Annotated in this window: 96 protein-coding genes (2 of these 96 running past the window's edge); 61 read left to right on the forward strand and 35 right to left on the reverse strand. The window is 70.6% G+C overall.

What is annotated here, in order from left to right; translation table 11 throughout:
- From BUB75_RS00705 to BUB75_RS00740, 8 genes are all read left to right on the forward strand, one after another.
- Positions 1–1039: the 3' portion of an acetyl-CoA C-acetyltransferase gene (locus tag BUB75_RS00705; protein ID WP_073250364.1), read on the forward strand. It extends 158 nt beyond the left edge of the window; only the last 1039 of its 1197 coding nucleotides appear in the window; its start codon lies off the left edge, out of view; it ends in the stop codon at positions 1037–1039.
- Between the two features lie 71 nt (positions 1040–1110).
- Positions 1111–2100, forward strand: a complete 990-nt coding sequence (meaB, locus tag BUB75_RS00710) for a methylmalonyl Co-A mutase-associated GTPase MeaB (protein WP_218617208.1) — start codon at positions 1111–1113, stop codon at positions 2098–2100.
- A gap of 50 nt (positions 2101–2150) precedes the next feature.
- Positions 2151–2621, forward strand: a complete 471-nt coding sequence (locus tag BUB75_RS00715) for a DUF6313 family protein (protein ID WP_143174972.1) — start codon at positions 2151–2153, stop codon at positions 2619–2621.
- Positions 2614–3021 (forward strand): hypothetical protein, encoded by a 408-nt coding sequence (locus BUB75_RS00720; protein WP_073250369.1) that lies wholly within the window; start codon positions 2614–2616, stop codon positions 3019–3021. Before BUB75_RS00715 ends, BUB75_RS00720 begins: the two co-directional genes overlap by 8 nt.
- A gap of 11 nt (positions 3022–3032) precedes the next feature.
- A complete protein-coding gene (locus tag BUB75_RS00725) occupies positions 3033–3881 on the forward strand; it encodes a pentapeptide repeat-containing protein (protein ID WP_073250372.1) in 849 nt (282 codons plus the stop codon).
- Positions 3882–4105: 224 nt separating this feature from the next.
- Positions 4106–4453: a DUF3817 domain-containing protein gene (locus BUB75_RS00730; RefSeq protein ID WP_143174973.1), complete on the forward strand. Its 348-nt coding sequence runs from the start codon at positions 4106–4108 to the stop codon at positions 4451–4453.
- 65 nt (positions 4454–4518) lie between these two features.
- Complete coding sequence (gene trxA, locus BUB75_RS00735; RefSeq protein WP_073250378.1) at positions 4519–5433, forward strand: thioredoxin; 915 nt, start codon at positions 4519–4521, stop codon at positions 5431–5433.
- A 246-nt stretch (positions 5434–5679) separates the two neighbouring features.
- Positions 5680–10701, forward strand: coding sequence for an NAD-glutamate dehydrogenase (locus BUB75_RS00740; RefSeq protein WP_073250381.1), 5022 nt, complete (start codon positions 5680–5682; stop codon positions 10699–10701).
- A 34-nt stretch (positions 10702–10735) separates the two neighbouring features.
- On the opposite strand, the gene BUB75_RS00745 is transcribed toward BUB75_RS00740, so the two are convergent.
- The 13 genes from BUB75_RS00745 to BUB75_RS00805 all read right to left on the reverse strand — a co-directional run bounded on the left by BUB75_RS00745 (position 10736) and on the right by BUB75_RS00805 (position 27442).
- Complete coding sequence (locus tag BUB75_RS00745; RefSeq protein WP_073250384.1) at positions 10736–11299, reverse strand: TetR/AcrR family transcriptional regulator; 564 nt, start codon at positions 11297–11299, stop codon at positions 10736–10738.
- A gap of 76 nt (positions 11300–11375) precedes the next feature.
- Entirely contained in the window at positions 11376–11942 is a 567-nt protein-coding gene (locus BUB75_RS00750) for a TetR/AcrR family transcriptional regulator (RefSeq protein ID WP_073252543.1), read from the reverse strand.
- A complete protein-coding gene (locus BUB75_RS00755) occupies positions 11942–13705 on the reverse strand; it encodes a purine-cytosine permease family protein (protein WP_425430856.1) in 1764 nt (587 codons plus the stop codon). Before BUB75_RS00755 ends, BUB75_RS00750 begins: the two co-directional genes overlap by 1 nt.
- 6 nt (positions 13706–13711) lie before the next feature.
- Positions 13712–14395, reverse strand: coding sequence for an ATP-binding cassette domain-containing protein (locus BUB75_RS00760; RefSeq protein ID WP_073250390.1), 684 nt, complete (start codon positions 14393–14395; stop codon positions 13712–13714).
- 1 nt (position 14396) lies between these two features.
- The gene (urtD, locus tag BUB75_RS00765; RefSeq protein ID WP_073250393.1) at positions 14397–15200 is read right to left on the reverse strand and encodes an urea ABC transporter ATP-binding protein UrtD; all 804 of its coding nucleotides are present in this window, start codon (positions 15198–15200) and stop codon (positions 14397–14399) included.
- Between the two features lie 79 nt (positions 15201–15279).
- Positions 15280–16374: an urea ABC transporter permease subunit UrtC gene (urtC, locus tag BUB75_RS00770; RefSeq protein WP_073250397.1), complete on the reverse strand. Its 1095-nt coding sequence runs from the start codon at positions 16372–16374 to the stop codon at positions 15280–15282.
- Entirely contained in the window at positions 16371–17255 is an 885-nt protein-coding gene (urtB, locus tag BUB75_RS00775; protein WP_073250400.1) for an urea ABC transporter permease subunit UrtB, read from the reverse strand. Before urtB ends, urtC begins: the two co-directional genes overlap by 4 nt.
- Positions 17256–17334: 79 nt before the next feature.
- Positions 17335–18630 carry an urea ABC transporter substrate-binding protein gene (gene urtA, locus BUB75_RS00780; protein ID WP_073250402.1) on the reverse strand — a complete coding sequence of 432 codons (1296 nt, stop codon included), beginning with the start codon at positions 18628–18630 and terminating at the stop codon, positions 17335–17337.
- 654 nt (positions 18631–19284) lie between these two features.
- Complete coding sequence (locus tag BUB75_RS00785) at positions 19285–19533, reverse strand: hypothetical protein (RefSeq protein WP_051571295.1); 249 nt, start codon at positions 19531–19533, stop codon at positions 19285–19287.
- A 159-nt stretch (positions 19534–19692) separates the two neighbouring features.
- A complete protein-coding gene (gene glgB / locus BUB75_RS00790; RefSeq protein ID WP_084740101.1) occupies positions 19693–22071 on the reverse strand; it encodes a 1,4-alpha-glucan branching protein GlgB in 2379 nt (792 codons plus the stop codon).
- A gap of 70 nt (positions 22072–22141) precedes the next feature.
- Complete coding sequence (locus BUB75_RS00795; protein ID WP_073250405.1) at positions 22142–23539, reverse strand: maltokinase N-terminal cap-like domain-containing protein; 1398 nt, start codon at positions 23537–23539, stop codon at positions 22142–22144.
- Positions 23540–23630: 91 nt separating this feature from the next.
- Positions 23631–25445: a maltose alpha-D-glucosyltransferase gene (gene treS, locus BUB75_RS00800; protein WP_084740102.1), complete on the reverse strand. Its 1815-nt coding sequence runs from the start codon at positions 25443–25445 to the stop codon at positions 23631–23633.
- 8 nt (positions 25446–25453) lie between these two features.
- The gene (locus tag BUB75_RS00805) at positions 25454–27442 is read right to left on the reverse strand and encodes an alpha-1,4-glucan--maltose-1-phosphate maltosyltransferase (RefSeq protein WP_073250408.1); all 1989 of its coding nucleotides are present in this window, start codon (positions 27440–27442) and stop codon (positions 25454–25456) included.
- A gap of 200 nt (positions 27443–27642) precedes the next feature.
- Here BUB75_RS00805 and glgP point away from each other — a divergent pair, with 200 nt between their 5' ends.
- Both glgP and BUB75_RS00815 read left to right on the forward strand, forming a co-directional pair.
- Positions 27643–30204, forward strand: coding sequence for an alpha-glucan family phosphorylase (gene glgP, locus BUB75_RS00810; RefSeq protein WP_073250411.1), 2562 nt, complete (start codon positions 27643–27645; stop codon positions 30202–30204).
- A 76-nt stretch (positions 30205–30280) separates the two neighbouring features.
- Positions 30281–30916, forward strand: coding sequence for a hypothetical protein (locus tag BUB75_RS00815; protein ID WP_073250414.1), 636 nt, complete (start codon positions 30281–30283; stop codon positions 30914–30916).
- A gap of 13 nt (positions 30917–30929) precedes the next feature.
- Here BUB75_RS00815 and glgX read toward each other — a convergent pair whose 3' ends face one another.
- On the reverse strand, positions 30930–33068 hold the full coding sequence (gene glgX / locus BUB75_RS00820; protein ID WP_073250417.1) for a glycogen debranching protein GlgX: 2139 nt from the start codon (positions 33066–33068) through the stop codon (positions 30930–30932).
- 249 nt (positions 33069–33317) lie between these two features.
- On the opposite strand from glgX, the gene BUB75_RS00825 reads away from it, so the two are divergent.
- The 4 genes from BUB75_RS00825 to BUB75_RS00845 all read left to right on the forward strand — a co-directional run bounded on the left by BUB75_RS00825 (position 33318) and on the right by BUB75_RS00845 (position 39334).
- Positions 33318–34217 (forward strand): ABC transporter ATP-binding protein, encoded by a 900-nt coding sequence (locus BUB75_RS00825; protein ID WP_218617209.1) that lies wholly within the window; start codon positions 33318–33320, stop codon positions 34215–34217.
- Positions 34218–34354: 137 nt separating this feature from the next.
- Positions 34355–37222 (forward strand): protein kinase domain-containing protein, encoded by a 2868-nt coding sequence (locus BUB75_RS48035; protein WP_073250420.1) that lies wholly within the window; start codon positions 34355–34357, stop codon positions 37220–37222.
- 97 nt (positions 37223–37319) lie between these two features.
- Positions 37320–38102: an enoyl-CoA hydratase/isomerase family protein gene (locus tag BUB75_RS00835; RefSeq protein ID WP_073250422.1), complete on the forward strand. Its 783-nt coding sequence runs from the start codon at positions 37320–37322 to the stop codon at positions 38100–38102.
- 245 nt (positions 38103–38347) lie between these two features.
- Positions 38348–39334: a methyltransferase domain-containing protein gene (locus BUB75_RS00845; RefSeq protein ID WP_073250428.1), complete on the forward strand. Its 987-nt coding sequence runs from the start codon at positions 38348–38350 to the stop codon at positions 39332–39334.
- Here the strand turns inward: BUB75_RS00845 and BUB75_RS00850 are convergent.
- Positions 39298–40626 carry an acyltransferase family protein gene (locus tag BUB75_RS00850; RefSeq protein ID WP_073250431.1) on the reverse strand — a complete coding sequence of 443 codons (1329 nt, stop codon included), beginning with the start codon at positions 40624–40626 and terminating at the stop codon, positions 39298–39300. The genes BUB75_RS00845 and BUB75_RS00850 overlap by 37 nt on opposite strands.
- 171 nt (positions 40627–40797) lie before the next feature.
- On the opposite strand from BUB75_RS00850, the gene BUB75_RS00855 reads away from it, so the two are divergent.
- The 7 genes from BUB75_RS00855 to BUB75_RS00885 all read left to right on the forward strand — a co-directional run bounded on the left by BUB75_RS00855 (position 40798) and on the right by BUB75_RS00885 (position 48023).
- Positions 40798–41775, forward strand: coding sequence for a hypothetical protein (locus BUB75_RS00855; RefSeq protein ID WP_073250434.1), 978 nt, complete (start codon positions 40798–40800; stop codon positions 41773–41775).
- Positions 41776–41784: 9 nt separating this feature from the next.
- Positions 41785–42510 carry an acyltransferase gene (locus tag BUB75_RS00860; RefSeq protein ID WP_073250437.1) on the forward strand — a complete coding sequence of 242 codons (726 nt, stop codon included), beginning with the start codon at positions 41785–41787 and terminating at the stop codon, positions 42508–42510.
- A 106-nt stretch (positions 42511–42616) separates the two neighbouring features.
- Positions 42617–44257 (forward strand): acetolactate synthase, encoded by a 1641-nt coding sequence (locus tag BUB75_RS00865; RefSeq protein WP_073250440.1) that lies wholly within the window; start codon positions 42617–42619, stop codon positions 44255–44257.
- Between the two features lie 85 nt (positions 44258–44342).
- A complete protein-coding gene (locus BUB75_RS00870; protein ID WP_073250444.1) occupies positions 44343–44954 on the forward strand; it encodes a dihydrofolate reductase family protein in 612 nt (203 codons plus the stop codon).
- Positions 44955–44971: 17 nt separating this feature from the next.
- Positions 44972–45328: a YciI family protein gene (locus BUB75_RS00875; protein ID WP_073250447.1), complete on the forward strand. Its 357-nt coding sequence runs from the start codon at positions 44972–44974 to the stop codon at positions 45326–45328.
- A complete protein-coding gene (locus tag BUB75_RS00880; RefSeq protein ID WP_073250451.1) occupies positions 45325–46545 on the forward strand; it encodes an RNA polymerase sigma factor in 1221 nt (406 codons plus the stop codon). The genes BUB75_RS00875 and BUB75_RS00880 overlap by 4 nt, the downstream gene beginning before the upstream one ends.
- Before the next feature lie 29 nt (positions 46546–46574).
- Complete coding sequence (locus BUB75_RS00885; RefSeq protein WP_073250453.1) at positions 46575–48023, forward strand: sensor domain-containing diguanylate cyclase; 1449 nt, start codon at positions 46575–46577, stop codon at positions 48021–48023.
- A gap of 11 nt (positions 48024–48034) precedes the next feature.
- Here BUB75_RS00885 and BUB75_RS00890 read toward each other — a convergent pair whose 3' ends face one another.
- Positions 48035–49282 carry a glycosyltransferase family 4 protein gene (locus BUB75_RS00890; RefSeq protein WP_084740275.1) on the reverse strand — a complete coding sequence of 416 codons (1248 nt, stop codon included), beginning with the start codon at positions 49280–49282 and terminating at the stop codon, positions 48035–48037.
- Positions 49283–49373: 91 nt separating this feature from the next.
- Positions 49374–50486 (reverse strand): tetratricopeptide repeat protein, encoded by a 1113-nt coding sequence (locus BUB75_RS00895; RefSeq protein WP_073250461.1) that lies wholly within the window; start codon positions 50484–50486, stop codon positions 49374–49376.
- A gap of 485 nt (positions 50487–50971) precedes the next feature.
- On the opposite strand from BUB75_RS00895, the gene BUB75_RS00900 reads away from it, so the two are divergent.
- Together BUB75_RS00900 and BUB75_RS00905 are read left to right on the forward strand one after the other, a co-directional pair.
- The gene (locus BUB75_RS00900; protein ID WP_084740105.1) at positions 50972–52231 is read left to right on the forward strand and encodes an FxsB family cyclophane-forming radical SAM/SPASM peptide maturase; all 1260 of its coding nucleotides are present in this window, start codon (positions 50972–50974) and stop codon (positions 52229–52231) included.
- A 22-nt stretch (positions 52232–52253) separates the two neighbouring features.
- Complete coding sequence (locus BUB75_RS00905) at positions 52254–52694, forward strand: hypothetical protein (protein ID WP_143174975.1); 441 nt, start codon at positions 52254–52256, stop codon at positions 52692–52694.
- Positions 52695–52697: 3 nt separating this feature from the next.
- Here BUB75_RS00905 and BUB75_RS00910 read toward each other — a convergent pair whose 3' ends face one another.
- Both BUB75_RS00910 and BUB75_RS00915 read right to left on the reverse strand, forming a co-directional pair.
- The gene (locus BUB75_RS00910; protein ID WP_073250469.1) at positions 52698–54245 is read right to left on the reverse strand and encodes a 1,4-alpha-glucan branching protein domain-containing protein; all 1548 of its coding nucleotides are present in this window, start codon (positions 54243–54245) and stop codon (positions 52698–52700) included.
- Positions 54242–54997, reverse strand: a complete 756-nt coding sequence (locus tag BUB75_RS00915) for a class I SAM-dependent methyltransferase (RefSeq protein ID WP_218617211.1) — start codon at positions 54995–54997, stop codon at positions 54242–54244. The genes BUB75_RS00910 and BUB75_RS00915 overlap by 4 nt, the downstream gene beginning before the upstream one ends.
- A 94-nt stretch (positions 54998–55091) precedes the next feature.
- On the opposite strand from BUB75_RS00915, the gene BUB75_RS00920 reads away from it, so the two are divergent.
- A complete protein-coding gene (locus tag BUB75_RS00920; RefSeq protein WP_073250477.1) occupies positions 55092–55997 on the forward strand; it encodes an LLM class flavin-dependent oxidoreductase in 906 nt (301 codons plus the stop codon).
- On the opposite strand, the gene pdxR is transcribed toward BUB75_RS00920, so the two are convergent.
- The gene (pdxR, locus tag BUB75_RS00925; protein WP_084740276.1) at positions 55987–57294 is read right to left on the reverse strand and encodes a MocR-like pyridoxine biosynthesis transcription factor PdxR; all 1308 of its coding nucleotides are present in this window, start codon (positions 57292–57294) and stop codon (positions 55987–55989) included. The two genes, BUB75_RS00920 and pdxR, sit on opposite strands and share 11 nt — an antisense overlap.
- 132 nt (positions 57295–57426) lie before the next feature.
- On the opposite strand from pdxR, the gene BUB75_RS00930 reads away from it, so the two are divergent.
- The 10 genes from BUB75_RS00930 to BUB75_RS00975 all read left to right on the forward strand — a co-directional run bounded on the left by BUB75_RS00930 (position 57427) and on the right by BUB75_RS00975 (position 68701).
- On the forward strand, positions 57427–57843 hold the full coding sequence (locus BUB75_RS00930) for a carboxymuconolactone decarboxylase family protein (RefSeq protein ID WP_073250484.1): 417 nt from the start codon (positions 57427–57429) through the stop codon (positions 57841–57843).
- Positions 57840–59003, forward strand: a complete 1164-nt coding sequence (locus BUB75_RS00935) for an MFS transporter (RefSeq protein ID WP_073250487.1) — start codon at positions 57840–57842, stop codon at positions 59001–59003. The genes BUB75_RS00930 and BUB75_RS00935 overlap by 4 nt, the downstream gene beginning before the upstream one ends.
- Positions 59004–59212: 209 nt before the next feature.
- Positions 59213–59992: an electron transfer flavoprotein subunit beta/FixA family protein gene (locus tag BUB75_RS00940; protein WP_073250490.1), complete on the forward strand. Its 780-nt coding sequence runs from the start codon at positions 59213–59215 to the stop codon at positions 59990–59992.
- Between the two features lie 14 nt (positions 59993–60006).
- Positions 60007–60966, forward strand: coding sequence for an electron transfer flavoprotein subunit alpha/FixB family protein (locus BUB75_RS00945; RefSeq protein WP_073250492.1), 960 nt, complete (start codon positions 60007–60009; stop codon positions 60964–60966).
- A 280-nt stretch (positions 60967–61246) separates the two neighbouring features.
- Positions 61247–62710: an MFS transporter gene (locus tag BUB75_RS00950; protein ID WP_218617215.1), complete on the forward strand. Its 1464-nt coding sequence runs from the start codon at positions 61247–61249 to the stop codon at positions 62708–62710.
- Between the two features lie 13 nt (positions 62711–62723).
- Positions 62724–63902, forward strand: coding sequence for a cysteine desulfurase family protein (locus BUB75_RS00955; protein WP_073250494.1), 1179 nt, complete (start codon positions 62724–62726; stop codon positions 63900–63902).
- A gap of 181 nt (positions 63903–64083) precedes the next feature.
- Positions 64084–64629 carry a helix-turn-helix domain-containing protein gene (locus BUB75_RS46935; protein WP_073250496.1) on the forward strand — a complete coding sequence of 182 codons (546 nt, stop codon included), beginning with the start codon at positions 64084–64086 and terminating at the stop codon, positions 64627–64629.
- A 5-nt stretch (positions 64630–64634) separates the two neighbouring features.
- On the forward strand, positions 64635–65363 hold the full coding sequence (locus tag BUB75_RS00965; RefSeq protein ID WP_084740108.1) for an ATP-dependent Clp protease proteolytic subunit: 729 nt from the start codon (positions 64635–64637) through the stop codon (positions 65361–65363).
- Between the two features lie 109 nt (positions 65364–65472).
- The gene (gene mnmA, locus BUB75_RS00970; protein WP_073250498.1) at positions 65473–66561 is read left to right on the forward strand and encodes a tRNA 2-thiouridine(34) synthase MnmA; all 1089 of its coding nucleotides are present in this window, start codon (positions 65473–65475) and stop codon (positions 66559–66561) included.
- A gap of 136 nt (positions 66562–66697) precedes the next feature.
- The gene (locus BUB75_RS00975; RefSeq protein ID WP_073250500.1) at positions 66698–68701 is read left to right on the forward strand and encodes an ArnT family glycosyltransferase; all 2004 of its coding nucleotides are present in this window, start codon (positions 66698–66700) and stop codon (positions 68699–68701) included.
- A 23-nt stretch (positions 68702–68724) separates the two neighbouring features.
- Here BUB75_RS00975 and BUB75_RS00980 read toward each other — a convergent pair whose 3' ends face one another.
- Complete coding sequence (locus BUB75_RS00980; RefSeq protein ID WP_073250502.1) at positions 68725–69210, reverse strand: ArsR/SmtB family transcription factor; 486 nt, start codon at positions 69208–69210, stop codon at positions 68725–68727.
- Between the two features lie 86 nt (positions 69211–69296).
- On the opposite strand from BUB75_RS00980, the gene BUB75_RS00985 reads away from it, so the two are divergent.
- From BUB75_RS00985 to BUB75_RS01000, 4 genes are all read left to right on the forward strand, one after another.
- A complete protein-coding gene (locus BUB75_RS00985) occupies positions 69297–70211 on the forward strand; it encodes a S41 family peptidase (RefSeq protein ID WP_073250505.1) in 915 nt (304 codons plus the stop codon).
- A 90-nt stretch (positions 70212–70301) separates the two neighbouring features.
- Positions 70302–71381 carry a methionine synthase gene (locus BUB75_RS00990; RefSeq protein ID WP_073250508.1) on the forward strand — a complete coding sequence of 360 codons (1080 nt, stop codon included), beginning with the start codon at positions 70302–70304 and terminating at the stop codon, positions 71379–71381.
- A 3-nt stretch (positions 71382–71384) separates the two neighbouring features.
- On the forward strand, positions 71385–73748 hold the full coding sequence (ligA, locus tag BUB75_RS00995) for an NAD-dependent DNA ligase LigA (protein WP_245806198.1): 2364 nt from the start codon (positions 71385–71387) through the stop codon (positions 73746–73748).
- Between the two features lie 70 nt (positions 73749–73818).
- Positions 73819–74478: a hypothetical protein gene (locus BUB75_RS01000; RefSeq protein ID WP_073250510.1), complete on the forward strand. Its 660-nt coding sequence runs from the start codon at positions 73819–73821 to the stop codon at positions 74476–74478.
- Between the two features lie 394 nt (positions 74479–74872).
- Here the strand turns inward: BUB75_RS01000 and BUB75_RS01005 are convergent, their stop codons facing one another.
- Positions 74873–76588, reverse strand: coding sequence for an ABC transporter ATP-binding protein (locus BUB75_RS01005; RefSeq protein ID WP_073250513.1), 1716 nt, complete (start codon positions 76586–76588; stop codon positions 74873–74875).
- 640 nt (positions 76589–77228) lie between these two features.
- The gene (gene arfB / locus BUB75_RS01010; protein WP_073250515.1) at positions 77229–77663 is read right to left on the reverse strand and encodes an alternative ribosome rescue aminoacyl-tRNA hydrolase ArfB; all 435 of its coding nucleotides are present in this window, start codon (positions 77661–77663) and stop codon (positions 77229–77231) included.
- 64 nt (positions 77664–77727) lie between these two features.
- Between arfB and BUB75_RS01015 the strand changes: the two genes are divergently transcribed.
- The 4 genes from BUB75_RS01015 (at position 77728) to gatB (ending at position 81892) form a co-directional block, all read left to right on the forward strand.
- Entirely contained in the window at positions 77728–78393 is a 666-nt protein-coding gene (locus BUB75_RS01015; RefSeq protein WP_073250517.1) for an SDR family oxidoreductase, read from the forward strand.
- 195 nt (positions 78394–78588) lie between these two features.
- Entirely contained in the window at positions 78589–78888 is a 300-nt protein-coding gene (gatC, locus tag BUB75_RS01020; protein WP_073250520.1) for an Asp-tRNA(Asn)/Glu-tRNA(Gln) amidotransferase subunit GatC, read from the forward strand.
- Positions 78889–78890: 2 nt separating this feature from the next.
- Positions 78891–80408 (forward strand): Asp-tRNA(Asn)/Glu-tRNA(Gln) amidotransferase subunit GatA, encoded by a 1518-nt coding sequence (gatA, locus tag BUB75_RS01025; RefSeq protein ID WP_073250521.1) that lies wholly within the window; start codon positions 78891–78893, stop codon positions 80406–80408.
- Positions 80405–81892, forward strand: coding sequence for an Asp-tRNA(Asn)/Glu-tRNA(Gln) amidotransferase subunit GatB (gene gatB / locus BUB75_RS01030; protein ID WP_073250522.1), 1488 nt, complete (start codon positions 80405–80407; stop codon positions 81890–81892). The genes gatA and gatB overlap by 4 nt, the downstream gene beginning before the upstream one ends.
- A 49-nt stretch (positions 81893–81941) precedes the next feature.
- Here gatB and BUB75_RS01035 read toward each other — a convergent pair whose 3' ends face one another.
- Entirely contained in the window at positions 81942–82997 is a 1056-nt protein-coding gene (locus BUB75_RS01035) for an aminotransferase class V-fold PLP-dependent enzyme (RefSeq protein ID WP_073250524.1), read from the reverse strand.
- Positions 82998–83061: 64 nt separating this feature from the next.
- Positions 83062–83655, reverse strand: a complete 594-nt coding sequence (locus BUB75_RS01040; protein ID WP_073250526.1) for a carboxymuconolactone decarboxylase family protein — start codon at positions 83653–83655, stop codon at positions 83062–83064.
- A 50-nt stretch (positions 83656–83705) separates the two neighbouring features.
- On the opposite strand from BUB75_RS01040, the gene BUB75_RS01045 reads away from it, so the two are divergent.
- The 3 genes from BUB75_RS01045 (at position 83706) to BUB75_RS01055 (ending at position 85432) form a co-directional block, all read left to right on the forward strand.
- Positions 83706–84041, forward strand: a complete 336-nt coding sequence (locus tag BUB75_RS01045) for a winged helix-turn-helix transcriptional regulator (protein WP_143174976.1) — start codon at positions 83706–83708, stop codon at positions 84039–84041.
- Positions 84042–84111: 70 nt separating this feature from the next.
- Positions 84112–84639 (forward strand): RNA polymerase sigma factor, encoded by a 528-nt coding sequence (locus BUB75_RS01050; protein WP_073250530.1) that lies wholly within the window; start codon positions 84112–84114, stop codon positions 84637–84639.
- Positions 84629–85432, forward strand: coding sequence for a hypothetical protein (locus tag BUB75_RS01055; RefSeq protein ID WP_073250532.1), 804 nt, complete (start codon positions 84629–84631; stop codon positions 85430–85432). Before BUB75_RS01050 ends, BUB75_RS01055 begins: the two co-directional genes overlap by 11 nt.
- Here the strand turns inward: BUB75_RS01055 and BUB75_RS01060 are convergent.
- From BUB75_RS01060 to BUB75_RS01070, 3 genes are all read right to left on the reverse strand, one after another.
- Positions 85404–87101, reverse strand: a complete 1698-nt coding sequence (locus tag BUB75_RS01060) for a metallophosphoesterase family protein (protein ID WP_073250534.1) — start codon at positions 87099–87101, stop codon at positions 85404–85406. The two genes, BUB75_RS01055 and BUB75_RS01060, sit on opposite strands and share 29 nt — an antisense overlap.
- A gap of 166 nt (positions 87102–87267) precedes the next feature.
- A complete protein-coding gene (locus BUB75_RS01065) occupies positions 87268–88434 on the reverse strand; it encodes a PQQ-dependent sugar dehydrogenase (protein WP_073250536.1) in 1167 nt (388 codons plus the stop codon).
- A gap of 79 nt (positions 88435–88513) precedes the next feature.
- Positions 88514–88915 carry a PH domain-containing protein gene (locus BUB75_RS01070; protein ID WP_073250538.1) on the reverse strand — a complete coding sequence of 134 codons (402 nt, stop codon included), beginning with the start codon at positions 88913–88915 and terminating at the stop codon, positions 88514–88516.
- A 222-nt stretch (positions 88916–89137) separates the two neighbouring features.
- Here BUB75_RS01070 and ilvD point away from each other — a divergent pair, with 222 nt between their 5' ends.
- The 4 genes from ilvD (at position 89138) to ilvC (ending at position 94494) form a co-directional block, all read left to right on the forward strand.
- Complete coding sequence (gene ilvD, locus BUB75_RS01075; RefSeq protein WP_073250539.1) at positions 89138–90820, forward strand: dihydroxy-acid dehydratase; 1683 nt, start codon at positions 89138–89140, stop codon at positions 90818–90820.
- 286 nt (positions 90821–91106) lie between these two features.
- Positions 91107–92882, forward strand: coding sequence for an acetolactate synthase large subunit (locus BUB75_RS01080; protein ID WP_073250541.1), 1776 nt, complete (start codon positions 91107–91109; stop codon positions 92880–92882).
- Positions 92883–92896: 14 nt separating this feature from the next.
- Positions 92897–93427 (forward strand): acetolactate synthase small subunit, encoded by a 531-nt coding sequence (gene ilvN, locus BUB75_RS01085; protein ID WP_073250543.1) that lies wholly within the window; start codon positions 92897–92899, stop codon positions 93425–93427.
- Positions 93428–93465: 38 nt separating this feature from the next.
- Entirely contained in the window at positions 93466–94494 is a 1029-nt protein-coding gene (gene ilvC, locus BUB75_RS01090) for a ketol-acid reductoisomerase (protein WP_073250545.1), read from the forward strand.
- A gap of 47 nt (positions 94495–94541) precedes the next feature.
- On the opposite strand, the gene BUB75_RS01095 is transcribed toward ilvC, so the two are convergent.
- Positions 94542–94979, reverse strand: coding sequence for a hypothetical protein (locus BUB75_RS01095; protein ID WP_143174977.1), 438 nt, complete (start codon positions 94977–94979; stop codon positions 94542–94544).
- A 308-nt stretch (positions 94980–95287) separates the two neighbouring features.
- Here BUB75_RS01095 and serA point away from each other — a divergent pair, with 308 nt between their 5' ends.
- The 9 genes from serA (at position 95288) to BUB75_RS01135 (ending at position 105626) form a co-directional block, all read left to right on the forward strand.
- Positions 95288–96901, forward strand: a complete 1614-nt coding sequence (gene serA / locus BUB75_RS01100; protein WP_073250550.1) for a phosphoglycerate dehydrogenase — start codon at positions 95288–95290, stop codon at positions 96899–96901.
- 44 nt (positions 96902–96945) lie between these two features.
- Positions 96946–97977 carry a 3-isopropylmalate dehydrogenase gene (locus tag BUB75_RS01105; protein WP_073250552.1) on the forward strand — a complete coding sequence of 344 codons (1032 nt, stop codon included), beginning with the start codon at positions 96946–96948 and terminating at the stop codon, positions 97975–97977.
- A gap of 148 nt (positions 97978–98125) precedes the next feature.
- Positions 98126–99214 (forward strand): branched-chain amino acid aminotransferase, encoded by a 1089-nt coding sequence (locus BUB75_RS01110; RefSeq protein ID WP_073250554.1) that lies wholly within the window; start codon positions 98126–98128, stop codon positions 99212–99214.
- 136 nt (positions 99215–99350) lie between these two features.
- A complete protein-coding gene (locus tag BUB75_RS46010) occupies positions 99351–99521 on the forward strand; it encodes a hypothetical protein (RefSeq protein WP_178379730.1) in 171 nt (56 codons plus the stop codon).
- The gene (locus BUB75_RS01115) at positions 99518–100885 is read left to right on the forward strand and encodes a DUF2252 domain-containing protein (protein WP_218617216.1); all 1368 of its coding nucleotides are present in this window, start codon (positions 99518–99520) and stop codon (positions 100883–100885) included. The genes BUB75_RS46010 and BUB75_RS01115 overlap by 4 nt, the downstream gene beginning before the upstream one ends.
- 185 nt (positions 100886–101070) lie before the next feature.
- Positions 101071–101769, forward strand: coding sequence for a FadR/GntR family transcriptional regulator (locus tag BUB75_RS01120; RefSeq protein WP_218617217.1), 699 nt, complete (start codon positions 101071–101073; stop codon positions 101767–101769).
- Positions 101770–102076: 307 nt separating this feature from the next.
- A complete protein-coding gene (locus BUB75_RS01125; RefSeq protein ID WP_073250559.1) occupies positions 102077–103414 on the forward strand; it encodes a glutamine synthetase family protein in 1338 nt (445 codons plus the stop codon).
- A 58-nt stretch (positions 103415–103472) separates the two neighbouring features.
- On the forward strand, positions 103473–104861 hold the full coding sequence (locus BUB75_RS01130; RefSeq protein ID WP_218617218.1) for an aldehyde dehydrogenase family protein: 1389 nt from the start codon (positions 103473–103475) through the stop codon (positions 104859–104861).
- Entirely contained in the window at positions 104862–105626 is a 765-nt protein-coding gene (locus BUB75_RS01135; RefSeq protein ID WP_073250561.1) for a 3-oxoacyl-ACP reductase, read from the forward strand.
- A gap of 45 nt (positions 105627–105671) precedes the next feature.
- Here BUB75_RS01135 and BUB75_RS01140 read toward each other — a convergent pair whose 3' ends face one another.
- The 4 genes from BUB75_RS01140 to BUB75_RS01155 form a co-directional block, all read right to left on the reverse strand.
- Positions 105672–106445, reverse strand: a complete 774-nt coding sequence (locus BUB75_RS01140) for an ABC transporter permease (protein WP_073250563.1) — start codon at positions 106443–106445, stop codon at positions 105672–105674.
- Positions 106442–107452 (reverse strand): ABC transporter ATP-binding protein, encoded by a 1011-nt coding sequence (locus tag BUB75_RS01145; RefSeq protein ID WP_073250565.1) that lies wholly within the window; start codon positions 107450–107452, stop codon positions 106442–106444. Before BUB75_RS01145 ends, BUB75_RS01140 begins: the two co-directional genes overlap by 4 nt.
- A gap of 161 nt (positions 107453–107613) precedes the next feature.
- Positions 107614–108312 carry a PadR family transcriptional regulator gene (locus tag BUB75_RS01150; protein ID WP_073250567.1) on the reverse strand — a complete coding sequence of 233 codons (699 nt, stop codon included), beginning with the start codon at positions 108310–108312 and terminating at the stop codon, positions 107614–107616.
- A 30-nt stretch (positions 108313–108342) separates the two neighbouring features.
- On the reverse strand, positions 108343–109050 hold the full coding sequence (locus BUB75_RS01155; protein WP_073250569.1) for a gamma-glutamyl-gamma-aminobutyrate hydrolase family protein: 708 nt from the start codon (positions 109048–109050) through the stop codon (positions 108343–108345).
- Positions 109051–109357: 307 nt separating this feature from the next.
- Between BUB75_RS01155 and cimA the strand changes: the two genes are divergently transcribed.
- Positions 109358–110962, forward strand: a complete 1605-nt coding sequence (cimA, locus tag BUB75_RS01160) for a citramalate synthase (protein ID WP_073250571.1) — start codon at positions 109358–109360, stop codon at positions 110960–110962.
- A gap of 187 nt (positions 110963–111149) precedes the next feature.
- Here cimA and BUB75_RS01165 read toward each other — a convergent pair whose 3' ends face one another.
- A complete protein-coding gene (locus tag BUB75_RS01165; protein WP_073250573.1) occupies positions 111150–112007 on the reverse strand; it encodes a 3-methyladenine DNA glycosylase in 858 nt (285 codons plus the stop codon).
- The gene (locus BUB75_RS01170; RefSeq protein WP_073250574.1) at positions 112004–113023 is read right to left on the reverse strand and encodes a LacI family DNA-binding transcriptional regulator; all 1020 of its coding nucleotides are present in this window, start codon (positions 113021–113023) and stop codon (positions 112004–112006) included. Before BUB75_RS01170 ends, BUB75_RS01165 begins: the two co-directional genes overlap by 4 nt.
- A gap of 180 nt (positions 113024–113203) precedes the next feature.
- Between BUB75_RS01170 and BUB75_RS01175 the strand changes: the two genes are divergently transcribed.
- Together BUB75_RS01175 and BUB75_RS01180 are read left to right on the forward strand one after the other, a co-directional pair.
- Positions 113204–114496 carry an ABC transporter substrate-binding protein gene (locus BUB75_RS01175; RefSeq protein WP_073250576.1) on the forward strand — a complete coding sequence of 431 codons (1293 nt, stop codon included), beginning with the start codon at positions 113204–113206 and terminating at the stop codon, positions 114494–114496.
- Positions 114497–114510: 14 nt separating this feature from the next.
- Positions 114511–115343: the 5' portion of a carbohydrate ABC transporter permease gene (locus BUB75_RS01180; protein WP_073250578.1), read on the forward strand. 43 nt of this gene lie beyond the right edge of the window; 833 of the gene's 876 nt are visible here — the first part of the coding sequence; the start codon lies at positions 114511–114513; its stop codon lies beyond the right edge, outside the window.

A 115343-nucleotide genomic window follows, 5' to 3' on the forward strand; every position in this document is an offset into this window, starting at 1 on the left:
GCAGGTGCTGCAGGCGGGCGCCGGCCAGAACCCGGCGCGTCCGGCCGCGGTCAAGGCGGGCATCCCGCTGACGGTTCCGGCGATCACGATCAACAAGGTCTGCCTGTCGGGCGTCGACGCGATCGCGCTGGCCGACCAGCTGATCCGGGCCGGTGAGTTCGACATCGTCGTGGCCGGTGGCCAGGAGTCGATGACGAACGCGCCGCACCTGCTGCCGAAGTCGCGCGCCGGGTACAAGTACGGCTCGATCGAGGTGCTCGACTCGATGGCGTGGGACGGGTTGACCGACTCGTTCGAGCACATCGCGATGGGTGAGTCCACCGAGAAGTTCGCCGGTCAGGCGGGTCTGTCCCGCGCCGACCAGGACGCGTTCAGTGCGCGCAGCCACCAGCGCGCGGCGGCGGCGGCGAAGAACGGGGTGTTCGACGCCGAGATCGCGGCGGTGGAGATCCCGCAGCGCAAGGGCGACCCGATCGTGTTCAGCGCGGACGAGGGCATCCGCCCCGACACCACGACCGAGAGCCTGGCGAAGCTGCGCCCGGCGTTCGACAAGGCCGGGACGATCACCGCGGGGTCCTCCTCGCAGATCTCTGACGGTGCGGCCGCGGTCGTCGTGATGAGCAAGGCCAAGGCCGAGGAGCTCGGGCTGACCTGGATCGCCGAGATCGGCGCGCACGGCAACGTCGCGGGGCCGGACAACTCGCTGCTGCCGCAGCCGGCGAACGCGATCCAGCACGCGCTGGGTAAGGAAGGTCTGACGGTCGCCGACCTGGACCTGATCGAGATCAACGAGGCGTTCGCCGCGGTCGGGGTCCACTCGGCGCGTGCGCTGGGGCTGTCCGAGGACGAGATCGACGCCAAGGTCAACGTCAACGGCGGGGCGATCGCGCTGGGCCACCCGATCGGGATGTCCGGTGCGCGGATCGCGCTGCACCTGGCGCTGGAGCTGCAGCGCCGCGGCGGCGGTGTCGGCGCGGCCGCCCTCTGCGGCGGCGGTGGCCAGGGTGACGCGCTCATCGTGCGCGTGCCGAAGGCCTGATCAACAGTTCTCCCGGGCCGCGGTCGTCCTACGACGCCGCGGCCCGGTGTCGTACCCGAACGAAGGAGGGCGTGACGTTGGCGAGCCGTCGGGGTGCGGACGTCGGGACGCTCGTCGCGCAGGCGCGCGAGGGATCGCCGCGCGCGGTCGCCCGGCTGGTGACGATGGTCGAGGACGCCAACCCCGCGCTGCGGGAGGTCGCGGCGACGCTCGCTCCGCACACCGGCCACGCGTACGTCGTCGGGCTGACCGGTTCACCGGGGGTCGGGAAGTCGACCAGCACCAACGCGCTGGTCGGCGCCGTGCGAGCGCGTGGGTTGCGGGTCGGCGTCCTGGCCGTCGACCCGTCGTCGCCGTTCTCCGGGGGCGCGCTGCTCGGTGACCGGGTCCGGATGCAGGATCACGCCACCGACTCCGGTGTGTTCATCCGGTCGATGGCCTCCCGCGGGCACCTCGGTGGACTGTCCTGGGGTACCCCGCAGGCGATCCGGGTGCTCGACGGTGCCGGGTTCGACGTCGTCCTGGTGGAGACCGTCGGTGTCGGACAGGCGGAGATCGAGATCGCATCGCTGGCCGACACGACGCTCGTGCTGCTCGCGCCGGGGATGGGGGACGGGATCCAGGCGGCGAAGGCCGGGATCCTGGAGGTCGCCGACGTGTTCGTCGTCAACAAGGCCGACCGCGACGGAGCGCAGTCGACCGTGCGGGACCTGCAGGGCATGCTGGGGCTGGCCGGTCACTACGCCGACGCCGACCGCTGGCGGCCCCCGATCGTCAAGTCCGTCGCGGCGCGGAACGAAGGTATCGACGACGTGCTGGCGGCCATCGACGCGCACCGCGCCTGGCTGGAGCGCACCGGCGGGCTGCGGGTCCGGCGTCGCGAGCGGGCGGCCCGGGAGGTGGAGGCGATCGCGCTGGAGGCCGTGCGGGCACGGATCGGTGACCTACGCGGGGGAGCGGCGCTGGACACCCTCGCCGACCAGGTCGCCGACGGGAAACTCGACCCCTACGGCGCGGCCGACACCCTCCTCCGCGAAGCAGGGCCGGAAGCGTCCGCGTGATGTGAACTACTGAGCGGCGCGCGATGGGCTCCAACCCGTAGTTTGAGCGTATGGCTCGGTCACCGGGGTACGCCCAGCCTGGCGACGCCGACTTACCGGCGGACTTCCCCCTCCCGGTTCCCGCCGTCGCGCACGAGCGGCGGCGTGATCTGCTGCGCAGATGGTGGCGTTCACGCGGGCACCAACGAAATCTCCGGTACTGGATGCTGTTCCGCGGGCTGCCGGTACTGCTGGCGCTCGCGGTGCTCTACGTCGTCACCGGGTTCGTCGTCGGCTGGCGGGACGCGTACGACGTCAGCCTCGGCATCGAGTCGCCTGCCGAGACGAAGGCGCCGGTCCTGGCCTGGTTCCTCTCGGTGGCCGGCTGGCTGGTCATGCCCGGTGTGGCCGGTGCGGTCGCCGGTTACGTCGTGAGCGACTCGATCGCCTCCCGCCGCTCACGCTCGCTGTCGGAGTCCTTCCCGCAGATGATCACCAAGGACGATCTCCGCGACATCCTGCGGGAACTCGACGATGAGTGAGCTGATCCCACTGCTGTGGGAGCTGGCTGCGACGGAGGATGCGGCCCCGAACGGCGCCCGCCGCGGGTTTCTCGCGCCGCCGCCGACGTCCGGCTGGCCCGGTGTGCCGAGCGAGTTCGTGCCGATGTTCGTCAAGATCCACCATGGAGCGGACGTCACACCGGCCGCGGCCGTCCGGAGTGCCCGCAACGGCAACCGCGACATCGGCTGGCGAACCGCCCAGGCGCACTGGGAAGTCGTGGTCGCGCGGGTGCTCGACACCGATATCGTGAAACCCAATGTGTCCGGAGAACTCGCGATCCGTCGAGCGGTTCGCGCATCCGCGCTACTCTTGAACAAGATGGCGCGCCAGGGACGGTGCCCCATCTGCCCGCAGCCCGCGATGGTGAGCTCCCACTAGAGGAGGCCACAATGGGATACGACGACTGGCCAGGTGTGTCCGACGTCGACCCTGTGCACCTTCGGGGTAGCTTCCGCGAGCTGAGCCGCGACCTGTTCGACGCCGCTTTCCCCGACGCCCGGCAGGGCTGGGTCGACCAACAAGTGGCGACGGCCGTAATCGAAGTGGGCACGGCGCTCGACGTCCGCCTGCTCCCCTCCGACGCCGACCTGCGCGCCGGTCGTCTGGACGGAACCGACCTGCGCGGCGCCGACCTGCGGGACGCCCAGCTGGAGAAGGCCGAGCTGGCCGGCGTCGATCTGCGGGAGACCTGTCTGGCGCGCGCCGACCTCCGTGGCGCCGTCCTCCGGGCGGCGAACCTGCGGGCGGCCAACCTGCGCTCCGCCCGGCTCGCCGACGCCGACCTGGTCCGCGCCCAGCTGCGCCGCACCGACCTGGTGGCGGCCGACCTCGCGGGCGCCGACCTGCGCGAAGCCGACCTCGGCATGGCCCACCTCGCGGGCGCCGACGCCGACCGCGCACGGTTCGACGGCGCGACGCTACCGGGCGCCGACCTGACGACGGCCTCGCTCAACCGGGCGACGCTCACCGAGGCGAACCTCCGCCGTGCCGTCCTCGACCAGGCGGTTCTCGCGGGTGCCGAGCTGCGCGGTGCCGACCTGACCGGTGCGGTGCTCACCGGCGCGGTCCTGTCCGAGGCCGATCTCACCGACGCCGACCTCTCCGGCGTCGTCTGGTCGGCCGACACGCGGTGGCCCGGCGCGCTCGCCGCGAGCATTCGGGCTCGCTCCGAGCAGATCGGCCCGGACACCTACCGGGTCCGCCCCGGCGCGACCACCCGCACCCGCGTCCCCGCCTGAGCCCGGCCCCCGCGCCCCGCAGCGCTCCGCGTCCCGCGGCGCCCCGCGCCACCCCGCAGCGCTCCGCGTCCCGCGGCGCCCGCGCCACCCCGCGCCCTGCGGGTGACGGGAAACGGGGGTGTAAGGACCGCTTACGGGCCGGTTCCGCGTGAATCGGTGGGCCCCCTCCGCGCCGAGCACCAGCCGGACTCGTCTACGCTGTGTCGGCAGGACACGTCGTCAGTATGAGTGGAGCTCCGGTGTCGAACACCCCTACCAGCACCACGTTCCGGCTCTTCCGCCTCGCGGCACTGGCCGAAGCGCTCTCCTGGACCGGCCTGCTGATCGGCATGGTTTTCAAGTACCTGATCGTCGAGAACGAGATCGGCGTCAAGATCTTCGGCCCGATCCACGGCGCGCTGTTCATCCTCTACCTGGTCGCGGTGCTGCTCACCCGGCCGGTGGCCGGCTGGAGCCTGCGCGCGACGTTCGTCGGCCTGCTCGCCTCGATCCCGCCGTTCGGGACGCTGTTCTTCGAGCGCTGGGCGGTCAAGAAGGCCTCCGAGCGGACGTTGGACCCGGCGGGCGTCTGACCGCGCGAGCCCGCCGTCGGCCGGGCAGGGGCTGAGTACCCCGCGCGAGGTGGAACACTGGGGGCATGCGACAGCCGAATCCCCGCATGACGGCCGCCTCGCTGGCAGGCGCCGTCGACCTTTCCGCTCTGCGCTCCACTCCGCCCGCGGCTGCGCCTGCCGGTGGCGGACCGGCGGCAGCCCCGACACCGGCCCCGACCGGCAACTCGCCGCACGTCATCGACGTCACCGAGGCGACGTTCCAGAACGACATCCTTCAGCGCTCGCTGCAGACCCCGGTCGTCATCGACTTCTGGGCCGAATGGTGCCAGCCCTGCAAGCAGCTGTCCCCGGTCCTGGAGAAGCTCGCTGCCGAGGCCGACGGCGCCTGGGTGCTGGCGAAGATCGACATCGACGCCAACCCCCGGCTGGCTCAGGCCTTCCGCGTCCAGAGCATTCCGTTCGTGCTCGCGATCGTGAACGGCCAGCCGGTGGACGCGTTCGCCGGCGTGCAGCCGGAGGCGAACCTCCGGCAGTGGCTCGCCGCGATCGTCAACGCGGCCGGTGGCGAGGCCCAGGTGCCCGCCGATCCGCGCCTGCTCGACGCCGACGACAAGCTCCAGGCCGGTGACCTGGACGGCGCCGAGGCCGCGTACAAGGCCCTGCTCGCCGAGGTGCCGAACGACCAGAACGCGAGCAGCGGGCTGGCCCAGATCGGCCTGATGCGCCGGCTGGAAGGCATCACCGATGGCCGAGCGGTGCTGGCCGCGGCCGACGCCGCGCCGGACGACCTGGACGCCCAGACGCAGGCCGCCGACGTCGAGTTCGTCTCCGGGCTCGCCGAGCAGGCGTTCGCCCGGCTGATCAAGCTCGTGCGTCGGACGTCCGGCGACGACCGCAACCGGGTGCGGACCCACCTGCTCGATCTGTTCGCGATCGCACCGCCGGACGACCCGGTGGTCAACAAGGCGCGCCGAGACCTCACCAGCGCGCTGTTCTGAACCCGAATCAAGGAAGCCATGTTCTGACCTGGAGCCCGCCCAGGATGAGTTTGGCGTCCGCGCGCAAGGCCGCCTCGACCTTGCTGTGGTCTCAAGGCCTTGCGCGCGGCCGTCAGGCTCGTCCTGGGCGGGCCGCCCAGCGGCGACGGGTTAGGGTGACCGCTGGCACCGCCGGGTAACCGGGCGTCACCGTCCGTGTGCCTGTGCGGTGGTACGCAGTGTCGCGGCCGACCGAGGGAGCGTTAGATGGAGCGGCGTGCGCTGTCCGCCCGGCAGACGGAGGACTCGGGGCTGGAACCCGTCGTCGACCCCCAACTGGGGCTGTCGACCACCACCTCGGACGGTGATCTGCTCGCGTCGGTGGACGAGGTCGAGAACCACAAGGATGCGCTGATCACGAAGGCTGCAGCGAGCACCGACGACGAGCTGGTCGCCGCGCTGCTGCCGGTCTACTTCCGGTACGTGCCCGCCGAGGAACTGCTGCACCGCTCGCCCGCCGACCTGGTCACGGCGACGGCCTCCCACCGGGGGCTGGGCGCGTCCAGAGCGCCCGGCGAGATGAAGCTCCGGGTGATCACTCCTCGTGGCGACGCCGGCTGGTGCGGCGGACATACGGTGATCGAGCTGGTGACCGACGACATGCCGTTCCTGGTCGACTCGGTCACCGCCGAGCTGGCCCGGCACGAGCTCGGCGTCCACCTGTTGGTGCACCCGCAGATGGTCGTGGTCCGTGACGCCGAGGGCACGCTGACCGAGGTCCGGCCGGTGGGCGACCCGGACGCGCCGGTCGCCGGCGAGGTCGTCGAATCGTGGATGCACATCGAGATCGACCGCCGGTCGCACCGGGGCGCCGAGGAGCGGCTGGAGATCGATCTCCAGCGGGTGCTCGCCGACGTCCGGGCCGCGGTGCTGGACTGGGACGAGATGCGAGCCCGCGCGTTGACGATCGCGGACGGGCTGACCCACCGGACGCTGCCGGTGCCGGACAAGGACGTCACCGACGCGCGGGAGCTGCTGCGCTGGCTGGCCGACGACCACTTCACGTTCCTCGGCTACCGCGAGTACCGGCTGGAGGGCGACGGCGACGACCGCCGCCTGGTCGCGGCGCCTGGCACCGGGCTCGGCGTCCTGCGGGACGGGCCGAACCGTCCGCGGCGGCTGGCCGACATGCCGTCCGAGGTCCGGGCGAAGATCCTCGAGAAGCGCCTGCTGATCATCACGAAGGCGAACTCGCGGTCCACCGTCCACCGTCCCGCCTACCTCGACTACGTGGGCTTCAAGACGTTCGACGCGGACGGCAACGTGACCGGCGAGCGCCGCTTCCTCGGCCTGTTCTCGTCGGCCGCCTACCTGGACAGCGTCCGCGCGCTGCCGGTGATCTCGCGCAAGGTCGACGAGGTGCTGGCGCGCTCCGGGCTGTCCCGCAGCAGTCACTCCGGCAAGGACCTGCTGCAGATCCTCGAGACCTACCCGCGCGACGAGCTGTTCCAGATCGCCACCAGCGAGCTGTTCAACACGGTGATGGCCGTGCTGCGGCTCGGCGGGCGGCGTCGGCTGCGGTTGTTCGTCCGCCGGGACGCGTACGGACGGTTCATCTCGTGCGTCGTCTACCTCCCGCGGGACCGGTACACCACGCAGAACCGGCTGCGGATGCAGGACATCCTGATGGACGCCCTGCACGGCGTCGGCGTGGACTACACGACCCGGGTCACCGAGTCCGTGCTCGCCCGGGTCAAGTTCGTCGTCCGCACCGACCCGGGCGCGTCGGTCGGCCCGATCGACGTCGACGCGCTCCAGCAGCGGCTCGCGGACGCCACCCGCAGCTGGGACGACGAGTTCGCCGCCGAGATCCGCCGGGAGATCGGCGAGGAGCAGGCCACCCGTCTGCTGCGCCGCTACGGCACCGCGTTCACCGCCGCGTACCAGGCCGAGCACTCGGCCGCCGAGGCCGTCGAGGACCTGTCCCGGATCGAGGTGCTGGAGGACGAGGGTGACCTCGGCGTCAGCCTCTACCGCACCGCCGATCGCGGGCTCCGGTTCACCGTCTACCGGCTCGGCGACGCGATGGCGCTGTCCGACGTCCTGCCGGTGTTGCACTCGCTCGGCGTCGAGGTCGTGGACGAACGTCCGTATCGGGTGCAGCGCACCGACGACAAACCGACCTGGGTGTACGACTTCGGGCTGCGGGTCCGCTCGGGCACCGACGCGCCGCACGTCGGCGGGCCGGTCGGCCGCGCGGTCGCCGAGTCCGGTCCGCTCGCGGCGCCCGGCCCGGTGGACATCCGCCGGGTGCACTCCGCGATGGAGAACGCGTTCGCGGCCTGCTGGCGCGGCGAGTGCGAGGTGGACGGCTTCAACGCGCTCGTCGTCTCGGCCGGCCTGGCCTGGGACGAGGTCGTCGTCCTGCGCGCGTACGCGAAGTACCTCCGGCAGGCGGGCAGCCGCTGGTCGCAGGAGTACGTCGAGCGGGTGCTCGCCGAGCACCCGACGATCGCGCGGCAGTTGGTCGACCTGTTCACGGCCCGCTTCGACCCGCACTTCCGGGGTGACGCGGCGGCCCGCGAGGCCGCTTCCGACACGCTGAAGACGACGCTCACCGAGGCGCTGGACGCGGTGGAGAGCCTGGACGCCGACCGCATCCTGCGCAGCGTCCTGACGTTGATCACCGCGACGCTGCGCACGAACCACTTCCAGCGCGGCCGGACCGGCAGGCACAAGCCGTACCTGAGCTTCAAGATCGACCCCAGGGCGGTGCCCGACCTTCCGGCGCCGCGCCCGGCGTTCGAGATCTTCGTCTACTCGCCGCGCGTCGAGGGTGTCCACTTGCGGTTCGGCGCGGTGGCCCGCGGTGGCCTGCGCTGGTCCGACCGGCGCGAGGACTTCCGCACCGAGATCCTCGGCCTGGTCAAGGCGCAGATGGTCAAGAACACCGTGATCGTGCCGGTGGGCTCCAAGGGCGGGTTCGTGGTGAAGAACCCGCCGGTGGGTGGCGACCGCGACGCGCTGATGGCCGAGGGCATCGAGTGCTACCGCACGTTCATCCGCGGCCTGCTCGACGTCACCGACAACCTGCGCGACGGACACACGGTGGTGCCACCGGTCGACGTCGTCCGGCACGACGGCGACGACTCCTACCTGGTGGTCGCCGCCGACAAGGGCACCGCGACGTTCTCCGACATCGCCAACGAGGTCGCGGCCGAGTACGGCTTCTGGCTCGGTGACGCGTTCGCGTCCGGCGGGTCGGTGGGCTACGACCACAAGGCGATGGGCATCACCGCCCGCGGCGCCTGGGAATCGGTGAAACGGCACTTCCGCGAGCTGGGCCTGGACACCCAGAGCGAGGAGTTCACGGTCGTCGGCGTCGGCGACATGTCCGGCGACGTGTTCGGCAACGGCATGCTGCTCTCCGAGCACATCCGGCTGGTGGCCGCGTTCGACCACCGGCACATCTTCGTCGACCCGACGCCGGACGCTGCGGTCAGCTACGCCGAGCGTCGGCGGTTGTTCGAGCTGCCGCGCTCCAGCTGGGCCGATTACGACCGCACGCTGATCTCGGCGGGCGGCGGGGTCTTCCCCCGGACGGCGAAGGCGATCGACGTGACGCCGGAGATGCGGACGGCACTCGGGCTCGCCGACACCGTGACCCGGGTCAGCCCGGCAGAGCTGATGAAGTCGATCCTGCTCGCGCCCGTCGATCTGCTGTGGAACGGCGGCATCGGGACGTACGTCAAGGCGTCGGACGAGACGCACGCGGACGCCGGTGACAAGTCCAACGACGCGGTCCGGGTCGACGGGCGGCAGCTCCGCGTCCGGGTCGTGGGGGAGGGCGGCAACCTCGGCCTGACTCAGCGCGGCCGGATCGAGTACGCACTGGAGGGCGGCCGGGTCAACACCGACGCGATCGACAACTCCGCGGGCGTCGACACATCCGACCACGAGGTCAACATCAAGATCCTGCTCGACCAGGCAGTGCACGCGGGTGAACTCACCACCGCAGCGCGGAACAGCCTGCTCGCCGAGATGACCGACGAGGTCGCCGAGCTGGTACTCCACGACAACTACAGCCAGAACGAGGCCCTCGGCCTGGCCCGGCACCTCGCGCCCCGCCTGTTCGGCGTGCACCGGCGGCTGATGTCGGAGTTGGAGCGGTCCGGCCGGCTGAACCGCGCCTTGGAGTTCCTTCCAGACGACGAGACCGCGGACGCCCGTGCGGCAGCCGGTGGCGCGCTGACGTCGCCGGAGCTGTCGGTGCTGCTCGCGTACGTGAAGATCGTGCTGGCCGACGACATCCTCGCCAGCGCCGTGCCGGACGACCCGTGGTGCCGCCCGATCCTGCGGAACTACTTCCCGACGCCGTTGCGCGAGGAGTACGCGCGCCACGCCGAGACCCACCCGCTGCGCCGGGAGATCATCACGACCGCGGTGATCAACGAGGTCGTCAACCACGGCGGGATCTCGTTCGTCTACCGCACGATGGAGGAGACCGGCGCGAGCCCGGCGGACGTCGTCCGGGCATACGCGGTGGTGCGGGACGTGTTCGGGCTCGGTGAGCTCTGGGGGGCCGCGAACGCGCTCGACGCGTCCCGGCCGGCGACCGCGCAGATCGCGGTGATGGTGCAGGCCCGGCGCGTGCTCGACCGGGGCGTGCGGTGGCTGCTGCAGAGTCGCAGCGGGACGATCGACGTCGAGGCGGAGGTCGCCCGGTTGCGTCCGGGGATGGCCGAGCTGACCGCCGAGATGGGCAGCCTGATGATCGGCAGGGAAGCCGAGCGCTACCGGTCGTTCGCGGCGGAGCTGGCGGAAGAGGGTGTCCCGGCGGACCTCGCCGACCGGGTGACCGCGGCGCTTTACGGGTTCGGTCTGCTCGACGTCGTGGAGCTGGCGCACCACACCGAGCAGTCCGGACGCGAGCTGGCGACGCTGTACTACACGCTGTCCGAGCGGTTCCGGGTCGACGAGATGCTCGACCGGATCTCGGCGCTACCGCGGATCGACCGGTGGCAGGCGCTGGCGCGGCTGGCGCTGCGCTACGACCTCTACAGCGCGCTGGACAGCCTCACGCGGGAGGTGCTGCGGCGGGTGCCCGGCGACATCCCGGCCGACGAGCGGGTGAGCCGCTGGGCGGACGCGAACGCCGACAACATCAGCCGGGCTTTGACGACGTTGGGGCTGTTGGCGGAGGATGCGCCTTCGGATCTGGCGACGCTGACGGTGGTACTGCGGCAGATCCGGACGGTGGTGCGGGCGTCGTCCGCGCACTCCGACTGAGATCCGACCCCGCGAGCCGGGCTCGTCCGCCCCGCTATGGGGCGACGCGGTCGCGGATGGTGTCGAGCACCGCCTCCGCCGCCCACGCGGCGGCGTCGGCGATGTCACGCCTGTCCATACCGAACTCGCGGCGGAACGTCACCCAGGTCCCGACGGAGTCGAGGTGCGACAGCGCCGCGATGACCGCCCTGCGCTGCGCCGCGTCGAGGGACGGCACCTCGGCATCCAGCAGCCGCTCGAGTTGCGCCCGGCTGGGCGACGGCGCCGCGCCGCTCACGCCGCGCATCGCCGTCTCGGCAACGACGTGCGCGAGCTCGGGCCGCGCGTCGTACCGGTGCATCGCGTCGCGGATCGCGAGCGGGATGTCGAAGATCGACTGCGACTCCTCGCGGGCGAACAGCGTCGCCTCGATCCACGCTGCGGTCGCCAGCAGCAGGTCGACGCGCGTCGGATAGTTGCGAAACACGGTGCGCTCGGCGATGCCGGCCCGGCGCGCGATGACCCGGTACGACACGTCGTCGCTGCCGACCTCCTCGATCAATTCGGCGTAGGCGGCGAGGATCGCCGCTTGCGTGCCGCTCAGCGCCGGGACGGTCACAACAGCACCTCGCTGCGCTCGGCGCCGCCGTGACCGGCGGCGTACTGCGCTAGCTGGACCGAGCGCTTGCGCTCGGTCATCGCTCCGCCCACGTCGCTTCGGGCAGCCTCGCGAGCACGGTGCCCACGGAGCGGTCGAACACCTCGCAAATCTCGCCGGCATCCAGCTCGAAGCCCGTGCGCAGTCGCGCCCAGAACATCGCCGATGAGAAGTAGCGCAGGGATGCCGCGACCCGCCGCCGATCCCGTCGGTTGAGCGTCGGCGCGGCTACCTCGAGCATCGCCTCGATCGCACGCGTGATGTAGGCCGGCTCGACGTCGAGCGTCGGCGAGATCGCGGATGCCCGCGCGCCGACGTACGCGTACGCGGGCGACGCGTCGAAGGCGCGGAAGCGCTCGTGGACGGAGGCGCAGAAATCGGACACGGTCACGAACGGCGGCAGCGGGAAATAGGTCTGCTCGATCCAGTTCGAGAGTGCGGCGAGCAGGTGCGCGCGCGTGGGGTACTGGCGGTAGATCGTGCGCTCCGAGATGCCGACCTCGTCGGCGAGGGCACGGTAGGAGATGTCGTCGAACGTGCGTTCGCGCAACAGCACCGCGGCGCTCGCGAGAATTGCGGTCGCGGTGTCGACCGACTCCTCCATCACGCCTCCGTCCTCCGGTCGGCTGCCCTGCGGGCGGCCGCCCAACGCGGGGGTTCGATGACTTCCGGCGGGAGCACGTATCGATCGGAATCGTCGAGCGTGAGCGCCAGCGACGAGACGTACTGCACCTCGCCGTGCGGTCCTCTCTCGGCCGAAGCCAGCATATCCGGCCGTTCGAACGTATATCCGGTGACGTGGCAGCGGAGCCGCTCGCCCGAGGGGTTGCCGTCGTCGTCGAACCGGGGGGAGTCGATGCCGTCGGTGCGGCGGCGCAGGTAGTAGCGCCCCCGCGTGGCCAGCGCCATGACCGGCGTGGCGACGACCGCGACGCCGATCGCGATGAGCACCGAGAACGGCTTGACTTCCGAGCCGAGCAGCCCGGCGAACGCGAGCAGCGATAGCACCGAGGCGAGCCCCACCGACACGAGCCCGACCGGGTTCCAGTCGTGCAGCATGCCGCGGCGGAATTCGGGGAAGCGCGGCGAGATGCGCAGTACCCACTTGTTGATGGCGATATCGGTGGCGATCGTGACGAGCCACGCCATCACGACGTTCGCGTAGAGGCTCAACACGAAGGAGATGAGGGTGAAGACGTCCAGCATCATGAGCCCGTAGGCGATCACGAGGTTGAACAGTACGAAGATCGTGCGACCCGGGTAGTGCTTCGCCATCCGGGTGAAGACGTTCGACCACGCGAGCGAGCCCGAGTACGCGTTCGTCACGTTGATCTTCACCTGTGCGACCACGATGAGCACGAGGGCGAGAACGATCGCGAGCCAGTCGGGGACGAGGGTCTGGTACATCACGACGAACTGCTTGACCGGTTCGGTCGCGCGGTGCCCGAGAGTGGGTTCGACCTTCACGAGGAGGTAGACGGCGAGAAACACCCCGATCACCTGCTTCGTGCCGCTGAAGACGACCCAGCCAGGGCCGGCGAACGCGAACGACGTCCACCACGAGCGGGTGTTCGACGGCGTGCGCGGCGGCATGGCGCGGATGTAGTCGATCTGCTCCGCTAATTGCGGGGTGAGGGCGAAGCACACGGCCGCACTCGAGACCACGGCGTCCAACTTGATCGAGCCGTCGGAGTTGCCGGTGAACGAGGTGAAGGCGCGCACCGCCTCGGGGTCGGAGACGAGGATCCACAGCAGCGGCAGCAGGGCGAGGGCGAGCCACAGAGGCGTGGTCCAGAACTGCAGGCGCTCCAGCGCGCGCATGCCGTAGATGACGATCGGGATCACGACGACGGTCGAGACGAGATAACCGAGCCACAGCGGCATGTCCGTCGCCACCTGCAGCCCCTGCGCCATGATGGCGCCTTCCAGAGCGAAGAAGATGCAGGTGAAGCCCGCGAAGACCATGGTGGTGATGATCGAGCCGTAGTAGCCGAATCCCGAGCCACGGGCGATGAGGTCGAGGTCGAGGTTGTAGCGGGCGGCGTAGTAGGCGACGGGCACGCCCACGATGACGATGATGACCGACGCGAACAGGATGCCGAGCACGGCGTTGGCGGTGCCGTGGTCGATGCCGATGCTCGCGCCGATCGAGAAATCAGCGAGGAACGCGATGGATCCGAGGGCGGTCGCGCCGACGGAGGCCGCGCTCCAGCGCCGGAAGGTGCGTGGCACATAGCGGAAGGCGTAGTCCTCGAGGCTGTCCTCCGCGGCCGCGCGCGCGTTGTCCGTCGACACAGTGGCATCCCCTCGCGGGGGATCTTCCCTGCCCGGTGTTACGACTGCATTGCGCGCAGGGACGCCGGTCATGTCCGCTCAGATCGTCATGGCGGCTCGCACGGTGGAGGTGGCTGCCGCGCCACCTTCTCCGGTCTGTGTGACGAGGCCCGAGGCGAGCACGACGTAGCGCTCGGCGGCCTCCAGGGCGAAGCCGATGTGCTGCTCGACGAGCAGCACGTTGATGCCCTCTTCGGCCAGCCGGATGATGGTCTGCTCGATCTCGGCGACGATCGTGGGTTGGATGCCCTCGGTCGGCTCGTCGAGGATGAGCAGCTTCGGCCCGGTGATGAGGGCACGGGCGATCGCGAGTTGCTGGCGCTGCCCGCCCGAGAGCAGGCCCGCCTTCCGGGCGGCGAACTGCTCCAGTGCGGGGAAGCGAGCCAGCTGCGCGTCGACCAGCGCCTTGCCGCCCCGGCGCCCGTCCGCGACGAGCTGCAGATTCTCGAGCGTCGTCAGCTGGCCGAAGGCCTGCTGACCCTGCGGTACGTACGCCATACCGCGAGCTATTCGCTCGTTGGGGCGGAGCGACGTGATGTCCTCGCCGTCGAACACCACGCGGCCCTTCGACGGCTTGATGAGGCCGATCGCCAGACGCAGCAGGGTCGTCTTGCCGGCGCCGTTGTGGCCGAGCACGGCCACGACCTTCCCGGTCGGCACCGTCACGCCGTGCAGCACCCGCGTGCGACCGTAGCCGGCGTCGATGTCGGTGAGCTCGAGCATGTCAGTCCTCCTCGCCCTTCGGCGTCGTGGCCACTGAGTCGGGCACGACCGACATGGCGGCCGTGGTCGCGGCTCCCGCCGTGCCGAGGTAGACCTCCTGCACCCTGGGATCGGCCTGAACCTCGGCCACCGTGCCCTCCGAGAGCACCTTGCCTTGGTGCAGCACCGTCACGCGGGTGGCGAAGCGGCGCATGAAGTCCATGTCGTGCTCGACCACGAGCAGGACGTGTTGTGCCGCGAGGCGCTGCAGAAGCTCGCCCGTCGCGGTGCGCTCGTCCTGGCTCATGCCGGCGACGGGCTCGTCGAGCAGCAGCACCTTCGCGTCCTGCACGAGCAACATCGCGATCTCCAGCCACTGCTTCTGGCCGTGCGACAGGACGCCGGCCGGCCGGGTGAGCTCGCCGGAGAGGCCGGTCTCCTCCAGCGCCCGTTCGATCGACGCGTCGACGCCGCGCCGGGACCGCAGCAGCGAGGCCGAGCGGCGGCGGAGTCCGGCGGCGATGTCGAGGTTCTGCAGCACCGTGAGCTCGTCGAAGACGCTCGCGGTCTGGAACGTGCGGCCGACGCCGAGCCGGACGATCTTGTGCACGGGCCGGCCGAGCAGCTCACTCTCGCCGAGCCTCGCCGACCCGGTGGCCTTGGTCAGCCCCGTGACGGCGTCGATGCAGGTCGTCTTGCCGGCGCCGTTCGGGCCGATGAGGAACCGGACCTCGCCGGGGTGTGCGTCGAAGGAGACGCCGCCGACCGCGACGAAGCCCGAGAACTCGACCTGGAGGTCCGTGACGACGAGGGAATCGACGGTCATGAGAGCGCCGCCGAAGTGAGCATCGTAGGGAGCCCTAGCGACCGAGGAGCGGAGCGGAGGAGGTGCTCGGGATACACAGTCATGACATCACCTTTTCGAGCTCCGTGGCAGCGGTCGCCGGGGCGGGTTGCTCGTCGGGCCTCCGGCGTGCTGCGGCGAACTTGGCCGACAGCGACGACAGGCCCTTCGGCAGGAAGAGGATGACGACGATGAACAGCAGGCCGAGGAGGTAGGGCCAGCCGTCGGGCCAGGTCGATCCGAGGCTCGACTGCCCCCATCCGACCGCGATCGCGCCGAGCGCGGGGCCGAACAGCGATGCGCGGCCGCCGAGGGCAACGCCCGCGATCATGAGGATCGAGGCGGAGGCGCCGATCTCGGCCGGAGTGATGATGCCGACGATCGGCACGAACATCGCTCCGCCGATGCTGGCCATCAGCGCGGAGGCGACAAAGGCGACGAGCTTGACGTTGGCCGGGTCGTAGCCGAGGAAGCGGACGCGCTCCTCGGCGTCCCGGGTGGCCACGAGGAGCTCACCGAAGCGGCTGCGATAGAGCTGCCACACCGCGAGCAGGCACACGACGAGGAGCGCGGCGGCGATGAGGTACACCATGACCTTGTTCGCCGGGTCGTTCAGCACGAAGCCGAAGAAGTACTTGAAGTCGCTGAGCCCGGTGTCGCCGCCGGTCTCGCGGATCGTGGAGCTGATCAGGGTGGCCAGGGCGATGGCGAGCGCCTGCGTCAGGATCGCGAAATACGCACCCTTCACGCCACGCTTGAACAGCGCGTAGCCGAGGAGGCCGGCCACGATCACCGGGAGCAGTACGATCGCCAGCAGGGTGAACGCCGCGCTGCGGAACGGCTCCCAGAACACCGGGAGCGGCGCGAGCGGATCGTAGAGCACCATGAATCCCGGGACTCGGTCACCGGCGCTCTCCAGCGTGAGGTGCATGGCCATCGAGTAGGCGCCGAGGGCGAAGAACACCCCCTGCCCAAGCACGAGCATGCCGCCTCGGCCCCACGCCAGACCGATTCCGACGGCGGCGATGGCCCAGCAGCAGTACTTACCGAGGTTGTTGAGCCAGTGATCGGTGAGCACGAGGGGAGCAACCGCGAGGAGCAGGACGGCGAACACCCCGATGCCGCCGAGGGAAAGCCAGGGCTTCAACTTGCTCATGCCAGACTCCTGGTTCGCACCGTGAACAGGCCCTGCGGGCGCACCTGCAGGAAGACGATCACGAGGATGAAGGCGAGCACCTGCGCCAAGCTGCCGGTCGTCCAGTCAGCGAAGTACGCGAGGGCGACGCCCACCGCCCACGCGGCGATGATGGTGCCCTTGAGCTGGCCGATGCCACCGGCGACGACGACGAGGAAGGCCGGGATGATGTACTGCGTGCCCATCTGGGAGTTCGTGCCCCCGATGAGTGACGCGGCCACGCCGGCGACGCCGGCCAGACCGGACCCGACGAAGAACGTCAGGCGGTCGACGGTGCGGGTGGCGATCCCCGAGGTCTCGGCGAGGTCCCGGTTGTGCACGGTCGCCCGGATGCGGCGACCGAACGAGGTGTACTTGAGCCAGGCCGCCAGTGCGGCGACGCAGACGGCCGCGAGCACGATGGTGAACAGTTGCCGCAGCGGCCACTCATAGCCGAGGACGTTCAGCTGCCCGTCGAGCCAGCGGGGTTTCTCCACGGGGACGCCCTGGGACGGGAAGATCTGTAGTGCCGCCTGCTGCAGGATCAGGCTGACCCCGACCGTGACGAGCAAGGTGTCCAGGGGCCTGCGGTACATCCATTGGATGATGGCGACCTCCAGCAGGAGTCCGAACAGGCCGGCGACGACGAACGCGACCGGCAGCGCGACCGGGATCGACAGGTCGGTGGCGCCGATGACCTGCTGGACGAGGTAGGCGGTGAAGGCGCCGATCATGAGGAACTCGCCGTGGGCCATGTTGATCACGCCCATCTGGCCGAAGGTGAGCGAGAGGCCCAGTGCGGCGAGCAGGAGCAGCGCACCTTGTGAGCTGCCGTTCAGCAGCGGTGTGATCAGGGCGTCCACGTGCTCTCTCTCTGTGCGGGGGGTGGGGGTGCGTGCCGTAGCCGACACGCACCCCCGCGTCCGAGGGGGGATCGGGTGATCAGCCCGCGGCATCCACGAGCTGATCGCGGATGTTCGCCGGGAACCAGTCGTAGCCCTTGAGGTACGGGTCGGGCTCGATGAACTTGTCGGAGGCCCAGACGACGTCGAACTGGTTCTTGCTGTTGATCCGGCCGATGTGGCCCGGCTTGGAGATGTGGTGGTTGTCGCCGTCGAGCGTGACGGTGCCCTCCGGCGCGTCGAACGTGATGGTGTTCTTCTTCGCGGCGTCGTTCACCTTGTCGACGTCGAACGAGCCGGCTTTCTCGACGAGGGACTTGTACAGGTACAGCGAGATGTAGGCCGCCTCCATCGGGTCGGAGGTGACACCGCTGCTGTTGGGGTAGGCCTTCCAACTCTGGATGAACTTCGGGTTGGTGGGGGTCTTGAGCGACTGGAAGTAGTTCCAGGACGCGTAGTGGCCGGTGACCTCGTGGCCCATCGCCGGCGCCTCTTCTTCGGCGATCGATACGGAGATGATCGGCGTCTTCGCGGCGGTGAGACCGGCGTCGTAGTACGCCTTGACGAACCCGACGTTCGACGAGCCGTTGATGGTGTTGAAGATGAAGTCGGGTTTGGCGGCCACGATCTTCGCTACCTGGCTGGTCCAGTCGTCCTTGTCGAGGGGTACGTACTCCTCACCGACGATCTTGATGCCGAGCTCGGCCGCGTACAGCTTGATGATCGCGTTCGCGGTGCGCGGGAAGACGTAGTCGCTGCCGGCGAGGAACAGCTTCTTCACCCCACGGGAGGCGAGGAAGTCCATCGCCGGGATGATCTGCTGGTTGGTGGTCGCACCGGTGTAGTAGATGTTCTTCGACGACTCGAGGCCCTCGTACTGCACCGGGTAGAAGAAGAGGCCGTTGTGCTTCTCGACGACCGGCTTGACGGCCTTGCGAGAGGACGAGGTCCAGCCGCCGAAGATCGCGGCGACGCAGTCCTGGGTGAGCAGCTTCTCGGTCTTCTCCGCGAAGGTGGGCCAGTCGGTAGCGCCGTCTTCCTGGATGTACTCGATCTTCTTTCCGAGGATTCCGCCGCTGGCGTTGATCTCGTCGGCGGCCATGTGCAGCACGTTGGAGACGGTCTTCTCGGAGATCGCCATGCCGCCGGTGAGGGAGTTGAGGAAGCCGAGCTTGATGGTGCTGCCGGAGGCGTCGACGCAGCTTGCTGCCGAAGCTGACCCGTCTCCGGACGTGTCGCCGGCGCGGGCGCCACAGCCGGCGAGCACGAGGGCCACGGCCATCCCGAAGGCGCCCGTAGCCACAAGCGTGCGCAGCCGCTTGCTGGTGTTGGACATGTGTGAGTGCTCCATTCCTAGGGGAAGGGGCGCGACGCCGGGAACCCGGCACGGCGGTGCAGTGGGGGTGCTGCTGGTGAGAGCAGATTGACCGCGAGTCATTACTCTGACATTTCTTCGCTGTTCCAACCCTGTAGCCACTGCGAGGGCCGCGGGACTAATGTCCTGGTTAAGGGCTCCATTGCAGGGAATATCGATGTCAAAGTTCTGCCATGCTCCGCGAGGGCGGGGTAGCTATGGCACACTTCTGACACCCTTTGAGCGCGCCAGGCAGGGTGGCGCAGGGCGTGGTCGCGCGATTGGCGAGGGCGGGGCGGCCGACCGGCCGAAGATGCTGATCCTCGACGAGCCGACCGGCTTTCGGCCGCGCCTCGGAGGAGACCTGCTCGGTGGGGGAGACCGGTGGGGTCGCGCCGGGCGGCGTGACGGTCGTCGTCGCCTCGTGCGGCGTCACCGGCTCGGACGGGGTGACCGGCTCCGGTGGAGCGGGAGGGGCGGTACGGGCGGCGGGCTGGGCCAACGCCACCGCGAACTCGAGTGCCGACCCGGGGCGCTCGGTAACGCGCGTTCGATCTCCGCGCGGTCGATCAGCATCGCGCCATTGTGCTCAGTCGCCCTACACGCGAGCTTTCCTCGATGTGTAGGGCGACCGATCTACAGCAGCTCTTCGTCTTCCTCAGGGAAGTAGTAGTAGAGCGTGACGTGGGGACGGTTGGCGCCGGCCTCGAGGTCGTAGTGCAGCAACACGTCCATCACGCCGATAGGGCCGTCGGTCTCCATCTCCTCGATGGTCGCCGCGGCCGCCCTGAGCAGGTCCGGTATCCGATCCTGGCCCGGACCCTCAGGCAGGGCGATATTGACATGACGGCACTGGAAGCCGTGGTGGATCCGATCGTGTGGCATCGACTGTGATCATGCCGTGTAGGTAGGGGACGTCTGCAACCGGCTCCGGAGAGTCGGTACAGCTTTCTTCCCGAGCGTGCCCAGCCGGACGGGCTGGGTGGGACTGGTCTTCACCGACGTGACTATCCATCCTGACGGAGGGTGGTGGTGCTTACGGACTCAGTCTTCCTCGGGGCCCGGGTCACGGCCAGCCGCTGCGCCCGGTCCGCTCTCCGCGGCCAGTCCGGAGACCGGCTCGGAACGGACGACACGCGCCGGACCGGTCACCGGCGCGGAGCTCGGCGGCTCGGTGACGGTGGTGCCCTCGATCGGCGCGGCGACCGGCTCGGCGTCCTCGTCGGGGCGCAGCCAGATGACGCCCAACGGCGGCAGCGTCACGGTCGCGGAAGCGGGCTCACCGTGCCAGGGCCGTGCCTCGGCCCGGACCTCACCGAGGTTGCCGACGCCCGAACCGCCGTAGACGTCCGCGTCGGTGTTGACGATCTCCCGCCAGCCGCCCGCGCGCGGCAGGCCCACCCGGTAGTCGTGGTGCGGGTGGCCGGCGAAGTTCGCGACGCACGCCAGCACCGACCCGTCGGAGCCGTACCGCAGGAACGAGAAGACGTTGCTCGACGCGTCGTTCGCGTCGATCCAGGAGAAGCCCGCCGGGTCGACGTCCTGGGTCCAGAGCGCGGGGGTCTCCCGGTAGACCCGGTTCAGGTCACCGATCAACTTCTGGACGCCCGCGTGGTCCGGGTTGTCCAGCAGCCACCAGTCCAGCGACCGGTCCTGCGACCACTCCGCCTCCTGGGCCAGCTCGCCGCCCATGAACAGCAGCTGCTTACCGGGGTGCGCCCACATGTAGGCGAACAGCGCGCGGAGGCCGGCCAGCTTGCGCCACCGGTCACCCGGCATCTTCCCGAACAGCGATCCCTTGCCGTGCACGACCTCGTCGTGCGACAGCGGCAGGACGAAGTTCTCGCTCCACGCGTAGACCAGCGAGAACGTCATCTGGTGGTGGTGGTACTGGCGGTGGATCGGGTCCCGGCTGACGTAGTCGAGCGTGTCGTGCATCCAGCCCATGTTCCACTTGAACCCGAAGCCGAGCCCGCCGACGTGGGTGGGGCGGCTGACGCCGGGCCACGACGTGGACTCCTCGGCCACCATCATCGTTCCCGCGTGGTGCCGGTACACGGTGGCGTTGAGCTCCTGCAGGAACTTGACCGAGTCGAGGTTCTCCCGCCCGCCGTACTGGTTCGGCAGCCACTCGCCGTCCTTGCGCGAGTAATCCAGGTAGAGCATCGAGGCGACCGCGTCGACCCGCAGGCCGTCGATGTGGAACTCCTCCAGCCAGTACAGCGCGTTGGCCACCAGGAAGTTGCGCACCTCGTTGCGGCCGACGTCGAAGACCAGCGTGCCCCAGTCCGGGTGCTCGCCGCGGCGCGGGTCGGCGGGTTCGTAGAGGTGCGTGCCGTCGAACTTCGCCAGCGCCCAGGCGTCCTTCGGGAAGTGGGCGGGCACCCAGTCGACGATCACGCCGATGCCGGCGTTGTGCAGCCTGTCGACCAGGTAGCGGAAGTCGTCCGGGAGCCCGAACCGGGACGTCGGCGCGTAGTACCCGGTGACCTGGTAACCCCAGGAGCCGCCGAACGGGTGCTCGGCCACCGGCAGGAACTCGACGTGCGTGAAGCCGAGCTCGGTCACGTACGCGACCAGCTCGTCGGCGAGCTGCCGGTAGGACAGGCCCTGCTTCCACGAGCCCAGGTGCACCTCGTAGACGCTCACCGGCTTGGCGTGCCAGCCGCCCCGGTCCCGCTCGGTGACCCACTCGGCGTCCGACCATTCGAACGTCGACTGGGTGACGACGCTCGCCGTCGCCGGGGGGACCTCGGTGGCGAAAGCCATCGGGTCGGCCTTCTCCCGCCAGTGCCCGTCCGGGCCGAGGATCTGGTACTTGTACCGGGCCCCGACCTTGACGTCGGGCACGAACAGCTCCCAGACGCCGCTGGAGCCCATCGAGCGCATCGGTAGCGCGCGGCCGTCCCAGAACGAGAAGTCGCCGGTCACCCGGACGCCGCGGGCGTTCGGTGCCCACACCGCGAAGCTGACGCCGGTGACCGGACCGGCCGGCGTGCCGTAGTGCCGCACGTGGGCGCCGAGCGCCTCCCAGAGGCGCTCGTGCCTGCCCTCGCCGATCAGGTGCAGGTCGACCTCGCCGAGCGTCGGCAGCCACCGGTACGGGTCGTCCGCGGTGTGCGTTCCGTGCCCGGCGCCATGCTCGTAACGGACCTCGAGCCGGTAGTCACCGGGTTGCTCGGTGAAGTCGACGGCGAACACCCCGCCGTCGTGGACCCGGGTCATCTCCCGGCGCTCGTCCCCGGTCAGCAGCGTGACGGCCGCGGCCTCCGGTCGCAACGTCCGCACCACCCAGCCGCCGTTCTCCAGGCGATGCACGCCGAGGATCCCGTGCGGGTTGTGGTGTTCGCCGCGGACCAGCCGGTCCAGCTCGATCCGGTTCACGGACGTCTCCGGGTGGGCGGTCTCCGGGTGAATGCTCATGGCACCTTGATTTCCCGTGTGGCGGCCCACCATGCAGGCCGGGACCTGCACGGGGGCGAGGGGTGGTCGGTCAGGTAGCGAGGCGTGCGATCGATCGCAGGGGGATGTCGACCCAGCCGGGCCGGTTGTCGTACTCGTAGGCCACCTCGTAGACGGCCTTGTCCAGCTCGAGCGCGCGGAGCAGAACCGGGTTGGCCTCCGGGTCGGCGAGCGTGACGCCGTCCTTCGAGTACCCCTCGATGAACGCTGCCCGGTTCCGGTCGGCCCACTCGACCACACGTTCGTCGGCGGCCGGGCTGATCTCGTCCGCCTCGACGTTGCCGACCAGCAGGTGGTGGGCGGCGTAGTCGAACGAGCGGAGCATCCCGGCGACGTCACGCAGCGGCGACATCTTCGCGACCCGCTCGGGCAGCGGCCTGGCCGGCTCGCCCTCGAAGTCGATCAGCACCCAGTGGGTCAGCGTCCGGAGCACCTGACCGAGGTGCAGGTCCCCGTGGATCCGCTGGACGATGACCGGCTCACCGTGGCTGGCCACCTGGGCGAACACCCGGCGGATGCCCGGCTCGAACGGCGCCAGTCCGCCGACGCGGCGCAGCACGGCGTCCAACCGGGCGTTCATCCCGGCGACGACGCTGTCCAGGCGGTCGACCGGGACGACCTCGGTGCCCAGCGCCGTCACGAGGTCGGCGTGGACCGCGGCGACCGCCTGGCCGAGCCGGCAGGCCTCGGTCGAGAAGTCGCTGCCCAGCTCGTCGAGGGGGGTATCGGGCTCGTTGATCAGGTCACGCACCGAGGTGGTGGCCATCGCCCAGCCATCGGCGCAGTTGGCGAAGAACCTCTGCAGCAGGCCGTAGGTGACCGGCGCGTCCTGCAGGTCCCCCTCGATCGCGCCGTAGAGGTCGGCGATGTGCTCGCTGCCGACGCTGCGCAGCGCCCGGTGCAGCTCGAGGTCCGGGCTGACGCCGCGGTCGAGCTTCCGGAACAGCTTCAGAATGTATTCGTCGCCGAACACGATCGAGGTGTTGCTCTGCTCGGCGGAGATCGGCCGGCTGGGCAGGCCGGTTCGGATCACGGCTCCGGGCTCGTGCCGGAACCGCACGCCGTCGACGTCCGCGTTCGCCGCGATCAGATCGCGGACCTGACCGGTCAGCTCGAAGTCGTGCGCCGCGTCGTACGCCCACAGCGCGTGTTCGACCTCGCCGATCCGGGCGTAGTCGAGCCGCTCCGGCAGCTCCCGGCGCAGGCCGACGAGCAGCTGGTAGCGCTCGACCCGCCCGCCGGACGCGACCCCGACCACCACGTGCTCGAGGCGGGGCCCGCCGGCCGCGAGATCGTCGTACCAGACGTCGGCCTTGACCACCTGGACGTCGTCGATCGCGCTCTGCTTGTCGCCGAACCAGCGCTGTCTGGGCAGCCACGAGGCGAGCAGCCCGGTAAGGGCCTCGGCATGCGTGACCATCGTTGTCATCCGACACCTCCCGAGGTCGCCGGACGCCCGTCGAGGACGTCCGGCGTGCGGTTCCCGGTAGTCCGCGCACTCGGTGGAAACATCGGCCCGCCTATCCGCGATCGTCGTGCGGCGTGAGCTGGAACCAGTAAAAGCCGTGACCTGGCAGGGTCAGCAGATACGGCAACTCGCCGATCGGCGGGAAGTGCACCCGACCGGTGAGCTCCACCGGCGTGCAGCCGCGGAACCGCCCGAGGTCGAGCTCGACCGGCTGGGGGAACCGCGACAGGTTGTTTACACATATCACTATGTCGTGTTCCCCCTCTGGCCCCACGTATTCACGGACGTAGGCCAGGACTGTCGGGTTTGATCCGCCGAGGTCGGTAAAGCTGCCCAACGGGAACGCTTGGTGCTGCTGACGGATTTCGATCATCCGGCGGGTCCAGTGCAGCAGCGACGCGCTGGCGCCGAGCTGCGCCTCGACGTTCGTGACCTGGTAGCCGTAGATCGGGTCCATGATCACCGGCAGGTAGATCCGGCCCGGGTCGCAGACCGAGAAGCCCGCGTTGCGGTCCGGCGTCCACTGCATCGGCGTGCGGACGCCGTCCCGGTCACCGAGCCAGATGTTGTCGCCCATCCCGATCTCGTCGCCGTAGTACAGCACCGGCGAGCCGGGCAGCGAGAGCAGCAGCGCGGTGAACAGCTCGATCTGGTTCCGGTCGTTGTCCAGCAGCGGCGCCAGCCGTCGGCGGATGCCGACGTTCGCCCGCATCCGCGGGTCCTTGGCGTACTCGGTGTACATGTAGTCGCGCTCTTCGTCGGTGACCATCTCGAGCGTCAGCTCGTCGTGGTTCCGCAGGAAGATGCCCCACTGGGCGCCCTCGGGAATGTCCGGCGTCTGGGCCAGGATCTCCGAGATCGGGAAGCGGGACTGGCGGCGGACCGCCATGAAGATGCGCGGCATCAGCGGAAAGTGGAACGCCATGTGGCACTCGTCGCCACCGACGGTCGGGTCGCCGAAGTACTCGACCACGTCGGCGGGCCACTGGTTCGCCTCCGCCAGCAGGACGCGGCCCGGGTACTCGTCCTCGACGACCTTGCGGCACCGCTTGAGGAACTCGTGCGTCCGCGGCAGGTTCTCGCAGTTGGTGCCCTCCTCTTCGAAGAGGTAGGGCACCGCGTCCAGCCGGAAACCGTCGATCCCGAGATCCAGCCAGAACCGCAGGACGTCGAGCATCGCGTCCTGGACCTCGGGGTTCTCGAAGTTCAGGTCGGGCTGGTGGCTGAAGAACCGGTGCCAGAAGAACTGCCCGCGCACCGGGTCGTACGTCCAGTTCGACGACTCGGTGTCGATGAAGATGATCCGCGCGTCGGCGTACTTCGAGTCGTCGTCGCTCCACACGTAGAAGTCGCCGTACGGACCGGTCGGGTCCCGTCGCGACTCCTGGAACCACAGGTGCTGGTCCGATGTGTGGTTCATGACCAGGTCGGTGATCACCCGGATCCCGCGCTTGTGCGCCTCGTCCAGCAGCGTCACGAAGTCCTCGACCGTGCCGAACTCCGGCAGCACCGCGCGGAAGTCGGCGATGTCGTACCCGCCGTCGCGCAGCGGCGAGTCGTAGAACGGCGGCAGCCAGAGGCAGTCGACGCCCAGCCAGGCCAGGTAGTCGAGCTTCGCGGTCAGGCCGGCCAGATCGCCGGTGCCGTCGCCGGACGAGTCGTAGAACGCCCGGACCAGCACCTCGTAGAAGACCGCACGCTTGTACCACTCGGGGTCCAGCGGCATCTTGCGCGCGTGCTTGAAGCTTTCGGACTGAGGTTCGACGAGATGCCCGTCTGCCGTGTGCGGGTGCGCGGCGGCGTCTTCGACGGTGCGCTCCAGGGTGTGGGCGCGGAGTCTCGGCGGGTGAGGCAGGGAAATGGTCATGTGCGCCCTCAGGACGTCTGGCGGTGGATCGAGAAGATGTGGGCGACCTGCTGATAGGGGTCGAGCCGAACGGCGTTGTGCTGACCCCAGTCGAAGCTTGCCCCGGTGAGCTCGTCGACTACCCGGAACCGGTCATGCCAGTCGAACCCGAGTGCGGGCATGTCGAGCGCGGTGTTGCCCCAGTGGGTGTTGTGCGGGTCGAGTGTGCACACCACCAACACGGTGTCCGCCCCCTTCTCAGGGGTCTCCAATCGCTTGGAGAAACAGATCAGGGCGTCGTTGTCGACATGGTGGAACCGGAGGTTACGGAGCCGCTGCAGCGCGGGGTGGGCGCGGCGCAGCTCGTTGAGCCTGCCCAAGAACGGCGCTAGCGTACGCCCTTCGGCCTCCGCCTGCTTCCAGTCCCGCGGACGGAGCTGGTACTTCTCAGAATCTAGGTACTCCTCCGAGCCAGGCCGCACCGCGACGTGCTCGTAGAGCTCGTACCCCGAGTAGACGCCCCAGGTCGGCGACATCATGCTGGCGAGCACCGCACGGATCGCGAACATCGCAGGCCCGCCGTACTGCAGCGAGGCGTGCAGGATGTCCGGGGTGTTCACGAAGAAGTTCGGCCGCATGTAGTGGCCGGCTTCGACCAGCTCACGGCCGTACTGCTCCAGCTCCCACTTGGCCGTACGCCACGTGAAGTACGTGTAGGACTGGGTGAAGCCGATCTGGGCCAGGTGGTGCATCATCGCCGGCCGGGTGAACGCCTCGGCCAGGAAGATGACGTCCGGGTGGGTCTTCTTGACCTCCCAGATCAGCCAGTGCCAGAAGTCCGTCGGCTTCGTGTGCGGGTTGTCGACCCGGAAGATCTTCACGCCGTGGTCGATCCACACCTGCACGACACGGAGCATCTCCGCGTAGATGCCGTTGCGGTCGTTGTCGAAGTTCAGCGGATAGATGTCCTGGTACTTCTTCGGCGGGTTCTCGGCGTAGGCGATCGTGCCGTCCGGCAGCGTCGTGAACCACTCCGGGTGCGCGGCGACCCACGGGTGGTCCGGCGCGCACTGCAGGGCGAGGTCGAGCGCGACCTCCATGCCCAGCTCGTGGGTGCGTGCGACGAACGCGTCGAAGTCGTCGAACGTCCCTAGCTGCGGGTGGATCGCGTCGTGGCCGCCCTCCTCCGCGCCGATCGCCCACGGCGAGCCGACGTCGTCCGGGCCCGGCGTGAGCGTGTTGTTCTTGCCCTTGCGGTTGACCCGGCCGATCGGGTGGATCGGCGGCAGGTAGACGACGTCGAAGTTCATGTCGGCGATCGCGGGCAGCCGGCGCGCGGCGGTGCGGAACGTGCCGTGCACCGGCGGGCTGACGGCGTCCGAGCCGGGCTCGGGGACGACCGAGCCCTCCGACCGCGGGAAGAACTCGTACCAGGAGCCGTAGAGGGCCCGCTCCCTGTCGACCCACACGCTGAACGCGGGTGACCGGGTCACCAGGTCACGCACCGGCCGCTCGGCCATGGCCGGACCGAGGTCCAGTGCGGGTCCGATTCGCTCGGCCAGCGGCCGGGTGGTGTCGCGGAGCGCCGCGGCGGCCTCGAACAGTTCGTCCCGCCGCTGGCGGGGCGCGAACCGGCCGGCCTTGAGCAGCAGCCTGGCGCCGGTCTCGAGGTCGTTGGCCAGCTCCACCGCGGACTGGCCGACGGCGGTCTTGACCTCCACCGCGTGGTGCCAGGTCGCGTAGGGGTCACCCCATGCCTCGACGACGAACGTCCACCGCCCCGGCGTGTCGGCGACGACCGAGGCGTGCCATCGGTCGTTCTCACCCTTGACCATGGGAGTGAACGGTGTTCGCCGCCCGTCCGGGGCAGTCCACACCACGTTGGCTCCGACCGCGTCGTGGCCCTCGCGGAAGACCGTGGCGGAGACGGGCATGAGTTCACCCACGACGGCGCGCGCTGGATACAGACCAGCGGACACAACTGGGGTGATGTCTTCGATCGCGAAGCGTCCGGTCATCAAGGCCTACCGTATCGAGTCAGAGGGACGGTCGCGGTGACGGTCTGGGCGCTCTCCCAGCCGCGGGGTCCCCTGTGCACGATGCCGTGGAGTCCCCGTGGAGGTATAGCCGCCCCGGGCTGAAAATACTTGCGGGACACGGAGGCAATGTTCGCGCCCGTGACACGGGAACCAACCCCAGCGTCGGTAGGGTGCGCCCCGTGAGAGCCCTACGTCGTTTTACCGTGCGGGCCAAGTTGCCCGAACCACTGGCCCCGCTCGGCGAACTCGTGATGAACCTGAGGTGGTCCTGGAACCCGCCTACGGTCGACCTGTTCGCCTCCGTGGACCCGAAGGTCTGGGAGCAGGTCCGGCAGGATCCGGTGCGGCTGCTGGGCGAGGTATCCGGCCAGCGGCTGGAGGCCCTGGCCGCCGACGGTGACTTCCTGGCGCGCCTGAACGCGTCCCACGCCGAGCTGCAGCGTTACCTCACCGAGCCCCGGTGGTACCAGGAGCAGGCGCAGGCGGGTGCCGACTCCGGCCAGCCGCTGCCCGCCTCGATCGCCTACTTCTCGCCGGAGTTCGGCATCACCGAGGTGCTGCCGCAGTACTCCGGTGGCCTCGGCATCCTGGCCGGCGACCATCTCAAAGCCGCCAGCGACCTCGGCGCGCCGATCGTCGGCGTCGGTCTACTGTATCGATCCGGATACTTCAGCCAGTCGCTCACCGCGGACGGCTGGCAAGCCGAGCACTACCCGCCGCTCGACCCGCACGGCCTGCCGCTCCAGCGGCTCGCCGACGCCGACGGTTCGCCGCTACGGATCTCGGTGAACCTGCCGGAGAACCGGGTGCTGCACGCCCACGTCTGGAAGGCGCAGGTCGGCCGGGTTCCGCTGCTGCTGCTCGACTCCGACATCGAGGACAACGGCCCGACCGAGCGGCACGTCACCGACCGCCTGTACGGCGGCGGAGCCGACCACCGGCTGCTCCAGGAGATCCTGCTGGGCGTCGGCGGTGTGCGTGCGCTGCGCGCGTACGCGGCGCAGACCGGCGAGGCCGCCCCGGAGGTGTTCCACACCAACGAGGGACACGCCGGTTTCCTCGGCGTGGAGCGGATCCGGGAGCTCGTCCAGGGCAGTGGACTGACGTTCGACCAGGCGCTGCACGCGGTCCGTGCGGGAACGGTGTTCACCACCCACACGCCGGTGCCCGCGGGCATCGACCGTTTCTCGCGGGACCTGATCGCGCACGTGTTCGGCGCCGGCGTGCTCGCCGACGTTCCGGGAATCCCGATCGACCGCCTGCTCGCGCTCGGCGCCGAGGACGACCCCGGCGTGTTCAACATGGCCCACATGGGTCTGCGCCTGGGCCAGCGGGCCAACGGCGTCAGCATGCTGCACGGCGACGTCAGCAGGCACATGTTCAACGGCCTCTGGCCCGGGTTCGAGTCCAACGAGGTGCCGATCACCTCGGTCACCAACGGCGTCCACGCGCCGACCTGGGTGGCGCGGGAGACCGCGGCGCTCGGCGCCGGCCAGGTCAACGACGACCTGTGGGCGTCGATCGGCCAGGTGCCCGGCGAACAGCTCTGGCAGACCCGGCGGACGCTCCGCGCGAAGCTGGTCGGCGAGGTCCGCCGCCGGTTGCGCGAGTCGTCGCTGCGCCGCGGGCACACCGACGCCGAGCTCGGCTGGGTCGACTCGGTGTTCGACCCGGACGTCCTCACGATCGGGTTCGCCCGGCGGGTGCCCTCGTACAAGCGGCTGACGCTGATGCTGCGGGACCCCGACCGGCTGCGCTCGCTGCTGCTGGACGCCGAGCGTCCGCTGCAGATCGTCATCGCAGGGAAGAGCCACCCGGCCGACGAGGGCGGCAAGATGCTGATCCAGCAGATGGTGCGGTTCACCGACGACCCGGCCGTCCGCAACCGGATCGTGTTCCTGCCGGACTACGACATCGGCATGGCCCGGTACCTCTACTGGGGTTGCGACGTCTGGCTCAACAACCCGTTGCGCCCGCTGGAGGCGTGCGGGACGTCCGGCATGAAGGCGTCGCTCAACGGCGGGCTCAACCTGTCCATCCGGGATGGATGGTGGGACGAGATGTATGACGGCGAGAACGGCTGGGCGATCCCCACCGCGGACGGCGTCATCGACCCCGACCGGCGGGACGACCTGGAGGCCGCGGCCTTCTACGACCTGCTCAGCACCCACGTCCGGACGCTGTTCTACGACCGTGGCGAGGACGGGATCCCGGCGCGCTGGCTGGAGATGGTCCGGCACACGCTCAGCTCGCTCGGGCCGAAGCTGACCGCCACCCGGATGGTCAGCGACTACGTGGAGCGGCTCTATGCCCCGGCGGCGCGGAGCTCGGCCAAGGTGCTCGCCGACGACTTCGCCGGTGCGCGCCGGCTGGCCGAATGGCGCGGCCGGGTCGCCGAGCACTGGAACGGCGTCAAGGTGGCGCACGTCGAGTCGTCGGGCATCGGCGACACGCCCGAGCTGGGTGCGACCGTCAACGTCCGTGCCGAGGTCAACCTCGGCGGTCTGACGCCGGACGCGGTCTCGGTGCAGGCCTGCTACGGCACGGTCGATCTGGACGACGTCCTGCACGACGTTCACACGGTGCCGATGCGTCCGCTGGGCAACGGGGGTGACACCTACCGGTACGAGGCGGATATCCCGCTGGAGCAGGCCGGGCCGTTCGGGTACACGGTGCGTGTACTCCCGCACCACGAGTTGCTCACCGATCCGGTCGAGCTGGGCCTAGTGACGACCGCCTAGATGGGTTCTGGCCCATAATTCACGCATGGCGTATGCAGGCGGTGCCGGTCGGTCCGCCACGGATGCAGGAGAACCCGTGGCGGACCGCTCGGACGACGGGCGGGGACTGTCGAGCCTCGAGGACGAACTCCGAGTCGTCCACACGCGCATCGACCAGGCGAAGAGCCGGATGCGTCAGGCGATCGACGTCTTCGGGCTGCTCGGGTTCGGGCTGGCGTTCGTCGGGCTGATCGTCGTGGCCGGTCTCGCCGCGGTGTCGTTCGCCTCCGACGAGACCGGCGTCGGCATGCTGTTCAGCGCGCTGACGGTGGTGGCGCTGCCGATCGTCGCGATCGCCGCCTGGCACGCGTTCGGCCGGCTGTGGTCGCTCTCCCGGGAGCTGTCGGTGCTGCGCCGCAAGGAAGCGACGATCTTCTCCCAGCTGGAGAGCGTCGGCGGCCCGGCGCCTGCTCCCGATCTGGACGACACGAGGATCGACGCCGGCCCCCCGAGCGGGCTCGGTGGCTTCATGGGCGGCCTCGGCCGGGGGCCTCGCCGGGTCTCGCTGCAGGAACCGCCTCCGGGCAACACCGCCGACGGGTACCGGGAGATCACCGACCGGAACCGCGGCATCTTCGGGCGCGCGGCCTCGCTCTGGTTACTCGTCGGTGTGGGGATCCTGTTCCTGATCTTCGTCATCGGCGTGGCTCTCGGGTCGGCCAGCACCGGCTAGGGCCGCCGCCCGGCTAGGGCCGCGCTACCCGGAGCAGGACCGTGGACCAGGCGGACAGCGGGCGGGCCGTGCCACCGTCCAGCGTCTCGCCACCGTCCGGCAGATCCGGGCGGGCCGTGTCGAACACCACCTGGTAGCGCTCGGCCCACGGCGGGCCGGGCAACCGTACTTCGAGGTCACCATCGGCGGCGTGCACCCACAGCAGGTACGAGTCGTCGACGATCCGCTCGCCGCGTAGCGTCCGGTTCCGGATCTGTTCGCCGTTGAGGAACATCCCGAGCGTCCGGGCATCGTGCCGGTTCCAGTCATCCGGGCTCATCAGCCCGCCGTCCGGCCGGAACCAGCACAGGTCGCTCACCGGGCTCTCGACGTCGGTCGGCGCGCCCACGAAGAACGACCGCTGGCGGAACACCGGTGCCTTCGAGCGGAGTTCGAGCAGCCGCGACGTGAACGCGAGCAGGCTCTCGTCCTCCGGCGTCAGCTTCCAGTCCACCCAGGACACCTCGTTGTCCTGGCAGTACGCGTTGTTGTTGCCGCCCTGGGTTCGCCGCATCTCGTCGCCGGCCGTGATCATCGGCACCCCCGCGGACAGCACCAGCGTGGCCAGCGCGTTGCGGATCTGGCGGTTGCGCAGCGCGATCACCGCGCCGTCGTCGGTCTCACCCTCGACGCCGCAGTTCCAGGAGCGGTTGTCGTCGGTGCCGTCCCGGTTCTGCTCGAGGTTGGCGTCGTTGTGCTTGTGGTTGTACGTGAACAGGTCGCGCATCGTGAAACCGTCGTGCGCGGTGAGGAAGTTGATCGACGCGAACGGGCGCCTGCCGTCGTCCTGGTACAGATCGGACGAGCCGGAGAGCCGGTAGCCCAGCTCGCCGAGGCCCCGGATGCCGCCCCGCCAGAGGTCACGAACGGAGTCTCGGTAGCGGCCGTTCCACTCCGTCCACAGTGGCGGGAAGTTGCCCACCTGGTAGCCGCCGGCGCCGACGTCCCACGGCTCGGCGATGAGCTTGAGCTGGTTGACCACCGGGTCCTGGTGGATGACCGCCATGAACGCGGACAGCTGGTCGACGTCGTGCATGGACCGGGCCAGCGCGGACGCGAGGTCGAAGCGGAACCCGTCGACGCCGAGGTCGAGCGCCCAGTAGCGCAGCGAGTCCATCAGCATCTGCAGCACGGCGGGCTGCCGGGCGTCCAACGTGTTGCCGCAGCCGGTGTAGTCCACGTAGCGGCTGCCGTCCGACGGGTCGAGCCGGTAGTAGCCGCGGTTGTCGATGCCGCGGAAGCTCAGCGTCGGCCCGTCGCCGCCGCCCTCCGCGGTGTGGTTGTAGACGACGTCGAGGATGACCTCGATACCGGCCGCGTGCAGCGCGGCCACCATGTCGCGGAACTCCTCGACCTGACCGCCGGCGTCGCCGCGGGACGAGAAGCGGGAGTCCGGCGCGAAGTAGCCGAGCGTGTTGTAGCCCCAGTAGTTGGGCAGGCCCCGGGCGGCGATCGTGGGCTCGGTGACCATGTGATGCACCGGCAGCAGCTCGACCGAGGTGACCCCGAGCTTCACCAGATGGTCGATGACCGCCGGGTGGGCGAGGCCGGAGTAGGTGCCGCGCAGGTGGTCGGGCACGTCGGGGTGACGCATCGTGAAGCCGCGGACGTGCAGCTCGTAGATGACGGTGTCTTCCCAGGGCACCCGGGGCCTGGTGTGGGAGAGGCCGGTCGACCGCGCGAGCACGACCGAGCGCAGCGTGTAGGGCGCCGAGTCGCGCGGGTCGGGCCAGCCGCGGGACGAGTCGCCCGCGTGGCCGTACAGCGCCTGGTCGTAGGTGACCTGGCCGGAGTACGCGCGGGCGTACGGGTCCATCAGCAGCTTGGCCGGGTTGAAACGATGGCCGGCGATCGGGTTCCAGGGCCCGTGGACGCGGTAGCCGTACCGCTGGCCAGGGCCCGCGTTCGGCACGTACCCGTGCCAGACGTGGTACGTGCTCTCCTCGAGCATCAGCCGCCGCTCGTTGCCCGCCTCGTCGAACAGGCACAGATCGACGCCGACCGCGTGCGGGCTCCACAGCGCGAAGTTCACGCCGTCGCCGTCCCAGGTGGCCCCCAGCGGGAACGGGTGGCCCGGCCAGGGTCCGTCCGGGTCGGCCGTCGTTTCGCTCATCGTGCCCCCCAACAAGCCGGATGTGCACAGATTAGGGGGCGGGTCTGACAAACGTAACTAGTGCTCCCTCGATGTGTGGTTCTCCGCGGTACCGACGGCGTGCCGGGTGGGGGAGGGCGTCCGGCGCTGGCCCCGGTGTTGTTGGATGGGTGCGTGCCTGCCGCTTCCCGTTCGAACAGTTCTGCGGATCCGAACCGAGTCGTCGGCCGCGCGGCGGTTCCGCCGACGTCCGTGTCGCCGATCTTCTCCGTGACGTCCGGGGTCTCGGTGGTGCCGGCGTCGGCGCTCCCCCGGCCTGCTGCCGCTGCTGCTGCCGCCGCCCCGGCTCCGCGCACCTACCCGGAGCCTGATCCGGACGCCGTCCTCGACCTCGCCGGGGTCACCGTCTCCCGCAGCGGCAACGACCTGCTGGCCGAGGTCGACTGGCAGGTGCACGAGGACGAGCGCTGGGTGATCCTCGGCCCGAACGGCGCCGGGAAGACCACGCTGCTGTCGGTGGCTGCGGCCCGCCTGCACCCGACCCGGGGGCGCGTGGCGATCCTCGGTGAGCAGCTCGGCAAGGTGGACGTGTTCGAACTGCGTCCACGGATCGGCCTGTCGTCCGCGTCGCTGGCCGAGCGCATCCCGGCCGACGAGACCGTCGCGGACGTCGTGCTGACGGCCGCGTACGCGGTGGTCGGCCGCTTCACCGAAGAGTACGACGCGGTGGACGCCACGCGCGGCGGTGCGTTGCTGGCGCAGTTCGGCGTCGAGCACCTGGCCGCCCGGCTCTACGGCACGCTGAGCGAGGGCGAGCGCAAGCGCGTCCAGATCGCCAGGGCGCTGATGACCGACCCCGAGATTCTGATGCTCGACGAGCCGGCGGCGGGGCTCGACCTCGGTGGCCGCGAGGACCTCGTCCGTCGCCTGTCGACGCTGGCGAGCGACCCGGCGGCACCGGCGCTGGTGCTGGTCACGCACCACGTCGAGGAGATCCCGCCGGGTATGACGCACGCGCTGCTGCTGCGGCAGGGAGCGGTTGTCGCCTCCGGACCGCTGGCCGAGGCGCTGACCGCCGAGACGCTGTCCGAGACGTTCGGCCTGCGGCTGCGGCTCGACCAGCGGGACGGCCGCTACACCGCCAGAGCTGCCGGGAATCCGACAAAATAGGCAACGCGGTACGGCCGGTCCCGGCCTAGAGTGGACGGTAGGTAGTCCTGTCGTCGCTCGTCGGGGGCCTTCCGGTGAGTCCCGCTCGCACCACCGCGTTCGCTACTGGCCGCTTACCGTCCGGTGGCGGTTGAGCCATGGGCCGACACGACCAGATGGTCCTCGACATCGGCGAGGACGTCGACGGATACAGCGTGGAGTCGTTTGTCGCCAGGGGCGGCATGGCGGTCGTCTACAAGGCACGCGACCGCCGCCTCGGACGGCCGGTCGCGCTGAAGCTCATCGCACCGGAGCTGGCGTCCGACCCCACGTTCCGGGCCCGGTTCACCCGCGAGAGCGAGCTGGCGGCCTCCCTGGACCACCCGAACGTCCTCCCGATCTACCAGGCCGGGGAGATCGACGGGATGCTCTACACGGTCATGCGCTTCGTGGACGGCGAGGACCTGGACGCCGTCCTGAAGCGGCGTCGGCGGCTGACGCCCACCGAGACCGTCACGATCTTCACCGCGGTCGCCGCGGCGCTGGACGCGGCGCACGCCCACCGGCTCGTGCACCGGGACGTGAAGCCGGGCAACATCCTGCTTACCGGTTCCGACGACGCGAACGGCATGAACCTCGCCGCGCGGCACGTGTACCTCACCGACTTCGGGCTGACCAAGCGCAGCGCCGACGTCACCGGCCTCACCACCGCAGGACAGTTCCTCGGCACGATCGCCTACGTCGCGCCGGAGCAGATCGCGAACCAGCCGGTCGACCACCGCGCCGACGTGTACTCGCTGGGGTGCGTGCTCTACCACGTGCTGTCGGGGGCGCCGCCGTTCGCGCGGAACGACTACGTGGCGATGATGTGGGCGCACATCTCGACGCCCCCGCCGACGCTCACGTCCGCGGCGCCGGATCTGCCTGCCGCCGCGGACGCGGTGCTGCTCTCGGCGATGGCGAAGCGGCCCGGTGCGCGGCCGTCGAGCTGCGGTGCGCTGGTGGGGCAGCTCCGGGACGCGTTCGGGCTGAGCGCCGAAGCCCCGTTCCGGCTCGCCGAGCAGCCGCCGGGCCGGATCGCGGGCGTGCTCGACCGGTACGCGGGCGAGCCGGTCGACGAGAGCCCGACCGTGTCACGCGACTCCCCGCCCCCCGCCACTCCGACAGATCCCGCCCCCGCCGCCCCGATCGCGGCCGGCCCGGCCGCCGTCGGGCAGGTTGGCGCTGGCCCGGCCGCCGCTGGCCCGGCCGCCGCTGGCCCGGCCGCCGCTGGGCCGCCGCCTGGCCGGCCGCTGAACGGCTGGCCCGCGGGCCCCGGCCGCGCGCCGGTCTTCGGCCCCCCGGTGACCGGCCCCCCGGTGACCGGCCCCCCGGTGACCGGCCCCCCGGTGACCGGCCCCCCGGTGACCGGCCCCCCGGTGACCGGCAGCCCGGTGACCGGCAGCCCGGTGACCGGAGAGCCCATGACGGGCGGACTTGTGACGGGCGAGCCCGCGACGGGTGGGCCGGTGACGGGTGGGCCGGTGGCCGGGGAGCCCGTGACGGGTGGGCCTGTGACCGGCGGGGTGGCGTCGGATCCCGGCGTGGCGCCGCGTTCGCCCGCCGCAGCGTGGGGTGCCGGGCCCACGACCCGGGACGGTGGACCTCCGCCGGCGGGTTCCGACTCCGCCGGGACCGACCGGCCTGGTGGCATCGGCGGGGACGGGTGGGGCGGCGAGAGCGGCGATCGGTCGGCGGAGGTTCCGCCGAGCCTCGGGCATGCGCTCGTGCTGCGGCCGCCACCGGCAGAGCTGCCACCCGCCACGCCCCGCACGCCGCCGGACCGCTCCGGCGGCGACGCCCCGCGACGGCCCCGTCCGGCGCCGGAGCGGTACACACCCCCGACCCTGGCCAGCCATCGCCGGGATCCCGAGCCGCCGGTACCGCGCGACCGGACCCGGTTACGCGCGCTGCTCGGCGGACTGCTGGCGCTCGCGCTGGTCGTCTCGGGCGTCGTCACCTGGCTGGTCAGTCGCAACGACGACCCACCCGGGACGTCGCCCGGCGCCGCACCGTCGGCGACCGGTCCGGCGTCGTCGCCACCACCGAGCAACCCGGCGAGCATCGGGAAGCCGAGCATCGTCGGAACCGTGCAGGTCGGCAACGGCCCGCAGGGCCTCGTGTTCGCTCCGGACGGACGCCGGGTGTACGTCGCGAACAGCGACGCCCGGAACGTCTCGGTGATCGACACCGAAGACCGCCGCGTCGTAGCGACGATCGCGACCCGGGACCAGCCGCAGTACCTCGCGATGAGCCCGAAGGGCGACCGCCTCTACGTCTCCACGCACAACGCCGAGGGCGGCGGCAACGCGGTCGTGGTCGTCGACACCGCGAAACGGTCGGTCGTGACCCGGATCCCGATCGAGGACGAGGGCGAGGACGCGCACCCGTACGCGCTGGCCGTCTCACCGGACGGGGTGCTGCTCTACGTCCCCGATCACGACCGCAACCTGGTGCTGGTCATCGACACGACGATCAACCAGATGGTGATGCGGCTGGCGGTGCAGCCGGCGCCGCACTGGGTGGCTTTCTCCCCGGACGGTGGTAACACGGCCTATCTTGCCAACCACGAGTCCAACCTGCTCACGGTCGTCGACACCAGGAACACCGCGATCACCGCGACGATCCCGGTCGGCAAGAGCCCGCACAGCGTCGCCGTGACGCCGGACGGCACCCGGGCGTTCACCGCGAACTACGACGTCAACACGTCGTCCGTCGTGGACTTGGAGAAGCGAAGGACGGTTGGCACGGTCCCGGTCGGCGGTAACCCGCGCTGCGTCACGATCTCGGCCGACGGCCGGCACGCGTACTTCGCCGCGACCAGCGACGACACGATCACCGTCGTCGACACCAAGACGCTGAAACGGACGGCGTCGGTCAAGGTCGGCGCCGATCCGTACGTCATCGTGGTGTCACCGGACGGACGTACCGGCTGGGTGACCAACCGCGAGTCCGACAGCGTGTCGGTGCTGTCGCTCACTGCCTGAGCCCGGCGCCGCGCGGCGCGACTACCCGCCGGTAGGCTGCCGCCAACGGCGTCGAGGCCGGGCGGTCCGGCCGTCCGGAGAAGGGTGGTCGGAGCGGATGACCAGTGAGTTCGTGACGCTCGACGTGGCGGAGGGGGTCGGCACGATCCGGCTCACCCGGCCGCCGATGAACGCGCTCAACACCCAGGTCCAGGGCGAGCTGCGCGCGGTCGCTGAGGAGGCGAGCAGCCGGGACGACGTCCGGGCGGTGGTGCTGTACGGCGGGCCGAAGGTGTTCGCCGCGGGCGCGGACATCAAGGAGTTCGCGGACACCGACTACGTGCAGATGGTGGCGCGTGCGGAAGCGCTGACCGGGTCGCTCACCGCGGTCGCGCGGATCCCGAAGCCGGTGATCGCCGCGATCACCGGGTACGCGCTCGGCGGCGGGTGCGAGCTGGCGCTGACCGCGGACTTCCGGGTCTGCGGTGACAACGCGAAGCTCGGCCAGCCAGAGATCCTGCTCGGGATCATCCCCGGCGCGGGCGGGACGCAGCGGCTGACGCGGCTGGTCGGTCCGGCGAAGGCGAAGGACCTGATTTACTCCGGCCGGTTCGTGGACGCCGCCGAGGCGCTGGCGATCGGGCTGGTGGACAAGGTCGTCGCACCGGACGACGTGTACACCGCTGCCGTGGAGTGGGCGTCGCGGTTCGCGAAAGGGCCCGCGTACGCGCTGCGCGCCGCGAAGGCCGCGATCGACGGCGGGCTGGACGGTGACCTCGAGTCCGGGCTGCGGCTGGAGAGCCACCTGTTCGCGGGGTTGTTCGCCACCGAGGACAAGCGGATCGGCATGGAGTCTTTCCTGGCCAACGGCCCGGGCAAGGCTGAATTCAAGGGAGCATGAGGATGCCGACCGAAGACCCCGCTCCACCCGCCGCCGGCAAGACGCCGGCGAAGGCGCCGGTGCGGAAGGTCGCCGCCAAGAAGGTCGCCCCGAAGAAGGTGCCCGCGGGGACAACGTCCGCGAAGAAGACCGCGGCCGCCTCGGCGTCAGCGACGAAGGTGCCCGCGGGGACGGCGTCCGCGAAGAAGAGCGCGAGCGCTTCGGCGTCCGGGAAGAAGAACGCGGCGGCCTCGGCGTCCGCACGCATGACCGAGGTCGCGGCAGCGGCCTCGGCACGCCTGAAGACGCAGGCAGCGAAGCGGCCCGCCACCCCGGACGAGGTCGCCGCGGCCCGCAACGATCCCAAGCAGGCGAACATCCTGTACCACGACTGGGAGGCGGGCACCTACGACGAGAAGTGGTCGATCTCGTACGACGAGCGCTGCATCCAGTACGCCCGCGACCGCTTCGAGGCGGTCGCGCCGACCGACGGGCAGCCGTACGATCACGCGCTCGAACTCGGCTCCGGCACCGGCTTCTTCCTGCTCAACCTCATGCAGTCCGGCCTGGCCAAGCGCGGCTCGGTGACCGACATCAGCCCCGGCATGGTCGAGGTCGCCACCCGGAACGCGAAGAACCTCGGGCTGGACGTGGACGGCCGGGTCGCGGACGCCGAGTCGATCCCGTACGAGGACGAGACGTTCGACCTCGTCGTGGGGCACGCGGTGCTGCACCACATCCCGGACGTCGAGCTGTCACTCAAGGAGTGCATGCGGGTGCTCAAGCCCGGCGGCCGGTTCGTGTTCGCCGGTGAGCCGACGAAGTACGGCGACGTCGTGGCGCGCAAGCTGTCGCAGCTGACCTGGTTCGCGACGACGAACGTCACGAAGCTGCCTGCGCTCTCCGGCTGGCGGCGCCCGCAGGCGGAGCTGGACGAGTCGTCCCGCGCCGCCGAACTCGAAGCCGTCGTCGACCTGCACACGTTCGCGCCGGACGAGCTTCGCGCGCTCGCCCAGCGGGTCGGCGCCGTCGACGTGAACGTGGTGACCGAGGAGCTGACCGCGTCCTGGTTCGGGTGGCCGGTGCGGACGTTCGAGTGCGCGGTGCCGCGCGAGCGTCTCGGCTGGAACTGGGCGATGTTCGCATACAAGGGCTGGATGCGGCTCGCGGCGCTGGACAAGGACGTCTTCAGCAAGGTCGTTCCGGAGGGGCTGTTCTACAACGCCCTGGTCACCGGCGTGAAGCCGGCGTAGGCGACCTTCTCGCGCGGCTCGCTCCCGCTTCTGCGGGAGTGAACCGCGAGCGCCGCGCCCGCGGCGGTCGTCGCGGGGATCGCCGTGCCGGGCGGGGCGGCTCGCCAACCCGCGCGCCAGAGCTGGACCAGGCTCGCGCGCCGGGAGTGCCTGCGGCGGCGCGCCTGGAGCGCCCGGCTCCAGTGGCCGATCCGGCGGCTACCCGGCTCTTCGACGTAGCGGTGCAGCGTCCAGGCCAGTCCCACCGCCGCGACGGCGACGACCGCGAGCACGACCCAGCGGTTGAGGCCGAGGTGCACGTTGCCGATCGTCAGCAGCGTGTACCCGATGTTCTCGTGCACCAGGTACAGCGGGTAGGTCAGCGCACCGAGGATCGCGACCCGCGCAGCGCCCGGCACCGTCACACCGGCCGCCAGCGCGGCGAACGCGGCGAACGTCACGGCGAGGACCCCGACGACGACGCCGCCCGAGAACGTCACGCCGTACTTGGCGGTCAGCGAGTCGGCGAACGCCACCCCGAGCACCATCGCCCACGCGCAGGACACCACGGTCAGCACGAGCGCGGCCGCCCGCTGGCGACGGCCGAGGTCCGCGCCGGGGCCCTCCTTGGCGAGCAGCGCGAAACCGACGCCCGCGGCGAAGTACGGTGCCCAGTCCGGGACGAAGACCCGCGACCATCCGGTCGAGAGCGGCCAGGCGTGGTGGACGAACGACACTGCGAGCCACGCCCCGACGCCGACCAGCACCCGGTTCACGGTCAGCCCGACGACCGTGCCGACTGCGACCAGCCCGTAGAACGCCAGCTCGACGAGGAGCGTCCAGTAGACACCGTCGACGTACGTCACGCCGAACGCCTCGCTGCCCATCGTCAGATTCGCCGCCCACTGCCCGAACGTGACCGGGAACCGGTCACCGGGCAGCACCGTCACCACGACCGCGGTGAGCGTGCACGCCACCCAGAACGTCGGGTACAGGCGCCCGGCGCGGTTGAGCAGGAACGTGCCCGGCGACCGGCCCCAGGCGCTGCGCAGGATGACGAACCCGCTGATCACGAAGAAGACGTCGACACCGAGGTAGCCGTAGCGGAACAGCGTGGCGACACCCTCGAACCCGGTCGTGGCAAGCGGGTTCCCGCCGGTGGACGACCGGAACAGCCAGTGGAACGCGACCACCGCCGCGGCGGCGAGGAAGCGGAGGACGTCCAGTTCGTGGCAACGCCGTAGGCGACGGGTGTCTGCGGGGAACGTGGTGCCGGGATGCTGCCGTGGTTCGGCATGGGATGTCGAGCTCACCGCTCCCAGGTATCCACGGAAACTTATGAGTGAACGAAGGGGTTGAGAGGGTAAGGAACTCCGACCTGCGAATCGGGTCAGCATTTGGACCCCGAAGCATGGGATTCACAGCTGTCCCCTACCCTGGCGGCGCCGAGCGTCTGCGTGCGGCGACCGGTGGAGGAGAGCGGGATGACGTATCCACAGGACCCGCAAGGGTGGCAGCAGCCCGGCGGCTACGACCCGAACGGTGCGGGGTACGGAGATCCGTACGCCCAGCCGGGTGGGTACCAGCCCACGTACGACCCGACGAGTGGCCAGCCGCAACCGCCCCCGGGCAGCCCACCGCCGGGCAGTCCGTTACCGCCCGGCTACGAGTACCAGCAGCCCGGTTATCCGACCTCCGGCTATCCGGAGCCGACGTCGGGTTATCCCGGCGCGCCGACCTCCGGCTACCCGACCTCGGGATATCCGCCGGGTTACCCCGGTGCGCCGACGTCCGGGTATCCGGCGGCCGGCTACGGCACGCCCGGCTACGGCACCGGGTTCCCGGCGGTGCCCCCGCCGAAGCAGAGCAAGACCGGTCTCATCCTGGGGATCGTGGCCGGCGTCGTCGTGCTGCTCGTGATCGTCGTCTCGCTCGGCGTCTGGGCTTTCTCGTCCGGCGAAGAGCCGGAGCCGGATCCCACGACGTCGCAGGCGCTGCCGTCCCCGACCGCGTCGCCGTCGCCGTCCGACCCGCCGCTGCTGATTCAGTTCCAGGATCCCGACCTGCGGGAGTTCGCGCGACGGGCGGCCGCGAAGGCCGACCGGTGCGAGGTGATCACGACCTCGATCCCCGCGGGCAACAACGCCGCCGAGGCGCTGAAGTGCATCTACGGGTCGCAGTACCAGATCTACTTCCTTCGCTACAAGACGCTCGCCGACCGCGACTCGTACGCCCAGTCAGCCCGAACCGGCTTCTCCGACGACTCGCTCGTCGTCGACGGCGACACGTTCTGGACCGATGACAAGCAGGCCCGGCAGGGCAACTTCATCACCGGGCGCAGCGCGACGGACAACGGCCGGTACATCTACTGGGACGTCCCGGGCAAAGCGGTGTCCGGCGAGATCTATACGTCGGGTACCGACGCGGCCACCATCGACGCGTTCTGGAGGACGGTTCGCTAAGTTACCGACGTGTTCAAGCGCTCTGTTGACCGTTCCGGCCCTGCTCAGGCGCGGTTTCTGACGCTGGCGTCGCTGCGCTGGGTCGTCCGTAACCGCGCCTGGACACCGTGGTACCTGATCCGGTACTGGCGGTTCTTCTGGCTCAAGGTGACCAAGCCGCACATCGTCACCGAAGGGTTTGTGTTCCTCGGGCCGCGCGTCCACCTGCACGCGCGGAAGGGCTACGGGCGGCTGGTCCTCGGCAAGTGGGTGCACATCGGCGGCGGCAACGCGCTGCGGGCGCACGAGGGGACGCTGCGGGTCGGCGACAAGTGTGTGTTCGGCAAGGACAACACCGTCAACTGCTACCTGGACATCGAGTTCGGGGCGGCGACGATCGTGGCCGACTGGGTCTACGTCTGCGACTTCGACCACGTGTACTCGGACATCAACGTTCCGATCAAGGATCAGGGCATCGTGAAGACGCCGGTCCGGATCGGTCCGGACTGCTGGCTCGGCACCAAGGTGACCGTCCTCCGTGGGGTGACGATCGGCCGGGGCTGCGTGCTCGCCGCGCACACGGTCGTCAACAAGGACATCCCCGATCACTCGGTCGTCGTCGGGGTGCCCGCGCGGGTGGTCAAGAATCGCGTCGAGGAGTACGAGCGGGCGGCCGAGAAGCGCGCCGCGCTGGAGGACATCGCGCGCAAACAGCGCGAGGCGGCGTTGCGTGAGACTACTCCCGCTGTTTCGTGAACACCGCTCGCGGAATGTCACCCCGTGACGGGTTACCCGCGAGTAGGGTCTCGCGTATCGACACAGCGTCGTTCGACTGGCAGCTCGACGAGGAGGAGCCCGACCGATGAATGCGCCTGGTGAAGCCGGTACCGAGTTGGAAGGCCACGGCGGCGATCTCGCGCTCGCGGCGCTGCGAGCCCGGGGCGTCGAGGCGATGTTCACGCTCTCCGGTGGCCACGTCTTCCCCCTCTACGACGCCGCGCACACCACCGGCTTCCGGTTGGTCGACGTCCGGCACGAGCAGAGCGCGGTGTTCGCCGCCGAGGCCACCGCGAAACTGACCCGTCGTCCGGGCCTGGCCGTGCTCACCGCGGGGCCGGGCGTCACCAACGGCGTCTCGGGCGTCACGTCGGCGAAGTTCAACGGCTCGCCGGTCGTCGTCCTCGGGGGCCGGGCGCCGCAGGCGCGGTGGGGCGCCGGGTCGCTCCAGGAGTTCGACCACGTGCCGGTGCTCGCGCCGATCACGAAGCACTCCGCGACCGTCACCGACGTGAGCCGGATGGCCGCCGACGTCGGCGCCGCCGCCGACCTGGCACTGGCCCCGCACCGCGGCCCGGTCTTCCTCGACCTGCCGATGGACGTCGTCTTCTCCCGGGCGACGTCCCGGATCGAGGCCCCCGCGGTCCCGGCCGCGCTCGAGCCCGACCCGGACGAGGTCGCGAAGGCCGCAGCGCTGATCGCCGGTGCGGAGCGTCCGGTGCTGATCGCGGGCTCCGACGTCTACGCCGGCTCGGCCGAGCTCGCGCTGGTCGCGGCGGCCGAGGCGCTGCGCGTCCCGGTGTTCATGAACGGTCAGGGCCGCGGCTGCATCCCGGCCGACCACCCGCTGGCCTTCGCCCGGGTACGCGGCAAGGCGTTCAAGACCTCCGACGTGGTGGTCGTGGTCGGCACGCCGCTGGACTTCCGGCTCGCGTTCGGGTCGTTCGGCGACGCGCAGGTCGTGCACGTCGTCGACGCGCCGACGCAGAAGGCCGGGCACGTGACGCCTGCCGCCGCGCCGGTCGGCGACCTGGCGACGATCCTCACCGCGTTCGCGAACCACAGTGGCCCGCGCAAGGACCACGAGTCCTGGATCGCCTCGCTGCGCGACCTGGAGGACGCCGCCCGGACGTCCGAGCTCGACGTGCTGCGGGCCGACACCGACCCGATCAAGCCCGCCCGGATCTACGGCGAGCTGCGTTCGGTGCTCGACCGGGACGCGGTCGTGATCTGCGACGGTGGTGACTTCGTCTCGTACGGCGGGCGGTACCTCGACTCGTACACGCCGGGCTGCTGGCTGGACCCGGGGCCGTACGGCTGCCTCGGCACCGGCGCCGGGTACGCGATCGGTGCGCGGGTCGCGCGTCCGGACGCGCAGATCTGCGTGCTGTTCGGCGACGGCGCGGCCGGGTTCTCGCTGATGGACGTCGAGTCGCTGGTGCGGCAGCAGTTGCCGGTCGTCATGGTCGTGGGGAACAACGGCATCTGGGGGCTGGAGAAGCACCCGATGCAGCTCGTCTACGGCTACGACGTCGCGGCCGACCTGCAGCCCGGTCTGCGCTACGACGACGTGGTGAGCGCGCTCGGCGGGGCGGGGGAGACCGTCGAGAAGCCCGGTGACCTCGGTCCGGCGCTGCGCCGGGCGTTCGACGCGGGCGTCCCGTATCTCGTCAACGTCCTCACCGACCCGGCAGACGCCTACCCCCGCTCGTCCAACCTCGCCTGAAAAAAGTTTGAGGCGGCTGTCGTAGGGCGACGTCGGGGTTCGTAGGGAGGGTGACAGACACCCTACGAACCCCACGGAGCTCCCGATGAAGCTCAGCGTCAACATCTTCCTCACGCTCGACGGTGTCATGCAGGGCCCGGGCGGCCGCGAGGAAGACACCTCCGGCGGCTTCGACCACGGCGGCTGGGTGGTGCCGCACTTCGACGAGCGTCTCGGCCAGATCGTCGACGAATACTTCCAGCAGGCCGACGCGTTCCTGTACGGCCGCGGCACCTACCAGATCATGGCGGCGCACTGGCCGACGGTCACCGACACCGACGACCCGGTCGCGACGAAGTTCAACGCGTACCCCAAGTACGTGGTGTCGAACTCGCTCACCGACGCCGAGGCGAGCTGGGAGCACAGCACCGTGCTGCGCGGCGACGCGCTGGCGGCGATCCGTGACCTCAAGAAGCAGCCCGGCAACGAACTCCAGGTGCACGGCTGCTGGCAACTCGCCCGGTCGCTGCACGCGGCCGGCCTGATCGACGTCTACCGCCTGCTCGTGTTCCCGGTCGTCGTCGGCTCGGGGAAGCGCCTGTTCGACGCGGACGGGCCGGCGTCCGGCTACCGCACGGTGAGCGCGGAGACGACGCCCGCAGGGGTCACGTCGCTCGTCCTGGAGCCGGTACCGTTCAGCGCCGGCGACTTCAACTGACCGGAGGAGTAGACGTCATGGCACAGCAATACATGCTCTCCGTCCACCACCGCGGTGGGTTTCCGACCGACGTGGACCCCGAGGAGATGCAGGCGCAGTTCGCCGCCGTCGACGCGTTCAACCGCGAGATCACCGAGGCCGGGATCTGGGTCTTCGGCGGCGGTCTGATGCCGCCGGACACCGCGACCGTCGTCGACGGCCGGGGCGCGGAGACGGTGCTGGTCGACGGGCCGTTCGCCGAGACCAAGGAAGTCCTCGGTGGCTTCTGGGTGATCACCGCTGCCAACCTCGACGAGGCCCTGCGCTGGGCGTCCCAGGCCTCGAAGGCGTGCGCCAACCCGGTCGAGGTCCGTCCGTTCCAGCCTGAGGAATGACCACATCCGCGGCGGATGCCGAGGTGGACCGGATCGTCCGGGCCGAGTACGCGCGAGTAGTGGCCACGCTGGTGCGCCGCTTCGGTGACGTCGACGTTGCCGAGGAGGCGGCCGCCGAGGCCCTACTCGTCGCGGTGCGGACCTGGCGCCGGGACGGCCTGCCCCCGAACCCGGGCGGCTGGCTCGTGACGACGGCGGGCAACCGGGCCATCGACCGGATCCGCCGTGACTCCGCTCGGCACGCCCGGCAGAAGGAGGCCGCCGTGCTCACTCCCGAGGAGGCGCCCGACCCGCTCGGCGCCGTCGACGACGATCGGCTCCGGCTGATCTTCATGTGCTGCCACCCGGCGCTGGCCGTGGAGGCTCGGGTGGCGCTCACGCTCCGGTTGGTCGCCGGGCTGTCGATGGCCGAGATCGCGAGCGCGTTCGTGCTTCCGGAGACGACGATGGCCCAGCGCCTGACCAGGGCCAAGCGGAAGATCAAGGCGGCGAAGATCCCGTTCGGGGTGCCGTTCGCCCACGACCTGCCGTCCCGGGTCAGCTCGGTGATGGCGGTGATCTACCTGGTGTTCAACCAGGGGTACCTGGCCACCTCCGGTGACGCGCCGATCCGCGAGGACCTGTGTGCCGAGGCGATCCGGCTCTCCCGGCTCGTCCGGGAACTGCTGCCGGACGAGCCGGAGACCACCGGGCTGCTCGCGCTTCTGATCCTGACCGACGCCCGGCGCCCGGCCCGGTTCGAGGGCGGGACGCTCGTCCCGCTCACCGAGCAGGACCGGGACCGCTGGCTGCGGCCGCAGATCGCCGAGGGGCACGCGCTGGTTCGCGAGTGCCTGCGCGTGCAGCGGCCGGGTTACTACCAGATCCTGGCCGCGATCAACGCCGTCCACACCGACGGCGCGGCCACCGACTGGCGGCAGGTGCTCGCGCTCTACGACCAGCTGTCGATCGTGGCGCCGTCGCCGGTCGTCGCGCTCAACCGGGCGGTGGCGCTCGCCGAGGTGGAGGGCCCGGCGGAGGCACTGGCCGTCGTCGACGCGCTCGACCTGGTGCCGTACCACGCCTGGCACGCGACCCGCGCCGACCTGCTCCGGCGGCTCGATCGTCGGGCGGAGGCGGCCCAGGCCTACGAGGCGGCGATCGCGCTCGCCGACAACCCGGCGGAGCGGGCGTTCCTGGAGGGTCGGCGCGCGCTCGTCACCGGCGGGAGTGCTTGAGTCGGACCGGACGCGGTCGATGGGGGAGCGTGGACTCCGCCACGGGCACCGGCAGCGTGGGCCGGGCCATCCGAACGCTTGCGCGTCGGATCCAGCACGGGGCGGAACCACTCGTCGTGCTGTGCGTCCTGGCCGTGCTGCGCCACCTCGACCTGGCCGGCCGGACGCCGTTCTGGGTGTTCGTGGTGCTGTTGGCGGCCGGTGCCGTGCTGCAGCAGCCGGAGGTCCAGCGGCGGCTCTCCGGCGGCGCGGACGACGGGCGGCTCTGGCTGCGGGTCGGGCTGCGGATCGCGCTCAACACGGCGCTGATCTACGCGATCGGGTGGGGCGCCATGCTGGCCGTCGCCCACCTGCAGATCCTCTCGTGGTTCCTGCGGCAGGCCGGATCGCGGGCCTGGTTGCCGGTCGCGGTGTGCAGCGCCGCCGCGGTCGCGACCGGTGAGGTGGCGGTCGCCGCCGGGCTCTTCACGTACCTGCCGGAGCCCGAGGTGCACGGCGTCGCGGTGCTGATCACGCTCGGCGTCGTGACGACCAGCTACGTGCTCGGCGAGGCCGTCCGGCAGCGGGAGGACGCCGAGGCCGCGCTCCGGCGGAGCGAGGAGCTGTTCCGCGCGGTGGTGCAGGACGGTTCGGACATCATCACGCTCACCGCCGACGACGGGCGGATCGTCTACATCAGCCCGACTGCCGAGCGGATCACCGGCCACCGACTGGAGAGCCTGCTCGGCGACGGGCTGTGGAGGCACATCCACCCGGACGACCAGGCCGATGCCGCGCTGTTCAACACGCGGATCCACCGGAACCCCGACACCGAACACACGATGGAGATCCGGATCCGGCACGCCGACGGCGAGTGGCGCTGGCACGAGTTCGTCGTCCGGAACCTGCTCGCGCATCCCGGTGTCCGCGCCATCGTCGGGCACCACCGCGACGTCCACGACCGGCGGACCGCCCAGGACCGGATCGCCCACGCGGCCATGCACGACGCGCTGACCGGCCTGCTGAACAGCGCGTCGCTGCTGCGGGGGCTGAGCCAGGCCCTGGCCGACGGTGCGTCCGGCGGCTACCCGATCGGCCTGCTCTTCCTCGACCTGGACGGATTCAAGCAGGTCAACGACGTCCACGGGCACGCCGCGGGCGACCGGATGCTCCGGACGATCAGCGACGTCCTCCGCCGCACCTGCCGGGAGCGGGACCTCGTCGGCCGGATGGGCGGCGACGAGTTCGCGGTCGTGCTCAACGGCGTGGCGAGCGCCGAGCAGGCGGCGTCGATCGCGGACGCGCTGATCACCGCCGTCGACGCTGCCCAGCCCGCGGACGCGGGGCCGGCCAGGGTCGGGTGCAGCATCGGGATCGCGCTCGCCGAGCCGGGCGCGATCGACTCCGACGGCCTGCTCCGGCACGCGGACGTCGCGATGTACGCGTCCAAGCGCCGGGGCCGCAACGGGCACGAGGTCTACGCGCTCAGCACGCGCTGAAGCGGGGCGAGTTACGGCGCGTCGGCCGTGGCCAGCAGGTTGCCGTCGCGGAACGTCATGGACAGCGGCGCCTGGTCGGCGCGGAGCCGCCGTTCGTCCCGGATCGCGCGGCGGTACGCCCCGGCCGTCCGATCGGCGATCGTCGTCCAGGAGTAGTCACGGGCGAGCACCGCCCGCGCGTCCCGCACCAACCGACGGGCGAGCACCTCGTCGGACAGGATCGCGGTGACCGCGTCCGCGAGGCCGGCCGGGTTCTGCGCCGGGAACCGGAGCCCGGTGATCCCGTGCGTGACGATCTCCCGCAGCCCGCCGGTGTCGGCGACGACGAGCGGCGTGCCGGCCGCGGTGGCCTCCAGCGCGATCATGCCGAACGGCTCGTAGATGCTCGGGACGACCGCGCAGTCGGCGGCCGCCGCAACCGTGGCCAGCTTCTCGCCCTCCAGGAAGCCGGGCCACGCGACCGAGCGTCCCAAGCGGAGGCGTTTGGCTTGTGCCTTCAGTTCATCGAGGTGCGGGCCCTCGCCGGCGATCACCACCCGCAATCCTGGGTGCCTGCGGCGCAGCCGCGGCACTGCGGCGAGCAGATTGTGGACGCCCTTCTCGTAGACGAGCCGGCCGGCGAACAGGACGAGCGGGCCGCCGTACTCTTTCCGAACCGCCGCCACCGCGGCCGGATCCGGCTTCCACGCGTGTGCGTCGACCCCGTTGGGGATCGGCTCGCACTTGTCCGGTGGCAGGTCGAACAGGCGGGTGACCTCCCAGCGCATGTACTCCGAGCACGTGATGACGCGGCGGGCCTCGTAGGTCAGCCACCACTCGATCGAGTGGATCGACCGGTTGAGCGGGCCGGGCAGCCAGCCCTGGTGCCGACCGGCCTCGGTAGCGTGCACGGTGGCCACCAGCGGGACGCCGAGCTGGTGCTTGAGCGTCGTCGCGGCGTGTGCGACGAGCCAGTCGTGCGCGTGGATGACGTCGGGAGCGGTCTCGTCCGCGACCCGGAGCGCGGCGCGGGCCAGCGCGTGGTTGAACGCCATCGTCCAGGCCAGCAGCGTCTGCTCGTCGAACGCGAAGACCGGCGGGTCCTCGGGAACGCGCACGACCCGGACGCCCTCGACGACCTCGTCGTACGCGGCGCCGTCGGTGTGCCTGCTGACGACCGTGACCTCGTGACCGGCTGCGGCCAGCGACGTGGCCAGCGCGTGGACGTGCCGGCCGAGGCCGCCGACCATCACCGGCGGGTACTCCCAGGACAGGATCATCGTGCGCACGGCGCCATCCTGTCAGAACTCCTGCCACAAGTTACCCAGGAGTAGATAACTGTTTCATCCTGATGTGACCGTCACTACGCGGTCAGGAAGTAGGCGGACCGCCCGGGCGGTCCGAATCCAGCTCGTCCCGGATGGCGAGGGCGCGCGGATCGTCGAAAGAGGTCAATATCTCCAGCGCCTCGCGAAGTGCGGTCCTCGATGCTTCGACGTGGCCTGACTCGCTCTGCACGCGGGCGACGCTCAGCAGCGTGTCCGCAAGCCCCGCGCGGTCTCCGCTCCTGCGCTGCAGGTTCAGCGCCTCGGTGAGGGCCTCGAGTGACGCGCGTAGATCCCCCAAGCCTTCCAGCGCTCTCGCGTAGCCGTGTACCGCCAGGCCGTGCGTGTGAAGATCGATGCCGTCCGACTGCTCCTGTGCGCGCTGGAAGAGCGGCACTGCCTCGTCGAAGCGGCGTGTGTCCAAGCGCGCCTGTGCGACGGAGTCGATGAGCACGATTGCCTCGAGACGTCGTTCGCCGATCTCCCTCCAGATAGCTATGGCCTGTTCGCCGAACTCGATTGCCTCGTCGTAGTTGCCGAGCACGCAGGCAAGCTCACCCAGGTTCCCGAGAGTCATGCCCTCGCCCATCCTGTCGCCGATGGCGCGGCAGATCTCGAGTGCTTCCTCGTACGGCGGACCGGCCTCGACGAACTGTTCCAGGAGCACCAGCGCGCCGCCGAGGCTGATCAAGCTCCATGCTTCGGCGTAGCGGTCACCCTCCGCGCGGGCCGCGTTGACCGCGAGCTGGCTGGTCGTGAGCCAGTCCTTGCGGTGGTTGCGCAATTTGTAGAACGTGACCGCGCCCAGCGCGATGCGCCACGTGGCTGTCGGCCGCCCGGATTCGGCGGCCTGCTTGACCGTCTCGAGCAGGGCAAATCGCTCCGCGTCGCACCAGGCCAGCGCTTGATCGTAGGACTGGAATTCGACCGGGTGCGTCCACGGCGACTCTTCGCCGAGCGGGACCGGTCGGCGAAGCGGTGCGAATATGCGGTCGGCAGCGTTGACCGTGTTCGCCATCCAGGCGGTGAGTCGATCGATCGCGGCTTCGATGTCCGCTGCGTCATCTTCGACGTTCAGGCGCTCTCGTGCAAAAACTCGTACGAAGAGCGGGAATTGATAGCGCTCGCCGCTGACGCGCTCCAACAGGTTGACGGCCACCAGCGAATCCAGCCCGCGGCGAACGGACGCGGGTGGCGTTCTGGTCAGTGCCGATATCGCTGCCGCCGAGAATGTTAGGCCGGTCGTGAGTGCGGAATAGCGGAAGAGTAGCGCCTGATCCGTGAGACCGGAGTACGAGGACGAGAACACGATTGTGACCTCTGAGTTTCGGTACGTCCCGACAGTAGGATTCTGTAACTTCGGCCCCAGTTCGGGCTCGTTGGGAAGTCTTGACACGCTTCGCCGCCCGCTGAGATCCTGCTCGATACTGACAGCGAGTCGTGTCGGACTTCCGGGGGTCTCGATGAGTCGCGAGAACATTGATGAATGTGCCGTCGTCGATGAGTTGTCCGACGAGATTATGCGGCCGGATTCAAGCGGGTTAGAAAGTGCGCTGGAGCGAGCACTGAGGCGCCGGGCAGACGAGGCTGACGAATCGATATTCGTCTTTGCGCACGGTAGCAGCTCGATGAGTCGGTGAGTTGGTGTCTCCCGCTGTCGGGGAATGTGATGAACCATCGCGAGAGTGGCCGTTAGACGGTTCTATTGACAAGGCCGAACTCGTCAATGCTGGGTGGCGCCCCACGCCGATCCGTGAGTACGTATTAAAGATCCAGTCCCGCTGCAATCTCGACTGCTCTTACTGCTACATCTATCATCTCGCGGATTCTTCGTGGAAGTCGCAGCCTCGGAGTATGTCGGCCGACGTCTTGTCGGCCGCTATTTCGCGGATCTCTGAACATGCTCGCGAACACGACCTCGCGCGCATGGCGCTAGTCCTGCATGGCGGCGAACCGCTCCTCGGTGGTACAGACTACGTCGAGTCGGCGATCACTGCGATCCGTCGAGGTCTCGGTCCGATTCAGGCCGATTTATTGCTGCAGACGAACGGGGTGCTTCTCACCGCGTCGATAGCCGATCGTTTGATCGACGCGGGTCTCAGTATCGGGATCAGCCTGGATGGCAACCAGGCGGCCAATGACTTGAACCGCACCTTCTCAAACGGCCGGTCGAGCTATCACGCCGTGCTCGGAGCAGTCCGCTTGATGTCCACGACTGCGCGGGTTGAGAGCTTCGCCGGGATCCTCTGCACAGTCCAAATCGCTATCCCGCCGCTCGAGGTTTGGCGGAGCCTGCTCGATACGGGAAGCCCCTCGATCGACTTTCTATTGCCGCACGGCACGTGGGAGGCCCCGCCGCCGGGCCTTCCGTCTGATGGTTCGACACCATATGCCGACTGGCTCATCGCGATCTTCGATGAGTGGTTCGACGCTGCGGTCAGGCCGGTGCGTGTGCGAATGTTCGAGGATCTTCTCGACCTCGTGCTCGGTGGCCCGGGAGGCCATGAAGGTTTTGGCCTCCAGCCTTTTCCCGCAGTAGTCATCGAGACTGATGGCTCGTACGAACAGGCCGACAGTCTGAAGGCCGCGTTCGAACGGGCCGCTCAGACGGGTTTGGCCGTGCCGGAGCACAGCATCGATGACTATCTCGCCCAGCCGGGCGTAATCGCTCGTCAGATTGGCTCGGCAGCATTGGCGCACGCTTGTCGAGAGTGTGACGTCGTGAGGATTTGCGGAGGCGGGATGTACGCCCACCGCTATCGACGAGGGAGTGGGTTTCGGAACCCCTCCGTGTACTGCGCGAATCTGTTCGCACTCGTACGCCACATTCAGCGGCGAGTGGCCACTGCCTTGGAGGAACGTGGCACCAGCCTCGCAGAGGTGACACTTCGCCATAACTGCTAGGCGTAGGGCTAGCGTGCCGTCTATGGATCTCGGGGAAGTTCTGGTGCTCGGCGGGCGCACGATCAGGCTGACGTCGGTCGAGTTGTCGCGGACGTACGGCGGCCTCATCGAGGGCTATCCGAACAGCAGGCTCAACGATGCCCACCTCCAGCGGGCGCGCGGGCGCTTGGAGACGCGGTATCCCAGGACGCCGACCTACGTGCTCGAACCGGCCCGCACGCTCCACCCGGAGCGGAACTTCTCCAGGGGCAGGCCGTGGGAAGAACTGCCGGCGGTCGAGTGCCGCGGCTTCTTCACGTCCACGACGATAGGGCCGCCGGGCGAGTACGGGCTCGGCATGTCGTGCTTGGCGGTGGCCTGGTGGCAGGACCACGACGGCGCGATCTTCAGCGACAGCGCGCGTCCGGCGTTCGCGACGCTGGACTGGAAAGCGCACGCCGAAGACCGCACCGATCCGGACTGACGCTCAGAGCGTGCGGGCGTCCAGGTGGCCGAAGGGGTTGTCGGTGGTGGCCAGCTCCGCGGCGTACGCGGCGGCCTCGGGCTCGCGTCCGGACTCGACCAGGTCGGCCAGGCGGTCGAAGCGGGCGGTGTGGGTCGCGGCGCGGTCGCGGGCGTAACCGGCCGCGCTGTCCTTCGTGACCATGAACGCCCAGTCGCTGGACGCCACCAGCAGCGCCTCCCTGGCGAGCTGGTCCAGGACCGGGTTGCGGGTGAGCCCGGACGCCTTGTCGACGACGTCCATCAGCCGGTCCTGCACGCGACGCGACTCGACGACGAGGTCGGCCACCTGCTCACCGTCCCAGACCCGCCAGTCCTTTCCGGACCCCCACGAGCTCGCAGGCAGTTCACGGGGCTCGCCGACGAGTCCCGCGGCGGCGGCGCCGGCCAGCGTCGTCACGTGAACCCCGGCCTCCGGGAGCCGACGCAGCACGGCCTCGAGCCACGAAGGCCCCTCGTACCACCAGTGGCCGAACAGCTCGGTGTCGTACGCGGCCACCACGAGCCCGGGGCGGCCCTCGTCGGCGTTGATGCGGGTCAGCCGGTCGTGGACCACCCGCACGAAGTCGTCGGCGTCGCGGGACACCGCGGCGGCGGCGCGCGTGGGGTCCCACGGCGCCTTGAGCTCCGGCGCGACCTGCTTGCCGGTCACCCGCGCCGGCCGGAAGCCGGTCGGGTGATCGAACGTGTGGAAGTCGCGGTAGTCGGGTCCACCCGGGTAGCCCGCCTTCGGCGACCAGACCCGATACGTCACGTCCAGGTCCCGTCCGAACGCCAGAACCGACGACGTGCCGACGGGATGCGCGAACGCGGTCCGGCCGGCCGGCTGACCCAGCGCCGTCCGGGTCTCGGCTCGCCCGATCGCGGTCGACCGTCGCAACGTCGGGCCGTCGACCAGGACGTGGGTGACGCCCGCTTCGGCGTACGAGGTTTCCAGCCCGGGCGCGTACCCGCACTCGGGCGCCCAGATGCCGGGCGGCCTGGCGCCGAACCGCAGCGCGCCGTCGTCCAGCCCGGAGCTGAGCGCGAACCGCTGGAACCGGTCCCGGAGCAGCGGCTGGAACGGGTGCGTCGCGGGACCGCCGAGCAACTCGACGACGCCGCTGTCGGCCAGGTTGCGCAGCACCGGTGAACCGCCGTGGCGCCAGCGTCCCTCGAAGTCCGCGAGTGCGGCGGTGGCCTCCCGAAATTCGTGCGTGGCAAGCGTCCGCAAATGCCGTTCGGGACGCCCGGCCAACAGCTGCGCTCGCAGTTGCCAGTTCCCCAGCCACGTGTGCAGTTCATCGAGCAGGTAGCGGTCGTCGAGCATCGCAGCGGTCACCGGCGTGACGCCGAGCGTCAGCACGTCCCGGCGGCCCTCGGCGGCCAGCCGGTCGAGGACCGTCACCACCCGCCGCCAGGAGCCGGCGAACGCCTGGTGGAACCACTCCTCGCCGACCGGCCACGTACCGGCGTGGGGCAGCCAGGGCAGGTGCGTGTGGAGGACGAGGCAGAACGTGCCGACCGGTCTCACCTACGGATCGCGACGGCGAACAGGTCCAGCGAACCGTCGACGTTCTTCTCGTTGAACGTGAAGTCCCGGTGGGTCACCGCGGCGACCTGCTGGCGCAACCGGGGGTGCCAGGTGGCGGGCGGGGAGGCGAACTGGGCGGCGACGATCCCACCGGGGCTCGGAACCGGCGCGACGACGTTCGCGTAGCGGCGGTCCAGGCGGCGCAGGCGTCCGCGGTGGTGGACGCCGTACATCCGGTCGACGCGGAAGTGCGGTTCGAGCAGCTCGGTGAGTTCGGCGGCGGACAGTTCACGGGTGTGGAACGGGTTGACCGGCGCGTCCAGGCCGGGCGAGAACGTCAGCCGGTTCGGGGTGCTGAGGATCAGCGTGCCGGCCGGACGCAGCACCCGGGCGCACTCGGCGAGGAACCGCGGCTGGTCCCACAGGTGTTCGATGACCTGCAGGTTCACCACGATATCGACGCTCTGGGCGGCGAGCGGCAGCTCGACCAAGTTGGCTCGGACAACCGACAGCTTCGGATAGGCCTTCGCGGCGTGCTCGCAGGCGGCGGCGTCGTAGTCCACCGCGATCACCCGCCGGGCCGCGCGGGAGAGGATGTCCGCGCCGTACCCCTCGCCGGCGCCCGCTTCGAGGACGGTGGCGCCACGTACCCAGGGATGGGCCGCGAGATACGCGACCTCGTGCCGCCGGAACCAGTAGTTCTCCGCTGCGATGCCGGGCAGCGTCCGTTCGCCGGTGAGCGTCAACTCCACCGCGCGGACACTAGTACACGGCGATCGTGCCCCTGCCACTACCACTCTCGCCACGGCCTTCCTCCCGCTGAGCTTGCTGGTCACACTCGTGGCCATGTCTCTCCCCGACGTCGTCTTCGGCTTCGGTGCGCACAGCACCGTCGACGAAGGGCCGGAACTGCTCCGCCTGACCCAGCTGGCCGACCGCGAGGGCCTCGACCTGTTCTCGCTCTCCGACCACCCGTACCTCGGTGACCGTCTGGACGCGTACGCCACGCTCGGGTTCGTCCTCGGACGGACGGAGCGACTCGCCGGCTTCGCGAACGTCACGAACCTGCCGTCGCGTCCGCCTGCCGTGCTGGCGCGGACCGTCACGTCGCTGTCGGCGCTCGCCGCGGGCCGCGTCGTGCTGGGCATGGGCGCGGGCGGTTCCTGGGACCGAATCGCCGACCTGGGTGTGCCCCGCCTCTCACCCGCCGCTGCCGTGGACGCGTTCGAAGAAGCGATCGTCCTGGTCAAGAAGCTCTCCGGCGGCGGCCCGCCGGTCACCCACCACGGTAGCCACTACCGGATGCACGAGATCCCCCCGTCGCCGGTGCCGTCGCCGCCGGTGTGGACCGGGTCGGTCGGGGCACGCTCGCTGGCCGCGACGGGGCGCGTCGCCGACGGTTGGATCCCCGGCCATGCGGCGGACTGGCTCAGCGAGCGTTACCGGACGTCCCGGCCGGTCATCGACGCGGCCGCCGCGGAAGCCGGCCGTGATCCGGGGGCGGTTCGCACGATCTACAACCTCCCCGGCCGGATCACCGAGCGGTCGCTGCCCGCGACGCGAGGTGCGGACGGCCGCTGGATCGGCGGCTCCGTCGACCAGTGGGTCGAGGAACTGGCGGGGGCGGTGCTCACCCACGGTGCGTCCGGGTTCCTGCTGTTCTCCCCGCGGGGTGGGACGCCGGACCACGCGTCGCTCGGCCGGTGGGCGTCCGAGATCGTGCCCGCGGTGCGGGAGGCGATCACCGGATAGCCGCGCAGAGCGCGCCGAGCGCGGCCGGGAACGCGTGGCCGGGCGGGGTGCCGTAGCCGATGACCAGCCCGTCCCGGGGCGGTGTCGACGCGTCCGGGTGGCGGTAGTCCCGCAGGCCGTCGAGGGCGACGCCCGCGCTGCGCGCCGCCCGCACGGTCGCCTCCTCCGTGTCGTCCGGCAACTCGAGGACGGCGTGCAGACCGGCGGCGATTCCGCTGACCCTGACGTGCGGTGCGCGGTCCGCGAGTGCGGCCACCAGCGCGGCACGTCGTCGCTGATAAGAGAGCCGCGCCCGGCGGAGGTGCCGGCTGTAGGCGCCGGAGCGGAGGAAGTCCGCCAGCGTGAGCTGGTCGGTGACCCCGGTCCAGATCTCCCGCGTCCCCTTCGCGGCGAGGACGTCGTCGACCAGCGCAGCGGGCAGCACCATCCAGCCGAGACGTAGTGCGGGGGAGAGGCTTTTGCTGGTCGATCCCAGATAGACGACGTGCTCGGGATCGAGTCCCTGGAGTGCGCCGATCGGTTGCCGGTCGTACCGGAACTCGCCGTCGTAGTCGTCCTCCAGGATCCATCCGCCGGTCGAGCGCGCCCAGTCAACGACGGCCGTCCGACGGCGTGCGTGGAGCGGTCCGCCGGTGGGGTACTGGTGAGCGGGGGTCAGCAGGACGGTGGTGACGTCGGTGGCGGCCAGTTCCCCGACCTGCGCTCCGTCGGCGTCGATCGGTATCGGGACCGTCCGGTGCCCGGCGCCGTGCACCACGTCCCGGTGGAAACCCAGCCCGTATGCCTCCACCGCGACCGGCCCCGGCAGCACGTCCGCGAGCAGCTGGAGGGCGTGGCCGAACCCCGCACAGACGACGATCCGGCCGGCGTCCGCGCGAACGCCGCGCGCTCGCGCGAGATGGTCCACCAGCGCAGCACGCAACTCCGGCCGCCCGCGGGGGTCGGCGACGCCGAAGGCGTCGTTCGGTGCCGCGGTCAGCGCGCGGCGGGCGGAGGCCAGCCACGCGGTCCGCGGGAACGCGGCTGCGGTCGGCGAACTGGGCCGGAGGTCATGCCGGATCCGGTCCGGTTCCGGCCGCGACCGGACAGCGCCGGGCTCGGGTGCGGTGGTGCGCTGGGCGACCCGGGTGCCGGACCCCTGCTGCGCGGTGAGCCAGCCTTCCGCGACGAGTTCCGCGTACGCACCGGCGACGGTGTTCTTGGCGACGCCCAGATCGCCGGCCAGAACGCGATACGGGGGAAGCCGCGTATCCGGCGCGAGCCGTCCGGATCGGATCGCGTCTCGCAGCGCACGCATGAGCTGGATGCGGCGACCACCCTCGCCGGTCAGATCCAGATGCAGTGTCAATTGATCCTCTCTTTCGGGCACTGATTGCACCCTATCCAGGGGTCAATTCGTTCCTAGGGTCGTGGCATGACAGCTGAACGAATGGATTTCTCCGCGGTGGCACCGAAGGTGTTCCGGGCGGTGCTCGCACTCGACAGCGCAGCCCGGGCCGGTCTCGACGGCGTGCTCGTGGAACTGGTCCAGATCCGCGCGTCGCAGATCAACCGCTGCGCGTACTGCATCGACTACCACTCCACCGACGCCCGCAAGGCCGGCGAGACCGAGCAGCGGATTTACCAACTCACGGCCTGGCCGGAGTCCGGCCTCTACACCGAGCGCGAACGTGCCGCGCTCGCGCTGACCGAGGCCGTCACCCTGCTCCCCGGTGGGGTGTCCGACGAGGTCTACGGCCGCGCGGCCGAGCATTTCGACGAGGCCGAGCTCGCCCAGCTCATCGCGCTGATCTTCACGGTCAACGCGTGGAACCGCATGAACGTCACGACCCGCAAGGCCCTGTGACGACCGTTCGCGCGGAGTCACCTGTGCGGGGGTGGCTCGCCGTCTCAGCGGTGGCGCTGGGCATCTTCGCGTTGATGACCTCGGAGCTGCTGCCGGTGGGGCTGCTGACGCCGGTCGGTGCGGCGCTGGACGTCTCGGAGGGGGCCGCCGGGCTGATGGTGACGGTGCCGGGGCTGGTCGCGGCGGTCTCGGCGCCACTGGTCACGGTGGCCACCGGACGGGTGGACCGGCGAGTCGTGCTCGCGGTCCTGGTCGGTCTGGTCGGGGCCGCGAACCTCGCTTCGAGCCTGGCGACGAGCTTCGCGGTGTTGCTGTTCGCCCGGTTCCTAATCGGGGTCAGCGTCGGTGGGTTCTGGGCGATCGCGGGAGGGATCGCCCTGCGGCTGGTTCCGGAGCGGCACGTCCCGCGGGCGACCGCCCTCATCTTCGGCGGCGTGGAGACCGCCTCGGTGCTGGGCGTCCCGCTCGGGACGCTGCTCGGTGATCTGAGCGGCTGGCGAGTCGCGTTCGCGGCAGTCGGTGTTCTCGGCCTGGTGTCGCTGGTCTGCCTGATCGTGCTGCTGCCGAAGATCCCGGCGGCAGCACCGCTCGCCTTCGCCGATCTGCCCCGGGTCTTCGCGCGCCGGGCCGGGTTGCGGCTCGGCATCGCGCTGACGTTCCTGGTGGTCACCGGCCACTTTCTCGCCTACACGTTCGTCCGGCCGCTGCTGCGGGCCGAGGGCGTCGACGGCGACCTGGTGGGCGTCTTCCTGCTGACGTTCGGCGCGGCCGGGATCTGCGGGAACTTCGTGGCCGGGGCGCTCGTCGCCAGGTACTTGCAGGCGACGGTCACCGGGATCTGCGCGTTGCTCGGGGCGTCGATGGCGATCCTGGCGGTGGCGGATGTCACCACGGTCACGGCGGGTGCAGTGCTCGCGCTGTGGGGGCTCGGTTACGGCGCCGTGCCGATGGCATTGCAAACCTGGATTCTGGACGCGGCCCCGGAGGCCACCGAAGCGGCGTCCGCGCTGTACGTCTCGGCTTTCAACCTGTCGATCGCGCTCGGAGCGCTCGTCGGTGGACTCGCCGTGAACCATGCTGGACTGAGCAGTGTGTTGTGGCTCGGAACGGCCCTCGCGGTGCTCGGCGCGGGGCTGTCGATCCGGCGTCCGAGCCGCTAGTGAGCGGCGCCACGCTGACGGATGTCACGGGACGTGGTGATATGGCTAACAGGACTGGCCGTTAACGGCGGGTGCGTAGAAATGCTACCGACGGGTAACATCACTCCTGACTGTATTACCTAGCGTGCGCGCGGACCGGTGCTGCCCCGGCAACCGACCGCGGGGGCACGAGTCCGTGGACGATCTGAGCAGGAGGTCTGAACAGACCCATGAACATCGTCGTACTGGTCAAGCAGGTTCCGGACTCCGGTACCGAACGGTCACTGCGCGCAGACGACAAGACCGTGGAGCGCGACTCGGCCAGCCTCGTGATCAACGAGATGGACGAGTACGCGATCGAAGAGGCGCTCAAGGTCAAGGAAGCCGTCGGCGGCACGGTCACCGTGCTGACGATGGGTCCGGACAAGGCCACCGAGTCGATCCGCAAGGCGCTCTCGATGGGCCCCGACGGCGCGGTGCACGTCAACGACCCCGCGCTGCACGGTTCGGACGCCCTCGCCACGTCGAAGGTGCTCGCCAAGGCCCTGCAGGGTCTGGAGTGGGACCTGGTCATCGCCGGTGCGGAGTCGACCGACGGCCGCGCCGCCGCCATGGCCTCGATGCTCTCCGAGCGTCTCGGTGTCGCCGGCCTCACGGGTGCCCGCAAGCTCACCGTCGACGGCAGCACGCTCACGATCGAGCGGCAGCTCGAGGACGGCTACCAGGTCGTCGAGGCGCAGACCCCGGCGATCGTCAGCGTCTGGGACACGATCAACGAGCCGCGCTACCCGTCCTTCAAGGGCATCATGGCCGCCAAGAAGAAGCCGGTCGACACCAAGTCGCTGGCCGACCTGGGCGTCGACGCCTCCGAGGTGGGTCTGGGCGCTGCCACCAGCAGCGTCGTCGAGTTCGCGCCGCGCCCGCCGCGTGCCGCGGGCGAGAAGATCACCGACGAGGGTGACGCCGGCAGCAAGCTGGTCGCGTACCTGGCCGCCGAGAAGATCGTCTGAGGAGGATCACACCCATGGCTGAAGTGCTGGTTCTCGTCGAGCACGTCGACGGCGCCGTCAAGAAGATCACGACCGAGCTGCTCACCGCCGCCCGTCAGCTGGGCGAGCCGTCCGCCGTCGTGGTCGGTGCGCCGGGCACGGCGGCCGGCTACGCGGACACGCTCAAGGAGTTCGGTGCGGCCAAGATCTACGCGGCCGAGTCGGACGAGGCCCTGACCTACCTGGTCGCGCCGAAGTCCGACATCCTCGCGTCGATCGCCGGCTCCGCTTCGCCGGCGGCGATCCTCATCGCCGCCACCGCGGAGGGCAAGGAGATCGCCGGCCGGCTGGCCGTCAAGCTCGAGTCCGGCCTGCTGTACGACGTCGTCGGGCTGGGCGCGGACGGGGTGGCCACCCAGGCCATCTTCGCCGGTCAGGTGATCGTGAAGTCGCAGGTCACCTCCGGTACGCCGATCTACGTCCTGAAGGGCGGGGCGGTGGACGCAGAGGCCGCGCCGGCTGCGGGCGAGCTCGTCGAGGCGTCGGTGTCGCTCTCCGAGGCGGCCACCAAGGCGAAGATCCTCGACCGGGTCGTCGAGTCGAGCGGCTCGCGTCCGGAGCTGACCGACGCGAACATCGTCGTGTCGGGTGGCCGGGGTGTCGGTTCGGCCGACAACTTCAAGGTCGTCGAGGACCTGGCGGACTCGCTGGGCGCTGCGGTCGGTGCGTCGCGCGCCGCCGTCGACTCCGGCTTCTACCCGCACCAGTTCCAGGTCGGGCAGACCGGTAAGACCGTGTCGCCGCAGCTGTACGTCGCGCTGGGCATCTCCGGTGCGATCCAGCACCGGGCAGGCATGCAGACCTCGAAGACGATCGTCGCGGTCAACAAGGACCCCGAGGCTCCGATCTTCGAGCTCGCCGACTTCGGTGTGGTGGGCGACCTCTTCGCGGTGGCCCCGCAGGCCGCCGAGGAAGTGCGCAAGCGCAAGGGCTGAGCTTTTTCGTCGGCCTGCGGCCGGGCACCCCGCTGGGGTGCCCGGCCGTTTCGCTGCATTGCCGTTCTGCTGCATTGCCGTTCTGCCGCATTGACCTCAATCGCGGTTGAGGTTTTAGCGTCGGACGAGTCATCGGTGACCGGCGCGCGCCTCCACCGGTGACGGTGTTCGGCCGGCGCGCAGTGAGAGGTGGACGATGCGGCGCGCGGCGCAGCTGGACCCGGACGTCGGTGGTCACCATCCGGAAAATCCGTCGATTCGACGCCGTAACGTGCAGGGTGTGACCGACTCGATCTCTGACGCCCGAACCGAGCCGGCCGCCCCGGAGCCGACCCGCCCAAGCGTGTTCGGGAAGGGGTACCGGGCGACGAGCGTCGGGCTGCTGCTGATCGTCACGATCGTGGCGTTCGAGGCGATGTCGGTGGTCACCGCGATGCCGATCGTCGTCGAATCGCTGGACGGGATGGCGTTCTACGCCTGGCCGTTCTCCGCGTTCATGGTCGCGAACCTGCTCGGCATGGTCGTGGCCGGTGAGGTGTCCGACCGCCTGGGACCCGCGAAGCCGATGCTCGCCGGGCTGGCGACGTTCGCGGCCGGCCTGCTGATCGCCGGTACCGCCACGACGATGGTGCAGCTGATCGCCGGACGCCTGGTCCAGGGCCTCGGCGGCGGCGTCCTGATCGTCGTCATGTACGTGCTGATCGGCGCGGGTTACCCGGCCGAGCTCCACCCACGGGTTTTCGGGCTGACCGCGATCGGCTGGGTGATGCCTGGGCTGATCGGGCCCGTGGTCGCGGGTTCGCTCGCCGAGCACGCGCACTGGCGGCTGGTCTTCCTCGGGCTGCTGCCGCTGGTGATCGTCGGTGCCGTGCTGATCGTCCCCGGGTTGCGGCGGACCCGTCCTCGAAGTGCGGGCGAGGCCGGGCCGACAGCGGTTTCCGGCACGTACCGCGGTGGCACGGCGGCCCGCTGGCCGTTCGCCCTGCTCGCCGGCGTCGGCGTGGTGCTGTTACAGCTCGCGGGCGAGCGGCTCGACGTCGTCGCGATCCCGCTCGCGGTGGCCGGGGTGATCGCCGTCGTGCTGGCCGTGCGCGTGCTCCTGCCGGTCGGTACCGGCGCGGCGGGCCGGGGACTTCCGGCCGTCGTCCTGATGCGCGGGCTGGCCGCCGGATCGTTCTTCGCCGTGGACACGCTCGTCCCGCTGACGCTCAGCTCCGTGCACGGGTGGAGTGCGGTCGGTGCGGGGCTGCCGCTGACGTTCGGGGCGCTCGGCTGGTCCAGCGCGTCCTGGCTGCAGGGCCGGTATCCCAAGCTGCCCCGGTCGGTGGTCGTCGGCACCGGGATGGCGGCGGTCGGCGTCGCGTGCGCGTCGATGGCGGTCATCGCGTGGGTTCCCGGATCGGCGTGGGCGGCGTTCCCGGCCTGGATCTTCGGCGGCCTCGGGATGGGGCTGGTGATGCCGTCGCTCGCGGTGCTGCTGCTGGAGTTCTCCACCGACGCCGACCGCGGCCGGAACAGCGCGAGCCTGCAGATCTCCGACGCGCTGCTCAGCTCGCTGACGATCGGGTTCAGCGGCGTCCTGGTGGCGGCGGCGACGGCCGGTGCGTTCCGGCTGTCCACCGCGGTCGGGGTGATCGACCTCGCGATGGTGGCGGTGGCGATCGTCGGCATCGCCGTCGCGCCGCGGCTCCGGCGATCGGCTGCGCCCCGCCTTCGCCATCGGGCGAGCACCGGCGCCGGATAGTCTGAACGCCGTCATGGTGTACCTCGATCACGCGGCGACTACGCCGATGCTGCCGGAGGCGGTTGCCGCGCTTACCGGTGCGCTGGGCGCTGTCGGCAACCCGTCCTCGTTGCACGCGGCGGGACGCCGGGCGCGCCGCGCGGTCGAGGAGGCACGGGAACGCCTGGCCGCCGCTCTCGGCGCTCGTCCGTCCGAGGTGTTGTTCACCGGCGGCGGCACCGAGAGCGACAACCTCGCGGTCAAGGGCATCTTCTGGGCTCGCCGGGACGCCGATCCCCGGAAGACCGTGGTGCTGGCCTCAGCGGTGGAGCACCACGCCGTGCTGGACGCCGTCGACTGGCTGGCCGCCCGAGAAGGCGCCACCGTCGAGCTGCTCCCGGTGGACGCCGACGGCCGGGTGTCACCCGCGACGTTGAGCGAGGCCCTGGAGAAGCACGGGGACACGGTCGCTCTGGTGACCGTGATGTGGGCGAACAACGAGGTCGGCACCGTACAGCCGGTGGCCGAGCTGGCCGCGATCGCGAAGGCGGCCGGGGTGCCGTTCCACAGCGACGCGGTGCAGGCGGTCGGGCAGGTGCCGGTGGACTTCCACGCGTCCGGCGTCGACGCGATGACGCTGACCGGCCACAAGGTGGGTGGTCCGCTGGGCGTGGGGGCGTTGCTGCTCGGGCGGGACGTGCCGTGTGTGCCGCTGCTGCACGGCGGTGGTCAGGAGCGGGACGTGCGGTCCGGGACGCTCGACACCCCGGCGATCGTCGCGTTCGCGGTGGCGGTGGAGGCCGTGGTCGAGGCGCAGGCGTCGTATGCGGCGCGGGTGGCGTCGCTGCGCGACGAGTTGGTCTCGCGTCTGCTCGCCGAGGTGCCGGACGCCGTCCTGAACGGGCCCTCGTCGGGGTCGTCGCGGCTGCCCGGTAACGCTCACTTCTCGTTCCCCGGCTGTGAGGGTGACGCGCTGCTGATGCTGCTGGACGCCAGGGGCATCGAGTGCTCGACCGGGTCGGCGTGCTCGGCGGGTGTCGCGCAGCCGAGCCACGTCCTCGTCGCGATGGGGTCGGGGGTCGAGCGGGCACGCGGCTCGCTGCGGTTCTCGCTCGGGCACACGTCCACCGTCGGGGACGTGGATGCGCTGGTCGCGGCGATCGGTGGCGTGGTGGACCGCGCCCGCCGCGCGGGAGCCGTCCGCAAGGCATAGCGCTTCCTCGGGCGCGAGGGCGCCCCGCCTGCCCGGGCCGCCTCCGCGGGCCGCCTCCGCGGGCCGCCTCCCGAGCTGCCTGGGCGGGCGAGACGCGGAGGGCGCGCTGGTGCGGCGCGCGGGCGCGTCGTTCGCTAGGGGCGGAGTGCTCTTATCTCATATTCGAGATACCGTTCTTGCTATGGACGAGGAGTTGCCCCGGTTGCCGGGGTTCCGGGAGGCGGCCTTGCGGCGTCGGCGGGAGACGATCGGCGTGCTCGCCGATCACCGGCGCGCCGCCGGGCTCTCGCAGACCGAGCTCGCCGCCCGGATGGGCACGTCGCAGTCGACGATCGCCCGCCTCGAAGCGGGCGAGGTCGACCCGCGGATCTCCACGCTCGAGCGGTACGCCGACGCGCTCGGCGGGCGGCTCGACGTCACGCTGCGCTTCGACCCGGCCCCGGCCGCACCGATTCCGCCGGGGCTGCCGCTGCTCCGGCCGGTCTCCGATCCCGCGGTTGCGCCCGACGTGCCGGCGCGCGAGTTCCCCGCGGTACCAATGAGGCCCGCAGCCCACACGTCGCCGCCCCCGGTGTCGCCCGGCTCGCCCGCCGGTCCGCCTGGCTCGCCCGCCGGGCCGTTGGAGCCCGGGCCGCCGGATGGCGACGCCCCCCGGCGTCCGCATGCCGCGCCTTTGCCCCCGACAGTCGCCGACCCGCCCGCACGTCCGACCCAACGACGGTGGTGATCTGTATGTCCTCCGCAACCTGGTTCCCGCCCGAACGCCCTCGCCCGTGGGAGCCCCGGCAGCCCGAGTGGCGTCCGCCGGGCTGGCAGCCCACCCAGCCCACGCAGCCCCACGAGCCGCCGCAGCCCGAACGGCCCCGCCCGTACTGGCCGCCGACGCCACCGCCCCAGCTGCCGCCGCCCGCCGAGGACGTCCGCGAGCTCTGGGAGGACCGCCTCCTCGACCAGCGGATCGTGCAGGTCAACGGACGCATCGACAACGACGTCGCCACCCGGGTCGCGAGCCGCCTGCTGCTGCTCGAGTCCCGGACGAGCCGGCCGGTGACGCTGCGGCTGAACAGCGGTAACGCCGACCTCACCGCGGTCTGGACGCTGGTGGACACGCTGGACGCACTCGTCGTCCCGGTGCACGCGCTGGTCGTCGGCGAACTCGGCGGCGGGAGCCTGGCGCTGCTCACCGCGGTCGCCGAACGGTATGCGCACCCGCACGCCCGGTTCCGGCTGGCCGACCCCTCGCTGCCGAGCATCACCGGCACGGCCGGGCAGCTCGCCGGTGAGGCCGCGGCGAACAAGACGCTCGTCGACTCGTTCCACGCGCGGCTCGCCGAGCTGACCGGGAAGACGCTCGACGAGGTGGCCGACGACTTCCGCCGCGGACGATTCCTCACCGCCGATGGTGCGGTCGAGTACGGCTTGATCACCGACATCCGGCCCCGCACGGTCCGTCCCGAGTGACCAGGAGGAGCAGCCACGACGAGTAACCCCGTACGCTCGTAGCCGAGCGAAGAGCCGGCGAAGAGCCGGCGACGAGCCGAGCGAAGAGACGAACGGGAGGCACGGACCGATGCGTGTGCTGGCGGCGATGTCCGGCGGGGTCGACTCCGCGGTGGCGGCTGCCCGCGCGGTGGAAGCCGGCCATGACGTCACCGGCGTCCACCTGGCGCTGTCGCCGTCCCCGCAGCAGCACCGCCTCGGCGCGCGTGGCTGCTGCACGGTCGAGGACTCCCGCGACGCCGCCCGCGCCGCCGACGTGATCGGCATCCCGTTCTACGTCTGGGCGATGGCGGACGAGTTCGGCCGCGACGTGGTGGACGATTTTGTCGCCGAGTACGCGGCCGGCCGCACGCCGAACCCGTGCCTGCGCTGCAACGAGAAGATCAAGTTCGAGGCGGTGCTCGACCGCGCGCTGGCGCTCGGCTTCGACGCGGTCGTCACCGGCCACCACGCCCGCCTGGAGCAGACCGAGACCGGCCCGCGCCTGCGCCGCTCCGTCGACGACGGTAAGGACCAGTCGTACGTGCTGGCCGTGCTCCGCCCCGACCAGCTCGCGCACGCGATGTTCCCGCTGGGCGACTCCACGAAGGCGCAGGTCCGCGAGGAAGCCGCGCGCCGGGGTCTCGGCGTCGCCGAGAAGCCCGACTCGCACGACATCTGCTTCATCCCCGACGGCGACACGGCCGGCTTCCTGCGTAAGCACCTCGGGGAGACGCCCGGCGACATCGTCGACGGCGCCACCGGCGAGGTGCTCGGCAGCCACAGCGGCGCCTACGCGTACACGGTCGGCCAGCGCCGTGGGCTCAAGCTCGGCCGCCCGGCCGCCGACGGTAAGCCCCGCTACGTCCTCGACATCTCGCCGGTGGAGAACACCGTGCGGGTCGGTCCCGCGGAGGCGCTCGACGTCGACGAGGTGATCGGTGCCCGCCCGGTCTGGACGAACGAGCCGCGCACCGAGCCGTTCGAGTGCGTCGCGCAGCTCCGGGCGCACGGCCAGACGTTCGCCGCGACGGTGACCCCCGACGGCGACCGCTGGACCGTCCGCCTGCACACCCCGGCGCGGGGCATCGCGTCCGGACAGGCCGTTGTGCTCTACGACGGCGACGTCGTCATCGGTTCGGCCACGATCGAGCAGGCCCGCAACGCGGTCCCGGCCTGATCCCACAGGGATCTCTCAGGCACCTCACCGGCGGCGAACAGGCGCATTGGCGATCGTCGAAGCATGACGGAGCGCTGTGCGCTTCGGTGACCGCTGGTCTGCCGTAGCGCAGAGCGCCGCCCCGCTGGAGACTCCCGTGACCGCAACCCTGTCCCGCCCCGACCTCGATCGTGACAGACCGTTACCAAGGAAGTACGTACCGAAGCGCCAGCACCGCCTGTCGCTGGTCGCGCTGCTGCTCGGCACCGGGGTGCTCTACCTCTGGAACCTCTCGGCGTCCGGCTATGCGAACGAGTTCTACGCCGCCGCCGTCCAGGCCGGGACGCAGAGCTGGAAGGCGCTGCTGTTCGGCTCGCTGGACAGCGCGAACTACATCACGGTCGACAAGCCACCCGCCGCGCTCTGGGTGATGGGCCTCTCCGGCCGGCTCTTCGGCTTCAACTCGTGGAGCATGCTCGCGCCGCAGGCGCTGATGGGCGTCGCTGCCGTCGGCCTGCTGTACGCGACCGTGAAGCGGTGGTTCGGCCATGCGGCCGGCCTGTTCGCCGGTGCGGCCCTCGCGCTCACGCCGGTCGCCGTGCTCATGTTCCGCTTCAACAATCCGGACGCTCTGCTGACGCTGTTGCTCGTGGCCGGCGCGTATTGCGTCGTCCGCGCCGTCGAGAGTGGACGTACCGGCTGGCTGCTGCTGGCCGGCTCGGCGCTCGGTTTCGGCTTCCTCACGAAGATGCTGCAGGCGTTCCTGGTGCTGCCCGCGTTCGCGCTGGTGTACCTGATCGCCGGTAAGCCCCGGCTGCGGCGCCGCATCGGGCAGCTGCTGCTGGCCGGTGTGTCGCTGGTGGTCTCCGCGGGCTGGTGGATCGCGCTGGTCGAGCTGTGGCCGGCGTCGTCGCGTCCGTACATCGGTGGCTCCGAAGGCAACAGCGCACTCGAACTCGCGCTCGGCTACAACGGCCTCGGCCGGTTGACCGGGTCCGAGGGCAACGGCGGTGGCGGTGGTGGGTTCAGCGGCGCCGCGGGGCTGTTCCGGCTCTTCAACGAGAACATGGGTGGCCAGGTCTCCTGGCTGTTGCCCGCCGCGCTGATCGCGCTGGTCGCCGGGCTGGTCCTGACGTTCCGGCGGCCGCGCACCGACCGCACCCGGGCGGCGCTCGTGCTGTGGGGCGGCTGGCTGCTGGTCACCGGCCTGGTGCTCTCGTTCATGGAGGGCACCGTGCACGAGTACTACACGGTCGCGCTGGCGCCGTCGGTCGTCGCGGTGGTCGCGATCACCGGGCGGTTGCTCTGGCTGGAGCGGCGCCGGTTCGTGGCCCGTGCCGCCCTGGCGGCGATGGTCGGAGCGACCGGCGCCTGGAGTTACGTCCTGCTGAACCGGACTGCGGACTGGTACCCGCCGCTGCGGTACGTCGTCGCGGTGGGGGCCGTGGTTGCGGTGGTCGGGCTGCTGGCCGGTGGACGTTGGAAGAAGCTGGCGGCGGTCGCGCTGATCGTCGGCCTGCTGACCGGGCTGGCCGGGAGCGGTGCGTACGCGCTGCAGACGGCGGCCACCGCGCACTCCGGCAGCACGCCGACCGCCGGTCCGGCCACGAGCGGCGGTATGGGTGGAGGTAATCCGCGGTTGGGAACCATGCCCTCCGGTGGCCAGGGTGGTCCCGGCGGCCAGCAGGGCACTCCGCCCGACGGCAGCGCCTCGTCCGGCTCGGCCTCGAGCACGGACTCGGCGAGCGGATCGTCGGACCCCACGGCGGCCGGCTCGACGTCGTCCGCAGCAGGGAACAGCACCACGACGGCGGGGAACCGGCCCACCGGGGGCGGAACCACCAGCAGCGCGGAGCTGACCGCGCTGCTGAAGGCCTCGGACACCACCTGGGCCGCGGCCGTCGGCACGTCGCAGACCGCCGCCTCGCTGGAGCTGGCGAGCGGGAAAGCGGTGATGGCGATCGGCGGCTGGAGCGGTAGCGACGAGTCGACGACGCTCGCGGCGTTCCAGGCGCTGGTGAAGGCCGGCAAGGTGCACTACTTCGTCGCCGGTGGTCAGGGCGGTGGTGACGGGGTGCTCGGTCAGATCACCAGCTGGGTCGAGGCGAACTACACCGCGACGACGGTCGGCGGCACGACGGTCTACGACCTGACCGCCTGACTCGACCGAGCGCTACGGCCTCCTCATCGCGGTTTGTAGACCGTGACGAGGAGGCCGTAGCGCTCTGCGTCGTCGCCGGCGTCCTGCAGGTCGTCGATCATTTTTTCGAGTGCGGCGGCGACGGTCGCGGCCTGTTCCGCGGTCAGCCGGACGTTGCGAAGGCGGCTGCCCACCGGCTCCGCGATGGCGAGCTCGTCGGCGACCGCGCGCATCAGGATCGGGCCCTGCGACGCGGCATCCGGGCCGGTGAACGAGAGCCGCCGGGCGGACCGCCGGTAGTAGTGCTCGGTGCCGCCGCGCACCTGGCGGGTCTCCACGATCCGCACCAGCCCGGCTTCCTGGAGTACGCCCAGGTGGTGGGCGATGTTGCCTTTGCGCTGGTCGAGGGCCTTCGCGAGCTGGCTGATCGTGGCCGCCTCGGTTCCCAGCGCGAACAGCAGGCGATGCCGCAGGGGGTGCCCGAGCGCCTTGTACTGCGCGGCGTCGGAGATTTCGAGATGTTCGTCCACGGCTTAAGTGTCAAGAACTCTTGACGCTTTGTCAATCGCGGTGCTTCACTGCCGGTGGCAGTCACTTCACGGCGGGAGCCACCACCATGCGAAGCGCGGAGATCGACGCGATCGTCGACCGGACGATCGAGCTGCTCGACCAGTACGTCTTCCCAGACGTCGGGGCACGGGCCGGAGCGGCGGTGCGGTCCGCGCAGGCGGCGGGCCGCTACGCCGAGGGCATCGAACCGGAGGTGCTCGGGAAGCTCGTCACCGACGATCTGCAGTCGATCAACGGCGACAAGCATCTGCGTCTGCAGTTCACTCCTGACGCCTTACCGCTGACGACGGGGGACAAGGCCGCCGACGACGACGCCGAGCACGCCGAAGCCGCGCGGGAGGCGGCCCGGGACGCGGGTGGCGTCCGCAGGGTCGAGCGGCTCGACGGCAACCTGGCCTACATCGAGATCGAGACGCTGTGGCCGCCGGTGATCGCGGCACCGGCGATGAGCGCCGCGATGACGCTCGCCGACGGCGCCGACGGCCTCGTCATCGATTTGCGCCGGTGCCGGGGTGGGTCGCCGGACATGGTCGCGTTCGTCTGCAGCCACCTGTTCGGGCCGGATCCCGTGCACCTCAACGACATCTACGACCGGGCGACGGACGAGACCCGGCAGTACTGGACATCCTCCTCCGTGCCCGGTCCCCGATTCGGACCCGAGCGCCCGGTCGCGGTGCTGACCAGCGCGTTCACGTTTTCCGGCGGGGAGGAGCTGGCCTGGGACCTGCAGGAACTCGGGCGAGCGACGCTGTTCGGCGAGATCACTCGAGGTGGTGCGCATCCGGTCGACCGGGTCCAGGTCCACCCGCATCTGCGGGTGACGGTCCCGAGCGCGCGTTCGGTGAGCCCGCGCTCCGGCGGGAACTGGGAGGGCACCGGAGTGCGACCGGACGTGGAGGTGCCCGCCGCCGACGCCCTCGCCCGCGCGGTGGAGCACCTGCTGGGTGCCCGAGAGAGTTGACCCGCTAGGCGCGAGAGGTCGCTGACGGGACAACTTTCTCCGGGCCGGCGGCAGCGGGCGGCTACCCCGGCTGGCCGTAAGGTTCTCGGCGTGGAAGCGACATACCCCTGGCCCGCCGGAGCGGCGACCGGTGTGGGCTCACTGCCCGGCACCGACGTCGTCGAGGCAGTGCGGACCGTGCTCGGCGAGTTGCCCGACCTGCCGCACCTGCCCGAGCTGCCCGCCCGCGGCCCCGGCTCCGACCTGATCGGCCGCGGCGCGTCGTTCCTCGTCGAGTTGCCGGTGGATCTGCAGCCGTCCGGGTGGCGGCTGGTCGACCGGCCGGGACGCGACCTGCGCCGAGCGCTCGACCTATTGGAGCGCGATCTGGACGCGCTCACCGAGCAGGCCGAGGGCTACACCGGCCCGCTCAAGGTGCAGGTCGCCGGGGTCTGGACGCTCGCCGCGTCGATCGAACTCCACAACGGCGCCAAGGCGCTCTCCGACCCGGGCGCGGTCCGTGACCTGGCCGCGTCGCTGCTCGACGGGCTGGTCGCCCACCTCGCCGACGTGCGGCGCCGGGTGCCGGGCGCGTCGCTCCTGATGCAACTCGACGAGCCGTCGCTGCCCGCCGTGCTGGCCGGGCGGATCAAGACGCCCAGCGGCTACGGCACGGTGCGCCGCCCGGAGGAGAGCGTGGTCGAGCAGGTGCTCGCGACGCTGGTCGAGAAGGTCGGCGCGCCGGTCGTCTTCCACTGCTGCGCGTCCGACGTGCCGTGGGCGCTGTTCCGCCGCACCGGCGCGGCGGCGGTGTCGGCCGACCTGACGCTGCTGGGCCCGCCGGACCGCTGGAGCACCCGGGCCATCGACACGATCGGCGAGGAGCTGGACGCCGGGCTCGGGCTGTTCGCGGGTGTGGTCCCGGCGGTGCCGCCGGCCGCCGCTCCGAACACGGCCGATGCGCGTGCTGCCCGTCGCGCGCAGGCCCAGGAAATGTCGGACCCGGCCGCTAGCGTGACTCCCGTGCGGACGCTTTGGCAGCGGCTGGGTTTCGACCCGGCCGGCCTGGCGAGCCAGGTGGTGACGACGCCTACGTGTGGGCTGGCCGGCGCCACCGGCGACCGCGCGCGGGCAGTGCTGGCGCAGGTCCGGGCAGCCGGGCGCAGCCTCGTCAAGGATCCGGAGGCCTGAGGCGTGGACGAGACAGACGTTCCCAACCCGACGTCGGAGGACGTGACGGTCGACCCGGCGCCGCCGGAGGTACGGAAGCAGCACGACGTGCTGGCCGAGGAGATCCTCGGCCACCAGTTCGCGTACTACGTCTCCGACGCACCGACGGTGTCCGACGCCGACTACGACCGAATGATGCGCGAGCTGGAGGCGATCGAGGACGCGCACCCCGACCTGCGCACGCCCGAGTCGCCGACGCAGCGGGTGGGCGGCACGTTCTCCACCGACTTCACCGCGGTCGACCACCTCGAGCGGATGCTCAGCCTCGACAACGCGTTCAGCGACGAGGAGTTCACCGAGTGGGCCGAGCGGGTGCACCGCGAGGTCGGCACCGAGATCCACTACCTCTGCGAGCTGAAGATCGACGGGCTCGCGATCAACCTGCTCTACGAGAACGGCCGCCTGACCAGGGCGCTGACCCGCGGCAACGGTGTCACCGGCGAGGACGTCACGCTCAACGTCCGCACGATCGCCGACGTGCCGACCGTGCTGTCCGACGACGGTGGGCACGACGTACCCGCGCTGGTCGAGGTTCGCGGCGAGGTGTTCTTCCCGGTCGAGGCATTCGGCGATCTGAACGCGAGCCTGGTCGAGGCGGGCAAGGCGCCGTTCGCCAACCCACGCAACGCGGCGGCGGGCTCGCTGCGGCAGAAGGACCCGCGAGTCACCGCGTCCCGGCCGCTGCGGATGCTGGTGCACGGCATCGGCGCCCGCGAGGGCTTCGCCCTCACCCGCCAGTCCGAGGCGTACGACCGGTTGAAGGCTTGGGGTCTGCCGGTCTCCTCCCACTACAAAGTGCTCACCACGTTGGACGAGGTGCGCGCGTACATCGCGAACTTCGGTGAGCACCGGCACTCGGTCGAGCACGAGATCGACGGCGTCGTCGTGAAGATTGACGAGGTCGGGGCGCAGCGGCGGCTCGGCTCGACGTCCCGGGCGCCGCGATGGGCGATCGCGTTCAAGTACCCGCCGGAGGAGGTCAACACCAAGCTCCTCGACATCCGGGTCAACGTGGGGCGCACCGGCCGGGTCACCCCGTACGGCGTGATGGAGCCGGTGTTGGTGTCCGGCTCCACCGTGGAGATGGCGACGCTGCACAACGCCAACGAGGTGCGCCGGAAGGGCGTGCTGATCGGCGACACGGTCGTGCTGCGCAAGGCGGGCGACGTGATTCCGGAGATCGTCGGGCCGGTCGTCGACCTGCGCGACGGCACCGAGCGCGAGTTCGTGATGCCGACCCACTGCCCGGAGTGCGGCACCGAGCTGCGCCCGGCCAAGGAGGGCGACGTCGACATCCGGTGCCCGAACGCGCGTACCTGTCCGGCGCAGCTGCGGGAACGGATCTTCTTCCTGGCCAGCCGTTCGGCGCTCGACGTCGAGGCGCTCGGGTACGAGGCGGCGATCGCGCTCACCCGGCCCGACGCGCCGGAGAAGGCTCCGCTCACCGACGAGGGCGAGCTGTTCGCGCTCACCCCGGCCGACCTCGCCGACGTGGCGATCAAGCGGGTCAACAAGAAGACCGGCGACGAGGAGCTCGTCCCGTTCTTCTACACGAAGGGCACCGCCAAGCAGCCCTCGGTGCCGACGAAGAACACCGAGCGGCTCTTCGCCGAGCTGGCTGCGGCCAAGGAGCGGCCGCTCTGGCGGGTGCTGGTGGCGCTGTCGATCCGGCACGTGGGGCCGACCGCCGCCCAGGCGCTGGCCCGGTCGTTCCGCTCGATCGACCGCATCGCGGAGGCGAGCGCGGAGGAACTGGTCACCGCCGAAGGCGTCGGGCCGACGATCGCGGCCGCGGTGCGCGAGTGGTTCGAGGTCGACTGGCACCGGGCGATCGTGGAGAACTGGCGGGCCGCCGGGGTCCGGCTGGAGGAAGAGGCGGTCGACGAGGGGCCGCGGCCGCTGGAGGGCATCACGGTCGTGGTGACCGGGTCGCTGGAGGAGTTCAGCCGCGACTCGGCGAAGGAGGAGATCCAGCGGCGCGGTGGCAAGGTGTCGGGCTCGGTCTCGAAGAAGACCGGCTTCGTCGTCGTGGGGGAGTCGCCCGGTTCGAAGCACGACAAGGCTGTGCAGCTCAAGGTGCCGGTGCTGGACGAGGCCGGCTTCAAGGTGCTGCTCGCCGACGGACCGGACGCGGCGCGTGCGGTGGCCACGATCGGCGACCCGAACGCCGACCCAGCCGCCGCCGACGCGGACTCGGCCGGCGACGCGCCCGCCGATTCGGCCGGCGACGCTGACACGGGCTCGACCGCCGCCGCGCCCGCCGATTCGGCCGCTGACGCCGACGCGGACTCGGCCGGCACCGCCGAGCCGGCCGCCGCGGAGGGGTAGAGCTAGCTCCACCCCGGATTCGGCGTAGGGCTCCACTGTGCTCGAGTGGCGAGCCCGGCATCGTCAAGGCATGACACGGGGCGAGGTGCAGAGGGAGCGATCCGCGGTGACCCCGGGGCGACCGCTGGTAGCCGCGTGCGCGGCGGCGGCGATCGTGCTGGGGTCGGCGCTGGCCGTGTTCGCGGCGGCCGGGCACGGTGTCGGCGGCGGCTCCGCCGGAGCCGACCGTCCGATCGAGTGGGTGCTGCTCAGCTGCCTGCTCGCGGCGGCGATCGAGGGTGCCGTACTCCGTCCACCCCGCCGCCGCCTCGGCGCGCCGCCGCCCGACCCAGGGCCGGCAGGCGCCCGGCCGGCGGGCGTCGTGTCGGCAGCCGTCGCGGTCGTGGTGCTCGTTGGTGGTGCGGTCGTGTGGCCGTTCGGAGCGGGCCTACTGGCGGCGGCGCTCGCGCTGGCGTTCGTGCCGGATGCGATCGGAAGCGCGCTCGCCCTGTCGGCGCGCGACCTGGTGCTCCCTACCGCGGTGTTCTGCGTAACCGGCGCGGCCGGGTTCGTCGCGCTGCTGCCCGCAACCGGCAGTGCCGCCGTGGCGCTGTGGGTGATCGCCGGTGCGGCGGCGGCAACGGCGCTCACCGTCCGCCTCCTCGGGAGGCCCGCGGTTCCTGACATCGGCGAGGGTTTCCGCTCCCTCAGCGCGAACGGCGCCCGCCCCACCACGCCGTTCGCCGAGTAAGCAGCGCGGCCCGGCGCCACGCGCTCAACCCCGTAGCTACCCTGGACGGCCCGAGCTTCCGTCCTTTCTGGATCAGCGGCACTGCGCTGTCGTCCCAGCGACAGCAGAACCACGCTGTACCAATGTGGACAGCGGGCGTACCAGCACTTCCGCCGGCAACGGTGCCTGCCATCCGTGTCCTCGGCGGCGCCGAGCACCGGCTGCCGCCCGGGCAGATTGCATTTAGAAGACCTGGGACCCTTCCAAATGCAATCTGCTTAGTGGCGCGCGCGGGAAGCGGCGGCCCGCGGCGCAACGGCCGCCCGCGCCGAACCGGCGGCGCCGGGCCGAACTGGCGACGCCGCGCTGCCGCGCCGCGCTGCCGCTACCACGCCGCGCCGCGCTGCCGCGCGAACTACGTCCGACCCGCCGCGGCTGGGACCGCCCAGCGGTGCAGCAGCGAGCGGTAGTGCCCGTTGTCGGCGCGGTGCAACTCAGCGGGCGTCCCCTGCTCCACCACCCGCCCATCAGCCAGCACGACGACGTAGTCGGCCTCGGTGGCCAGCCGCAGGTCGTGTGTGATCAGCACCGTCGTCCGCCCGGCCATCAACCGTCGCAGCGGACCGAGCAGCCGCCGCACCGCGTCGGTGTCGAGCCCGGTCGTCGGCTCGTCGAGCACCAGCACCGGCGCGTTCCGGACGAGCGCTCGCGCGATCGCGATCCGCTGCCGCTGACCACCGGAGAGGAACCGCCCACGGTCGCCGAGCACGGTGTCGTACCCGTCTGGCAGCGCCCGGATGAACACGTCGGCGTCCGCCGCGGTGGCCGCGGCAACGATCTCGGCGTCGGTCGCGTCCGGACGCCCGAACGCGATGTTCTCCCGCACCGTGCCGTGCAGGATCGTGGTCTCCTGCGGCAGCAGCGTGACGTGCTCGCGGAGCGCGTCGAGCGAAAGGTCCCGCAGGTCGACGCCGTCCAGCAGCAGCTGCCCTGACGCCGGGTCGACGAAGCGCAGCAGCAGCCGGGTGAGCGTCGACTTCCCGGCACCGCTTGCCCCGACCATCACAACCGTGCGGCCGGCCGGAACCCGCAGCGAGAGATCCGAGAGTGCCGGACGGACGGCGCCCGGATACTGAAAACCGACGTTCCGCAGCTCCAGGTCGCCGTGGACGACGTCGGGGCGGAGCGCCCCCGGACGGGCGGTGACTTCGGGCGCGGTGTCCAGCAGCTCGGCCACCCGGTCCCCGGCCGCGCGGGCAGCGGCCAGGCCCAGCGCGAGCTGCCCGAGGCTCTGCACGGGCGGATAGAGGTAGCTGATGAAACCGGCGAACGTGAGCAGCCCGCCGAGGCTGAGCCGTCCCGCCCCGATCTCCCACGCGCCCACCCCGACGATCGCCAGCACACACAGCGTCTCGACGACGCTCACCAGCGGTCCGTACGCCCCGTGCACGCGCGCCTGCGCGATGCGGATCGCCGCCCACCGCCCCCCGGCCGCCGCCGCCCGCCCGCGAACCAACCCCTCGCGGTTGTAGGCCTGCACCAGCGCGACCGCCGACAGGCTCTCCTCGACGACGGCGACGACCTCGCCGTTGGTCTCCCGCTCGTCGTCGGCGACCGCACCGATCCGCCGGGAGAACCGCCGCGCGGCGAACCAGAGCAGCGGCGCCGCGGCGAACGTGAGCAGCGCGAGCTCCCAGCGCAGCACCAGCGCCGCCACCCCGAACGCCACCACGCTGAGCAGGGCCGACACCGCCTGCACCGGCCCCGACCCGACGATCTCCTCGACCTCTTCGACGTCGTCGGTCAGCCGAGCGACCAGATCGCCGTGTTCCATCCGGTCGACCGTGCCCGGCGAGAGCCCGACGACGTGCCCGAACGTGTGGTCGCGCAGCCGCGCCACGAACCGTTCGGCAGCCGCCGCCGACAGCCAGTCGCCGACGTACTGCGCGACCCCGCCGAGCACCGCGGCGCCGAGCCAGAACGCCGCCAGCGGGATCAGCGCCGCGAGCACACCGGTGGTCAGGACGTCGTCGGTGATCCGCCCGAACACCCAGACGCCCGCCAGCTCGCAGGCGGTGGCGACCACGAGCAGGAGCACCGCCCCGGCCAGCCGCCACCGATCCGGCCGCATCAACGGCCAGTACCGGCGAAACAACGGTCGCGTCGCGCTGATCTGTGACCGCCTACGGCGGCCGTGGTTTTCGGGTTGCATGGGTGCGGCTCCGAACAATTTATTTGGACGCCTGACGCGCCGGCGCCGGTGGCCAATGAGCCACCGGCGCCGGTAACGAATCGCTATGTTGAATTCGGTAACATCAAATTCAGGCGATCGAAGAGAATTCAGTCACACGGACGCTTCGCTGCGGTCTGCTGCGCGGTCCGGCGCTTGGTCTTCCGCTCGGGAGCAGGCGTGGAAATCGGCTTGGCAGGCGTGGGGAGCTGGCGGAAAGCCATGATGGAGCGTCCTTTCGAGAGGTGTGCGGAGGAGAGGGTGCTCAGCGCGGCGACGGCGCGGCGGCCGGCTTGCGGGTCTTCTTGACCGGCTTGGTGACGGTCTTGCGCTTCTTCGACTGCGGCACCGGAACCTGCTTGAACGACATTGCGGACTCCTTCGTTTTATTTTCTCGGTCGCGGTAATTGCGGCGACATGGAAAACAATAGGGTCCGGACCATCGGTATTCGCTGTCCGCGGGATGAGTATTGATTAGGCGCCGGGGAATGCACTCTCTGAGCCGATTCTCATCGTGCCCACGCTGAATTCTTCAGGCGTGTCAGTCGTCAGAACTTCCGGAGTTACGGCGGAAGCGTTTGGTCTGCGAGCGCCGGGCCTTCTCGCTCAGCCGGCGCTCGACCGAACCGCGGCTCGGCCGGGTGGGCCGACGAGGACGCGGCGGCGGCGCGATCGCCTCGGCCAGCAGCGCGGCGAGCCGCTCCTCCGCAGCCAGGCGGTTGCGGTACTGCGAGCGGTGCTCGGACGCGGCGACCGTGACCACACCGTCGACGAGCCGGCCGGCCAGCCGTTCCCGGGCGCGTTCCTTGAGGACCGGGCTGAACGCGGAGCTGTTCTCCAGGTCCCAGGACAGCTCGACGCGAGAGTCGGCGGTGTTCACCGACTGCCCGCCCGGGCCGCTGGATCGCGAGAAGCGCCAGTAGAGCTCGGCCTCCGGGATCACGACCGAGCCTCGGACGCGCAACGGGCCAGGCACGCCCCAAGCATTCCACCCGCGCCTAGCGGTATTCCGACCGACCGAGCGCGGGTAGCGTCGGGGTATGCGGGTTGTCATAGCGGGTGGGCACGGGAAGATCGCGCTGCGGTTGGCGAAGCTGTTGAGCGCCGACGGGGATCAGCCGGTCGGCCTGATCCGCAACCCTGCCCACGTGGCCGACGTCGAGGCTGCCGGTGCCGAGGCCGTCGTCCTCGACCTGGAGAAGGCTTCGGTCGACGACGTCGCTGCGGTCGTCCGGGGCGCCGACGCGGTGGTGTTCGCAGCCGGCGCCGGGCCGGGCAGTGGCGCGGCCCGCAAGGACACGGTCGACCGCGGGGCTGCGGCTCTGCTCGCCGACGCCGCCGAGGCCGCGGGCGTCGACCGGTACCTGATGGTGTCCTCGGTGGGGGCCGGCAAGGAGCCGCCGCCGGACACCGAGCCGGTGTTCGCCGCGTACCTGCGGGCGAAGACCGCCGCCGACGAGGACCTGCAGTCCCGCAAGCTCGCCTGGACGATCATCCGGCCGGGGCACCTCACCGACGTGCCCGGCACCGGACGCGTGGCGCTCGACGTCACGGTGGAGCGCGGCAGCGTCCCCCGGGACGACGTCGCCGAGGTGCTGCTGGCCGCGCTGCGCCGTCCGTTCACGGCCGGGCTCACGCTGGAGCTGATCGAGGGAACAGTGCCGATCGTCCCGGCCCTCACCGACGCAGCCGGCGACCGCGCCTGACGGCGCGCCCCGCACCCGCGCCTGACGGCGCGCCCCGCGCCTGACGGCGCGCCCCGCGCCTGACGGCGCGCCCCGCACCCGCGCCGCGCACCACGCGCCGGACCACCCGCGCCGCGCGGGTCACGCGGTGTGGGTCACCCTGCCCAGCCCCGTAGGATGCAGCGAGTATTGCTCGATACGAGGGGAAGCATCCGCATGCCCGCCATCTCCCGCGAGGAGGTAGCGCACCTCGCCCGGCTCGCCCGGCTCGCGGTCACCGACGACGAGTTGGACATGTTCGCGGGTCAGCTCGACATCATTCTCGGCGCGGTCGCCCGCGTCGGCGAGGTCGCCGCTGACGATATCCCGCCGACCAGCCACGCGGTGCCGCTCACGAACGTGTTCCGGGCCGACGAGGTCCGCCCGTCCATCGACCGGGAGATGGTGCTGCTCGCCGCCCCCGCGGCGGAGGACGGCCGGTTCCGGGTCCCGCGCATCCTGACCGAGGAGGAGTAAGGGTGCCCGAGGACCTCACTCGACTCACCGCCACCGAGACCGCCGCGAAGATCGCGTCCGGCGACGTCTCCGCGGTTGAGGTCACCCGTGCCCACCTCGACCGGATCCGCGCCGTCGACGGTGACGTCCGCGCGTTCCTGGTCGTGGACGAGGACGGGGCGATCGACTGCGCCGAGTCCGTCGACGAGCACCGCGCCAACGGTGAGCCGCTCGGCCCGCTGGCAGGCGTCCCCCTGGCGTTGAAGGACGTGGTCGTCACCCGCGGCCTGCAGACGACCTCGGGATCGAAGATCCTCGAGGGCTGGATCCCGCCGTACGACGCGACGATCACCCGCAAGATGCGGGAAGCGGGCGTCGTCATCCTCGGCAAGGTCAACATGGACGAGTTCGCGATGGGCTCGTCCACCGAGAACTCGGCGTTCGGCGCGAGCCGCAACCCGTGGGACCTCACCCGCACCCCGGGCGGCTCGTCCGGCGGCTCCAGCGCCGCGGTGGCCGCGTTCGAGGCGCCGCTCGCGATCGGCACCGACACCGGTGGTTCGATCCGGCAGCCCGCGGCGGTGACCGGCATCGTCGGCCACAAGCCCACGTACGGCGGGGTGTCGCGGTACGGCCTGATCGCGTTCTCGTCCTCACTCGACCAGGCCGGTCCGTTCGGCCGGACCGTGCTCGACACCGCGCTGCTGCACGAGGTCATCGCCGGGTACGACCCGCAGGACTCCACCAGCCTGGACGTACCCGTTCCGCCGGTCGTCGCGGCGGCGCGAGAGGGTGCGCACGGCGACCTCGCGGGGCTGACCGTCGGTGTCGTGAAGGAACTCGGCGGCGAGGGTTACGAGCCGGGCGTCGAAGCGGTGAGCCGCGCGGCCTACGCGAAGCTCGAGGAGATGGGCGCGAAGGTCGTCGAGGTCTCCTGCCCGCACTTCGGGTACGCGCTGGCGGCGTACTACCTGATCGCGCCCAGCGAGGCGTCGTCCAACCTGGCGCGGTTCGACGCGGTCCGGTACGGCCTGCGGGTCGGCGACGACGGCGTCCGTGACCTCGAAGAGGTCATGTCGCTGACCCGGGAGGCCGGGTTCGGGGCCGAGGTCAAGCGGCGCATCATGATCGGCACCTACGCGCTGAGCTCCGGCTACTACGACGCGTACTACGGCCAGGCGCAGAAGGTCCGTACGCTGATCAGCCGCGACTTCGCCGCCGCGTTCGAGACCTGCGACGTGCTGGTCAGCCCGACGACGCCGACCGTGGCGTTCAAGCTCGGCGAGCGCGTCGACGACCCGATGGCGATGTACGCGTCCGACCTCTGCACGCTGCCCGCGCCGCTGGCCGGGCTGCCGGCGATCTCGGTGCCCGCCGGGCTGGCGAAGGCGCCCGGTGGCAGCGTCGATCTGCCGGTGGGCCTGCAGATCATGGCGCCGGCACTGGCCGACGACCGCTGTTACCGGGTCGCCGCCGCGGTCGAGGCCGCGCTGGGCGGGCCGCTCGCCGCGAAGGCGCCCGTTCTGGAGGGTTCGAAGTGACGGCCACAGCAGTAGACGTAGTCGAGCGGTACGAGCCGGTCATCGGGCTGGAGACGCACGTCGAACTGGGCACCAACACCAAGATGTGGTGTGGCTGCGCCACGGTGTTCGGCGCCGAGCCGAACACCCAGGTCTGCCCGGTGTGCCTCGGCCTGCCCGGCTCGCTGCCGGTCGTCAACGGCGCGGCGGTGGAGGCGACGATCCGGATCGGGCTCGCGCTCAACTGCTCGATCGCGACCTGGTGCCGGTTCGCGCGGAAGAACTACTTCTACCCGGACATGCCGAAGAACTACCAGATCAGCCAGTACGACGAGCCGATCTGCGTGGACGGTTACCTCGATGTGGACGTCGACGGCGAGATCGTCCGGGTGGAGATCGAGCGAGTCCACATGGAGGAGGACACCGGCAAGACGCTGCACGTCGGCGGCTCGACCGGCCGAATCCACGGAGCCACCCACTCGCTGGTCGACTACAACCGCGCGGGCATCCCGCTGGTGGAGATCGTCACGAAGCCGGTCACCGGCACCGGCGCTCGTGCGCCCCAGGTGGCCAGGGCGTACGTCACCGCGCTGCGCGACGTCATCCGCGGACTGGACGTCTCCGACGTGCGGATGGAGCAGGGCTCGATGCGCTGCGACGTCAACACGTCGTTGAACCGACCTGGGGACCCCTGGGGCACCCGCACCGAGACGAAGAACGTCAACTCGCTGCGCTCCGTGGAGCGGGCGGTGCGCTCGGAGATGATCCGCCAGGCCGGGGTGCTCGACGCCGGCGGCAAGATCACTCAGGAGACGCGGCACTTCCACGAGGACACCGGCGAGTCGACGCCCGGCCGCAGCAAGGAAGAGGCGACCGACTACCGGTACTTCCCCGAGCCCGACCTGGTGCCGCTGGCGCCGGACCCGGCGTGGGTCGAGGAACTGCGGAAGACGCTGCCGGAACCCCCGGCCGAGCGCCGGAAGCGGATCCAGCAGGCCTGGGGTGTGTCCGACCACGACTGGGCGTCGGTGGTCAACGCGGGCGCGGTCGAGCTGATCTCGTCCACGATCGAAGCCGGGGCCTCGCCGGAGGCGGCGCGGAAGTGGTGGATGGGGGAGCTGGCCCGTCGGGCCAACGAGACCGGCACCGAACTGGACGCGCTGCCGATCACTCCCGCCCAGGTGGCGGGCGTTCAAGCTCTGGTCGACGCCGGGCGTATCAATGACAAGCTCGCGCGCCAGGTGCTCGACGGCGTGCTGGCCGGCGAGGGCAGCCCGGAAGAGGTCGTCGCCGCACGCGGGCTCGAGGTGGTCAGCGACACCGGCGCGCTCGGTGCCGCGGTGGACGAGGCGATCGCGGCCAACCCCGACGTCGCCGAGAAGGTGCGCAGCGGGAAGGTCGCGGCCGCCGGTGCGCTGGTGGGCGCCGTCATGAAGACCACCAAGGGCCAGGCCGACGCCAAAACCGTCCGAGAACTGATTCTCGAGCGGCTCGGCGCGAGCTGACGGCGGTGCACGTTCTGTGCCCCGCGCGGGGGCACAGAACGTGCGGCGTTCAGCCGGCGAGGGCGTTGAGGGCCAGGTCGACGTCCGCCTCGGTGGTGTAGAGGTGGCAGGAGAAGCGGACCGCGCCCGCCCTTACGGCGGTGCGAATACTGGCGGCTCGCAGTCGCTCCTGCCCCACCGCATCCACCGGCGCGGACACGATCGCCGACTCTCCGGGCGCCAACCCCAGCCCGGCCCGCAGCCGGTTCGCCAGCGCGACGTCGTGCGCGTGCACCGCGGCAGCGTCCAGATCGGCCAGTAGCTCCAGCGACGTGGCCGTCCCGACCCAGGAGAACCAGGCGGGCGACGTGTCGAATCGGCGGGCGTCGGAGGCCAGCCGCAGCGGCAGGCCGTAGATCGACGCCCAGATGTCCGCACCGGCGTACCAGTTGGCGGCGTGCGGCACGAGCGAGTCGAGCCGGTCCGGCCGCACCACGAGGAACGAACTGCCGCGCGGCGAGAGCAGCCACTTGTAGGCGCCGCACACCGCGTAGTCCACCCAGCTCAGATCCAGCGGGAGCCAGCCCGTGGCCTGGGTGGTGTCCAGCAGCACCTGCGCCCCGGTGGCGGAGGCGGCGTTCCGCAGCGCGGCGACGTCGACCAGCGCCCCGTCGGCGGACTGCACGGCCGACACCGCTACCAGCGCCGTGCTCTCCCGCACCTCGCCGGGCAGGGACGCCAGCGGCACCGACCGCAGTGTGACGCCACGGCCGGCCTGTGCCGCGAACGGGAACAGCAGCGACGTGAAGTCGTCGTCGGCGACCAGCACCTCGGCGCCGTCCGGCACCGCGGCGGCGATGAGCCCGACCAGCGGTGACACGGTCGCACCCGCCGCGACGGACGAGGCGGGTACCCCGGCGAGCCGGGCGAATGCCTCCCGGGCCCCGACCACCGAGACATCGAAGTCACCGGCGGTGGCCCGGCCGCGCGACCAGGCGTCGATCGCGGCGCGGACCGCGTCGACCGTCGCGCGCGGCGGAGCGCCGAGGCTGGCGGTGTTGAAGAAGCCGGGGTCGGGGGTGAACTGGTCGCGAACGGCGTCGAGGTCGAGCACGCTGGTGGTCACGTTCCCCCACGCTAGCGGCGTAAAGACCGGACGAACCGGGCCACCGGACGTCGAAGTGGACCGGTCACGCGGGGAACCGCGCCGCCCAGGTCTCCGGCGCGAGCTCCGCCGATCGGATCAGCGTCGCGAGCGTCCGGTACCACCCGCAGAGCAGGACGATCTCGATGATCTGGGCGGGGCTCCGAACGGCTGCCAGCTCGTCGACGACCGCTGCGGGTAGGCGTCCGGAATCGAGCAGTTCGTCGGCGGCCTGAACCAGCAGGGACTGCACCGGATCCGCGAAGTCGTCGGGCCAGCCGTGCACGGTGGCGCGCAGCGCCGCCGGCGACAGTCCCGCTGCCGGGGCCTGCACCACCGCGTGGATGCCCCACTCGTACTCGGCGTCGAGCCGGGCGGTGACGCGCGCGATCAGCAGCTCCCGGTCGGCGGCGGGCAGCAGGCCGTGGTTGAGCAGTCCGGACGCCATCGGGCGGACCCGGTCGCAGAGGTCCTCGTGCACGGCCAGCAGGCGAAACAGCGCGAGCGGCGGCGCGTCGAAGCCCGGCGGCATCCTCCAGCCCTGCACCCCCACCCGCCCGGCCTTTACCGGCGGCATCCACTTCTCCAGGAACCGGGCAACTTCCGGCGCGTACGGCGGTTCGAGCGGCGCGAGCGTCATGAGGACGACCCCTCCTGATACGGAAACAGTAGCGATACATAATTAGTAGCATGATCCCTCTTCCCGGTGAACCCGTTCGCGGATCGACGACCGGCCGGCCGGTCATGGCGCTGCTCGACCTGCTGGGACGCCGCTGGACGCTGCGCGTGCTCTGGGAGCTGCGCGGCGAGCCACGCGGCTTCCGGGCGCTCCAGGCCGCCTGCGACCGGATGAGCCCCACCGTCCTCGCCACCCGCCTCGGCGAGCTGCGCACGGCCGGTCTGGTCGCCACCGACGACGCCGGGGTGAATCGCCTGACGCCGCTCGGCGTGCAGCTGATGACCGCGCTGGGCCCGCTCAACGAGTACGCCGACACGTGGGCAGCCGCACTGCGCGCCGCGGATTAGGAACACAGTGCAACCCAGACGGCGGTTGCCGCGTGACAAGAGGGCGTCAGCAACCGAACGAGGGAACGATGTGGCGACCCCTGCGACCGCGGAACGCGAGTTCGATGACTTCTACGCCCGGAACTTCGCCGGTATCGGCACCCAGATCGCGGCCTACCTCGGTGATCGGACCGAGGCCGAGGACGTCACCCAGGAAGCGTTCGCCCAGGCGTGGCGCCGCTGGTCCCGGGTGTCCGGTTACGCCGACCCGGTCGCGTGGGTGCGCACCGTGGCGTATCGGTTAGCGGTGAGCCGCTGGCGCCGGCTGCGCGTCGCGTTCGCCCACCGACGCCAGCAGCGGGCGGAACCGGTACCACCACCGGACGCTGCCTGGCTGGACCTGGTCGCCGCGCTCGCCACCCTGCCACCGACCCAGCGCCGGGCCATCGTCCTGCACTACCTGGGTGACCTCTCCGTCGACGAGATCGCCGACCGGGAGGGTGTCCCGGCCGGAACCGTCAAGTCCTGGCTCCATCGCGCCCGCGGCCGGTTGGCCACCAGTCTCGGACCCGGCGAGACCGACCGCACCGACCCAGAGAGGGTTCTCCGTGAGCACTGACCACGACCAGCTCGCGGCTCGCTTCGGAGCGTTCCGCGCCGCGATCGCGCCGACGATGACCGGCCCCGGCGCCCCGGAGATCCGTGCCGACGTGCGGCGTCGGCATCGGCGGACGGCGGTCGCCGGTGTCGCCGCCGTGGTGCTCGTGCTGGTCGGCGCGGGCGCGTTTCTGCTGCGCCCGGCCGACGACACCAATCGGCTCATCCCGGCGACCGCTTCGACGTCCCCGTCGGCGGACCCGTCGGCGGATCCGTCGCCGAGCCCCGACGACACCTGGAAGCAGACCGTCCGGAACGGGCGGATGGACCTCACCGCCGAAACCAACGCGAACTGCGGCGGCCCGGCCGTCACGTTCCGCGACGGCAAGGCCAAGGCCTGGTACGACGGCGTCAACAAGAACTACGCGGTGCTGGACGACAACATGTTCCGCGCCGACATCGATCGGGACGGCCGCCCGGACTACCTCGTCACGCTCTCGTGCGACTTCGGCCGGGACCCCGCGACGATCGAGTGCGACCCGCGGATGAGCAAGGAGGCGTGCGAGGCGCAGCGGAAGTCCGGCGTCATCACTCAGCTCTTCGTGCTTCGCGGCGAGCCCGGCGACCTCACCGCGATCGGCGGCATCCGCGCCGGCTCGCTGCTCACGCCGCCCGCTCGGGTGGAGATCTCCGACGACGGTCTGATCTCGATCTCTGACGACCGGGAACCGGGCCGCGTCCTCGTCTGGGCTTACCGCGACGGCACGATGAAGGTCGTGGAGAACATCAAGGCGTCGCCGACCCCGACGGCGTAGGCGTCGGTGTGGTCGGGGACGGCGACGGGATCACCGGTGCGGTGTTCGGCGGCGTCGACGGTGACACCGTGACCGTGCCGCTCGGCGTCGCCGTGACCGTCGCGCTCGGCGTCGCGTTCTTCTGGCCGATGATCACCCGGCGCAGCTCCACCTGCGACTGCCCGGCGCCGCTCACCGTGATCTCGTCGTACGCCTTCAGCGCGCCGTCCTGCGCGAAGTAGAGCACGGTCATCTCGAACGACTTCGGCGTGTCGCCCTGGAATCCGCGCAGGCCGGCCGCGCCGGTCGACCCCTCGATCATCAGCAGCGTGTCCTTGTCGAGCGCCTCGGTCTTCCGCTCGTGGGTGTGCCCGGCCAGGATCAGCGGCCCGCGTTCCTTCAGCGGATCGGCGGCTGCCGGTTCGTGCACCATCATGACGTCGACCGACTTCTCGTTCTCGCGGTTGTACCGGAGCACGGTGTCGGAGAGCGCCTCGCCGGCCTCGGCCTCGACTTCCTTGCCCGCGTCGTCGTCGCCGGTGGACTTGTCCGGCGTGAAGCGGCTGCTGCCGACCCCGGCCACGACTAGCCCGGCGACGGTCTGCACCTGGTCGTCGAGCACGACGGCGTTGGGGTTGGCGGCCACCGCCGTCGCGACGTCGCCGGAGTCGTGGTTGCCGCGGATGAACACGTACGGCACCTTCAGTGCCGCGACGTTCGACGCGTACAGGTTGGCCTCGGCCGCGCTGCCCCAGTCGGTGAGGTCGCCGGTGTCGAACACCGCGTTGACCTGGAACTGGCTGCCGATCGTCCCGATGACGCTCCAAGCGGTGGGGTTGTTGTGCAGGTCGCTGACGTGCATGACCCGGATCGTGTTCGGGTCGGGCTGGTAGGTCGGGAGCGTGGAGACCGCCTCGTAGACCTTGCTCATGTTGGTCAGGATCTGGACGAGCTGGCCCTGGTACTGGCCGTAGTTGTCGTAGATCGACCGGGCGTCACCGATCAGCGCCGGGACGTTCGTCAGCAGACCCTCGTACCGGGGCTGGCTCAGGCTGGCCGGGTTGACGGTCGCGGCCGCCAGGCCACCGCTGCCCCCCAGCAGCACGAGCGCGACCCCGCCGGTGATCAGCGTCTTCCGGACGCTCCGGAACGCCACCGCGCCGAGCAGCAGCGCCCCCAGCAGCCCGGCGCCGACCGAGCGCAACGCGAGCGTCGTCACCGCCGAGCGGACGTCGTCGGTGGTGAGGTCGGTGGCCTCCTCGATCCGGGCGGGGTCGGCGATGAGCTGACGCGTCTCGGACTCGTTCAGCCCGTCCACGCGGGCGACGAGCCGGATCGGACCGCGGTGACTCTGGATCGAGATCGCACCGAGCGGAGGGATCCGCAGCTGCGAACCGCCGGTGAGCGACGGCTGCGCCGCCAGCTGCATCTGGAACGGCCCGATCTCGACCTCGGCGCGCCCGCCGAGCTGCAGCCCGAGCGTGGCGCCGATCAGCGCGACGAGGAAGATCGCCGCGCTGGTGCGGAGCCAGCGCGGCCCGCTCAGCCGGCGCAGCCGGCTCAGCCGATGCCTGCCGTGCGCCGGTGCGTCGGTTTCCGTTCCTTCCGCTGCGGACGACGTCCCGCGAGCGTCGTCTCCGGCCGGCGCCGACCCGCCGTCCGCTCCATCGGCGCGAGGCCCGGCGTCCACACCGTCCGCAGAGTCACCACCGCCCGGGGGGCGTGCCCCGTCTGAGCCCGCGGCGGCAGCGCCCCGCAAGGACTCGTCGTGATCGTCGTCAGTGGTCGGAATCGAGTCAGAGCCCACGAAGCATTCTCATTACCGGAGTGGCCCGCGGTCTAACCCCGCGGCGCGCTCAGATCACGTCCACGCCGCTGGAACCCGGCGGAATGATCCGCAGGATCCGGTCGTCGTCCACGGTGGGGTCGCCCCGCCCGTCCCGGTTCGACGTCGCGACCCACACCGACCCGTCCGGCGCCGACACGACCGTGCGCAGCCTGCCGTACTTGTTCTGCAGGATCGCCCGCGGCTCACCCACGACCTTGCCGCTCTCCGGGTCGAGCGTCACCACCCAGAGCCGCTCGCCCTTCAGTGCGGCGACCAGCAGGTTCGACCCGACGATCACGGCGCCGCTCGGCGACGCCTCGTCGGTCGCCCAGGTCACCACCGGATCGGTGTACCGCTGGTCGTTGCCCTTGCCCTCCACCGTCGGCCAGCCGTAGTTGCCGCCCTTGGTGATCAGGTTGACCTCGTCCCACTGGTTCTGCCCGAACTCGGTCGCCCACAGGCGCTTCTTCGAGTCCCACGCCAGGCCCTGGACGTTCCGGTGCCCCCGCGACCACACCAGCGAGTTCGGGTACGGGTTGCCCGGCGCCGCCTTGCCGGCCATCGTCATCCGCAGGATCTTGCCGCCGAGGCTCTTCAGGTCCTGCGACCGGCCGCGCTCGGAGGCGTCGCCGGTGCCCGCGTACAGGTAGCCGTCCGGGCCGAACGCGAGCCGCCCGCCGTTGTGGATGCCCGACACCGGGATCCCGGTCACGATCGGTACCGGGTCCTCACCCAGCCGCAGCGACGCGATCCGGTTGTCGGTGCGGGTCGTGTAGTAGATGAAGACCGTCTTGTCGGTCGCGTACTTCGGCGAGACCGAGATGCCCAGCAGGCCGCCCTCGCCGCCGGAGTAGGCCTCGGTGATCGTCTGGACCGGAGTGGCCCGGCCGCCCGGGGTGATGCGGAGGATCCGCCGGGTGTCGCGCTCGGTCACCAGCGCGTTTCCATCGGGCAGGAACGCTACGCCCCACGGCACCTGGAGGTTCTTCACCAGTACCTGGACGCCGACCCCGTCGTCCTCGGCCGAACCGCCGGGGGCCGAGGGGGACGCGCTGGGCGTCGGCAGGTTCGGTGACTCGCCGCTCTCGGTCTCGTCCGGCGCGCCGAGCGAGCATCCGGCCAGCGCGAGGACGAGGGATGCCGCCAGCAGAGCCAGCGGACGTGGAGCGCGGTGTCGCCGTGTGGGCCCGGACATGGCACGAGCCTAACCGGGGACCTCCAGTGCCGTCGGTCACGCCTCGGCTACGAACCCCTGTGCGCCGGGCCCCTGCTTTTCAGGCGGCGTCCGACTGGGGTTTGGTCAAGGAGACGCTGGCGATCAGACGGGGGAGCGTCGACGGGGTCACCGCGGGTAGCCGCAGAACCTCACCGCCGGCGGCCTCGGTGAGCTGCACCGAGACGCGGCCACGCGAGGAGAGGAAACCTTCGATCTCCTCCCAGCGCAGCGTGCGGCGGCCGAACGCGCGCCGGATCGTGAGCTGTTCGGCCTCGATGTCAACGCCGGTGCGGGCCACCCACCACAGCGCCAGCAGCGGAATCGCCATGACCGGCGTGTAGACCCAGTCCTGACCGGCGATCGTGAACGCACCGATCGCCGTCAGCAGGATCGCGGTGACCGTGGCGAAGCTCTGCCGGAAGCGGACGCGGACCGGCCGCGCCGGGGTCTGGGTGCTCACCGTTCCAGTGTCGCAGGTAGTGCGGCCGTGTGGCGGCGTAGGCTCGGGGGACCGCGCCCGCCTGCCTGTCCCAAGTCGTCGTCCTGACGGGCACCGCTCCGGTGCCCGCTGCCGCTACCGCGGCCCCGGCCCACGGACGCTCCCCCCGCCGGCGGTCGATCGGCCCGCGCCGACCGTCCGCTCACCCGCGCCTTCCCCGGAAGGCCCTGCCGAGGAAACCGAATGACCCAGGAACACCCGCTCAAGCCACGCAGCACCGATGTGACCGACGGCCTGGAGAAGGCCGCGGCCCGCGGCATGCTCCGTGCGGTCGGCATGAAGGACGAGGACTTCGCCAAGCCGCAGATCGGCGTCGCCTCGTCGTGGAACGAGATCACGCCGTGCAACCTCTCGCTCGACCGGCTGGCGAAGGCCTCCAAGGACGGCGTGCGCGCCGCCGGTGGCTTCCCGATGGAGTTCGGCACGATCTCGGTGTCCGACGGCATCTCGATGGGCCACGTCGGCATGCACTACTCGCTGGTCAGCCGCGAGGTCATCGCTGACTCCGTCGAGGTCGTGATGCAGGCGGAGCGGCTGGACGGCAGCGTCCTGCTGGCCGGCTGCGACAAGTCCCTTCCGGGCATGCTGATGGCCGCGGCCCGCCTCGACCTGGCGTCGGTGTTCCTCTACGCGGGCTCCACGCTGCCGGGCAAGATCGACGGCCGGACGGTCACCGTCATCGACGCGTTCGAGGCCGTCGGCGCGTGCGCTCGCGGGCTCATCACGCGGGACGAGGTCGACCGCGTCGAGCGCGCGATCTGCCCGGGTGAGGGCGCGTGCGGTGGCATGTACACCGCGAACACGATGGCCAGCGCCGCCGAGGCGCTCGGCATGTCGCTGCCGGGCTCCGCGGCCCCGCCCGCGCCGGACCGTCGTCGCGACAACTACGCGGTGAAGTCCGGCGAGGCCGTGATCAACCTGATCAAGCGCGGCATCACCGCACGCCAGATCATGACCCGCGAGGCGTTCGAGAACGCGATCACGCTGGTCCAGGCGCTCGGCGGCTCGACCAACGCGGTGCTGCACCTGATGGCGATCGCGCACGAGGCGAAGGTCGACATCACGCTGGAGGACTTCAACCGGATCGGTCAGCGCACCCCGCACCTGGCGGACGTGAAGCCGTTCGGGCAGTACGTGATGACCGACGTCGACGAGATCGGTGGCGTCCCGGTCGTCATGAAGGCGCTGCTGGACGCCGGCCTGCTGCACGGCGACTGCCTCACGGTGACCGGCAAGACGCTGGCCGAGAACCTCGCCGACATCGCACCGCCGGACCCGGACGGCAAGATCATCTACGCGATGAACAACCCGATCCACCCGGTCGGCGGTATCACCGTGCTGCGCGGCTCGCTCGCGCCGGACGGTGCGGTGCTCAAGTCGGCGGGCATCGAGTACGACGTCTTCGAGGGCACCGCGCGGGTGTTCGAGGGCGAGCAGGGCGCGATGGACGCGGTCACCCACAACACGCTGAACAAGGGCGACGTGATCGTGATCCGCAACGAAGGCCCGAAGGGTGGCCCCGGCATGCGCGAGATGCTCGCGGTGACCGGCGCGATCAAGGGCGCGGGCCTGGGCAAGGACGTCCTGCTGCTCACCGACGGCCGGTTCTCCGGCGGCACCACCGGGCCGTGCATCGGGCACATCGCCCCGGAAGCCGCGCACGGCGGGCCGATCGCGCTGGTGCAGGAGGGCGACCGGATCCGGCTCGACCTGAACGCGCAGACGCTGGACCTGCTGGTCGACGACGCCGAGCTCGAGCGTCGCCGCGCCGAGTGGAAGCCCCTTCCGCCGGCCTACGACACCGGCGTGCTGGCGAAGTACGCCAAGCTCGTCGGCTCCGCCGCCAACGGCGCCGTCTGCGGCTGACCTCGTTCGCGGTGTGACGCGTAACCGGGCTCTAAGCCGTGCTTAGAGCCCGGTTACGCGTCAACGGACGTCAGGACGCGTGAGACCACAGAGTGGGATGGGTTTGACGGGCCGTGGAACTCGGCATAGCGTGACCAACGTGCGATCCACCCTGATTCTCGTACTCAGCTAGCGCGTCGACAACGAACCTCGTCGACGCGCTCACCCCCCGTGCCACAGGCACGAGGGGTTTTTTGTTGCCTGAGAACGCCGACCCGCCTTACCGCTACACGAAGAGGCCAATGCCATGAACGCACCAGCCACCCCGCCGGCCAACGAATCGGTCACGGGTGCCCAGTCGCTCGTCCGCTCCCTGGAAGCGGTCGGCGCCGAGGTGGTCTTCGGCATCCCGGGCGGCGCGATTCTTCCCGCCTACGACCCGCTGTACGACGCGCAGAACGTCCGGCACATCCTGGTCAGGCACGAGCAGGGCGCCGGCCACGCGGCCGAGGGATACGCACAGGCCACCGGCAAGGTCGGCGTCTGCATGGCGACCTCCGGGCCGGGAGCCACGAACCTCGTCACGCCGATCGCCGACGCCTACATGGACTCGGTGCCGATCGTCGCGATCACCGGTCAGGTCGGTACTCCGATGATCGGTACCGACGCGTTCCAGGAAGCCGACATCTGCGGCATCACGCTGCCGATCACCAAGCACAACTTCCTGGTCAAGCACGCCGAGGAGATCCCGCAGGTCATCGCGGAGGCCTTCCACCTGGCGTCCACCGGCCGCCCCGGCCCGGTCCTGGTCGACCTGCCGAAGGACATCCTGCAGGCGCAGACCCGGTTCTCCTGGCCGCCGCAGCTGAACCTGCCGGGTTACCGCCCGACCGTGCACCCGCACGGCAAGCAGGTCCGCGAGGCCGCCCGGCTGCTGACCACCGCCAAGCGCCCGGTGCTCTACGTCGGCGGCGGGGTGCTGAAGGCCCGCGCGTCGGCCGAGCTGAAGGTGCTGGCCGAGCTGTCCGGTGCGCCGGTCATCACGACGCTGATGGCCCGCGGCGCGTTCCCCGACAGCCACCCGCAGCACCTGGGCATGCCCGGCATGCACGGCTCGGTCGCCGCGGTCACGTCGCTGCAGAAGGCCGACCTGATCGTCGCGCTGGGCGCCCGCTTCGACGACCGGGTCACTGGCAACCTGGACAGCTTCGCGCCGCACGCGACGATCGTCCACGCCGACATCGACCCGGCCGAGATCAGCAAGAACCGCACGGCCGACGTGCCGATCGTCGGCGACGCCCGCGAGGTGATCGCCGAGCTGGTCGTCGCGCTGCAGGCCGAGCACCAGGCCGGACACCGGGCCGACCTGGAGCCCTGGTGGGGGCTGCTCAACCAGACTCGTGAGAAGTACCCGTTGGGCTACGACGAGAGCCCCGATGGCACGCTGGCACCCCAGTACGTCATCGAGCGGCTGGGGAAGATCTCCGGACCGGAGACGATCTTCGCCGCGGGTGTCGGCCAGCACCAGATGTGGGCCAGCCAGTTCATCTCGTACGAGAACCCGTACACCTGGCTGAACTCCGGCGGCGCCGGGACGATGGGTTACGCCGTCCCGGCCGCGATGGGCGCCAAGGTCGGTAAGCCCGACACCACCGTGTGGGCGATCGACGGCGACGGCTGTTTCCAGATGACCAACCAGGAGTTGGCCACCTGCGCCCTGGAGGGCATCCCGATCAAGGTCGCCGTCATCAACAACGGCAACCTGGGGATGGTCCGGCAGTGGCAGACGCTGTTCTACGACCAGCGTTACTCGAACACCGACCTGAAGACCCACAAGCAGCGGATCCCCGACTTCGTCAAGCTGGCCGAGGCGCTGGGCTGCGTGGGGCTGCGCTGTGAGACCGCCGCCGACGTCGACGCGACGATCGAGAAGGCGATGCAGATCGACGACCAGCCGGTCGTCGTCGACTTCGTGGTCGGTGCCGACGCGATGGTCTGGCCGATGGTCGCGGCAGGCACCAGCAACGACGACATCCTGGCCGCCCGCGACGTCCGCCCCATCTGGGGCGAGGACCAGGTCTGAGGAGACCCACTTCAATGAGCAAGCACACGCTCTCGGTGCTGGTCGAGAACAAGCCGGGCGTCCTCGCTCGGGTGTCCGGCCTGTTCAGCCGCCGCGGGTTCAACATCCACTCGCTCGCGGTCGGGCCGACCGAGCACCCCGACATCTCCCGGATGACCGTGGTCGTCACCGTGGAGGGCCTGGCGCTCGAGCAGGTCACCAAGCAGCTGAACAAGCTGGTCAACGTGATCAAGATCGTCGAGCTCGACACCTCGGTGTCGGTCCAGCGCGAGCTGATGCTCGTCAAGGTCCGCACCGACCCGCAGACCCGTTCGCACGTTCTGGAGACGGTCGAGCTGTTCCGCGCCCACGTCGTCGACGTGTCCACCGATTCGGTCACGATCGAGGCGACCGGCACCGCCGAGAAGCTCGAGGCGCTCGTGCGGGTGCTGGAGCCGTTCGGCATCAAGGAGATGGTGCAGTCCGGCATGGTCGCGATCGGGCGTGGACCCCGGTCGATCGCAGCGCCCTCAGTGGCATTGCGTAGCGTCGAACGCAGCGCCTGAAGCGCGCTGACACATCTAGGAAGGACGAACCACCCGTCATGGCCTCTGAAAACCTCCGCGCCGAGCTCTTCTACGACGACGACGCGGACCTGTCGATCATCCAGGGCCGCAAGGTCGCCGTGCTCGGTTACGGCAGCCAGGGCCACGCCCACGCGCTGAGCCTGCGTGACTCCGGCGTCGACGTCCGCGTCGGTCTGCCGGAGGGCTCCAAGAGCCGCCCGAAGGCGGAGGAGGCCGGCCTGCGCGTCCTCACTCCGGCCGAGGCCAGCGCCGAGGCGGACGTGATCATGGTGCTCGCGCCGGACACCGCGCAGCGCACGATCTACGCGAACGACATCGCCCCGAACCTGAAGGAGGGCGACGCCCTGCTCTTCGGGCACGGCCTCAACATCCGGTACGACCTGATCAAGCCCCCGGCGGGCGTCGACGTCGCCCTGATCGCGCCGAAGGGCCCCGGTCACCTCGTCCGTCGTCAGTTCGTCGACGGCAAGGGCGTTCCGGTGCTGGTCGCGGTCGAGCAGGACGCCTCCGGCAACGCGCTGGCGCTCGCGCTCTCCTACGCGAAGGGCATCGGCGGCACCCGGGCCGGCGCGATCAAGACCACGTTCAAGGAGGAGACCGAGACCGACCTGTTCGGCGAGCAGGCGGTTCTCTGCGGCGGCGTGGAGGAGCTGGTCAAGGCCGGTTTCGAGACGCTGACCCAGGCCGGTTACCAGCCGGAGGTCGCGTACTTCGAGTGCCTCCACGAGCTGAAGCTGATCGTCGACCTGATGTACGAGGGCGGCATCGCGCGGATGAACTACTCGGTCAGCGACACCGCCGAGTACGGCGGCTACGTCTCCGGCCCGCGGGTGATCGGCGACGAGTCGAAGAAGGCCATGAAGCAGGTGCTCGCCGAGATCCAGGACGGGACGTTCGCCCGCAACTGGATCGCCGAGGACGACAACGGCCGGGCGAACTTCCTCAAGCTCCGCGAGGAGAACGCCGCCGACCCGATCGAGGTCACCGGCCAGAAGCTCCGCGGCCTGATGTCGTGGGTCGACCGCCCCATCACCGAGACTGCCTGAGTCCGCGTAGCAACTAAGAGTGGTGTGGGCGATCGCCCACACCACTCTTAGTTGCTGAGGGCCTCGGCGACGCGGGCTCGGTGAAGGACGATGAGGGTGATGCCGCCCAACAGGGTGAGGCCTAGGGCGGCGGCGCCGGTGGGGTCGAGGACGCCGTCGGCGCCGCGGGTGAGCGCGCCGACCGCGGGCCACCCGGCGATCACCACCGTGCACAACCCCGCGGTCATCAGCCGCCGCGGCTGCTCGGCCTCGCCGTAGAACGCGTGCTTCCACGCGGCCCGGGCACCGACCGCGGCGATCGCCGCCAGCAGCAGGACGCCGAGCACCACGATGCCGAGCGCGACGCCGTCGCCGGTCGTGGTCGGCGGAGAACCGGTGAACGCCGGCAGCACGAACGCGACCGCGACCGCCGCCCATCCGAGCGAGAGCACGGCGCCGAGCACACCGGCCGCCGCCCATCCCCGGTTCGGGGTCTCCTGACTCACCGCGCTCCTGTCACCGTCCGAACGTCGTGAACGATTGTGCCCGGCCGACGCACCCGACGGTCGCGTCCGGCACGGCGCGTTGAACCCGTGTGACCGCACTGACGTCTGTTTCTCGTGCTTGGTTTCTTCCGATTCGGCGTCCGGTGGCCACGGTGAGCACCGTCACGAACACCCTTCTGATGATCGCCGATGCGGAACCTTCTTCCCTACTATCGGCATCGCTGCCGTCCGCCGGTCGCAGCCGACCGCGATGGGCGCCGTGACGCAACGATGCCGACACTCGCCCGATCGCCGAAGGAACCTCCGACGTGCCTCAGCCTTCCGAGAAGAACCAGCCTGTCGTCCTCGTCGCCGAGGAGCTCGCACCGTCCGCGCTCGACGTGCTCGCCCGTGACTTCGAGGTGCGGCACGTCGACGGCGCCGACCGCCCCGCGTTGCTCGCGGCCCTCGCCGACGCGGACGCGGTCCTGGTTCGCAGCGCCACCCAGATCGACACGGCGGCCCTCGCGGCGGCGCCCCTGCTGAAGGTCGTGGCCCGGGCCGGCGTCGGATTGGACAACATCGACGTCCCGGCCGCGACCGCGCGTGGCGTCATGGTCGTCAACGCGCCCACGTCGAACATCGTGTCGGCGGCCGAGCAGGCGATCGCGCTGCTGCTGGCCAGCGCGCGCAACGTGGCCCCGGCGCACGCCGCACTCCGCGGCGGGGAGTGGAAGCGTTCGCGCTACACCGGAGTCGAGATCTCCGACAAGACGATCGGCGTCGTCGGCCTGGGCCGGATCGGCGTGCTGTTCGCGCAGCGTATGGCCGCGTTCGGGACCCGGCTGATCGCGTACGACCCGTACGTCCAGCCGACGCGCGCGGCGCAGATCGGCGTCCGGCTGGTGAGCCTGGAGGAGCTGCTCGCCGAGAGCGACTTCATCTCGATCCACCTGCCGAAGACCGCCGAGACCGTCGGACTGATCGGGGAGAAGGAGCTACGGCTCGTCAAACCGTCCGTCCGCATAGTGAACGCCGCCCGGGGCGGGCTCGTCGACGAGAAAGCCCTGTACGACGCGCTCGTCGAGGGCCGCGTCGCCGGCGCGGGCCTGGACGTCTACGCCACCGAGCCGTGCACCGACTCGCCGCTGTTCGGGCTGGAGAACGTCGTCGCGACGCCGCACCTCGGGGCGTCCACGGTGGAGGCGCAGGACAAGGCAGGACTGGCTGTCGCGCGCAGCGTCCGGCTGGCGTTGAGCGGCGAGTTCGTGCCGGACGCGGTGAACGTGCAGGCCGGCGGCGTGGTCGCGGAGGAGGTGCGGCCCGCGCTGCCGCTCGCGGAGAAGCTCGGCCGGGTGTTCACCGCGCTGGCCAGCGGGCTGGCGCAGTCGATCACGATCGACGTCCGGGGCGACATCGCCGAGTACGACGTCAGCGTGTTGGAGCTGGCCGCGCTCAAGGGCGTGTTCGCGGACATCGTCGAGGAGTCGGTGACGTTCGTGAACGCGCCGCTGCTGGCCAAGGAACGCGGCGTCGAGGTGGGGCTGACCACCGAGTCCGACAGCCCGGAGTACCGGAACCTGGTGACGGTCTCCGGTGTGCTCGCCGACGGCCGGACGCTGAGCGTTTCGGGCACGCTGTCCGGGCCGCGACTCGTCCAGAAACTCACCAGCATCGACGGGTTCGACATCGACCTGGTCCCCGTCGGGCACCTGCTGTTCCTGCAGTACTCGGACCGGCCCGGCGTGGTCGGCACGCTCGGCGTCCTGCTCGGGGACGCTGGGGTGAACATCGCGGGCATGCAGGTGGCGCGGGCCTTCAGCGGTGGGGAGTCGCTGATGGCGCTCGCCGTCGACCAGGCGGTGCCGGTCGACCTCGTGCAGCGGCTCGCTGCGGCGATAGGAGCTCATGCGGCGAGCACCGTCGACCTGTCCGGAGTATGAGACCGGTGTACCGAGAGGTGGGAACGCTCCGCTAAGGTGAGCCCATGAGCACGAACCTCGCGGTGATCGGCGGAGACGGTATCGGCCCCGAGGTGGTGGCCGAAGGACTGAAGGTGCTCGGTGCGGTGTTGCCGGGCGTCAGCACCACCGACTACGACCTCGGTGCCCGCCGCTACCACGCCACCGGCGAAGTGCTGCCGGACTCCGTCCAGGACGAGCTGGCCGGCCACGACGCGATCCTGCTCGGCGCCGTCGGCGACCCGGGCGTGCCGCCGGGCGTCCTCGAGCGAGGGCTGCTGCTGAAGCTGCGGTTCGCGTTCGACCACTTCGTGAACCTGCGGCCGGCCCGGCTCTACCCGGGTGTGTCCAGCCCGCTGAACGGCGTGAAGCCCGGCGACATCGACTTCGTCGTGGTCCGCGAGGGCACCGAGGGTCTCTACGTCGGCGCCGGTGGGGTGCTGGCCAAGGGCACCCCGCGTGAGGTCGCCACCGAGGAGAGCCTCAACTCCCGCAGCGGCGTCGAGCGGGTGATCCGGGACGCCTACGCCCGCGCGGCTGCCCGCCCACGGCGGAAGCTGACTCTCGTCCACAAGAACAACGTGCTGGTGAACGCAGGGAACCTGTGGGCACGGACCTTCGCCGAGGTGGGCAAGGAGTTCCCGGACGTCGCCACCGACTACCTGCACGTCGACGCGGCGAGCATGTTCTTCATCACCCAGCCGCAGCGGTTCGACGTCGTGGTCACCGACAACCTGTTCGGCGACATCCTGACCGACATCGCGGCCGCGATCAGCGGTGGCATCGGGCTCGCCGCGAGCGGCAACATCAACCCGACGAAGGCGTTCCCGTCGATGTTCGAGCCGGTGCACGGCTCCGCGCCGGACATCGCCGGCCAGGGCATCGCCGACCCGACCGCCACGATCCTGTCGGTGGCGCTGCTGCTGCAGCACCTCGGGCACACCGAGGCTGCCGAGAAGGTCGAGAACGCGGTCGCCGACGACCTGGCAGCGCGCGAGCCGGGCGTACCCGTGCGCACTGCCGAGGTAGGCGACCGCATCGCCTCCCGCGTGAGCTGATCCGCGTTTTCTGACGACCCGGGGCCACGCGGCCCCGGGTCGTTCTGTATCCCGTGGCGGTGGCGACACGCCCAACCTGAACGGGCGGTAAATTCGAGTTCGGCCCCCTTCGTGGTCGGGCCGCCCCCAGCGATGCGGAAGGACCGCCATGAGCAGCACCCTGGACTTCGACGTTCGCCCGACCACGAACCCGGCCGGCGCCGAGCAGCGGGCAGCCCTGCTGGTCGACCCCGGTTTCGGTCGGGTGTTCACCGACCACATGGTGACGATCAAGTACGCCGAGGGAAAGGGCTGGTACGACGCTCGGCTCGAGCCGTACGGGCCGATCAGCCTCGACCCGGCGACCGCCGCGCTCCACTACGGGCAGGAGATCTTCGAGGGCCTCAAGGTCTACCGGCACCCCGACGGTGAGCTCGGGCTGTTCCGGCCGGAGCAGAACGCCCGCCGGTTCAACCGCTCGGCGGCCCGGCTGGCGATGCCGCAGCTACCCGAGGAGCTGTTCCTCGAGTCGATCCGGATCCTCGTCGAGCACGACAAGGAGTGGGTGCCCAGCGCCCCGGAGACGAGCCTCTACCTGCGGCCGTTCATGTTCGCGACCGACCCGTACCTGGGCGTCCGTCCGGCGCAGGAGTACCTGTACGTGCTGATCGCCTCGCCGGTCGGCGCGTACTTCCCGCGCGGCGTCGAGCCGGTGAGCGTCTGGCTCTCGACCGACTACACCCGGGCCGCGCCGGGCGGCACCGGCGAGGCGAAGTGCGCCGGAAACTACGCCGCGAGCCTGGTGGCACAGGCCCAGGCTGCTGCGCAGGGCTGCGACCAGGTGGTCTGGCTGGACGCGATCGAGCACAAGTACATCGAGGAGATGGGCGGGATGAACCTGTACTTCATCCTCGACGGCGACACGCTCGTCACGCCCGAACTCAACGGGTCGCTGCTGCCCGGCGTCACCCGGGACAGCATCCTGCTGCTGGCCGAGGAGTTCGGTCTGCGCACCGAGGTGCGGCGGATCTCCACCGACGAGTGGCGCGAGTCGGCCGCCAGCGGGCGGATGACCGAGGCGTTCGCGTGCGGCACCGCCGCGGTGATCACGCCGGTCGGGCACGTGAAGAGCTCGGACGGTGAGTTCACGGTCGCCGACGGCGGATCCGGCGAGGTGACGATGAAGCTGCGCGGCAAGCTCCTCGACATCCAGCACGGCCGGACCGACGACACGCACGGCTGGGTCACCCGCCTCTGACTCGCGCTGTCAAATCGCTGGTGCTATCACGACCACGATTTGACAGTGCCGGGCGGGAGGGACTGGTGTACGGAAGTACGCTGCCGCTCGGAGCCGCCTTGCTCTGGCGGCGGACCGAGAGCGCCCGGGAGGCGACGTGTTCGGCGGCGACGACGACCACTACGACGTGGAACTCAACAAGGACGACTTGAGCATCCACTGGCTCAAGCGCAAGCTCAACGACCGGTGGAAGGACGGCTGGGCACTCAAGCAGACCGTCATCCAGGGCGGCAACACGATCCTGATCTTCGAGCGGATCGGGCAGTGAGCGACACGTCAGCGTCCGCGCTGATCGAGGCGATCGCGGCCCGTCCCGCCGAGGAGCGGTCAGAGCAGCTGATCAAGATCCTCGTCGACACGTTCGAGCCGCTGATCGAGGCCGCGCCCGCCGCGTTCCGCACGAAGTTCCGGAAAATGGCGGCCGACCCGTTCGCGTTCTACCGGGGCAGCGCGTGCATCTTCTACGCCGACGTCACCGACGAGCGGATCGACGTCGAGGACCCGTGGACCGACGAGCGCACCCGCCGGGTCTGGATCCAGGGTGACCTGCACTGCCAGAACTTCGGCACGTACATGGACTCGTCCGGCGTGCTGGTGTTCGACGTCAACGACTACGACGAGGCTTACGTCGGTCACTACACCTGGGACCTGCAGCGGCTCGCGGCCAGCCTCGCGCTGCTCGGCTTCGGAAAAGCCTTGTCGGACGGCACGATCGAACGAATGATCCGCACGGTGTCCGACGCGTACCTGGGCACCGTACGGCGGTTCGTCGCGCACCACGGCGATGAGGAGTTCCGGCTCACGCTGGACAGTGCCACCGGCGTGCTCCGGGACGTCCTGCTCGACTCGCGGATGCAGACCCGGATCGCGTTGCTGCAGCGCACCACGACGATCCGCAACTCCGACCGGGTGTTCCGCGAGGGCCCGGGGGTGCGGCTGCTGGAGTCGTCGGAGAAGGAGCTGGTCGAAGCCGCTTTCCGCCAGTACCTGGAGACGATTCCGGCGGGGAAGCGGAAAGATGTTCACAGCTACGTGGTGAAGGACATCGTCGGGCGGTCCGGGTTCGGGATCGGGTCGGCGGGGCTACCCGCGTACAACCTGCTGGTGGAAGGCGCCACGCAGGCGCTGGAGAACGACGTCGTGCTGTCGATGAAGCAGGGCAACATCGCAGCGCCCAGCCGGGTCGTGCACGACGCTTCGATCGCCGGCTACTTCCGGCATCATGGGCACCGCACGGTGGTGTCGCAGCGGGCGCTGCAGGCGCACGCCGACCCGTGGCTGGGGTGGACCGAGATCAACGGTGTCGGGCAGGTCGTGCAGGAGCTGTCGCCGTACGAGAACGACATCGACTGGTCGGACGTGAACGAGCCGGCCGACATCATGCCGCTGCTCGACCAGCTCGGACAGGCGGTGGCGAAGGTTCACTGCGTGTCGGACGCCGACAGCGAGCAGAGTCTGGTGAAGTTCCAGACCGAGGACGCGATCGTCACCGCGGTCGGTGACCGGGACGACGAGTTCGCCGCCGATCTGGTGGCGTTCGGGCTGGGGTACGCGCGGCAGGTCCGCGATGACCACCGGTACTTCGTCGACGCGTTCCGCAACGGGCGCATCCCCGGCGTCGACGGGGGCTAGATATCGACCGCGGGATGGCCCCACAGGCCCCCCGCCCCGGCGCCGGGTCCGGGGCGGGGCCTCAGCGGGCCAGGCCCCCCGACCGTGCAGCTCCCGGGTCCGGGGCGGGGCCTCAGCGGGCCAGGCCCCCCGACCGTGCAGCTCCCGGGTCCGGGGCGGGGCCGGAGCCCGGGCCGGATTTGGCGTTGGCGCGGACGTTGTTCCGGCCGGTGCGGGACGGGAACGCGTTCGAGGCGACCGTCGAGCGGCTGGCGACCGCGATCCGGCTCGGCGCGGTCACCGACCGGCTGCCGCCCGAGCGCGAACTCGCCACGATGCTGGGCGTCAGCCGGATGACGCTCCGGGACGCCCTGCAAGCGCTCGCCGACGCCGGCTACGTCACGTCGCGGCGCGGCCGGGGCGGCGGCACGTTCGTCCGGTTCCGGCTCCCCGCCGACCAGGACGCCCACGCGGTCGCGCGCTCGATGGGGGAGACGCTGACCCACGCACTGGACTACCGCCGGATCATCGAACCCGGCGCTGCGGCGCTCGCCGCCGAGACGACGCTGTCGGCCGCCGAGCAGCAGTACCTCACCGGCTGCCTCGCCGAGGTCGCCGATGCCACCGAGGACGCCGTCCGCAGGCGCGCCGATTCGCGGCTGCACCTGGCGATCGCGAGCGTGACCGGCAACGCGCCGCTGATCGCCGCCGTTGCCGACGTTCAGGGGCGGCTCTCCGGGCTGCTGGAGCTGATCCCGGTGCTCCGGCACAACATCGCGCACTCCGACGCCCAGCACGCCGAGATCGTCGAGGCGATCCTGGCCGGTGACCGCGAGCGAGCCGCCGCCACGATGACCCGACATTGCGACGGCACGGCGGCGCTGCTTCGCGGCTTTCTCCGGTGATGCTGTGATTGGTGCGTTGCCCACGTGATGTCGATGAACGGCTTTCCCCGCCAGAGCGGGGGTAACGGTTCATCCACGCCACGCGGATCAATCACCATCCATCGCGCGCGACCGGCGGGCCCCCCGTGCGGTGGCGCGGGGGCGTGCGGTGGTGCCGCCGCGGGCGGCGGAAAGCGGTGTCGCGGGGCGTGCGGTGGCGCGCTGCGTTGCGTCCACGTAAAGGTCTGAACGGAGACCATTGCGCGGAACAGCGCCCACGTTCTACGTTGCGCCCAGCAGACGGAGCGCACAGAGGGAGGCGGGTCGGTTGGATCTCGAACAGCTACGCGTGGAGATCGCCGGCGGAAAGGTCGACACGGTCGTCCTCGGCTTCACCGACATGCAGGGTCGCCTGCAGGGCAAACGGCTGGACGCCGGGTACTTCCTCTCGGACGTGCTGGACCACGCCGCCGAGGGCTGCAACTACCTGCTCGCGGTCGATGTCGACATGAACACCGTCGAGGGCTACGCGATGAGCTCGTGGTCCACCGGCTACGGGGACTTCGTCCTGCGGCCCGACCTGAGCACGCTGCACCACATCCCGTGGCACCCCGGCAGCGTCGGGCTGCTCGCCGACCTGGAGTGGCTCGACGGATCGCCGGTCGTGGCCTCGCCCCGGCAGATCCTGCGCAAACAGGCCGACCGGCTCGCCGAGCGCGGCTGGAAGGCCTACGCGGGCACCGAGCTCGAGTTCATCGTGTACCGCGACTCCTACGAGGACGCGTGGAACGCCGGCTACCGCAACCTCACCCCGGCGAACCAGTACAACAGCGACTACTCGCTGCTCGGCACTGCGCGGATCGAGCCCTTACTGCGCCGGATCCGGCTCGCGATGACCGGCGCCGGGCTGACCGTGGAGTCCGCCAAGGGTGAGTGCAACCTCGGCCAGCACGAGATCGCGTTCAAGTACGACGAGGTCACCGCGGCCTGCGACCACCACGTCATCTACAAGAACGGTGCCAAGGAGATCGCAGCCCAGGACGGCGTCAGCATCACGTTCATGGCGAAGGTGAACGAGCGGGAAGGGAACTCCTGCCACATCCACCTGTCGCTGCGGGACTTCTCCGGCGCCCCGGTCTTCGCCGACGGCGACGGGTTCTCGACGCTGTTCGAGCAGTTCCTCGCCGGTCAGCTGAAGTACCTGCCGGAGCTGACGCTGATGTTCGCGCCGAACATCAACTCGTACAAGCGGTACGCGGAGGGCAGTTTCGCGCCCACTGCGGTCGCGTGGGGCCGGGACAACCGCACCTGTGCGCTGCGGGTGGTGGGGCACGGCCATGCGCTGCGCGTGGAGAACCGGGTGCCGGGCGCGGACGTCAACCCGTACCTCGCGTCGGCGGCGATGCTGGTCGCGGGCCTGGCGGGCATCGAAGAGGAACTGCCGCTGGAACCCGAACTGGTCGGCAACGCGTACGTGTCCGACGCGCCGCGGGTCCCGAAGACGCTGCGTGACGCCCGGGACGCGTTCGCCGCGTCGGCGCTGGCCCGCACCGCGTTCGGCGACGACGTCGTCGACCACTACCTCAATGCCGCGGACGTCGAGCTGACCGCGTTCGACGCCGTGGTCACCGACTGGGAGCTGCGCCGGGGCTTCGAGCGCCTCTAAGGAGCACCATCCCCTACGCGCCCCCGCCCGGCCCCCCGAAACCGGAAGAGGTCTTCGTTTGAGCACCAACACGCTGGACGCCGTCGGCGCCCACGACGTGGTCAACCCGGCGACCGCCGAGGTCATCGGCGTCGTCCACCTGGCCTCCGCGGAGGAGACCGACGCCGCGGTCGCCCGGGCCAGGGCCGCCTGGCCCGCGTGGCGGGACGTCGCTCCCGCCGATCGCGCGCGCCTCCTGCGGCGGTTCGCCGACACGGTCGATGCGCACATCGATGAACTGGCCGCGCTGGAGGTCCGCAACTCCGGGCATCCGATCGGCTCGGCGACCTGGGAGGCCGGGAACGTCCGGGACGTCCTGGAGTACTACGCGGCCGCGCCGGAACGGAACTTCGGCAAGCAGATCCCGGTCGCCGGCGGCATCGACGTGACGTTCGCCGAGCCGCTCGGCGTCGTCGGGATCATCGTGCCGTGGAACTTCCCGATGCCGATCGCGGCCTGGGGTTTCGCACCGGCGCTCGCCGCCGGGAACACGGTCGTGCTCAAGCCGGCCGAGTTGACGCCGCTGACCGCGCTGCGGCTCGGTGAGCTGGCGCTCGAGGCGGGCATCCCGGAGGACGTGTTCACGGTGTTGCCCGGCGCCGGAAAGGTCGCCGGCGAGCGTCTGCTGGAGCACGAGGACGTCGCGAAGATCGTCTTCACCGGCTCCACGGCGGTGGGGCAGCACGTGATGGAGAAGTGCGCGGCGACGCTGAAGCGCGTCACGCTCGAACTCGGCGGGAAGAGCGCGAACATCGTCTTCGCCGACGCGGACCTGGAGAAGGCCGCGGCAGCAGCTCCCGGCGGCGTGTTCGACAACGCGGGGCAGGACTGCTGCGCCCGCTCGCGGATCCTCGTGCAGCGGTCGGTCTACGAGAAGTTCCTCGCGTTGCTGGAGCCCGCCGTGCGGGGAGTCCGGGTGGGCGACCCGACCTCGCCGGACACCGAGATGGGACCGCTGGTCAGCGCCGCGCAGCGCGAGCGGGTGTCGGGATACGTCGCGGAGGCGTCGGTGGCGTTCGCGGGCGAGGCGCCCGACGGCCCCGGATTCTGGTTCCCGCCCACGGTGGTGCTGCCGGCTTCGCCGGCCGACCGGATCGTCACCGAGGAGGTCTTCGGTCCGGTTGTGGCCGTGCTGCCCTTCGACGACGAGGCGGACGCCGTGCGCATCGCCAACGACACGCTGTACGGGCTGTCCGGCTCGATCTGGACGCGAGACATCGGCCGGGCGCTGCGGGTCGCGCGGGGCGTCGAGGCAGGCAACCTGAGCATCAACTCCAACTCCTCGGTGCGCTACTCGACGCCGTTCGGCGGCTTCAAGCGCTCCGGGCTCGGGCGGGAACTCGGCCCCGACGCGCTGGCCGCGTTCACCGAGGTGAAGAACGTCTTCATAGCTACGACGGAGGACTGAATGGAACGGCTGGCTGACCGGGTGGCGATCGTCACCGGCGGGGGGAGCGGCATCGGGCTGGCGACCGTTCGCCGGTTCGCGTCCGAGGGCGCGCGGGTGGTGGTCGCGGACGTCGATGAGGCCGCGGGCAAGGCCGCTGCGGACGAGGTCGGCGGCACGTTCGTGCGCACCGACGTGACTGATGAGGCTGACGTGGCCGCGATGGTTGCGGCGGCGGTGGACACGTACGGGCGGCTGGACATCGCGTTCAACAACGCGGGCATCTCGCCGCCGGACGACGACTCGATCCTCTCGACGGGCTTGGACGCCTGGCGTCGGGTTCAGGAAGTGAACCTGACCTCGGTGTACCTGTGCTGCAAGGCGCAGATTCCGGTGATGCAGCGGCAGGGCAAGGGATCGATCATCAACACCGCGTCGTTCGTGGCGAAGATGGGCGCGGCGACATCGCAGATCTCGTACACCGCGTCGAAGGGCGGGGTGCTGGCGATGTCGCGGGAGCTGGGCGTTCAGTTCGCGCGCGAGGGGATCCGGGTCAACGCGCTCTCGCCCGGGCCGGTTGATACGCCGCTGCTGCGGGAGCTGTTCGCGTCGGACCCGGAGCGGGCGGCGCGGCGGATGGTGCACATTCCGATGGGGCGGTTCGCGGACGCGACCGAGATCGCGGCGGCGGTGGCGTTCCTGGCGTCGGACGACTCGTCGTTCATCACGGCCAGCGAGTTCCTGGTGGACGGCGGTATCAGCGGCGCCTACGTCACGCCGCTCTAGGATGAAAAGCGGATCAGGCCAGTCATAGCTGGCCTGATCCGCTTTTCACGAGGAGCGTTGGTAGGTGCGGAAGGCGCTCACGGCCGCGACGGCGAGCACCAGCGCGAGTGCCGCGAGCTGAGCGGCGTCGCGGCCGACGAGGGCCCAGTCCGGGGACGCCGACAGTGCCTCGCGGCTGCCGGTCGCCGCCCAGTCCAGCGGATTCCACTTCGCCGCCGACGCCACCCACGACGGCATCAGCGACGGCGCGATCATCACCGACGACAGGAACGACAGCGGCAGCGTGAGGAACTGCGACAGGCCGATCAGCGCGTTCTGCGAGCGGAGCAGCACTGCCAGAGCGTCCGACAGCGCAGTGAAGGCCGCAGCCAGCAGCACGGCCAGACCGATCGTGACCGGAACCCCCACCCAGCTACCCGGGTAGCGAACCCCGGCGAGCCACGCAGCGGCGAACACGATCAGGCCGAGGATCACCATGCAGATCCCCTGGTAGACGATCGAGGCGGCGATGATCGCCCCGCGTCGGGTGGGCGAGCTGAGCGTCCGGTCCATCACGCCGCGCTCGATGTCCTGGATCAGGTCGGAGCCGGCCCAGTTGGCGGTGAGCATCGCGGTCATCGCCACCACGCCGGGAGCGAGGTACTCCAGGTACGAGTCGCCGATCCCCGGCAGCCGGTCGATCGCGCTGAACACCGTGCCGAACAGCAGCAGCCACAGCAGCGGCTGGATCAGGTTGAACGCCAGGAACACCGGCTGGCGCCCGAGTGTCCGCAGCGAACGGACGGTGAGCAGCCGGGTCTGGGTGAGCGCGAGCGTCATGCCGCCACCTCGCTGCCCTCGACGTCGGCCGAGGCCCGGTACGCCCGCCCGGCGTACCGCAGGTAGACGTCGTCCAGTGAAGCGCGGCTCAGCCCCGCGCCGAGCAGCGGGATCTCCGCGCGCTGCAGTGCGGTGAGCGCGTCCGGGAGTACGCCCGCGGCGTCCCGGGCCTGCGCGCGCAGGCGCAGCCCGTCGCGTCGCACGTGGACGACGCCCGGCAGCCGCTCCAGCAGCGCACCCGCACGCCCCGCGTCGTCGGTCGACACCAGGTCGACCTGGACCGTGTCGCCGCCGAGGTCGGCCTTGAGCGCGGCCGGGTCGCCCTGGGCGACGACCTGGCCGCGGTCGACGATCAGCAGGTCGTCGGCCATCTGGTCGGCCTCGTCCAAGTAGTGGGTGGTGAGGACGACGGTCAACCCGCTGGTTCTGGTCAGGGCCGACACCGTAGCCCAGAGCTGGGTCCGCGCTTCCGGGTCGAGCCCGGTGGTCGGCTCGTCGAGGAACAGCACACGGGGCGCGTGCACCAGCCCCATCGCGACGTCGAGCTTGCGCTGCATGCCGCCCGACCACGTCTTGGTGAGTCGGTCGGCGGGGTCCTCCAGGCCGAACGCGGCGAGTAACTCGGCGGCCTTCCGCGCTGCGGCCCGGCGTCCGATGCCGCGGAGGCGGGCGCTCAGCATCAGGTTCTCGCGGCCGGTCGCCATCGGATCGAAGCCGGGCCGCTGGGAGACGTAGCCGATGTCGCGCCGGACCGCGGCCGGCTGCCGGAGGACGTCGGAGCCGGCGACCTCAGCGGTGCCGCTGTCCGGGCGGCTGAGCGTACTGAGGATCTTGACGGTGGTGGATTTGCCGGCGCCGTTGGGGCCCAGCATCGCGAAGACGGTGCCGGGCGGCACCTCGAAGCTGATGCCTTTCAACGCCGAGACGGCTTTCGCGCCGCGTCCGTAGGTCTTGGTCAGTTCGGTCGCGCGGATGACTGGGTTTTCCGCACGGTCAGGCTCAGGCATGGTTCACCCTTCAGGGGTTCATGACGGCCGAGCCGGCGAAGGCGGCGACGGTACCCTGAAGATGCGACTCTCGGATCGTCGTCCGCTCCGGCGGGCTCGGTTCGGGGATTCGAGGCGACCCTCGGCCGGCGTTGGCGCGCCGAACCGAGGGTCGTCGTCTGTCAGCGGCTCTCCGGTGGCACCACCTCCGGAGGCCAGTCCGTCGGCGCGAAGACCGCCGGGAACTCCTCGTGCAGCTTCGCGTCGACCTCGTCGGGCGGCAGCCCGGCACCACGCAGCTCGTGGATCCGGTGCCAGAAGTCCAGCCCGCTCAGCGAGCCGTGCTCGATGTCGTGCAGCAGGTCCCGGACGAAGCGGATCTCGGCGTCGCGGACCGCGGACTCGTACTCGTTCTCCAGCATGAAGATCCGCGGAAGGTTCCCGACCGACTGCTGCACTGCCGCGGACGACCGGGCGGCCAGCACCAGCGAATCGAGCCGGAGCCGGAGGAGGCGCACGGCGTCCTCCGGCGGCAGCGCGCCGAGCAGCGACAGGGCCGCCTCGAACTGGGTGTACTCCTTGACCGGCCGGCCCACGAGGTCGCTGAGCCAGTCCTCGACCTCTTGCAGGCCGGCCTCGGTGATCGCGTAGATCGTGCGCTCCGGACGCCGTCCGTCGCGGGTGGTCTCCTGCGCCTCGATCAGCCCGTGGCGTTGCAACGACTCGATCACCGAGTACAGCGACCCGTAGTTGAGCTTGATGCTCTCGTCCTTGCGGCGCTCGCGGAGCGTCGCGGACATCTCGTATGGATGCATCGGACGCTCTTCGAGCAGCGTCAGCGCAGCGAGTGCCAGCGGGTTGGAGACCCGACGCCGCGCCATCGCATGCTCCCTCCAGATCGAATACTCGACTCAGAGTACTCGGGGAAGGCGAGCCGCGTCGATGAGTGCGGTGAACAGGCGTCGGTCGTCGAGCATCTCGGGGTGCCACTGGACGCCGACCGCGAACCTCAGCGCGGGGTCCTCGACCGCTTCGATCGTGCCGTCGTCGGCGCGGGCGGTCACCACCAGCTCGCCCGGGTCGTCCACGGCCTGGTGGTGATGGGCGTTCACCTTGAGGTCGGTGTCCCCGAGCGCGTCGGCCACCCGGCTGCCCGGGATCGCCCGCACGGTGTGCCAGCTGAAGACGCCGAGCACCTCGCGGTGATCGTGGTGTCCGACGACGCTCGGCAGGTCCTGGATGAGCGTCCCGCCGCGGGCGACCGCCATCAGCTGGGCGCCCCGGCAGACGCCGAGTAACGGCAGGTCCCTGGCGAACGCGCCGCTGATGAGTAACAGCTCGCCGGCGTCGCGTTCGGGCTGCGGCGCATCGGTGGAGGGGTGCGGCACGGCACCGTAGCGCGCCGGGTCCACGTCCACGCCCCCGGCGACGACCAGCGCGTCGAGCGCGTCGAGCACGGCGTCATCCGTACTGTCCGGCGGGAGCACCAGCGCACGACCCCCGGCGGCCGTCACCGAGTCGACGTACACCTGGGGGAGCAGCGAGGCCCGGAAGTCCCAGACTCCCCAGCGGGCCTGCTCGACGTAACACGTGATGCCGACGAGCGGACGACGGGCCATGCGGCCTCCTTCGAGTCAGGGGTTCCATCGTCTTTCGGCATCATTGCGGGATTGTGTCGGGTGACTACCGTCACATCGAGACCACCATCTGGACGCAAGCGCGGGTCGCTCCGCCGCCCGGCGTCCGGATGTGTCAGTATCGAGCCGTGACCGGGTTCTGCATTACCAGCTAGCGCGCCAGCACGCACCACGCTGACGCGCAGACCTCCCACGAGCGTGGGGGGTCTTTTTGTTGGTCCTGGGCCCGCTCCCGAACGTGCCCTGGCCTGGTCCGAGCCGTACTCGACCGCGCTGAGAGGTCTACGACATGCCCACCGCCCTGGATGACAGCTTCCACGTCTTCGACACCACGCTGCGAGACGGGGGACAGCGCGAGGGCATTTCGTACTCCGCGACCGACAAACTTGCGGTGGCGCGGTTGCTGGACGACGTCGGGGTGGGGTTCATCGAGGGCGGCTGGCCCGGTGCGCTGCCGACCGACACCGAGTTCTTCGCCAGGGCGCGCGAGGAGCTCACGCTCAAGCACGCCCAGTTGGTCGCGTTCGGCTCGACCCGTCGCGCGGGTGTCCGCGTCCAGGACGACAAGCAGGTGGCCGCGCTGCTGGAAGCCCAGACGCCGGCCGTCTGCCTGGTCGCGAAGTCCGACGTCCGGCACGTGACCGACGCGCTGCGGACCACCTACGAGGAGAACCTGGCGATGGTGCGCGACACGGTCGCGTACCTGGTCGGCGAGGGCCGCCGGGTGTTCCTCGACTGCGAGCACTTCTTCGACGGGTACGCCCACGACCGGGACTACGGCGTGCGGGTGCTGACCGCGGCCTTCGAGGCCGGCGCCGATGTCGGCGTGCTCTGCGACACCAACGGCGGCATGCTGCCGATGGGCGTCGGGCGGGTGGTGTCCGAGGTGATCGCGCGGACCGGCTTCCGCGTCGGTATGCACGCCCAGGACGACACCGCGTGCGCGGTCGCGAACACGCTGGCCGCGGTCGAGGCCGGGGCGACGCACGTCCAGGGCACCGCGAACGGCTACGGCGAGCGGGCGGGCAACGCCGACCTGTTCGCGGTCATCGGCGGCCTGGTCACGAAAATGAACCGGCCGGTGGTACCTGCGGAGTGCCTGCCCGAGCTGGTGCGGGTGTCGCACGCGATCGCCGAGATCGCGAACATCGCACCGGACACCCACCAGCCGTACGTGGGCGCCAGCGCGTTCGCGCACAAGGCCGGCCTGCACGCCAGCGCGATCAAGGTCGCGCCGGAGCTCTACAACCACATGGAGCCCTCGGTCGTCGGCAACGACATGCGGATCCTGGTCACCGAGATGGCGGGCCGGGCCTCGATCGAGTTGAAGGCCCGCGAGCTCGGCATCGACCTCGCCGACGAGCCCCAGGCGGTCGGCCGGGTGGTCTCCCGGGTGAAGGAGCTGGAGGCGGCGGGCTCGTCGTTCGAGGCCGCGGACGCGTCGTTCGAGCTGCTCGTCCGCTCGGAGCTGGAGGGCGCGGACGCGCCGACGTTCTTCCAGCTGGAGTCGTACCGGGTGCTGGTCGAGCAGCGCGGTGACGAGGTGGTCAGCGAGGCGACCGTGAAGCTCGCGGTCGACGGCGAGCGGGTAATCGCCACCGCCGAGGGCAACGGCCCGGTGAGCGCGCTCGACCGGGCGCTGCGGCAGGCGCTGACGACGTTCTACCCGTCGCTGGCGGAGCTGGAGCTGGCCGACTACAAGGTGCGGATCCTGGACGGCCGGTACGGCACCGACGCGGTGACGCGCGTCCTCATCGACACCACCGACCACAAGGGCGAGTGGACGACGGTGGGAGTGCACGGGAACGTCATCGAGGCGTCGTGGCGGGCGATGATCGACTCGCTCAACTACGGTCTGCGCCGCGCAGGCGCCCCGGTCCTCGCGCCGAACTGACCCCGCTGCGGCGCGGCTCGTCGGCCGCGCCGCGCAGCGCCGGGCGTAGGGCCGCTTCGAAGCGCGACAAACGGGTAGCCACTGCAGCATGTTCTTGTTCTTCTCGAACCGTCTCGGCTGCCTGGGCTCCGTGCTCCTCAGCCTGGTAATCACCGCGATCCTGATCGCAATCTTCGCCCTTTGAGGCCTACCCGGCGTCCTCGAGCGCTGGGGCGCAGACCGAGAGGAGGCGGGTTCGGAGTGCGGTGCCGCGCTCGGCGAACGCGCGTTGCGCGGCCACGTACTCAGCGCGACCTTCGGGCGTCTCGATCGGCACCGGCGCGTACCCGAGCGCCGCGAGGTCGTACGGGCTGGCCCGCATGTCCAGTTCCCGGACGTCCCGCGCCAGCCGGAAACAGTCGAGCACCAGGTCGGACGGTGTCAGCGGCGCGAGCTTGTAGGCCCACTTGTACAGGTCCATCGTCGCGTGCAGGCACCCCGGCTGCTCCAGCGCGACCTGGGTTTCCCGGCGCGGCTGCAGGACGTTGAGCGGCCGGGCGGGCTCGGTGAAGAACCGGAACGCGTCGAAGTGGCTGCAGCGGACCCCGCGCTCCTCGACGACGGCGTTCGTGCGCTCGGGCCCGAGCCGCAGCGGCCACGAGGCGTGGCGGACGTCGGAGATCCGGTACACCATCGCCCACTCGTGCATGCCGAAGCACCCCAGCTGCGCCGGACGCGACGCGGTGGCCGCGAGCAGTCCCGCGACCCACCGCACGGTGTCGCCCCGCCGTGCCAGAAACGCGTCGACGTCGAGCGTGACCCCACCGTCTCCGGCCACATGCCCCGGGAAGTCCTCGGGCCGCGCCGAAGCCAGCACCACGGAAGCGCCCGGAAACCAGCGCCGCAACTGCCCCGGCCGATACGAGTAGTACTCGAACAGGAAGTCTTCTACCGGATGCCGCTGCCCGCGGCGCCGCCGCTCGAGGTGGTCACCCACCAGCGCGTCGACCTCGGCCGCGTGCGCATCCCGGAGCGCCGTCCACTCGTCGAACGGCAGCACGGTCACCTTTCCAGGGTACGGGGCGGCGCGGTGCTGTCGCGGACCACGAGGCTGGTCGCCAGCTCGATGCTGGACGAGTCGAGCGCCTCACCGCCGATCAGCCGCAGCAGCGTCCGGGCCGCGGTCGCCCCCATCTCGTGCAGCGGCTGCCGCACGGTGGTGAGCGCCGGTGCCGTCCAGGACGCGAAGTTCAGGTCGTCGAACCCGACGACGCTCAGGTCTCCCGGCACGTCGAGACCGGATTGACGAGCCGCCTCGTAGACGCCCATCGCGTGCATGTCGCTGCCGGCGAAGATCGCGGTCGGCGCATCGGGCAACTCCAACAGCGACCGCGCCGCCCGTAGCCCACCGTCGTGGTAGAAGTTCCCGTATCGCAGCAGGCCGCGGGGGATCGGCACGCCCCCCGCCTCGTGAGCCGCCCGATACCCGGCGATCCGGGCTCGCGTGCACGCCAGCTGCTCCGGCCCGCCGATGACGCCGATCCGCCGGTGCCCCAGCCCGATCAGGTGCTCGGCCGCGGCGTATCCGCCGGCGAAGTTCGTCGCGCCCACCGCGGGCACGTCCGGCGGCGGCTGGCTCACCCCGTCGATGACGACGATCGGCGTCCCGTGCCTGCGCAGCTGTTCACGCTGCGCCGGGTCGAGATCGGAGAGGACCAGGATCGCGCCCTGCGAGCCGCGCGCGAGCAGCGAGTCGAGCCAGCGCCGGGTCAGCGCCGCCCGGCTGTGCACCGCGGAGATCACCAGGCCGATGCCCGCCGATTCGACCACCTCCTCGACGCCGGTGAGGATCGCCAGGCCCCACGCGCTGTCGAGGTTGTTGATCACCAGGTCGATGAGGTCGCCGTGCCCGCGGTGGTGCGCGGCCCGCCGACGTCGGTAGCCCCGCTCGTCCAACAACCGCTGGACCCGGCGCCGAGTCTCCTCCGCGACGTCGGTGTGTCCGTTCAGCACTTTCGAAACGGTCGACACCGAGACGTCGGCGGAGCGGGCGATCTGCGCGATCGTCGTGCGTCCTGACATGGGCAGCTCCTCGTCGAGTGACCGCAGCCTAGAGCCGAAAAGTTTCGAAAACGACGTAACGTTACCGGATCGTGATTTGCGATCGCATTGACCGATGAAAGCGCTCCCCCTACCGTCCGTGCACCTCAACCCGCTCGAAACCTTTCGAACCCAACGTCGTGGGGAAGGACTGGTGCGGACATGCGCCGACGCGCGCTTTTCACTCGGACAGCAATTGCGTTACTGACGACTTCGGCACTCGCATTAGCCGGCTGCGGGAGCTCCGGCCCGGGTGCGTCCGACGAAGTACAGGTCTGGGCACTGCAGGACGCGGGCCTCACTCCGGTCGTCAAGGCCTCGGTCGACCGATACAACAAGGACTCGGACAACGAGGCGACGCTGAGCACGTACATCAACGACGCGTACAAGCAGAAGATCCAGGTCGCGATGGGCTCACCCAACGCTCCCGACGTCTTCTTCAACTGGGGCGGCGGCAACCTCGCGCAATTCGTCGACGCCGACCAGGTGGAGCCGCTCGACGACGCGCTGGCGAAAAAACCCGAAGTGCGCGACGCGTTCCTGACGAACGTCATGGACACCGCGAAGATCGACGGCAAGCAGTACGGGCTGCCGATGACCGGAACCCAGCCGGTGATCTTCTTCTACAACAAGGCCGTTTTCACCGCGAACAACGTCCAGCCGCCGACGACGTACCCCGAATTCCTGAAACTGGTCGACACGTTCAAGTCGAAGAAGGTGACGCCGATCGCGCTGCCCGGTTCGCAGGGCTGGACCGAGCTGATGTACGCCGAATACTTCCTCGACCGTCTCGGTGGTCCGGAGAAGTTCGCCGCGATCGCGAAGAGCGGCGGCGCGGCCTGGCAGGACCCGGCCGTCGTCAAGGCGTTCCAGATGTGCCAGGACCTGGCCAAGATGGGCGCGTTCGGCACGAACTTCGCGTCGATCAACTACGACAACGCCGGCGCGTCCAAGCTGCTCGCCACCGGCAAGGCCGCGATGTTCCTGATGGGCACGTGGGAGTACCCGAACCAGCTGACGAACAACCCGGCGTTCGCCAAGAAGGACCTCGGCTGGTTCCAGTTCCCGAGCATTCCGGGCGGCGTCGGTGAGCCCGGCAACCTGGTCGGCAACCCGAGCAACTACTTCTCGGTCGCCAGCGGCTCGAAGAACAAGGACGCGGCGGTCGACTACCTCACCGAGACCGTCGCCTCCGACGGGTACATCGAGGACCTGATCAAGAGCGGTGCGGTGCCCGCGACCAAGGGTGCGGACGCGAAGCTCGCGGGCAAGCCGAACGCCGAGTTCAACACCGACGTCTACAAGATGGTCTCGACCGCCCCGGCGTTCGCCCAGTCGTGGGACCAGGCCGTCGCGCCGGACGTCGCCAAGCGTCTGCTGGCCAACCTGCAGAAGCTGTTCCTGCAGCAGATCACCCCGCAGGCCTTCGCCGACGACATGGCGAAAGCCCAGTGAGTACCACCGTATCCATGCGGGAGCGGCCCGGATTCGTCTGGGCCGCCCCCGCGGCGGTGTTCTTCGCACTGTTCGGCCTGGTACCGATCGCGGTTGTCGTCTACCTCAGCGGCACCAGTTGGAACGGCCTCGGCACCCCGCAGTGGGTCGGGACCGAGAACTGGGCCGCGCTTCTCGACGACAGTGACTTCCTGCCGTCGCTGCGGACGACGGCGCTGCTCACCGTCGGGACCTGGCTCGTCCAGACGCCGCTCGCGCTGCTCCTCGGCGTCTGGTCGGCCGGTGCGCAGCGGTTCCGGGCGGTGCTGTCGACGGTGTTCTTCCTGCCGCTGCTGCTGTCGACCGCCGCGATCGCGCTCGTGTTCGTCTCGCTGCTGGACCCGAACTTCGGGTTGGCGGCGCAGTGGGGCAAGTACCTCGGCGCCCCGGACGGCAACTTCCTCGGCGACCCGGCCCGGGCACTGCCGACCGTCATCTTCGTCCTGGCCTGGCAGTTCGTGCCGTTCCACACGCTGCTCTACCAGGCGGCGACCCGGCAGATCCCGGCGTCGCTCTACGAGGCGGCGCAGCTCGACGGCGCGAACACCGTCCGGCAGTTCTTCGCGATCACGCTGCCGCAGCTGCGCAACACGATCGTCGCGTCCTCGGTGATGATGCTGGTCGGCTCCGTGACGTACTTCGAGTCGGTGCTGCTGCTGACCAACGGCGGCCCCGGCAACGAGACCAAGGTCCTCCCGCTGCACATGTACCAGGAGGGCTTCGTCGCGTTCGACATGGGTTACGCGAGCGTGCTGGCCGTGCTGCTGGTGATCATCGGCACCGTGCTCTCGATCGTCGTCGTGCGGGC

The sequence above is a fragment of the Cryptosporangium aurantiacum genome, from assembly GCF_900143005.1.
Lineage (GTDB): Bacteria > Actinomycetota > Actinomycetes > Mycobacteriales > Cryptosporangiaceae > Cryptosporangium > Cryptosporangium aurantiacum.

Coding starts and splice junctions, on each gene's coding strand:
- glgX (WP_073250417.1), bottom strand. CDS start 33,068: ATGAGCGAAACGACGGCCGACCCGGACGGACCCTGGCCGGGCCACCCG.
- BUB75_RS01005 (WP_073250513.1), bottom strand. CDS start 76,588: ATGCGGCCGGATCGGTGGCGGCTGGCCGGGGCGGTGCTCCTGCTCGTG.
- BUB75_RS01110 (WP_073250554.1), top strand. CDS start 98,126: ATGAGCAGCACCCTGGACTTCGACGTTCGCCCGACCACGAACCCGGCC.
- BUB75_RS01015 (WP_073250517.1), top strand. CDS start 77,728: ATGCGGGTTGTCATAGCGGGTGGGCACGGGAAGATCGCGCTGCGGTTG.
- BUB75_RS00890 (WP_084740275.1), bottom strand. CDS start 49,282: ATGATCCTGTCCTGGGAGTACCCGCCGGTGATGGTCGGCGGCCTCGGC.
- BUB75_RS00835 (WP_073250422.1), top strand. CDS start 37,320: ATGACCAGTGAGTTCGTGACGCTCGACGTGGCGGAGGGGGTCGGCACG.
- BUB75_RS00945 (WP_073250492.1), top strand. CDS start 60,007: ATGGCTGAAGTGCTGGTTCTCGTCGAGCACGTCGACGGCGCCGTCAAG.
- BUB75_RS00715 (WP_143174972.1), top strand. CDS start 2,151: ATGGCTCGGTCACCGGGGTACGCCCAGCCTGGCGACGCCGACTTACCG.
- BUB75_RS01080 (WP_073250541.1), top strand. CDS start 91,107: ATGAACGCACCAGCCACCCCGCCGGCCAACGAATCGGTCACGGGTGCC.
- BUB75_RS00740 (WP_073250381.1), top strand. CDS start 5,680: ATGGAGCGGCGTGCGCTGTCCGCCCGGCAGACGGAGGACTCGGGGCTG.
- BUB75_RS00720 (WP_073250369.1), top strand. CDS start 2,614: ATGAGTGAGCTGATCCCACTGCTGTGGGAGCTGGCTGCGACGGAGGAT.
- BUB75_RS00785 (WP_051571295.1), bottom strand. CDS start 19,533: ATGCCACACGATCGGATCCACCACGGCTTCCAGTGCCGTCATGTCAAT.
- pdxR (WP_084740276.1), bottom strand. CDS start 57,294: ATGCGTGCGCTGCGAGACGCGATCCGATCCGGACGGCTCGCGCCGGAT.
- treS (WP_084740102.1), bottom strand. CDS start 25,445: ATGACCATTTCCCTGCCTCACCCGCCGAGACTCCGCGCCCACACCCTG.
- BUB75_RS01145 (WP_073250565.1), bottom strand. CDS start 107,452: ATGCCTGAGCCTGACCGTGCGGAAAACCCAGTCATCCGCGCGACCGAA.
- BUB75_RS01065 (WP_073250536.1), bottom strand. CDS start 88,434: ATGTCCGGGCCCACACGGCGACACCGCGCTCCACGTCCGCTGGCTCTG.
- BUB75_RS00865 (WP_073250440.1), top strand. CDS start 42,617: ATGAATGCGCCTGGTGAAGCCGGTACCGAGTTGGAAGGCCACGGCGGC.
- BUB75_RS48035 (WP_073250420.1), top strand. CDS start 34,355: ATGGGCCGACACGACCAGATGGTCCTCGACATCGGCGAGGACGTCGAC.
- BUB75_RS01155 (WP_073250569.1), bottom strand. CDS start 109,050: ATGGCCCGTCGTCCGCTCGTCGGCATCACGTGTTACGTCGAGCAGGCC.
- BUB75_RS00795 (WP_073250405.1), bottom strand. CDS start 23,539: ATGACAACGATGGTCACGCATGCCGAGGCCCTTACCGGGCTGCTCGCC.
- ilvC (WP_073250545.1), top strand. CDS start 93,466: ATGGCCTCTGAAAACCTCCGCGCCGAGCTCTTCTACGACGACGACGCG.
- urtC (WP_073250397.1), bottom strand. CDS start 16,374: ATGAGCAAGTTGAAGCCCTGGCTTTCCCTCGGCGGCATCGGGGTGTTC.
- BUB75_RS01045 (WP_143174976.1), top strand. CDS start 83,706: ATGATCCCTCTTCCCGGTGAACCCGTTCGCGGATCGACGACCGGCCGG.
- BUB75_RS01175 (WP_073250576.1), top strand. CDS start 113,204: ATGCGCCGACGCGCGCTTTTCACTCGGACAGCAATTGCGTTACTGACG.
- BUB75_RS00805 (WP_073250408.1), bottom strand. CDS start 27,442: ATGACCGGACGCTTCGCGATCGAAGACATCACCCCAGTTGTGTCCGCT.
- BUB75_RS01135 (WP_073250561.1), top strand. CDS start 104,862: ATGGAACGGCTGGCTGACCGGGTGGCGATCGTCACCGGCGGGGGGAGC.
- BUB75_RS00930 (WP_073250484.1), top strand. CDS start 57,427: ATGGATTTCTCCGCGGTGGCACCGAAGGTGTTCCGGGCGGTGCTCGCA.
- BUB75_RS01040 (WP_073250526.1), bottom strand. CDS start 83,655: ATGACGCTCGCGCCGCTCGAACCGCCGTACGCGCCGGAAGTTGCCCGG.
- cimA (WP_073250571.1), top strand. CDS start 109,358: ATGCCCACCGCCCTGGATGACAGCTTCCACGTCTTCGACACCACGCTG.
- glgB (WP_084740101.1), bottom strand. CDS start 22,071: ATGAGCATTCACCCGGAGACCGCCCACCCGGAGACGTCCGTGAACCGG.
- BUB75_RS00750 (WP_073252543.1), bottom strand. CDS start 11,942: ATGGAGGAGTCGGTCGACACCGCGACCGCAATTCTCGCGAGCGCCGCG.
- BUB75_RS01000 (WP_073250510.1), top strand. CDS start 73,819: ATGACACGGGGCGAGGTGCAGAGGGAGCGATCCGCGGTGACCCCGGGG.
- BUB75_RS00875 (WP_073250447.1), top strand. CDS start 44,972: ATGGCACAGCAATACATGCTCTCCGTCCACCACCGCGGTGGGTTTCCG.
- trxA (WP_073250378.1), top strand. CDS start 4,519: ATGCGACAGCCGAATCCCCGCATGACGGCCGCCTCGCTGGCAGGCGCC.
- gatC (WP_073250520.1), top strand. CDS start 78,589: ATGCCCGCCATCTCCCGCGAGGAGGTAGCGCACCTCGCCCGGCTCGCC.
- BUB75_RS00870 (WP_073250444.1), top strand. CDS start 44,343: ATGAAGCTCAGCGTCAACATCTTCCTCACGCTCGACGGTGTCATGCAG.
- BUB75_RS00760 (WP_073250390.1), bottom strand. CDS start 14,395: ATGCTCGAGCTCACCGACATCGACGCCGGCTACGGTCGCACGCGGGTG.
- BUB75_RS46935 (WP_073250496.1), top strand. CDS start 64,084: ATGGACGAGGAGTTGCCCCGGTTGCCGGGGTTCCGGGAGGCGGCCTTG.
- BUB75_RS01170 (WP_073250574.1), bottom strand. CDS start 113,023: ATGTCAGGACGCACGACGATCGCGCAGATCGCCCGCTCCGCCGACGTC.
- BUB75_RS00730 (WP_143174973.1), top strand. CDS start 4,106: ATGAGTGGAGCTCCGGTGTCGAACACCCCTACCAGCACCACGTTCCGG.
- BUB75_RS00940 (WP_073250490.1), top strand. CDS start 59,213: ATGAACATCGTCGTACTGGTCAAGCAGGTTCCGGACTCCGGTACCGAA.
- BUB75_RS01105 (WP_073250552.1), top strand. CDS start 96,946: ATGAGCACGAACCTCGCGGTGATCGGCGGAGACGGTATCGGCCCCGAG.
- BUB75_RS00845 (WP_073250428.1), top strand. CDS start 38,348: ATGACCGAGGTCGCGGCAGCGGCCTCGGCACGCCTGAAGACGCAGGCA.
- BUB75_RS00880 (WP_073250451.1), top strand. CDS start 45,325: ATGACCACATCCGCGGCGGATGCCGAGGTGGACCGGATCGTCCGGGCC.
- mnmA (WP_073250498.1), top strand. CDS start 65,473: ATGCGTGTGCTGGCGGCGATGTCCGGCGGGGTCGACTCCGCGGTGGCG.
- BUB75_RS01150 (WP_073250567.1), bottom strand. CDS start 108,312: ATGGCGCGGCGTCGGGTCTCCAACCCGCTGGCACTCGCTGCGCTGACG.
- urtA (WP_073250402.1), bottom strand. CDS start 18,630: ATGTCCAACACCAGCAAGCGGCTGCGCACGCTTGTGGCTACGGGCGCC.
- BUB75_RS00855 (WP_073250434.1), top strand. CDS start 40,798: ATGACGTATCCACAGGACCCGCAAGGGTGGCAGCAGCCCGGCGGCTAC.
- BUB75_RS00755 (WP_425430856.1), bottom strand. CDS start 13,705: ATGACCGGCGTCCCTGCGCGCAATGCAGTCGTAACACCGGGCAGGGAA.
- BUB75_RS00920 (WP_073250477.1), top strand. CDS start 55,092: ATGTCTCTCCCCGACGTCGTCTTCGGCTTCGGTGCGCACAGCACCGTC.
- ilvD (WP_073250539.1), top strand. CDS start 89,138: ATGACCCAGGAACACCCGCTCAAGCCACGCAGCACCGATGTGACCGAC.
- BUB75_RS00905 (WP_143174975.1), top strand. CDS start 52,254: ATGGATCTCGGGGAAGTTCTGGTGCTCGGCGGGCGCACGATCAGGCTG.
- BUB75_RS00955 (WP_073250494.1), top strand. CDS start 62,724: ATGGTGTACCTCGATCACGCGGCGACTACGCCGATGCTGCCGGAGGCG.
- urtD (WP_073250393.1), bottom strand. CDS start 15,200: ATGACCGTCGATTCCCTCGTCGTCACGGACCTCCAGGTCGAGTTCTCG.
- BUB75_RS00985 (WP_073250505.1), top strand. CDS start 69,297: ATGCGAAGCGCGGAGATCGACGCGATCGTCGACCGGACGATCGAGCTG.
- ilvN (WP_073250543.1), top strand. CDS start 92,897: ATGAGCAAGCACACGCTCTCGGTGCTGGTCGAGAACAAGCCGGGCGTC.
- BUB75_RS00965 (WP_084740108.1), top strand. CDS start 64,635: ATGTCCTCCGCAACCTGGTTCCCGCCCGAACGCCCTCGCCCGTGGGAG.
- BUB75_RS00725 (WP_073250372.1), top strand. CDS start 3,033: ATGGGATACGACGACTGGCCAGGTGTGTCCGACGTCGACCCTGTGCAC.
- BUB75_RS01140 (WP_073250563.1), bottom strand. CDS start 106,445: ATGACGCTCGCGCTCACCCAGACCCGGCTGCTCACCGTCCGTTCGCTG.